At 40.6% G+C, this 115,343-nt stretch carries 108 protein-coding genes and 1 tRNA gene (1 of these 109 running past the window's edge); 40 read left to right on the top strand and 69 right to left on the bottom strand.

Features of this window, described 5'->3' with window-relative positions; translation table 11 throughout:
• Together F0342_RS20275 and F0342_RS20270 are read left to right on the top strand one after the other, a co-directional pair.
• A protein-coding gene (locus tag F0342_RS20275; protein ID WP_149157655.1) for an ATP-grasp domain-containing protein crosses the window boundary here: on the top strand, window positions 1-805 show its 3' portion. The gene continues 398 nt to the left of window position 1, outside the view; only the last 805 of its 1,203 coding nucleotides appear in the window; its start codon lies beyond the left edge, outside the window; it ends in the stop codon at window positions 803-805.
• Between the two features lie 81 nt (window positions 806-886).
• A complete protein-coding gene (locus F0342_RS20270) occupies window positions 887-1,375 on the top strand; it encodes a CotY/CotZ family spore coat protein (protein WP_149157654.1) in 489 nt (162 codons plus the stop codon).
• A gap of 69 nt (window positions 1,376-1,444) precedes the next feature.
• On the opposite strand, the gene F0342_RS20265 is transcribed toward F0342_RS20270, so the two are convergent.
• Window positions 1,445-2,266, bottom strand: coding sequence for a Cof-type HAD-IIB family hydrolase (locus tag F0342_RS20265; RefSeq protein WP_149157653.1), 822 nt, complete (start codon window positions 2,264-2,266; stop codon window positions 1,445-1,447).
• Window positions 2,267-2,541: 275 nt separating this feature from the next.
• Here F0342_RS20265 and F0342_RS25045 point away from each other — a divergent pair, with 275 nt between their 5' ends.
• Both F0342_RS25045 and F0342_RS20255 read left to right on the top strand, forming a co-directional pair.
• Window positions 2,542-2,775, top strand: a complete 234-nt coding sequence (locus F0342_RS25045) for a YczI family protein (protein WP_188048635.1) — start codon at window positions 2,542-2,544, stop codon at window positions 2,773-2,775.
• A gap of 53 nt (window positions 2,776-2,828) precedes the next feature.
• Window positions 2,829-3,572 carry an SIS domain-containing protein gene (locus F0342_RS20255; protein ID WP_149157651.1) on the top strand — a complete coding sequence of 248 codons (744 nt, stop codon included), beginning with the start codon at window positions 2,829-2,831 and terminating at the stop codon, window positions 3,570-3,572.
• A gap of 45 nt (window positions 3,573-3,617) precedes the next feature.
• Here F0342_RS20255 and F0342_RS20250 read toward each other — a convergent pair whose 3' ends face one another.
• Entirely contained in the window at window positions 3,618-4,343 is a 726-nt protein-coding gene (locus F0342_RS20250; protein WP_149157650.1) for a GntR family transcriptional regulator, read from the bottom strand.
• A 140-nt stretch (window positions 4,344-4,483) separates the two neighbouring features.
• Window positions 4,484-5,866, bottom strand: a complete 1,383-nt coding sequence (gene nagE / locus F0342_RS20245) for an N-acetylglucosamine-specific PTS transporter subunit IIBC (RefSeq protein ID WP_149157649.1) — start codon at window positions 5,864-5,866, stop codon at window positions 4,484-4,486.
• Between the two features lie 229 nt (window positions 5,867-6,095).
• Here nagE and nagA point away from each other — a divergent pair, with 229 nt between their 5' ends.
• The 3 genes from nagA to F0342_RS20230 all read left to right on the top strand — a co-directional run bounded on the left by nagA (window position 6,096) and on the right by F0342_RS20230 (window position 8,274).
• Window positions 6,096-7,304: an N-acetylglucosamine-6-phosphate deacetylase gene (nagA, locus tag F0342_RS20240; RefSeq protein ID WP_262481832.1), complete on the top strand. Its 1,209-nt coding sequence runs from the start codon at window positions 6,096-6,098 to the stop codon at window positions 7,302-7,304.
• Window positions 7,291-8,040, top strand: a complete 750-nt coding sequence (gene nagB, locus F0342_RS20235) for a glucosamine-6-phosphate deaminase (protein WP_149157648.1) — start codon at window positions 7,291-7,293, stop codon at window positions 8,038-8,040. The genes nagA and nagB overlap by 14 nt, the downstream gene beginning before the upstream one ends.
• A gap of 161 nt (window positions 8,041-8,201) precedes the next feature.
• Window positions 8,202-8,274: transfer RNA gene (locus F0342_RS20230), tRNA-Ala, on the top strand.
• A 475-nt stretch (window positions 8,275-8,749) separates the two neighbouring features.
• Here the strand turns inward: F0342_RS20230 and F0342_RS20225 are convergent.
• From F0342_RS20225 to F0342_RS20115, 23 genes are all read right to left on the bottom strand, one after another.
• Window positions 8,750-9,580: a sugar phosphate isomerase/epimerase family protein gene (locus tag F0342_RS20225; RefSeq protein ID WP_262481831.1), complete on the bottom strand. Its 831-nt coding sequence runs from the start codon at window positions 9,578-9,580 to the stop codon at window positions 8,750-8,752.
• Between the two features lie 117 nt (window positions 9,581-9,697).
• Window positions 9,698-13,048 (bottom strand): GH36-type glycosyl hydrolase domain-containing protein, encoded by a 3,351-nt coding sequence (locus F0342_RS20220; RefSeq protein WP_149157647.1) that lies wholly within the window; start codon window positions 13,046-13,048, stop codon window positions 9,698-9,700.
• Window positions 13,049-13,058: 10 nt separating this feature from the next.
• Entirely contained in the window at window positions 13,059-15,227 is a 2,169-nt protein-coding gene (locus tag F0342_RS20215; protein WP_149157646.1) for a glycoside hydrolase family 3 N-terminal domain-containing protein, read from the bottom strand.
• A 616-nt stretch (window positions 15,228-15,843) separates the two neighbouring features.
• Window positions 15,844-17,307 carry a sulfatase family protein gene (locus tag F0342_RS20210; RefSeq protein WP_149157645.1) on the bottom strand — a complete coding sequence of 488 codons (1,464 nt, stop codon included), beginning with the start codon at window positions 17,305-17,307 and terminating at the stop codon, window positions 15,844-15,846.
• 97 nt (window positions 17,308-17,404) lie between these two features.
• Window positions 17,405-18,880 (bottom strand): sulfatase family protein, encoded by a 1,476-nt coding sequence (locus F0342_RS20205; protein WP_149157644.1) that lies wholly within the window; start codon window positions 18,878-18,880, stop codon window positions 17,405-17,407.
• A 98-nt stretch (window positions 18,881-18,978) separates the two neighbouring features.
• The gene (locus F0342_RS20200) at window positions 18,979-19,773 is read right to left on the bottom strand and encodes an endonuclease/exonuclease/phosphatase family protein (RefSeq protein WP_149157643.1); all 795 of its coding nucleotides are present in this window, start codon (window positions 19,771-19,773) and stop codon (window positions 18,979-18,981) included.
• Window positions 19,774-19,838: 65 nt separating this feature from the next.
• Window positions 19,839-21,119, bottom strand: coding sequence for a hypothetical protein (locus F0342_RS20195; RefSeq protein WP_149157642.1), 1,281 nt, complete (start codon window positions 21,117-21,119; stop codon window positions 19,839-19,841).
• 166 nt (window positions 21,120-21,285) lie between these two features.
• A complete protein-coding gene (locus F0342_RS20190) occupies window positions 21,286-22,770 on the bottom strand; it encodes a sulfatase family protein (protein WP_149157641.1) in 1,485 nt (494 codons plus the stop codon).
• Between the two features lie 219 nt (window positions 22,771-22,989).
• Entirely contained in the window at window positions 22,990-23,691 is a 702-nt protein-coding gene (locus F0342_RS20185) for a carboxylesterase family protein (protein ID WP_149157640.1), read from the bottom strand.
• A gap of 142 nt (window positions 23,692-23,833) precedes the next feature.
• A complete protein-coding gene (locus tag F0342_RS20180; protein ID WP_149157639.1) occupies window positions 23,834-26,245 on the bottom strand; it encodes a beta-galactosidase in 2,412 nt (803 codons plus the stop codon).
• 743 nt (window positions 26,246-26,988) lie between these two features.
• The gene (locus F0342_RS20175; RefSeq protein WP_149157638.1) at window positions 26,989-29,361 is read right to left on the bottom strand and encodes a beta-galactosidase; all 2,373 of its coding nucleotides are present in this window, start codon (window positions 29,359-29,361) and stop codon (window positions 26,989-26,991) included.
• 66 nt (window positions 29,362-29,427) lie between these two features.
• Entirely contained in the window at window positions 29,428-30,204 is a 777-nt protein-coding gene (locus F0342_RS20170) for a sugar phosphate isomerase/epimerase family protein (RefSeq protein ID WP_149157637.1), read from the bottom strand.
• Between the two features lie 47 nt (window positions 30,205-30,251).
• The gene (locus F0342_RS20165; protein ID WP_149157636.1) at window positions 30,252-31,409 is read right to left on the bottom strand and encodes a Gfo/Idh/MocA family protein; all 1,158 of its coding nucleotides are present in this window, start codon (window positions 31,407-31,409) and stop codon (window positions 30,252-30,254) included.
• Window positions 31,410-31,689: 280 nt separating this feature from the next.
• On the bottom strand, window positions 31,690-32,631 hold the full coding sequence (locus tag F0342_RS20160) for a carbohydrate ABC transporter permease (RefSeq protein ID WP_149157635.1): 942 nt from the start codon (window positions 32,629-32,631) through the stop codon (window positions 31,690-31,692).
• A 15-nt stretch (window positions 32,632-32,646) separates the two neighbouring features.
• A complete protein-coding gene (locus F0342_RS20155) occupies window positions 32,647-33,513 on the bottom strand; it encodes a carbohydrate ABC transporter permease (protein ID WP_149157634.1) in 867 nt (288 codons plus the stop codon).
• Complete coding sequence (locus tag F0342_RS20150) at window positions 33,510-35,789, bottom strand: DUF5696 domain-containing protein (RefSeq protein ID WP_149157633.1); 2,280 nt, start codon at window positions 35,787-35,789, stop codon at window positions 33,510-33,512. The genes F0342_RS20155 and F0342_RS20150 overlap by 4 nt, the downstream gene beginning before the upstream one ends.
• The gene (locus F0342_RS20145; protein WP_149157632.1) at window positions 35,782-37,803 is read right to left on the bottom strand and encodes a YIP1 family protein; all 2,022 of its coding nucleotides are present in this window, start codon (window positions 37,801-37,803) and stop codon (window positions 35,782-35,784) included. Before F0342_RS20145 ends, F0342_RS20150 begins: the two co-directional genes overlap by 8 nt.
• Before the next feature lie 17 nt (window positions 37,804-37,820).
• Window positions 37,821-38,696, bottom strand: a complete 876-nt coding sequence (locus F0342_RS20140; protein WP_149157631.1) for a carbohydrate ABC transporter permease — start codon at window positions 38,694-38,696, stop codon at window positions 37,821-37,823.
• A 43-nt stretch (window positions 38,697-38,739) separates the two neighbouring features.
• Window positions 38,740-39,630 carry a carbohydrate ABC transporter permease gene (locus F0342_RS20135; RefSeq protein ID WP_262481830.1) on the bottom strand — a complete coding sequence of 297 codons (891 nt, stop codon included), beginning with the start codon at window positions 39,628-39,630 and terminating at the stop codon, window positions 38,740-38,742.
• Entirely contained in the window at window positions 39,617-42,553 is a 2,937-nt protein-coding gene (locus F0342_RS20130) for an extracellular solute-binding protein (protein WP_149157630.1), read from the bottom strand. Before F0342_RS20130 ends, F0342_RS20135 begins: the two co-directional genes overlap by 14 nt.
• A gap of 28 nt (window positions 42,554-42,581) precedes the next feature.
• Window positions 42,582-43,955: an ABC transporter substrate-binding protein gene (locus tag F0342_RS20125; RefSeq protein ID WP_149157629.1), complete on the bottom strand. Its 1,374-nt coding sequence runs from the start codon at window positions 43,953-43,955 to the stop codon at window positions 42,582-42,584.
• A 442-nt stretch (window positions 43,956-44,397) separates the two neighbouring features.
• Entirely contained in the window at window positions 44,398-45,366 is a 969-nt protein-coding gene (locus tag F0342_RS20120; RefSeq protein WP_223145737.1) for a LacI family DNA-binding transcriptional regulator, read from the bottom strand.
• A 179-nt stretch (window positions 45,367-45,545) separates the two neighbouring features.
• Entirely contained in the window at window positions 45,546-46,514 is a 969-nt protein-coding gene (locus tag F0342_RS20115; protein WP_149157627.1) for a formylglycine-generating enzyme family protein, read from the bottom strand.
• A gap of 437 nt (window positions 46,515-46,951) precedes the next feature.
• On the opposite strand from F0342_RS20115, the gene F0342_RS20105 reads away from it, so the two are divergent.
• The gene (locus F0342_RS20105; protein WP_188048634.1) at window positions 46,952-47,503 is read left to right on the top strand and encodes a GNAT family N-acetyltransferase; all 552 of its coding nucleotides are present in this window, start codon (window positions 46,952-46,954) and stop codon (window positions 47,501-47,503) included.
• A 52-nt stretch (window positions 47,504-47,555) separates the two neighbouring features.
• Complete coding sequence (locus tag F0342_RS20100) at window positions 47,556-48,548, top strand: potassium channel family protein (protein WP_149157624.1); 993 nt, start codon at window positions 47,556-47,558, stop codon at window positions 48,546-48,548.
• On the opposite strand, the gene F0342_RS20095 is transcribed toward F0342_RS20100, so the two are convergent.
• The 3 genes from F0342_RS20095 to F0342_RS20085 form a co-directional block, all read right to left on the bottom strand.
• Entirely contained in the window at window positions 48,541-48,948 is a 408-nt protein-coding gene (locus F0342_RS20095) for a YugN-like family protein (protein ID WP_149157623.1), read from the bottom strand. The two genes, F0342_RS20100 and F0342_RS20095, sit on opposite strands and share 8 nt — an antisense overlap.
• Window positions 48,949-49,040: 92 nt before the next feature.
• On the bottom strand, window positions 49,041-50,390 hold the full coding sequence (locus F0342_RS20090) for a glucose-6-phosphate isomerase (RefSeq protein WP_149157622.1): 1,350 nt from the start codon (window positions 50,388-50,390) through the stop codon (window positions 49,041-49,043).
• A 206-nt stretch (window positions 50,391-50,596) separates the two neighbouring features.
• Window positions 50,597-51,760, bottom strand: a complete 1,164-nt coding sequence (locus F0342_RS20085; RefSeq protein ID WP_149157621.1) for an iron-containing alcohol dehydrogenase — start codon at window positions 51,758-51,760, stop codon at window positions 50,597-50,599.
• Window positions 51,761-51,959: 199 nt separating this feature from the next.
• Here F0342_RS20085 and F0342_RS20080 point away from each other — a divergent pair, with 199 nt between their 5' ends.
• Window positions 51,960-52,193 (top strand): DUF378 domain-containing protein, encoded by a 234-nt coding sequence (locus tag F0342_RS20080; RefSeq protein ID WP_149157620.1) that lies wholly within the window; start codon window positions 51,960-51,962, stop codon window positions 52,191-52,193.
• A 92-nt stretch (window positions 52,194-52,285) separates the two neighbouring features.
• Here F0342_RS20080 and F0342_RS20075 read toward each other — a convergent pair whose 3' ends face one another.
• The 4 genes from F0342_RS20075 to pruA form a co-directional block, all read right to left on the bottom strand.
• Entirely contained in the window at window positions 52,286-53,677 is a 1,392-nt protein-coding gene (locus F0342_RS20075; RefSeq protein WP_149157676.1) for an aldehyde dehydrogenase, read from the bottom strand.
• A gap of 221 nt (window positions 53,678-53,898) precedes the next feature.
• Entirely contained in the window at window positions 53,899-55,143 is a 1,245-nt protein-coding gene (locus tag F0342_RS20070) for a Glu/Leu/Phe/Val family dehydrogenase (RefSeq protein WP_148970825.1), read from the bottom strand.
• 151 nt (window positions 55,144-55,294) lie between these two features.
• On the bottom strand, window positions 55,295-56,488 hold the full coding sequence (locus F0342_RS20065) for an ornithine--oxo-acid transaminase (RefSeq protein ID WP_149157619.1): 1,194 nt from the start codon (window positions 56,486-56,488) through the stop codon (window positions 55,295-55,297).
• 86 nt (window positions 56,489-56,574) lie between these two features.
• Complete coding sequence (gene pruA / locus F0342_RS20060) at window positions 56,575-58,119, bottom strand: L-glutamate gamma-semialdehyde dehydrogenase (RefSeq protein WP_149157675.1); 1,545 nt, start codon at window positions 58,117-58,119, stop codon at window positions 56,575-56,577.
• Between the two features lie 299 nt (window positions 58,120-58,418).
• Here pruA and F0342_RS20055 point away from each other — a divergent pair, with 299 nt between their 5' ends.
• Window positions 58,419-59,801 (top strand): sigma-54 interaction domain-containing protein, encoded by a 1,383-nt coding sequence (locus tag F0342_RS20055; protein WP_149157618.1) that lies wholly within the window; start codon window positions 58,419-58,421, stop codon window positions 59,799-59,801.
• Between the two features lie 321 nt (window positions 59,802-60,122).
• On the opposite strand, the gene F0342_RS20050 is transcribed toward F0342_RS20055, so the two are convergent.
• The 7 genes from F0342_RS20050 to F0342_RS20020 all read right to left on the bottom strand — a co-directional run bounded on the left by F0342_RS20050 (window position 60,123) and on the right by F0342_RS20020 (window position 66,718).
• Window positions 60,123-61,583, bottom strand: a complete 1,461-nt coding sequence (locus tag F0342_RS20050; RefSeq protein ID WP_149157617.1) for a catalase — start codon at window positions 61,581-61,583, stop codon at window positions 60,123-60,125.
• A 211-nt stretch (window positions 61,584-61,794) separates the two neighbouring features.
• Complete coding sequence (locus F0342_RS20045) at window positions 61,795-62,127, bottom strand: DUF779 domain-containing protein (RefSeq protein ID WP_149157616.1); 333 nt, start codon at window positions 62,125-62,127, stop codon at window positions 61,795-61,797.
• A 1-nt stretch (window position 62,128) separates the two neighbouring features.
• Entirely contained in the window at window positions 62,129-63,649 is a 1,521-nt protein-coding gene (adh, locus tag F0342_RS20040) for an aldehyde dehydrogenase (protein WP_149157615.1), read from the bottom strand.
• 215 nt (window positions 63,650-63,864) lie between these two features.
• The gene (gene yugI, locus F0342_RS20035) at window positions 63,865-64,281 is read right to left on the bottom strand and encodes a S1 domain-containing post-transcriptional regulator GSP13 (RefSeq protein ID WP_149157614.1); all 417 of its coding nucleotides are present in this window, start codon (window positions 64,279-64,281) and stop codon (window positions 63,865-63,867) included.
• A 209-nt stretch (window positions 64,282-64,490) separates the two neighbouring features.
• Window positions 64,491-65,744: a hypothetical protein gene (locus F0342_RS20030; protein WP_149157613.1), complete on the bottom strand. Its 1,254-nt coding sequence runs from the start codon at window positions 65,742-65,744 to the stop codon at window positions 64,491-64,493.
• Window positions 65,737-66,294, bottom strand: coding sequence for an RNA polymerase sigma factor (locus F0342_RS20025; protein WP_262481829.1), 558 nt, complete (start codon window positions 66,292-66,294; stop codon window positions 65,737-65,739). The genes F0342_RS20030 and F0342_RS20025 overlap by 8 nt, the downstream gene beginning before the upstream one ends.
• 139 nt (window positions 66,295-66,433) lie before the next feature.
• The gene (locus tag F0342_RS20020) at window positions 66,434-66,718 is read right to left on the bottom strand and encodes a spore morphogenesis/germination protein YwcE (protein ID WP_149157611.1); all 285 of its coding nucleotides are present in this window, start codon (window positions 66,716-66,718) and stop codon (window positions 66,434-66,436) included.
• Window positions 66,719-67,064: 346 nt separating this feature from the next.
• Here F0342_RS20020 and F0342_RS20015 point away from each other — a divergent pair, with 346 nt between their 5' ends.
• Window positions 67,065-68,393, top strand: coding sequence for a sodium-dependent transporter (locus F0342_RS20015; protein ID WP_149157610.1), 1,329 nt, complete (start codon window positions 67,065-67,067; stop codon window positions 68,391-68,393).
• Window positions 68,394-68,523: 130 nt separating this feature from the next.
• Window positions 68,524-68,895, top strand: coding sequence for a helix-turn-helix domain-containing protein (locus tag F0342_RS20010; RefSeq protein WP_149157609.1), 372 nt, complete (start codon window positions 68,524-68,526; stop codon window positions 68,893-68,895).
• A 180-nt stretch (window positions 68,896-69,075) separates the two neighbouring features.
• Here the strand turns inward: F0342_RS20010 and F0342_RS20005 are convergent, their stop codons facing one another.
• Window positions 69,076-70,245, bottom strand: coding sequence for an aminotransferase (locus tag F0342_RS20005; protein ID WP_149157608.1), 1,170 nt, complete (start codon window positions 70,243-70,245; stop codon window positions 69,076-69,078).
• The gene (locus F0342_RS20000) at window positions 70,242-70,742 is read right to left on the bottom strand and encodes an Lrp/AsnC family transcriptional regulator (RefSeq protein ID WP_149157607.1); all 501 of its coding nucleotides are present in this window, start codon (window positions 70,740-70,742) and stop codon (window positions 70,242-70,244) included. The genes F0342_RS20005 and F0342_RS20000 overlap by 4 nt, the downstream gene beginning before the upstream one ends.
• Before the next feature lie 199 nt (window positions 70,743-70,941).
• Here F0342_RS20000 and F0342_RS19995 point away from each other — a divergent pair, with 199 nt between their 5' ends.
• Window positions 70,942-71,850 (top strand): alpha/beta fold hydrolase, encoded by a 909-nt coding sequence (locus tag F0342_RS19995; RefSeq protein WP_149157606.1) that lies wholly within the window; start codon window positions 70,942-70,944, stop codon window positions 71,848-71,850.
• A gap of 133 nt (window positions 71,851-71,983) precedes the next feature.
• Window positions 71,984-73,147, top strand: a complete 1,164-nt coding sequence (locus tag F0342_RS19990) for a MalY/PatB family protein (protein WP_149157605.1) — start codon at window positions 71,984-71,986, stop codon at window positions 73,145-73,147.
• Between the two features lie 144 nt (window positions 73,148-73,291).
• Here the strand turns inward: F0342_RS19990 and F0342_RS19985 are convergent, their stop codons facing one another.
• The 3 genes from F0342_RS19985 to F0342_RS19975 all read right to left on the bottom strand — a co-directional run bounded on the left by F0342_RS19985 (window position 73,292) and on the right by F0342_RS19975 (window position 75,157).
• The gene (locus F0342_RS19985) at window positions 73,292-73,822 is read right to left on the bottom strand and encodes a superoxide dismutase family protein (RefSeq protein WP_149157604.1); all 531 of its coding nucleotides are present in this window, start codon (window positions 73,820-73,822) and stop codon (window positions 73,292-73,294) included.
• 178 nt (window positions 73,823-74,000) lie between these two features.
• A complete protein-coding gene (locus F0342_RS19980; protein WP_149157603.1) occupies window positions 74,001-74,204 on the bottom strand; it encodes a hypothetical protein in 204 nt (67 codons plus the stop codon).
• Between the two features lie 212 nt (window positions 74,205-74,416).
• Window positions 74,417-75,157, bottom strand: coding sequence for a peptidylprolyl isomerase (locus F0342_RS19975; protein ID WP_188048633.1), 741 nt, complete (start codon window positions 75,155-75,157; stop codon window positions 74,417-74,419).
• A gap of 95 nt (window positions 75,158-75,252) precedes the next feature.
• Between F0342_RS19975 and kapB the strand changes: the two genes are divergently transcribed.
• The gene (gene kapB / locus F0342_RS19970; protein ID WP_149157602.1) at window positions 75,253-75,651 is read left to right on the top strand and encodes a kinase-associated lipoprotein KapB; all 399 of its coding nucleotides are present in this window, start codon (window positions 75,253-75,255) and stop codon (window positions 75,649-75,651) included.
• A 45-nt stretch (window positions 75,652-75,696) separates the two neighbouring features.
• Here kapB and kapD read toward each other — a convergent pair whose 3' ends face one another.
• Complete coding sequence (gene kapD / locus F0342_RS19965; RefSeq protein WP_149157601.1) at window positions 75,697-76,317, bottom strand: 3'-5' exonuclease KapD; 621 nt, start codon at window positions 76,315-76,317, stop codon at window positions 75,697-75,699.
• Between the two features lie 254 nt (window positions 76,318-76,571).
• Here kapD and F0342_RS19960 point away from each other — a divergent pair, with 254 nt between their 5' ends.
• Both F0342_RS19960 and F0342_RS19955 read left to right on the top strand, forming a co-directional pair.
• Window positions 76,572-77,783: an MFS transporter gene (locus tag F0342_RS19960; RefSeq protein ID WP_223145738.1), complete on the top strand. Its 1,212-nt coding sequence runs from the start codon at window positions 76,572-76,574 to the stop codon at window positions 77,781-77,783.
• 55 nt (window positions 77,784-77,838) lie between these two features.
• Entirely contained in the window at window positions 77,839-79,647 is a 1,809-nt protein-coding gene (locus tag F0342_RS19955; RefSeq protein WP_262481828.1) for a transglycosylase domain-containing protein, read from the top strand.
• 35 nt (window positions 79,648-79,682) lie between these two features.
• Here F0342_RS19955 and F0342_RS19950 read toward each other — a convergent pair whose 3' ends face one another.
• Window positions 79,683-80,258 (bottom strand): DUF5366 family protein, encoded by a 576-nt coding sequence (locus F0342_RS19950; protein WP_149157598.1) that lies wholly within the window; start codon window positions 80,256-80,258, stop codon window positions 79,683-79,685.
• 165 nt (window positions 80,259-80,423) lie between these two features.
• On the bottom strand, window positions 80,424-80,681 hold the full coding sequence (locus F0342_RS19945; RefSeq protein ID WP_149157597.1) for a hypothetical protein: 258 nt from the start codon (window positions 80,679-80,681) through the stop codon (window positions 80,424-80,426).
• A 305-nt stretch (window positions 80,682-80,986) separates the two neighbouring features.
• Between F0342_RS19945 and F0342_RS19940 the strand changes: the two genes are divergently transcribed.
• The 7 genes from F0342_RS19940 to mnhG are packed head-to-tail and all read left to right on the top strand — an operon-like array spanning window position 80,987 to window position 86,745.
• Complete coding sequence (locus F0342_RS19940) at window positions 80,987-83,392, top strand: Na+/H+ antiporter subunit A (protein WP_149157596.1); 2,406 nt, start codon at window positions 80,987-80,989, stop codon at window positions 83,390-83,392.
• Window positions 83,389-83,817 (top strand): Na(+)/H(+) antiporter subunit B, encoded by a 429-nt coding sequence (locus tag F0342_RS19935; RefSeq protein WP_149157595.1) that lies wholly within the window; start codon window positions 83,389-83,391, stop codon window positions 83,815-83,817. The genes F0342_RS19940 and F0342_RS19935 overlap by 4 nt, the downstream gene beginning before the upstream one ends.
• Window positions 83,817-84,158: a Na(+)/H(+) antiporter subunit C gene (locus F0342_RS19930; RefSeq protein WP_044338125.1), complete on the top strand. Its 342-nt coding sequence runs from the start codon at window positions 83,817-83,819 to the stop codon at window positions 84,156-84,158. Before F0342_RS19935 ends, F0342_RS19930 begins: the two co-directional genes overlap by 1 nt.
• Window positions 84,151-85,632 (top strand): Na+/H+ antiporter subunit D, encoded by a 1,482-nt coding sequence (locus F0342_RS19925; protein ID WP_149157594.1) that lies wholly within the window; start codon window positions 84,151-84,153, stop codon window positions 85,630-85,632. The genes F0342_RS19930 and F0342_RS19925 overlap by 8 nt, the downstream gene beginning before the upstream one ends.
• 6 nt (window positions 85,633-85,638) lie before the next feature.
• Window positions 85,639-86,115, top strand: coding sequence for a Na+/H+ antiporter subunit E (locus tag F0342_RS19920; protein WP_148970746.1), 477 nt, complete (start codon window positions 85,639-85,641; stop codon window positions 86,113-86,115).
• Window positions 86,115-86,399, top strand: a complete 285-nt coding sequence (locus F0342_RS19915) for a Na(+)/H(+) antiporter subunit F1 (protein ID WP_113968950.1) — start codon at window positions 86,115-86,117, stop codon at window positions 86,397-86,399. The genes F0342_RS19920 and F0342_RS19915 overlap by 1 nt, the downstream gene beginning before the upstream one ends.
• Window positions 86,383-86,745: a monovalent cation/H(+) antiporter subunit G gene (gene mnhG / locus F0342_RS19910; RefSeq protein WP_149157593.1), complete on the top strand. Its 363-nt coding sequence runs from the start codon at window positions 86,383-86,385 to the stop codon at window positions 86,743-86,745. Before F0342_RS19915 ends, mnhG begins: the two co-directional genes overlap by 17 nt.
• A 58-nt stretch (window positions 86,746-86,803) precedes the next feature.
• On the opposite strand, the gene F0342_RS19905 is transcribed toward mnhG, so the two are convergent.
• Window positions 86,804-87,172, bottom strand: coding sequence for a DUF2188 domain-containing protein (locus F0342_RS19905; RefSeq protein WP_149157592.1), 369 nt, complete (start codon window positions 87,170-87,172; stop codon window positions 86,804-86,806).
• Between the two features lie 84 nt (window positions 87,173-87,256).
• The gene (locus F0342_RS19900) at window positions 87,257-87,640 is read right to left on the bottom strand and encodes a PaaI family thioesterase (RefSeq protein ID WP_149157591.1); all 384 of its coding nucleotides are present in this window, start codon (window positions 87,638-87,640) and stop codon (window positions 87,257-87,259) included.
• 176 nt (window positions 87,641-87,816) lie between these two features.
• Between F0342_RS19900 and F0342_RS19895 the strand changes: the two genes are divergently transcribed.
• Entirely contained in the window at window positions 87,817-88,203 is a 387-nt protein-coding gene (locus F0342_RS19895) for a YuzC family spore coat inner layer protein (protein WP_188048632.1), read from the top strand.
• 107 nt (window positions 88,204-88,310) lie between these two features.
• On the opposite strand, the gene F0342_RS19890 is transcribed toward F0342_RS19895, so the two are convergent.
• Window positions 88,311-89,627 carry a Na+/H+ antiporter family protein gene (locus tag F0342_RS19890; RefSeq protein WP_149157589.1) on the bottom strand — a complete coding sequence of 439 codons (1,317 nt, stop codon included), beginning with the start codon at window positions 89,625-89,627 and terminating at the stop codon, window positions 88,311-88,313.
• Between the two features lie 430 nt (window positions 89,628-90,057).
• On the bottom strand, window positions 90,058-91,563 hold the full coding sequence (locus tag F0342_RS19885) for a leucyl aminopeptidase (protein ID WP_149157588.1): 1,506 nt from the start codon (window positions 91,561-91,563) through the stop codon (window positions 90,058-90,060).
• A 157-nt stretch (window positions 91,564-91,720) separates the two neighbouring features.
• On the opposite strand from F0342_RS19885, the gene F0342_RS19880 reads away from it, so the two are divergent.
• Window positions 91,721-92,200: a divergent PAP2 family protein gene (locus tag F0342_RS19880; RefSeq protein WP_149157587.1), complete on the top strand. Its 480-nt coding sequence runs from the start codon at window positions 91,721-91,723 to the stop codon at window positions 92,198-92,200.
• Window positions 92,201-92,210: 10 nt separating this feature from the next.
• Window positions 92,211-92,999 carry an ABC transporter substrate-binding protein gene (locus tag F0342_RS19875; protein WP_149157586.1) on the top strand — a complete coding sequence of 263 codons (789 nt, stop codon included), beginning with the start codon at window positions 92,211-92,213 and terminating at the stop codon, window positions 92,997-92,999.
• 46 nt (window positions 93,000-93,045) lie between these two features.
• On the opposite strand, the gene F0342_RS19870 is transcribed toward F0342_RS19875, so the two are convergent.
• The 5 genes from F0342_RS19870 to F0342_RS19855 form a co-directional block, all read right to left on the bottom strand.
• The gene (locus F0342_RS19870; RefSeq protein ID WP_149157585.1) at window positions 93,046-93,750 is read right to left on the bottom strand and encodes a 3D domain-containing protein; all 705 of its coding nucleotides are present in this window, start codon (window positions 93,748-93,750) and stop codon (window positions 93,046-93,048) included.
• Between the two features lie 264 nt (window positions 93,751-94,014).
• Window positions 94,015-94,332, bottom strand: a complete 318-nt coding sequence (locus tag F0342_RS19865) for a YuiB family protein (protein ID WP_262371868.1) — start codon at window positions 94,330-94,332, stop codon at window positions 94,015-94,017.
• Between the two features lie 213 nt (window positions 94,333-94,545).
• Window positions 94,546-94,671 (bottom strand): YuiA family protein, encoded by a 126-nt coding sequence (locus tag F0342_RS25040; RefSeq protein WP_172655674.1) that lies wholly within the window; start codon window positions 94,669-94,671, stop codon window positions 94,546-94,548.
• 158 nt (window positions 94,672-94,829) lie between these two features.
• Window positions 94,830-95,312: an NUDIX domain-containing protein gene (locus tag F0342_RS19860; RefSeq protein WP_149157584.1), complete on the bottom strand. Its 483-nt coding sequence runs from the start codon at window positions 95,310-95,312 to the stop codon at window positions 94,830-94,832.
• Between the two features lie 80 nt (window positions 95,313-95,392).
• Window positions 95,393-96,610, bottom strand: coding sequence for an NAD(P)/FAD-dependent oxidoreductase (locus F0342_RS19855; RefSeq protein WP_149157583.1), 1,218 nt, complete (start codon window positions 96,608-96,610; stop codon window positions 95,393-95,395).
• A 635-nt stretch (window positions 96,611-97,245) separates the two neighbouring features.
• On the opposite strand from F0342_RS19855, the gene F0342_RS19850 reads away from it, so the two are divergent.
• Together F0342_RS19850 and F0342_RS19845 are read left to right on the top strand one after the other, a co-directional pair.
• Complete coding sequence (locus F0342_RS19850; protein WP_149157582.1) at window positions 97,246-98,244, top strand: NAD(P)/FAD-dependent oxidoreductase; 999 nt, start codon at window positions 97,246-97,248, stop codon at window positions 98,242-98,244.
• A 279-nt stretch (window positions 98,245-98,523) separates the two neighbouring features.
• Window positions 98,524-99,168 carry an SDR family oxidoreductase gene (locus F0342_RS19845; RefSeq protein ID WP_149157581.1) on the top strand — a complete coding sequence of 215 codons (645 nt, stop codon included), beginning with the start codon at window positions 98,524-98,526 and terminating at the stop codon, window positions 99,166-99,168.
• A 49-nt stretch (window positions 99,169-99,217) separates the two neighbouring features.
• On the opposite strand, the gene F0342_RS19840 is transcribed toward F0342_RS19845, so the two are convergent.
• Entirely contained in the window at window positions 99,218-99,580 is a 363-nt protein-coding gene (locus F0342_RS19840; RefSeq protein WP_148995260.1) for a HesB/IscA family protein, read from the bottom strand.
• A gap of 217 nt (window positions 99,581-99,797) precedes the next feature.
• On the opposite strand from F0342_RS19840, the gene F0342_RS19835 reads away from it, so the two are divergent.
• The gene (locus F0342_RS19835; RefSeq protein ID WP_149157580.1) at window positions 99,798-100,496 is read left to right on the top strand and encodes a DUF2225 domain-containing protein; all 699 of its coding nucleotides are present in this window, start codon (window positions 99,798-99,800) and stop codon (window positions 100,494-100,496) included.
• Window positions 100,497-100,592: 96 nt separating this feature from the next.
• Here F0342_RS19835 and F0342_RS19830 read toward each other — a convergent pair whose 3' ends face one another.
• Window positions 100,593-100,874, bottom strand: coding sequence for a YuzB family protein (locus F0342_RS19830; protein WP_149157579.1), 282 nt, complete (start codon window positions 100,872-100,874; stop codon window positions 100,593-100,595).
• Window positions 100,875-101,159: 285 nt separating this feature from the next.
• Here F0342_RS19830 and F0342_RS19825 point away from each other — a divergent pair, with 285 nt between their 5' ends.
• Complete coding sequence (locus F0342_RS19825) at window positions 101,160-102,227, top strand: NAD(P)/FAD-dependent oxidoreductase (protein WP_149157578.1); 1,068 nt, start codon at window positions 101,160-101,162, stop codon at window positions 102,225-102,227.
• Between the two features lie 107 nt (window positions 102,228-102,334).
• On the opposite strand, the gene F0342_RS19820 is transcribed toward F0342_RS19825, so the two are convergent.
• Window positions 102,335-102,661: a YuzD family protein gene (locus tag F0342_RS19820; RefSeq protein WP_149157577.1), complete on the bottom strand. Its 327-nt coding sequence runs from the start codon at window positions 102,659-102,661 to the stop codon at window positions 102,335-102,337.
• Window positions 102,662-103,159: 498 nt separating this feature from the next.
• Between F0342_RS19820 and F0342_RS19815 the strand changes: the two genes are divergently transcribed.
• Window positions 103,160-103,396, top strand: coding sequence for a NifU family protein (locus tag F0342_RS19815; RefSeq protein WP_034763763.1), 237 nt, complete (start codon window positions 103,160-103,162; stop codon window positions 103,394-103,396).
• Between the two features lie 47 nt (window positions 103,397-103,443).
• Here the strand turns inward: F0342_RS19815 and F0342_RS19810 are convergent, their stop codons facing one another.
• The gene (locus F0342_RS19810) at window positions 103,444-104,406 is read right to left on the bottom strand and encodes a 2-hydroxyacid dehydrogenase (protein WP_149157576.1); all 963 of its coding nucleotides are present in this window, start codon (window positions 104,404-104,406) and stop codon (window positions 103,444-103,446) included.
• A gap of 91 nt (window positions 104,407-104,497) precedes the next feature.
• Complete coding sequence (gene yutH / locus F0342_RS19805) at window positions 104,498-105,499, bottom strand: spore coat putative kinase YutH (protein ID WP_149157575.1); 1,002 nt, start codon at window positions 105,497-105,499, stop codon at window positions 104,498-104,500.
• Between the two features lie 282 nt (window positions 105,500-105,781).
• On the opposite strand from yutH, the gene F0342_RS19800 reads away from it, so the two are divergent.
• Together F0342_RS19800 and sda are read left to right on the top strand one after the other, a co-directional pair.
• Window positions 105,782-106,282 (top strand): phosphatidylglycerophosphatase A family protein, encoded by a 501-nt coding sequence (locus F0342_RS19800; RefSeq protein ID WP_113968983.1) that lies wholly within the window; start codon window positions 105,782-105,784, stop codon window positions 106,280-106,282.
• A gap of 323 nt (window positions 106,283-106,605) precedes the next feature.
• Window positions 106,606-106,728: a sporulation histidine kinase inhibitor Sda gene (gene sda, locus F0342_RS19795; RefSeq protein WP_149157673.1), complete on the top strand. Its 123-nt coding sequence runs from the start codon at window positions 106,606-106,608 to the stop codon at window positions 106,726-106,728.
• Here the strand turns inward: sda and F0342_RS19790 are convergent.
• From F0342_RS19790 to F0342_RS19780, 3 genes are all read right to left on the bottom strand, one after another.
• Window positions 106,725-106,976 carry a helix-turn-helix domain-containing protein gene (locus tag F0342_RS19790; RefSeq protein WP_149157574.1) on the bottom strand — a complete coding sequence of 84 codons (252 nt, stop codon included), beginning with the start codon at window positions 106,974-106,976 and terminating at the stop codon, window positions 106,725-106,727. The two genes, sda and F0342_RS19790, sit on opposite strands and share 4 nt — an antisense overlap.
• A gap of 577 nt (window positions 106,977-107,553) precedes the next feature.
• Window positions 107,554-108,318: a TIGR01457 family HAD-type hydrolase gene (locus F0342_RS19785; RefSeq protein WP_149157573.1), complete on the bottom strand. Its 765-nt coding sequence runs from the start codon at window positions 108,316-108,318 to the stop codon at window positions 107,554-107,556.
• A gap of 126 nt (window positions 108,319-108,444) precedes the next feature.
• A complete protein-coding gene (locus F0342_RS19780; RefSeq protein WP_149157572.1) occupies window positions 108,445-108,882 on the bottom strand; it encodes a DUF86 domain-containing protein in 438 nt (145 codons plus the stop codon).
• Window positions 108,883-109,016: 134 nt separating this feature from the next.
• Here F0342_RS19780 and F0342_RS19775 point away from each other — a divergent pair, with 134 nt between their 5' ends.
• Entirely contained in the window at window positions 109,017-109,286 is a 270-nt protein-coding gene (locus tag F0342_RS19775) for a DUF3055 domain-containing protein (RefSeq protein WP_149157571.1), read from the top strand.
• Window positions 109,287-109,360: 74 nt separating this feature from the next.
• Entirely contained in the window at window positions 109,361-109,663 is a 303-nt protein-coding gene (locus tag F0342_RS19770; RefSeq protein ID WP_149157570.1) for a cytosolic protein, read from the top strand.
• Window positions 109,664-109,707: 44 nt separating this feature from the next.
• On the opposite strand, the gene F0342_RS19765 is transcribed toward F0342_RS19770, so the two are convergent.
• On the bottom strand, window positions 109,708-109,983 hold the full coding sequence (locus F0342_RS19765) for a YutD family protein (RefSeq protein ID WP_113968994.1): 276 nt from the start codon (window positions 109,981-109,983) through the stop codon (window positions 109,708-109,710).
• A gap of 111 nt (window positions 109,984-110,094) precedes the next feature.
• Here F0342_RS19765 and F0342_RS19760 point away from each other — a divergent pair, with 111 nt between their 5' ends.
• Complete coding sequence (locus F0342_RS19760) at window positions 110,095-110,811, top strand: YhcN/YlaJ family sporulation lipoprotein (RefSeq protein ID WP_395940707.1); 717 nt, start codon at window positions 110,095-110,097, stop codon at window positions 110,809-110,811.
• Between the two features lie 125 nt (window positions 110,812-110,936).
• On the opposite strand, the gene lipA is transcribed toward F0342_RS19760, so the two are convergent.
• Entirely contained in the window at window positions 110,937-111,854 is a 918-nt protein-coding gene (lipA, locus tag F0342_RS19755; RefSeq protein WP_149157568.1) for a lipoyl synthase, read from the bottom strand.
• Between the two features lie 268 nt (window positions 111,855-112,122).
• Here lipA and F0342_RS19750 point away from each other — a divergent pair, with 268 nt between their 5' ends.
• The gene (locus F0342_RS19750) at window positions 112,123-113,082 is read left to right on the top strand and encodes a M23 family metallopeptidase (RefSeq protein ID WP_149157672.1); all 960 of its coding nucleotides are present in this window, start codon (window positions 112,123-112,125) and stop codon (window positions 113,080-113,082) included.
• Window positions 113,083-113,130: 48 nt separating this feature from the next.
• Here F0342_RS19750 and F0342_RS19745 read toward each other — a convergent pair whose 3' ends face one another.
• Together F0342_RS19745 and F0342_RS19740 are read right to left on the bottom strand one after the other, a co-directional pair.
• The gene (locus tag F0342_RS19745; protein WP_082197501.1) at window positions 113,131-113,238 is read right to left on the bottom strand and encodes a methionine/alanine import family NSS transporter small subunit; all 108 of its coding nucleotides are present in this window, start codon (window positions 113,236-113,238) and stop codon (window positions 113,131-113,133) included.
• Between the two features lies 1 nt (window position 113,239).
• Window positions 113,240-114,766, bottom strand: a complete 1,527-nt coding sequence (locus F0342_RS19740; protein WP_149157567.1) for a sodium-dependent transporter — start codon at window positions 114,764-114,766, stop codon at window positions 113,240-113,242.
• Between the two features lie 381 nt (window positions 114,767-115,147).
• Here F0342_RS19740 and F0342_RS19735 point away from each other — a divergent pair.
• Window positions 115,148-115,343, top strand: a 196-nt coding sequence (locus F0342_RS19735) for a helix-turn-helix domain-containing protein (RefSeq protein ID WP_149157566.1), incomplete at its 3' end; no start/stop codon positions are given.

The raw sequence follows: 115,343 nt of genomic DNA, 5'->3' as shown, positions 1-115,343 counted from the left end.
GGATCCTCCCTTTTCTAAAGAGAGTGTTAAGACCTTTTCCTATCCTGTTGTATTAAAATCACCCGTTTCTAACGGGTCAAAAGATGTCCTCCTTATTCGTAATGAGGATGAGCTGAAAGCAGGCATAAAAAAATTAAAGCGGAAAAAACCTCCAAGTCTTCTTGTAGAAGAATTCTTAGAGGGACCTCAATACTTAATCGAAGTGGTCATCAAAGAACGCAAGCCCGTGATCACAGTGGTCGTCAAACAGCAAATAGACTATCATAAACGATTCATTGTCACCGGGTATAGTGTTTCACCCGTATACCATTATCCGGTACTAGTCAGAAAGGTCGGAGAGATTGTCAATGACCTGGGATTTGTTAACGGAAGCTGTCATTTAGAAATGCGGCTGGTAAAGAATAGATGGAAACTCATTGAAGTCAATCCCCGAATCTCCGGGGGAGCAATGAACAAAATGATTGAAGAAGCATATGGACTGAGCATAGTGGAAGAAACATTAAGGGTATACCTTAAAAAGTCTCACCATAGCGAACGCAAATGGGAAAAACATATCTACACCTACTACATGACTGTCAACAAAACTGGCAGACTGTTAAAAGTGATTGGCAATGACAGGGCAGAAGAACAAGAAGGCATCATTGAAGTTTATATAAAACCGAAAAAAGGAAAAACACTTCACACTCCAACTTCCATGGGGCATCGCTACGGGTATGTTATGGCGAGTGGGGAATCCGTGCAGGAATCAGAGAGGCGTGCAAAAAATGCCGCTAAAGACATTCAATTTTATTTAGAATCAATTTAATCCGTTATATATGCACTACACCACTTTTACAGACAAAAATACAATAATGGTAAGAGACAGGTGAAAGGAGGATTTGAGGCGATGATTTGTCATCACAATAGCTGTATATGCGAAACCTTGAATGAATTATTACTGGAACAATTCCAATTGGCCACTCAAAAATTTAAGTTCATTTGTCAATATGACAAGGTAGACACCATTCCATTTATTATATATACAAAGGTAGATAGCGAGCCGTTTCGTGCACACTTACATTCTAACTGCACCATATTCTTTAAGCTCATCGATATCGATGATGGCTGTGCCACACTGCGGTTACTGGCCGGACTGGATATAGACGGATACATTACCGATGATGTCGATGAATTATTTGCCCTATATCAAACCGACAAATGTATCAGCATCGACTGCAACTGTTTTCTCGGAATTCAGCCCCTTCCTCCGAAACTCGTTAACCGGAAGCTTCCGGTTATCGATGGGGGATGCCCTAAAGAAAGCGGTTCAAGTAGGGAGCGGAGAATGGGTTCAGAGTATGGTTCGGAGTTTGATCGGGAGTGCGATCATAAGTAGGGGTTGGGGGTGAATCTGATTTTTGGATTTGGCTCTTTTTTGGGGTGACCCTGAGCCACCCCTGAATCCTTAAATGCGGGATAATCTGTTCAATACAAATTCCTCAACTACTTCTGCTACGCCATCTTCCATATTAGAGGTTGTTACAAAATCAGCTTTCTCTCTAATATCTCCCGGAGCATTTCCCATTGCGACGCCAAGACCGGCGAATTCAATCATGGCAAGGTCGTTATAGCTGTCTCCGATAGCGATGACCTCTTCCGCACTAATGCCCATTGGCTTGATCAGGTAGTCCAGGCTTGCCCCTTTCGTCACGCCAAGCTGCGTAAACTCCAGGAAGAATGGTTTGGAGCGCATCACACTCAGTTCACCATCCAGTTCGGTTTGAAGTTTTTTCTCGACCTCTACCAATCGATCGGCTTCTTTTAACATGAGTGCCTTTACAACAGGCTCCTTAATCGCTTCTTTAAAGTTGGGAACGACCTTTACAGGCAGCCCAGTCAGTTCACTTTCAATAGAAGCAAATTCACTTGATTCTTCTACAACAATCGCATCATCAGCATATGTCAGAATGCCAACGCCTTCCCGTTTACTCAAATCGTATAAGCGATGAACGGTTTCAGCTGATAATGTTCGACTGTATTTCTCTTCGTTTGTCTTGCAATCTATTATTTTCGATCCATTGAAAGAAAGAATATAGCTTCCGTACTGGTCCAGCTTCAGTTCTTTTGCAACCCATCTCATTCCATACGTTGGGCGGCCGGATGCGAGAACAACCTTCACTCCCGCTTCCTGTGCTTGAAGCAAAGCATCTTTTGTACGACCCGAAATCGTTTGGTCATCTCGTAATAAAGTATCATCTAGATCTAATACAATCATTTTATAATTCATCATGAAAAATCCTTTCAGGAATTCTGATTTTTATTATCTTACTATAACATCTATCGACACTTTTGAAAAAAGAAATAGACCTCCTCAAGTTAACATTGTTTAGATCCCGTTTTCTAATGATAAAACCGAGCTCCGAAACGTACATATCTTGTTCTGCCACACTCTTGTTCACAGGCTATTATTTGCAACTTCTCATCTCTTGTCATTCAAAACCATTAATAATCATGGAAATAAATGTTACCATAGTCTTATCTTCCGAGTCAGGAGTGAATATCATGCTATTTAAGGTAAGAATCCTTTTTTCCACAATCACTATCACTTTTGCCCTATACGGGTTGTTAAGTGAGGATTCACCTGAGTTCATTACGACGATTATGTTTCTTTCTTTAGGAGCCATGATGCTTGTGATGGGACTTTCAGGGTTTCAGGCAAAAAGAAAAGCTTCTGCCTATTTATCTTTTATTGCAGCAGCCTTCGTCACGTTTGTCAGTATTTACTCCCTCTTCTAAGACGTTCACAAGAAATATGATATGCTGAAAGAAAAAATGAAAGCGGGAAGAAAATGATTTCTACTTATTTTGAAAAAATCCAGGAAAAGTTACATGTTGTTCATACCGAAGAAGCTGAAAAAATGGCAAAGCTTGCTCAAAAGATATCTTCTTCCATCCAACAAGATGGCATCATTCAGCTCTTTGGATGCGGTCACTCTCACATCCTTGGAGAAGAGGTATTCTACAGAGCAGGTGGACTGGTTCCGATCAATCCGATTTTGATTGAGCCTCTCATGCTTCATGAAGGAGCCGTACGATCTTCTCAGTTAGAAAGAGCGAAAGGGTTTGCGGGTGAGTTTATGAATGCCCAAGATATTCAGCCCCATGATGTGGTGATCGTTCTCTCCACTTCTGGAAAAAATCCCGTTCCCATCGAAGTAGCTCTTCACGCGAAAAAATGTGGCGCTTATGTTGTGTCCATCAGTTCCTTTGATTACGTAGAGAAGGAAACGTCCCGACATCCCAGTGGAAAATTTCTGAGTGAAGTAGTGGATCTTGCCATAGATAATCACTCCGTTGTAGGTGATGCAGTACTGACTGATCCAAGAGTGTCTGTTCCGTTCTCTCCATCTTCAACCGTCATCGGCGCGGCAATATTGAACAGCGTCATGGCAGGTGCCATTGAAAACATGGTGATAGACGGATTTGAACCGCCTATCTTCCTCAGCGGAAACGTGGACGGCGCAGATGATCATAACGAAGGGTTAATCGAAAAATATCGTAAACGGATTCCACTGTTAACAAAAGGATTATAAAAAAAAGAGTAGGAGCCCATAATAAAATGGGGTTCCTACTCTTTTTCACAGTCTGTCCAAGTTGAGTTTGAATTTATATTTATCAGCTCGATAAATCGATCGTACTAACTCAAAAGGGGTACCGTCTTCTAAGAATGAATCACGCTGGATGAGCAACACTGGCTCCCCGCTCTTCACCTTTAGATGCTTCGTATCCTCTTCCGTCACAATTGCCGCTTCCACTGATTGCGTGGCATGACTGATGTGAAGGTTCAACTCGCTTTCAATATAGTGATACAGTGATTTTCCCAATATTTCCTGATTCAATCCTGGCAGCAGCTTCACCGGAATATAACTTGTTTCCAGTGCCATCGGTTCATCATTCGCAAGACGGATTCGTTTCATTGTATACACAAGTTCATCTTCTTCTAACGAAAGAAGCTCCTGAATATCCTCTATGGCCGGGGAAACTTCGAAATGCAGTAACTTATTCCCGGGCTCGAGTCCCCGACTCTTCATATCTTCACTGAAGCTTGTTAACCCTTGGAGGCTTTGCTCGATTTTGCGATGAGAGACGAATGTCCCACGCCCTTTTTCTCTATATAACACATTTTTATTCACAAGATTGGTAATCGCCTGTCTCACGGTCATTCTGCTGATTTTGAACGATTCAGCCAGCTCCCGCTCAGACGGAAGGGCATCACCTGGCTTTAGCTCTTCAGACTGTATTAGATGTTTTAGGTGCTCTTCTAACTGATAATACAAAGGAAGAGGAGAATTTTTATTTACCACGAACGCTTCTCCTTTCGAAATAACGATTTATCTTTTATTTTAGTATATACACCCTGTTTATAACAGACAATTATCCGAGATCTATATAAAAGTGGCAGACGGATTTTGCCAAATACGACAAACCCGTCTGCTCTAACCGTTTATTTTAACTTTTTCAATTCATCGGCAACAAATTCCACATCTGTCCCGACAATGACTTGAAGGTTTTTATTGTTTACCTTCATCACACCTTTAGCCCCGTGTGCTTTTAAAGCTTTTTCATCTACAAGTGTGACGTCATTGATTTGTAATCGTAATCGTGTGGCACAGTTATCGATGACTGCCAGGTTTTCTTTCCCGCCAAGATCCTTCAGGAAATGTTCAGCCATTATTTCATATTTACTATTTCCGCCTGATTTCTCATCTGCTACTACTACATCTTCATCATCTTCACGACCTGGAGTTTTCAAATTAAACCTCTTGATCAAGAAGGTGAATATGAGGAAATAGATGATTCCATAAAGAATGCCTACCCCTAATAACAGCCAAGGTTTTTGGCCGATGTTGAAATTTAAGATGTAATCAAATGCGCCTGCTGAGAAGCCGAAACCGTGATGGATGCCAAGTACATACGTGATGACCATAGAACTTGCTGTTAATACAGCATGAATTCCATAAAGAACAGGAGATAAGAACATGAAACTGAATTCAATCGGCTCAGTGATCCCTGTTAAGAATGAAGTGACGGCTAACCCGATTAACATCCCCGATACATTGGCACGTAGATGTTTTTTCGCGGTCACGATCATCGCAAGACACGCTGCAGGCAGACCAAACATCATGATAGGGAAGAAGCCTGTTTGGAACGTTCCCGCTGTCGGATCTTTTGCGAAGAAACGTGGAATATCTCCCTTCACAATTTCTCCTGCTGCATCTTTAAATGTCCCAAATTCGAACCATACAAGTGTATTCAACACGTGATGCAGACCGACTGGAATCAAGAGACGATTCAGTAGGCCGAACACACCGACTCCTGTTGCTCCGGCACCTATGATCCATTCACCAATGGAGTTGATCCCACTCTGGATCGGTGGCCAGACAATTCCAAATATCCCTGCTAAAGCAACCATGGACGCAGCGGTTACGATTGGAACGAAACGTCTGCCCCCGAAGAAGCCCAGCCAGGCCGGAAGTTTAATATCATTGAAACGGTTATATAATAAACCTGCCACGACTCCGGATATGATCCCACCGAAAATCGCCATATTGGAATCCGGATCAAGGGCTTTTAACCCGCCCGTTAATACCAAATAACCAATGGCACCGGCTAATCCGGCCGTACCATTTCCATCTTTCGAAAATCCGATTGCCACCCCGATGGCAAAGATTAATGCTAAATTTTTAAATATGGCATCTCCTGCTTCGGACATGAACGCGATTCCTAATAAGTCATCCTGACCTAAGCGCAGCAATAATGCAGCTGCAGGAAGCACCGCGATTGGAAGCATGAGGGATTTACCGATTCGTTGTAAGAATCCTAACATATCATTCTCTCCTTTTGTTTCAATTGAAAGCGTTTAACCAGTACATATCATATCATCATAAAGGAATAGATGTCTATACCAATTTTATGAATACACAATGAGATTTGTTGATTTTATAGTGTTGAATACAATTTATATAAAAAATAAACTGTTCAAACACAAACTGGTATAGACATCTATACTATCCGGTGTTATGGTAGAAGTGTAAAGTACTCAAGGAGTGATTTCAGTGACCTCAAGTATAGAGAAACTACTTATCCTAGATGGAAACATCTATGCAGAAGATACAGTTTATGAAAAAGGGTTTATCAAAATAGAGAATGGAAAGATCACCGAAATGGGTGACCGTTCCCAGTTAACCGATTCAGAAGAGTACAAAGTGATTTCACTTCCCCATGGATATAGTGTTGTCCCAGGAATGATAGATATTCATATCCATGGAGTAAATGGAGCCGACACAATGGATGCCACCCGGGAAGCTCTTGATACGATGACCGGGACACTTCCAAAAGAAGGGACCACGAGCTTCCTTGCGACAACCATGACGGAAGCATCCGGTGCAATCGAAAAAGCCTTGAAGGCAACGGCAGACTATATGTCAAACCATCAAAGAGGCGGTCAGGCAGAAATACTCGGTCTTCATTTAGAAGGTCCATTCATTAACCCGGATAAGGCAGGAGCACAGCCTTTGAATCGTATCCAAAAGCCAAATGTCGAAGTATTTAAAAACTGGCATGCTCTTTCAGGAGAGAATATTAAGTTAGTGACCCTTGCCCCTGAACTTGATGATGAATACGAACTGATCCGTTACTTAAAAGAGAACGGGATTGTCGCTTCAGTCGGTCATTCCAGTGCAACCTATGATCAGGTCGGGGAAGCCATCGATGCAGGCCTGTCCCATGTTACCCACCTGTTCAATCAAATGTCTGGACTTCACCATCGGGAGCCTGGGATTGTCGGCGCATCATTCCTTCGAAAAGAATTAATGGTGGAATTGATTTCAGACGGCATCCACGTTCGTCCGGAAGTGGTCCAATTAGCATTCGATCAAATTACAGACGAGCGATTAATCCTCATCACTGATTCCATGAGAGCAAAATGCTTAAAGAATGGCAAGTATGATCTTGGCGGTCAGATGGTGACGGTTAAGGACGGGAAAGCTTTATTGGATGAAGACACTTTAGCAGGAAGTGTATTGAAGATGAGAGACGCCTTTACAAATATACAGGAATTCACTACGGGAGATATAAGAAGTGCAATCAAAATGACCGCTGAAAACCCTGCAAAACAATTAAATGTTTTTGATCGAAAGGGCAGCCTTGCTCCCCGGAAAGATGCAGATATCGTCATATTAGACGAAAACAAAGATGTATACACAACGATATGTAAAGGGAAAATAGCATATATTCGAGAGGATGATACTCATGAAACTAATTGAAGTGAAAGACTACCAGGAAATGAGTCAAGTCGCTGCAGACTATCTATTATCCAAGGTAAAAAAATTCGATAAGCTGACCCTTGGATTAGCTACAGGCGGAACACCACAAGGGCTTTATGAGGCATTGATAAATGATCATAAACAGAACAGGACGTCCTATCAACATGTGTCCTCGTTTAACCTGGACGAATACATCGGATTGTCAGATAAACACCCTAACAGCTACTATCATTACATGAATGACCACCTATTTAAACATATTGATATTAATTCAGAAAACACCCATATTCCTTCAGGAAAAGCAGTCGACCTCGAAAAGGAATGTGAGGCATATGATGAAAAGATCCGTTTACATGGCGGAATCGATCTTCAAATACTGGGAATTGGCAGCAACGGACATATCGGATTTAATGAACCAGGTACTTCTTTTGATTCCAACACCCACATTGTCGAGCTTGCTCAATCTACGCGTGAGGCTAATGCCCGTTATTTTGACTCAATTGATGAAGTACCTGCCCAAGCCATCACGATGGGGATTTCTTCGATTATGAAGAGCAAAGAAATCCTTCTTCTGGTTTCAGGAGAAGCTAAACAAGTGGCCATGAAAAAGTTAGTTGAAGGAGAAATCTCTGAGAACTTCCCTGCTTCTATTTTGAATCGCCACGAACACGTCACGGTGATTGCCGATCAAGAAGCGTTGGCAATGGTGAAAGGGTTAGAGTTGTTGAATAGGTGAAAGGATGAAGATGTGGAGTGATCAGATTTGTCCACATCCGAAAGGCGTCGAACCATTTGTTCGACGCCTTTTCAAATCATTTCATATTCCAGTACAAAAAATAGTAAAAAATGATTGACGAATGCCTGGTACTTTTTTATAATTAATCATGACCGATTCACGGGGCATTAGCTCAGCTGGGAGAGCGTTTGGCTGGCAGCCAAAAGGTCAGCGGTTCGATCCCGCTATGCTCCATACCACAATGTTTTTATTTATAAAGAGGCTGGGACAAAATTTTTTTATCCTAAGTCAAACCCGAACAAACCTGCTTCTTAGTGTGCAGATTTGTTCGGGTTTATTATTTATTTTCGAATCATTTGATTTTAGCTGTTTCCAGCGGTTGATTGGAGTGCAAGACGAAGACTCCTGCGGGAAAGTAGCTTATGTGAGACCCCGCAGGCTTGCCGAGGAGGCTCACAGGCTACCCGCGGAAAGCGTAGTCTTGCACGGAAATCATTAGCGGTATGAAGAACCTACACTTCTATTGTTCGTCTTTTCATCGTGGTTTTCTTTTATTGTTGTTTCAGCTGATAAAAAATGAATTTTTCAAGGTTTAATTTACAAAATTAATAAGAAGTTACGTTTTTTCGAAGTGATGAATTGAGCTTAAAACAGGATTTAAAATCTTCCAAAATCAACGTTCCTCTTATAAAACTAGATTAAATGTTCCTTATTTCCACTCAGCCCCAACAGAATACAATAACTCTTTTAAGCTTTTTGATGCAACCCTAAACAGTTCAGGACCGCTGAACCCCGAAAATGTCCCATCAGCAGCTAGATGTGGTTCAAGTGACATAAATCCAGTGTATCCACTTTCGTATAATGCTTTATACATATCTTCTAGTTGTCCATCTCCTTTTCCAGCGGGAACCACCATACCGTTGGAAAATAGAGCATCTTTCACATGAACATACTTGATATATTTTTCTAGTAAAGGATAGGCTTCAGTAAAAGGTTTTACTCCACATTGAACAAAATTGGCAGGATCGAATGCTGCGCGGAAGTTAGGTGATTGACAAGCAGTCAATAAATCTAAACACCGTTCTGCGTCACTTCCATATATCCCCTTTTCATTCTCATGAAGGAGGATCACCCCCTCTTCCTCTGCCCTTTTTACTAATATTTTCATTCTTCCTATCACTTCGTCCCTATAGATGCTAGGGTGTTCTGATTCCGGGATAAAAAAAGAAAAAATTCGAATAAATCGTGTATTAAAATAATGGGCAGTATGTATGATTCGATCGAACTCTTTAAGATGTTTTTCAAAATCGTCGTGAATCCCGATCTTTCCTATTGGTGACCCGATGGCTGATACTTTGATCCCTTTGCTACGCAGTTCTCCTTTCACTTTCCGTAACTCTTGATCATTTAGATGAACGACATTTTTCCCCCATAGACTCCTCAGCTCCAGAAAATGAATATCTTCAGATTCGAGGACGCTCAATTGTAAGTCCATTTCGGGTGAAATTTCATCAGCAAAACCAGTTAATTTCACAATCATCTTTTTATCTCCTTAAATTAGCAGAAAGGGAACGATCACCAATTTGACGACCGCTCTTTCCATCCTGACTATCATTATAATTGCTTCTCTGCAAAACAGAAACTGTGCTATTTAAATTTAGAGATATACTTCGATTGAATTCAGTTCTGAACTTAATTTACTTTCAACTTCTGCTTTAGAAATGCATACTCCACCTTGACGATATCGATTCTTGGTTGTTTCTGCAGCTTTTAGTTCTTCACCATTGATAACAACACGGCGACCGGTATCCTTGCAAAGATGATACACGATTGAAACAGACTTTCCGTAAATCGTATAATCAAATGTCAGACCGTTAAAATCTTCAGGCAAAACAGGATCTATCACTAATTCATCTGCTGTTGGACGAATACCCAAACAATTTGAAATCAGCTGATTCATATAAATACCAGGCCCGCTGGAATAAATACGCCATCCGCCTTTTACTGGTACTGAACCATCTTTTAACTTATTAAATTGTTCCTGCGCCTCATAGCGTGTGTTAAATTTTCCGTCAGAGCTGCTGAAGTACGCATTACTTTGGCGTCTTTCCGCATTCGGCACAACATCCTGAATACGAATCGGATTAATTTTCGATAATCCGCTCCATACTTCGTCTACTTTCCCAAGCTTAGCCATCGCTTCTACAAATCGAATATGTGCATGGACATACTGCAATCCAATCTCCCGTCCAAAGTTCGAAGAAGTCTCAGCCCGTTGAAAGTGGGTACTGATACCACCCTTATAGTTGGCTGGTCGATTCATTAAACGAACGCCATCCGGGCAATATAAGGTTTCTTTTATCAATTCATAATGTGCCTCAGCCTGTTCCTTAGTAAGCAGCTCACTAATGATACTACGCTGCATTGGCAGCAATCGATAATGAATCCCTGTTTTTTCATCTGTCGGATGAAGCATCAATTCGGTTGTATCAGGATTCTCAATATATACAAAGCCTGGAATCACACCGGATTTCAACATATATTGATTAAAATCAGCTTCAATTCCAGATGCTAATTGTGCAAGTTCAAATGCTTCCTTTCCATCTACTTCTTCTAGGACAACAGATAAATTACGGATAGCCTGATAGGTTAAAGCAACCGTCCAACTACTGACCATATACTGCTTCAATTTTGCATTCGCTGGCTGCAGGGTATCATCCCAATCTCCATCTCCGTAAGATGATAAATGTGTGTCATGCAGGAAATGTTCTTTAATATAGTTGATTTCCTTTTTTGCATGCTCATAAATCGTTTCCGCGTCATCCGTTAGTTTAAAGCCATTTCCACGCTTAGTGTAAGGCACTTTCTCTTGTAAAATTTCGTAGTCATTCGTAACCGCTAAATAATCACCTAATACCTTTAACGGCCAAACGATGATGTCACCATGGCTCTCACCTGCTTGTATATGAGAATACTTATCAAACATAAACCATTGCGGCCAATTCCCATCATCCTCGAATTGATGAGTATAAACGGTTTTTATAATATCCTTAACAGTTTCATATTTTTGCGTAGCCATGAAGTATTCCATAGGACCTTGGCAAACATCCCGTGTCCCCCATGCTGCTCCACTATATTGTTCCAGACCGTGCGGAACAGAAAAATGTACTAGCATATTGTGGGTATACCACCAGGCAAGAGCGTTTACTTTGTCTAATTTTTCTACTTTTTCGCCTCGCTGTGATAAGTGAAAGCCATTCATTACTTGACGGAAATAATCACGATAACGCTCAATTTCTATGGAAGCATCCCGCTTTGTAAATCGGTAATCTTCACCATGTAGAAGACCTTGCATCGTCATTTCCCACACCGCGGTAGAATTTAATTCGAACACAACGACAGATGCAGAATGAGGCTCTGCGTTTGAGATAAGCTTACTTTCATTATCTAAAGTAAATTCAGTCCCTTCAACACGGATCCGATATTTCAGGTCGGGATAAATAGCTGCAGAATTCGATTCAGCATCTGCGGTGAAAGTTACTGTTTGGCCATCCCTTTCATAGTGGAATGGTACTTCGAGTTCATTACCATTCATGGATACTTGATTCGTTACGAGATACCGGTATGCGTTCCCGCTTTCAGTTCTGACCTGCAGATGTATTTCCGGCGTATCGACCATGGAGAAATTTGTAATGATGAATGTTTCATGGCTCGTTTTATAATACCAGCGAGTATAGTTAAACCCCATTTCAAAAAGAGAAGGCATCGTCAATAAATGGTACACCCCTCCGATTTCCACATAAATGCGCTGCCCGGATGTTTTCATTACGTTTAAGGCATTCCGTGCATTCGTTAACAGCTTATTGAATGAAGTGTTTCCCACGACAAGCTGAGAATTAAAGATTCCATACATGAATGATGTCGAAGAAAGTACATTTTCTTTTATTTTGTCATTCTGCCCAGTCATGAGTATATGGCCGTGCGGTCGTTCGACAAGTCGCTCTTTTTCTTTTAATACGACGTGCTCATATGTGTCTGTAAAGAAAGAAAGTAAGGTATCTCCATCCCATTCTTCTTGGTGACGATCAGGGTATAAATTCGAAATGTCTTCCATTGTCATAGAATCAGTAACCAAAGGTGTTCCGAATTTAGGTGTTCTACTAACTTTTTCAAGAGGCTGGACGGAAAACTCTCCATGATTATTTACTTCTTCCCAGGCAACAGCTATATCTTCGCCATACTCTAAAGAGGTTACTGCATCAGGATGATTTTCTTTAAATAAACCATAGAAAACAAATTTTGTTTGTCCTGCTAATGTTATCCGCTCTGATTGTAGTGCTGTATAAGCAAATTCGTATTGGTAAACTTCATTTGGAAGAGAGTCTTTATACAATACCTCAGGTTGATTTGTTTCTTTATAAGTCAAACCGAAGAACTGGAAACCATCTGTAGAATAACCTACTGCTTTTGTTAATGACCCTTGTTGTAAGTATGGGAATCCTCCCGGCTGCTTCTGATTTTGACGGGAACATACAACATATCCCTTTGTTTCATCCTCAAAAACCTTGTGATCGATATATTGAGAAACATATGCTTCATTATTTCTGACAGCACCTTTACTAGCCATCCCTAAATCTTGTCCATAAACCACATCTACTTCAACGTCATGACCGTCAACAGTAATATCCCAAAACCAGATACCTTGTTCAGTCAAGTGGAAAATGACTTGATAGTTAACCTCATCAATATTTCCTTTCCATGTCACATTAGAACCGGAAAACTCCACTTCACTTTTTGACTGTACACCCAGTAATGGAAAAACTTGAATCCCATCTGAACGAAAGATTCGCAAATATAAATTATTTAGGGATCCATCAACAGGATTGGATATCCATTGATTAATCATAATGTGTTGATGAGACGATTGAAGAATATCGCCGCTGTTTAAAAAAGAAAAAAGTATGTCACCTGCTTTTACTTCAAATGATAAGTCCTTAGTCAAAGTCATCTTATTCCCCTCAATCCTTTTCATTTGTCAATTCAAATGCAAGTTCTGTAACATCATTGCTATTTGAACCGACATAAACAATAAATTCTCCCGGATCACTCTTGAACTGTAGGTCCGAATGATGGTAGTTAAGCTGCTCCTCTTTTAAGATGAACATGACTTCTTTCTCTTCATCCGGATCCAATGTGATCTTTTTGAAATCTTTTAACTCTTTCAATGGACGTATAACCTCACCTACGACATCTCTCACATATAACTGAACGATTTCATCCCCAGCAACGTTCCCTATGTTTTTCACCTTAACAGAAACCGTAATGGATCCTCCTGGACTCATTGATGTTGCAGAAAGAGATGCATCACTGTATGCAAAAGTCGTATAACTTAATCCAAACCCAAAGGGAAGCAGAGGTTCATTAGGGATATCTAAGTACTTTGAAACATATTCAGTCACCGGTTCAACTTTCGGACGCCCTGTATTGAAACTGTTATAATAAACCGGAACTTGGCCGACCGAATATGGGAACGACATCGTTAATCGTCCAGATGGATTCACATCTCCATACAGTAAGTCTGCCACAGCAGCTCCGCCTTCTGTTCCTGGAAACCAGGCTTCTAATACTGCATCTGTTTGATCGATTACACCATGTAAATCGAGAGGACGACCGTTAAACAATACGGCAACGATTGGTTTTTGTAATTGTTTCATTTTTGAAACTAAGTCAAGCTGAACTGCTGGTAAACAAATATCTGCACGGCATTTAGCTTCTCCACTCATATTTGAATGCTCACCTAACGCCAGCACAATGACATCAGCATCTTTGGCAATTTGGAGTGCTTCCTCCAGCTGCTCTTCTGTGCCTGACTCAACATCACACCCTTGAGCGACGAAAAGATGAGACGCATCCGTTTTCATTCGAAAACCTTCATCTACTTTGATTGCATCTTCTTTCGATCCTTGCCAAGACCATGGACCTAAAATGTCTCCATTTTGGGCAAATGGTCCAATCAATGCCACCTTTTGATCTTTATGTAATGGCAGGACATGATCATTTTTTAATAGTACACAAGATTTTGTCGCAAGTTCCCTGGAAACTTGACGGTGATCTTCACATAATACAATCTCTTTCTCCAGCTGTTCATCTGCTCCGCGATATGGTTTTTCAAATAATCCCAATTTCTCTTTTAGTTGCAATATACGAAGGACTGACTCATCGATCAAGCTTTCAGAAATGGAGCCGTCTTCAACTAATTGCTTTAAGTTCTTAACATAGCAAGCTGTCATCATTTCGATATCGACACCCGCTTCGAGCGCCTTTTGGGCGGCTTCTTTTTCATTTGCGGCAACTCCGTGAGGGATAATCTCCTTGACTGCTCCCCAGTCAGATATAATAACACCGTCAAAGCCCCATTCATCTCGAAGCAAATGGCGCATTAATCTTTTATTTCCGGTTGCAGGAATACTATCGACAGTGTTAAAAGAAGTCATAACCATTTCACAGCCTTCATCAAGGGCTGCTTTATACGCAGGTAAATATGATTCGCGGAGCATGCGTTCTGACATATCCACTGTATTATAGTCCCTGCCTCCTTCTGCTGCTCCATATGCAGCAAAGTGTTTGACACACGCTGCAACTCGATGTTCATCGTTTTCCAAATCCGATCCTTGAAATCCGCGGACAAATGCCTTTGCAAACTCTGCATTTAAGTATGGATCCTCACCTGTAGACTCCATCACTCTTCCCCAACGCGGATCGCGGACCAAGTCGACCATCGGTGCAAAAGTAACGTGGACTCCGGAAACAGATGCCTCTTTTGCAGCGACTTCAGCACTTTTTTCAGCCAATTCCATATCCCATGAACAACCGATTGCTAAAGGAACCGGGAAAATCGTTTTAAACCCATGTACGATATCAGCCATCATCAGTAAAGGAATTCCCAGTCGATTTCCATCAAGGTGGGCTTTTTGGATATTCATTGTTTCTTTTGCTCCTGCTCCACCAAGTACTGAGCCGCTGTTATGCACAACGTCTTTATTAATCCCCATATTCTCCATTGGACCTGTAATTTTCCCTTGATTTGAGGAACCTTCATAAAACAACGTAGCTAACTGCATTAATTGTCCGATTTTTTCATCCAAAGTCATTTGTTCAAGTATGATATTCGCATGATTTTTAGTCATTATGTCCTCCGGTTGTGTAGAGTTAGTCGTAATGATGTTTGAAAACACCTTAGACATTTCTACATGATTTTTTTCTTATAAAATGTGTGATCTGAACCCTAAGTTACTGATCAGCAAAACTACTTGCTAACTTATTTAGAAATCGCTTCAAAATTTTGACTCACAATGCCAAACCTTTATAAAACAGTAATTGAAACGTTACAATAAAAATATAAAAAAAAGTGGATGACACTGAATTACTATATTTTTATATTAGATTTATATGTAGGGAAACTTTTTTCATTCTGTGAATGGGTCGTGATACTTAAAAATAGTAGCACGTTAAATATCAATATACGTATCAATTGAAACGTTTCAATACAGATATTATAAGACTAAATGTATACGATTTCAATATTAATAGACTATTTTCTAAAATCCTTTTTGGCGATTGTTCTATTGGACATGCAGCAACTGGATTAAGCGACTTGAAATATCCTTAGAAAGCCTGCAGATAAAGCTATCAATCACTTTCTCCTTAACTTTTCCCCCTGATGACTAACAATTTCGTGCAAAAAAACTAAAGCAGCAGTTGTAATCCAGCTGCTGCTTATTATCTTATTTATAACAAATAGCTTTATTTAAACTCATTGGGGTGACGTTGCTTTAGTTCTTCTACTGCATACTCACGGCCTGTCCTCTCCAAATGTTGAATATATCTTGGTAAATTCCCTTTGGCGTGGAATGGGCCACCTTCTCGCATCCCTGTCCATAAAGGGTCTACATCTGATGAACTGGTATGCATCATTTCCTCATGCCATTCGTTCAGTCGGTACACGGCTTCTTTGCATATATGTGGATTTTCCTTTGCCACATTTTGAACTTCATGAGGGTCATCCTTAATATTAAAAAGCATTTCCTTATCAAATAAATGATAACCGTCATGGTAGGTCCGAATATATAGCCAATCATCAAACCTGACGCTGCGCTGGCAAACATGTGCACATTGTGAAACTACTAAATAATCACGACCTGAGCCTGTTTCACCTTTTAAAGCTGGAGCATAACTTTGTCCATCCCACCCCGGTGCTGGTGCCCGATTGAAAATTTCGGCCAGGGTCGGATTTAAATCTAAATGATAATGCAGTTCATCATCCACATGACCTGGTTTCGTTACTCCCGGCCAGCGAATAATCATAGGAATGTTACAAGTCGCGTGGTCTGCTGTACCATGTTCACCGTATATCCCTAACTCCCCCATATTCTCGCCATGATCGCCGGTAATGATAATTATCGTTTCTTCCATGATCCCCAAATCCTCTAAAGACTTAAATACTTTCCCTAGGTTCTCGTCCATCCAGCGTACGCCACAGTCATAACCATCTATCATCTGTCGCAATCCAGCCATGTCCTTTATTTCACCTGGAGATCTTGGAAAGTCAGGGTTTTGTTTATTATCATACATATTGATCTCACTGGCACTATGAGGACCGACTTTCTTTTTATGTTCTTCAAGTACTTCTTCTGTGATCCATTCAGGAAGCGGATCGTTCTCGAACGGATTTCCAAATTCCTCCGGAGCACGATATGGGGTATGGGGATCCCAATAATTCACATAGAGAAACCAATTATCCTCTTGAGCATTATGTTCGAGCCATTTCAGAACTTCCGGTGTCACCTCTTCTGCTGACTCTATCCCAGCTTTACCTGTATTATGCATTTCCCGAAATCCCGCGTAAAAATTCCATGTACCGTGCCTCTGTGCAAATGGGCTAATTAATACAGGCTTCAAACCAGCTTGATCTAAAAACGATGGAAGGCTCTCCAATGCAAGTCGATCAGAAAAATCCCTCTTTGGTCCATCATGACGTACATCGCCTGCTGTTCCTCCATGGCCTACCAGCCCATTGTGTATACCAAGCTGCCCTGACATAAGTGCGGATCTAGAAGGTGCACAGGGTGCGTCAGATGTATAATAGTTTGTGAACCTTACCCCCTCCTCACAAATACGATCGATATTAGGTGAAGTGTCACGATGATAGCCGTAGCATCCCAAGTGATCTGGTCTTGTTGAATCTAAATCTAACAAAAGAACTCTCATCTTTATTTCCTCCTTTGATCATTCAATCTATAAATTTGATTATTTTTTGGTTCAAGGTATTCCTTTAGAAGGATGATGGATGAAAAGAATCCTTCTATTAAACGTCTGATTCTGTTTCGAATTTTCCCGGACGGTATCGGCGTTCCAATCTGTCAGCCGCAGCATTTCGATCTTGGTTACGTAGCTTTTCTAAATAGGAATCAAGATTCAAATCGTCTCTTGTGTGGAAAGGTCCGCCTTCATGAATGACATTCCACATCGGGTCTACTGGGGAATCAGACGTCACCATTTGTTCTGCCACCCATTCATCTAATAGTCGCAGGCCTTTTGCAACAATTTCTGGTTTCTGATCAACTAAATTATTTGTTTCGTGCGGGTCATTTTCGATATCAAATAACATTAATTCTGGAAATTCCTTCAATCCGTCATGATACGTACGTATGAACATCCATTTATCGAAACGTACCCCACGTTGGCAGCTCCAGGCACATTGACTAACGACGAGATACGGACGCCCTGCCGTTTTTCCTTCTGTGAGAGCAGGCAAAAAGCTGACCCCATCCCATCTAGCCCGCTGTACACCGCCAACTAACTCCGTCAAGGTAGGTCCAAGATCGATCTGGTAGTGGAAGTCTTCATCGACATGGCCCTGTTTAATTCCAGGACCTGCAACAATACAAGGGATGCGGCTTGTGATATGGTCTGCCGTCTGGTGGTCCCCGTAAACATTCAATTCTCCTTGGTTCTCCCCATGATCTGAAGAAATAATGATAATTGTCTCATTTAATATGCCTTCTTCTTCAAGGGTCTGAAGGATTTTTCCGACATGATCGTCGACATGTCGAATAGCGGTATCATATCCGTCGATCCACTTCTTAAAATCTTTTCTGCATGTAATTTCTTCTGGTATTCCCGGCCACTGTCTGACAGTCGGCAAATCTCTTGCACTATAAGGACCATAGCTTTCACGATGCTGAGCGATCATCTCTTCCGTCAGCCATTCGGGAGCAGGGTCATTTTCAAAAGGATTTCCAAATTCCTCCGGTGTTCGATATGGTGTATGCGGATCCCAGAAATTCAGATAAAGGAACCAGTCTTCCTTTTCACTTCCTCTTTCTTTAATCCAGCGTAAAGCTTCTTTAGAAACATCTCCTGCTGTTTCTCCTGCGTGCTTTCCTGTGTCATGAGCTTCTAGAAAGCCTTGTAGCATATGCCATGCGGAATGACGCCCCGGAAAAGGACTGATAATGGCTGTGTGATGTTTTTTGAATCTGAGAACATCGACCCAAGATTGATATTCGGTATGGTGATAATTAAACGGGCGATCCTTTCCGATTGGGCGCATATCAGCCTGTAAACCGCCATGATTTACAACTCCTGTATGGATTCCATATCGAGAACTGAATAAGGCAGTACGAGACGGTGCACATGGTGCATCAGAGGCATAATAATTGGTAAAGTGGGCACCTCTTTCTGCAATGCTATCTATATTCGGTGATGTATTTCGTTCATAGCCATAGCACCCTAAGTGGTCGGGACGCAATGCATCTATATCGATATAAAGAATTTTCATATTCTTTTCATCCTCTTTTATTTTTTTAATTATTTCATCCAAAACATATAGTTTTCTCAGCCGTCATCTTTAATGATAACGGCTACAATAATGGTCACTTAATTGATTTCTAAAGTAGAAATGATTGGATAGTGATCGGATGGATAAACATTATCTACCGTGCTTCTGTCCACATCTGTTTGTAACACCTTTATTTCAGGGCTCGCGAAAATGTAGTCAATTGGTTCTCCTTCCGTTCCTCCATTAAAGCCATGAAATGTCCTGCCTATAGGCTCATTCAATACTATAAACGCATCTTGTAGATTCACTGTTTCATCCATGATAGCTGCTTCCCCCCGCAAGAAACGGACTACAGGATTGGAAGGTTCACTGTTAAAATCTCCTGTCAAAATTATGGGGATCTTTTTCTTATCATAATGATTTAAAAGCCTTTTCCAGATTAAGTGAATACCATTTTCTCGGGCTTCTTGACTAATATGGTCGAGATGTGTGTTATAGACAATAAACTCAGTACCATCATTCTTGAACCGGAAATGTCCCCATGTACAGATTCTTGGGAAATCACTTTCCCAGCTGATACTGTTTGGAGTATCTGGTTGTTCAGACAACCAAAATTGACCCTTTTCAACTACATCCAGTTTTTTATCATGATAAAAAATAGCACAAAATTCATCAGCCATACCGCCGCGCCTCCCGTTTCCGATCCATTGGTAATCCGGCAAGTCTTCTTCGATATCTTTAATCATCCGGAGCAATCCTTCTTGTGTACCGATAATAGCAGGCTGGTGATTGTTAATGAGTTGAGTAACTTTTTTTTCTCGATTCTCCCAGGCATTGCTTCCATCCTGAGGGATATCTACCCTTAGATTGAACGTCATCACTTTATGGACCATCTTTCCATCACCTTTTTATAAAAAAATAGATTCACTCACATAAGATGTTTCACAAAAACATGCCTTCATACACTTTTCTCTAACTTAATAAGCCGTTCAGTGAAAAAAGACATTCCACGTTTAAAAGCTGCCATCCCATACAACATAGAACTCCAATCAATCAAGGTTACCTTGGTTGGATAGCATCGTTTCTGTTGTTCAAGATGCCACCATGAATATCTGTGCAATCCATATTGATAGGATGCACGGAATTTTTTTTCGTCTTCTTGATCATTAGGGTTCGTATATACATCATAAGGGATATGGAGGCGATATAACGCGTACAAATCATAAATCCCGGCAGGGTAAACAGGCAAAAAGCCAGCTACAATATAGGCAGATGCTATATCCCCTGGGGAATTATTGATTTTATCCGCATGGTATCCTCCATGAAATCCATCATTCGGGCCAGCTCCATATCCCCATACATACGACGGGACATCATATAGCTCTTTCCATTTTGAACGATCCGCCATACAGGCATTAGCGAAAAAATCTCTGTAAATTGGACTTTCAGCATACTCAGGCACAAGGAAAAATGGAAATTGATGGACAAATGAAGACAAAAAGTTTTCCTCTGCTCGATCAGTAAGAACCGGAATATCACGGTAATTAACTTTTGGCAATTCGTCGATTTTATCTTCAGCAAAATTCTTATACCACAAATCTTGGATATCCTCATTTTCCGGCTGCCCCAGTAAAGCAAGATAAGCAACTAGCACATATTCATTATAGGCAGGTAATGGAAGTGTCCCCTGACCATCTTTGACGACCATGTTTATAACACCTTTTTCTATATCTGCCACAACGACACTCCAGTCAATCCCTTTTAACAAGTCATTCGCCATTTCTGCAATTTGAGGTTCCGTTTCTTTGAAGTGCCGACCTGCGAACAGTGCTCCTGCCACTACAAGTGAAGTATCGATTGTCGAGATTTCCGATTTCAAGTTTTCTCCTGTTTCCATGTCAACAAAATGGGCGAAAAACCCTGTGTCTTTATCGCGAGCAGGGCTGCATCCATCTACTTCTCCCTTAAGAGCTTGAAGTGTTACGATTGCTTTCTTTTTTGCATCGTCGTCCCATCCTTCCATATCGGCTACTGCAAGACCAATCAGACCTACTCCTGTTGCTGCGATAGAGCATCTCCGATCCGGATTATTTCCTAATGTCATATAAGCATCTGCGTAAAGTCCTGTTTGCGGATGACGCGAATCATCGAGTAATCGATACGAATCTTGATACTGACGATCAAAAAATGCTTTCACATTATCAGGCAATTTTTCATAAAAATCTGTAACATTACTCATGAATAAAAACAACCCTTCCTATGATTGATGATAATTGACACTTTATTCAACGACCTTGTCTTCATCAGACATTCTTAGCCAATCCCTTTGGTTTTTTCATTCCTCTTCCATCCATACATTTAGTGGAAGTTACTGATCATTAATTGGAGATGAATCTTTATTTAACTTACAAGTTCTGATTATCGTTCAATTTATCATAAATTTTATTGAATTTTTCATGCCGGCTTTCCAGTCTATCCGCTGCTTCGTTTCTTCCTTGATTTCTCAACTTCTTTATATATTTTCCTAAGTTTCTCCTTGTATGGAATGGACCGCCTTCTTGGATGACATTCCACATTGGATCCGATGGATAATCTGATGTTGACATTTGTTCAGCCACCCATTTGTCAAGGAGTTGTAAACCCTTTGCAACCACTTCCGGACTTTCTTCTACTAAGTTTGTTGTTTCATGAGGGTCATTTTCTATGTCAAATAACATTAAGTCAGGGAAATCTTTCAACCCATCATGGTAGGTTCTAATTAACATCCAATTATCAAAACGAACTCCTCGCTGACAACTCCATGCTGCTTGACTGACAACGAGATAAGGACGACCGGCCAATTCACCCTTGGTCACGGCAGGTAAAAAACTTATGCCATCCCATTTTTCACGAGGAGTCCCTCCTGCCATTTCAGTTAATGTCGGCCCAAGATCAATCTGGTAGTGAAAATCCTCATCGATATGCCCTTGACGAACTTCCGGTCCAGCCATAATGAGCGGTATCCTGCTAGTAATATGATCCGCGGTTTGGTGATCACCGTAAACGTTAAGCTCACCTTGATTTTCACCATGATCGGCTGAGATAATAATCGTAGTCTCTTCTAATATTCCTTCTTCTTCTAATGCTTTAAGAAGCATTCCTACATGATCATCGACATATCGGATTGCCGTATCATAACCGTCAATAAAGCGTTTGAAGTCCTCTCGAGAAGTAATCTCATTTGGAAGATTCGGCCATTGATTACCAGCTGGTACTTCACGCGCACTCATTGGACCATAGCTGTCACGCTGCTTGGCGATGATCTCTTCTGTCAACCATTCTGGTGCAGGATCATTTTTGAAAGGGTTACCATATGAAAGAGGTGTCCGGTAAGGTGTATGCGGATCCCAGAAGTTAAGATATAGGAACCAATCCTCTTTCTCAGTGCCACGGCCTTTAATCCATTTAAGTGCTTCGGATGTTACATCTCCCGCGGTTTCACCAGCATGCTTCCCCGTATCATGCATTTCAAGAAAACCTTCAAGTACATTCCATTTTGCATGACGCCCCGGGAAAGGACTTATCATTGCCGTATAGTGACCACGGAATCTAAGGACATCAACCCATGCTTGATATTCTGTGTGATGATAGTTAAAAGGACGATCAATACCAATTGGACGGGTATCTGCATCCAAACCTCCATGATTTACAGCCCCGGTATGAATACCAAACTTTGAGCTGAACAATGCATTACGGGAAGGGGCACACGGGGCATCTGAAGCGTAATAATTTGTGAATGTTGTACCTCTTTTAGCGAGACGATCAATATTAGGCGATGTATTACGATGATAGCCATGACAGCCTAGGTGGTCGGGGCGCAAGGAGTCGATATCTATGTAGAGGATCTTCATTTTCATCTCCCTTTCTTATTCAAATTAGTAGAATGACAGATTTCTTTATACATTGCTGGAAGGTTTAACAAATAATCATACAATTGAAACGTTTCAATTACATTTTAAAGTGATGTAAGCGTTTTTTCAAGGTTTTTATACTTGCTCGCCTCATTCTCAACGGATATTCTCAGCATCCACCGATCGAAGTTTCCCATAGACAGTTAGCAATAAATCCAATTACTTTATTTTATGTTGGTTTAGAAACCATATATATAGCTCCTCATTTTCATAAGTTTCTGTCCAAGAATCATGACCTACTCCTTTATATACAGTTAATTTTGCGCTTCCACCTTGTTTTTTCAGGGATTGAATGACCTTTTGAGCGGCCTCAATCGGTACAATATCATCCTGGTCACCATGAAATGCCCAAACCGGAAGATCTTTTAATCTCTTTAGTCCAACTGATAATTGATTCACGTTATTTTTTATCTGCAATTCTACTCGTCTGAATTCTGGTATTGAAAGTGCTCCACAGACCGGAGCAATAGCTGCAAAACGTTTTGGATTTGCTATTGCAAGATGCCAGGCACCAATCCCTCCCATACTTAGTCCGGTAAGATAAATCCGAGCAGGATCTATTGGATATTCCCGGACAATTTCATCGAGCAGCGCACTCAATGATTCAAGCTCATTGACCCAATAGGAGTCAGCAGGGCATTGGGGAGAGACTACGATAAAAGGGAATTCTTCCTGATTTTCAACTATTTTTGGGACCCCATGTTTCTTGACTAATTCCATGTTTCCCCCACGTTCCCCAGCACCGTGAAGAAATAAGATTAACGGCCACTTTAGTGAGCCATTCTGTTGAAATGAATCCGGTAAATATAAAAGATAGTTCAACTTATAGTCTTTCACATCAAACCTAAGCTCTTTTTGCATAAAATAATGCTCCTTTCAATAGAAAATGATTATGTTGATAACTAAGTTGATTATGCTTGATAAAATGAAACGATAACTTTAAGGAGAAGGAAATAAAGTACATGACGACTCCTTTTTATCTTAAAGAAGCCGTCATTTAAGTTTATATAAATCGAAGAGTCAAGCGATCATCAATTTTTCCATGTTTCTTGGAAATAACGTAGGTCGTATTTTCTCTTTTCTGTACATGATAGTCATCGCTTGGTGCAATTTCTCGATCAGTCTCTAAAGCGATGACATCCTCAGCTTGGGTTAGACGAAACTCGATCGTATCCTTATTTACATTTGTCACTTCGGCTGTTGAATACACAATTTTCACATCATTTAATGTGACATTGATCGGAATCATCAATCCATCTTTACTTTGGAGCATAATCTTGCGTCCATCTAATAGTTTTGCTTCATTTTCATAAAGGTGTATATCTTTATCGAATCCATCAAGATTCAAAATATGAATGAATCTTTCCCCTTCTTTTGTAGCAGTAGATGTCATAAAAATACCGTGATAGTTACAGTCGTGGCGAAGAGATGCATGTGCACCCAGCTTTTCCAAGGCTTCTTTATATAGATCAATGTCAGTATTATAAGCTGTGGCCATTACGATCGCTTTCCCATTACCTACCTTAGTATCAAACCCACAGACTTCATCGGTCCCATAAATCCGGAAAATCGCCTCAGCGTCTCCAACTTCAAGTGCCTGCGCTTTGTGCGTACGAATCTCAGGGCGTTGTTTTGCCCAACCATCGGCATAAACAGACAGTTTATAATTAAGGTTTGCTGTACGAACTTCTTTTGGTTGAACGCCAAGAGCATCAGCAAGAATCGTACAAGGTTTGGCTTCCATATCATGTGTGGGAACTTCACCATAGAGAAGGATGCCTCCTCCGGCATGTAGGAAATCAACCAATTTTTGCTGAACTTCCCTATGTAAGTAACGGGCTGATGGTACAGCAAGGACAGGTGTTTCTTTAGGATCAACTGGCTTATTTTGAATATCTACTGAACCGAATCGGTATCCTGCAAGTAACATGGCACGTGCCATGTTATCCCATGCACTACCAGCTCGGTTTGCTTCAATGTTTTGGTACATTTTCTTCATATTTTCACTATGAGAATAGCAAGACTCCGTCATGTAGTAATCTGGGATGAACGCAAACGCAACCGAATCACGTTCTTCTTCCATTACTGCAAGCTTATCTGAAACAGCCATAATCGTCTTGATTGAACGTGCCATTCTTGGGAACGTGTAATTTAGTTCACCTTCCGGGCTGATCGGAGCTGCAAATCCGTGTCTTTCTCCTGTATGGGCTATTCGATCATTTCCATCGTTGTATTCATTATCCATCCGATAGTTTCTTCCACCAGTCAATAGATAATAGTTTAGTAGTCGATTTCCTTGAGCAATACACATTCTTGTTTTGAAATCTGCAGCGGAAGGATCTAAACGTCCACTGAAATTATTACCGAAGTTTCCGTCACCGCAATTAAATTCCACTGACGTTAAAGGCTGATCCTGATTGTGAACTGCATCCATAAAACCATTGATCAAGTAGAGATCCTGAAAAGTCGCCATCGATAGATCCCCAAAATATATATCAGACCCAGAAATATAACCAGGTGCTTGTGTATACGACTCATATAGCTGACTGATACCAATAGGAAATCTTAAAGCACGACCTCCTCCTGTCCCATGAATATTTACGACAAATGGAACATCTTTTACACCAGATTCTTCAGAATAAGCTCTTAATGTTGCTACATAACGGGCGAAACGGTTTCTCATATAATAACCAAGATCGAAGTGAAGTTCAGCTGAGTACTCTTCTTTAGGTGAGCGAATGGCTTCTTTTCTTCCTTCAACATCATTGATATCAAATGGGTATCGGGTAGTAAGGGCATCAACGTCATAACGCTCTTTCAACCATTGAGAAAAATCCCTCAGAACATTGTCTGTTAAATCAGGACTATTACTTACCCATGAGAGCATTCCAATCTCATTATCAAGTTGTACAGCTATGATATTTCCACCATTTGTATGCAAACGTGGTACAGAAACAGCCATCACGGCTTCAAACCATTTCTTTGTTTCTTGTAAAAAACCCGGAGCCATATAATCAAGCGTGTGGGCTAAAGTCTTCTTTCCATCCCAAGTCACGGGAACTGTTTCTGGATGCTTTTCAATGACCCAATGAGGAATACCTTCATTTTTCATTTCAGCCATAATAAACGGTCCTGGTCGCAAGAAGAAGTAAAGACCATTTTCTGCACATAAATCAATGAAGCCTATTAAGTCCAGTTCCGGTCGGGTCTTCCCAACCAAATCGATTTCACCCTCAACCGGTTCATGACATAGCCACGGTACGTAAGAGGCAACAGCATTACATCCTGCAGCTTTCAATTTATCAATACGGTCCTGCCATTCATCGCGATCTAGACGAAAATAGTGGATTTCCCCTGCCATGATGATTTTTGGCTCACCATCTATGAGAATTTGCTTGTTTTTGATTTCAATCAATTTTTTTCCCTCCTGCTTACTATATCTTTTGTTCCTTTCATTTGGCTCTTTTCGCAAAAATTGTTGTTTTTCTAGCATAGAATCTGCCAGGGCTCTGTCAACCAGTTTATACTGGATGGTGAGGGGAACTGCTCCGCTTGCAGCTAGCGTTCGGCCGAACCTCCTCTTAGCCGAACGGGGTCTCGGCACGTCCGAAATCCGCAGGAGTCTGCGCAGTTCCCCTCACCTTCTTTAACAGAATTTTCATGACAGAGCTTCAAAGTGTGCAAGAAAACAATGTAACTAGAAAAAAATAATTCTTCTTCCTTAAAAGGAAAATCAATCTCTACTTACCTAAATGAGACTGTTTGCTAAAGTTCTTGTTTTTCTTGTTTTCCATTAAGGATACATGCTCAGAAAGTTGATTGGAGCGGAAGGATGCTCGACTCCTGCGGGAATAGCTGGACAGTACGAAAAGCGGAGGGGCTTTGCCCAGGGGCGACAAGCATAAGACGAGTCTGCTGGAAAGGCGGACTTTGCCTTTTTGGCAGACTTGGCTTATGACCTCGAGCCCCTAAGCCCCGTAGCTGGACAGGTGAGACCCCGGAGGCGCAGCCGAGGAGGTTCAACCGCCAGCCCCGCGGAAAGCGAGCATCCTGGAGCGGAAATCAACTATTACTTTCTCCTCTACAATAGCAACAAACTATACGAAAAGAGCCTTTCATTTAGATGTTCTTAAAACTGTTGAAAGAATTTATTTCCTTTTACCTCATGATTGTTTCTTTTAACTTGTTAATTTTTATCGTTGTAGGCTTGCAAATATTTTTCACTACAATTGTATTCACTTTCGTCGTTTCATTCTCTTCCGATTCCCATTTACCATTTGTATCCATCTTTAGCATACCTGTAGATCCAATAGGTTTCAGTGTTATTTCGATTTGATCTTTTGTTTCATAAAGGCGAGTGACTTCAGCTGTTGTGAAATCGATCGTTAAGCCATCCCTAATTTCATAGTTTCTTACAATCATGACTGAAGATCTCGGAGGTAAATTAATCGCTACTCCATCAAAAAGCGGTTGTCCATGTTCATAAATCACACCTGATTGCCCGACTTCATCATAGTTTCCTACAAATAAGAATGATTCCTTTCCATTCGTGCGTTCAACTAGAGAAAGATCTGCATTTGTTGAGCTTAAGTGTCTTTTTATTCCAAATTGTTCAGCGATTTCTGTGATAACATCTATTTGATAGCTGTAATCATGTCCCATTAATATTCCCAGGATTAAGATTTCTCCCATTCCGATTTGCTTTTTATAGGAAGCTACCTGATTTTCACCTGTACGTGTAAACGTGGCAATCGGTTCACCGTCAAATGTTGTAAAGTGCATTCGTTGTCTTATATTAACCGCATCAATGCCAAGCACATCAATATAATCAGGGGGTCCACCCACGACTTCCCATTCTCCTAATTTCAACTCATCTGCCAGAGTTCGACAAGGTTTTCCTTGCACATCCTCAGTTGGAACCTCCGGATAGATAATGAGCTTACCGCCTTGTTTAACATATTGTGCAAGACGTTTTTGTAGTCCCGCATCCATTTTTTTGGTTGAAAACACCCATAATGAAGGAGCTTCAGCAACAGATAAATCCTTCAATAAATCAATCGCTTCATACTGGATATTCGCAGCCACCAATAATCGAAGAATACCATCAAAAGAAGCTTGCTCCCGTTTCCCAATAACTTCCCCCAGGAGAGCCCGATCACGATCTTCAATCACTTCAGTCATATAGTCATTTGGATTAAATCCAACAAATGTGTGGACTTTTTTAGGTGATTCAATTAATTTCTTGCCGATTGACTGGTATACTTCTCCAAGATGGCGTGCCTTTTCATAGTTTGGACGTAACTCTCCTTTAGAATCAATCGGTGCCTGCCATTCATGTCTTCTGCCAAACAGTCCGATGTTTTCGAAGTTTTCGCCCCCGACAAACATATAATAATTTAATGCATTCATCCCATGGGCCACACAAGTTCTGGTATTCAAGTCCAAATCTTGTGGATAAAGTCTTGGCCGATCTGCCAAACGCCCGGATTGAAATTCTGCTGAGAATATCGGTTGATCTTTTTGGGAAATGGCTCTTGTGTATGTAGTTGCCAATACTAAATCGTGATAATTATCGTATCCAATACGTCCTGGATAAAAATCTCCTGCAATCACAACATCATCAAATTCAGCCGTATCATACAATTGTGACAGACCAATTGGATAATCAACCCCGCGACTATAGATTGAAAAGTCTTTAAAGCCATGTACATTGATGATAAAGGGTACGGTTATCCCGGTTTCTTTTGCAAATCCCCTCAAGTCCCCTGTATAGTCTTTAATATATTTCCTTCTAAATTCACTCCATTCATAATGAAAGGAAGGATATTCTTCAGGTAAACCTTTTTTTAACGTTTTGACAAAATCTGAAAAGGAATCTTCATTTACTTCGTATTTCTTGTTAAAATGTTCGATTGATCCATACTTGGCTGAAAGATACCCTATAAATTTCTCCAAGGTTTCTTGGTTATAATCTGATGTATTGCTTACCCAGTGGAGCATTCCAATTTCATTACATAACTGATACATGATGATTGATCCACCATGACTGACCTGTTCTGGAGCAAGCACCTTATTCACTGCTTCATACCATTTTTTTGTTTTTTTAAGGAAAACCGGATGTCTGTATGATACAACCCGGGTAGGATGATCTTTTCCATCTCGTTTTTTTGCAATTACTTCCGGGTACGTATTAAGCAACCAATCTGGCACACCATGAAATCGAACTTCTGCCATAACATATGGGCCTGGGCGAACGATACAATAGAGTCCAAATTCTTTAGCCAATGCTAAAAATGATACTAAATCACGTTCTCCCCTTGTTTCCCCTGTAAAGTCATAAACTCCTTCTTCAATTTCATGCCAAACCCACGGAACATATGAACTGACTAAATTACATCCGGCTTCTTTTAGTTTCGTAAGACGATCTCTCCATTCATTTTTCGGTACACGATAATAATGTAATTCCCCGCCATATAGAAATTCTTCTTTCCCATCAATGACAAATTTACCTTGTTTCATAGCAACTGACATGATAAGTTTCCTCCCACTTTTTTGTTTTGGTATGTGTCTCTGTTTCACTAAAGGATTCACCTGTGATCATCGAACTGATTTTGAATTCAGCCTGTCTATCATGTCATGTAGATTGTTTAAACTGATTTGTAAACTCTTCAAAGGATCTCCCGGACACTCATCCTGTTCAACTGCGTACCACTCTATTCCATTTTGTTCTCCCCATAATAAAATCGGCTCGAAGGTAATCATGCCTGTGCCTATTTCGGCAAATGATTGCGCATCATCGTCTGCCATATCCTTTAGATGAATAATGGGAAGCCGGCGAGTGTAATTCTTGATGAAGCTTAGTGGATCATATCCGGCTTTTTTAATCCAATAGACATCAATTTCAGCCAGAATATGATTCTCCTCGACAGGATCAAGGATATATTCCAACGCACTCTTTCCATCTATTGTTGTCTCAAATTCAAAATCATGATTATGATAACTGATCCGATATCCATTTTTCCGAAGTTTGCGTGCAATCTCATTTAAGTCGCTTCTAACCGCTCTATAACTTTCTTCATTTCTTAGTCCTTCAGGGATGTACGGGCATACAATGTCTTTCGTTCCAAAGAGATCAGCTTCTTCCACAACTGTCTGCAAGTCCCCTCGCAAACTATCAATACCAGCATGAATCCCTGCCGTTCTTAAGCCTGTTTCTTCTAATACCGATGCAATTTCCTCTTTTGAATATCCAAATAATCCGCTTATTTGTACACCGCTCCATCCCATATCCTTTAAATCTCTTAAGACTCCAGGAAAATCATCCTTCACTTGATCTCGTAATGTAAACAATTGGGCAGCCAGTTTCTGTTTCATGGAAAATACTCCTCCTAATACATGTAGATTCTTATATAAATCCTATTCTAATAAGTCCCTTTAACATCTAGAATCTTAGTAGCGGAAGTTTGTTTGTTAAAGACAGAGTTGTTCATTCTTTCTTTCAAGTTTTCATAAAACAAATCTTCATCAAGAGGCAAGTCTACCCAGGAGTCGGTCCATGAAGACAAGTGCATTGCATTCGAAAGTGTCAATCCCTTTATTCCATCTTCTCCAGGGGCGATTAACGGTTTATCATAAAGAATAGCCTCGATCCAATTGGTGATGATTCCTTTGTGACCGCTTTCAGAACCGTGGACAGGAATCTCACATTTCCAATTTTCCGGCATTCCAAATCCACCTTTCCATTCTTCATTAAATTGTCTTTCGGGAATACGATTTCTCCAAAATGTAATTTTATTGTCTTCAACGACCAGCTTTCCTTTGTCACCATAAATCTCATAGCGATTCGTCTCCGGTGCGATTCCGGTAGAAGAAATAAATAGACCAGTTGCACCGTTTTCATATTCAACATATGCCGTAACATCATCTTCCACTTCAATATTGTAATACTTGCCAAAACTGCAAAATGCCCTTACTCGCTTTGGCATCATATTGGTTGTCCATTGCCACAAATCAAGTTGATGAGGGTCCTGATTTAATAATACCCCTCCACCTTCTCCAGCCCATGTCCCCCTCCAATTTCCGGAATCATGGTAGCTTTGCGAACGATACCAGTCAATTACCCAAATGGTCCGTTTTATCTCACCTAATTCACCAGACATTACTAAATCCCGAACTTTTTGATAGACCGGGTTCGTTCTTTGGTTATACATGATGGAAAACACTTTATCAGTTTTTGCTGCTGCATCATTCATTTCCCTGACTTGTTTCGTATAGACGCCAGCAGGTTTTTCACAAAGGACATGAAGTCCATTTTCAAATGCTTTGATAGCCATTTCAGCATGATCAAAGTGCGGGGTTGCAATAATCACACCATCGACCGAATCAAAAGTCAGTAAATCATCCGGATTGTCAAAAACCTTCACATTCGTCAGATTTTCTTTCGCCCATTTTTTTCTTTCTTCCGATTGATCTGTGACGGCCGTTAGTTCAATACCGTTAATCTGTTCATTTTGTATGATTTTTAGATGACTTGTGCCCATATTTCCAATTCCAATGATCCCTACGCGAACCTTGTTCATTTTTTTCCCCCCATACTTTTTAGCATTTCGTATATCGTTTGTTACTCCTTCCAGCGCGAATCCCAATCTTGCTGGTGACAGCCCCGTTATTCCAGAAAGGCATCTACCAAATTCGATTTCTGTATTGTAACGTTCCAATGAGGAATATAAAAGCAGTCAGCAACCCTTTAATAAATGGATTACTGACTATACTATGCTTCTGTCATAAACATTCTTCAGTATACTGTTGCGATGTTTTCACTATGATTGTAATTTAGGGGTGCGCATGATATACCGAATATTATTCTCCTGTAATACCGGAACGATCAATACCTTCAACAAACCATTTTTGTGTTAGGAAATAAACCACTAGGAGAGGTAAGATTGTCAACATCGTACCCGCCATTCTTATTCCTTCATTAATTGTATCTCCAGTAGCTTCATCTCCGCCAGCAGAATACAATTTTTGATAAGTCGCAACAAACTTATTTAACTCGAGTGGTAAGGTGGTTAACTCATTTCCAAAATATAATGCAGCTAGATAAGTCTCATTCCAGTACCATACAAATGAGAATAAGAATGAAATAATGAACGCCGGAACAGCCATTGGAATGGCAATGACAATAAACACACGTAAAAATCCTGCACCATCCAGCTGAGCTGCTTCCTCCAGTGACTTGGGAATCATTCTGAAAAATTGATAGAATATAAGGATGAATATGGCACTATTCAGTCCTTGTCCTAACATTGCCGGCAATAAAAAGGATTGAATATTCCCCAAGAACCCTAATTCATTAAAGAATACATACCTTGGAATCATCGTTAACTGCGGCGGTATGATAAAAGTTGCTAAAACAAAAACCAATAAAGTCTTCTTAAAAGGAAATTCAAATCTTGCAAATCCATATCCTATTATAGAAGCAACAGCTGTTTGCACGATTGCAGGCAAAGCTGTAACATATAATGTCTCTGCTAATGTCGGCAAAAAACTGAGGACTTGATCGGCTTTTGAAAAATTATCAAAGTATAGTTGTGTTGGAATCCAATTCACCAGTGGGTTTAAAATATCATCTAATGATTTTAAGCTATATGATCCCATATAAAGTAACGGATATAAATATACAAAACCGATTCCAATTAAAAGAATGTATACAAAGCTTTTAAACAATAATCCGTTTTGACCCCGATTACCAATGGTAAAACTCATAAACCCATTACTGATTTTTTTTGCCGTTTCCTTCATCATGTTCACCACCCTTTATCCATACTTTTTATTGACTCTCAATGTAAGTAATCCGACACTGATACCTAAAACAATGGCAATGATCAGAAAATAGATCCATGATAGTGCAGATGCATAACCAAGACCCGTTTTAATTTCAAACATATTGATTTGAATATGTTCAATAACAGGATTCAATGCAAAGATTGAATACATAACGATGGTATAAATTGTATTCACAATAACCATTGGCGTTAAGCTTGGGAGAGTTACTTTCCAAAAAAGTTCCCAAGTCGATGCACCATCGATCTTTGCAGCTTCATATATTTGGTGATCTACCTTTTGTAAACCAGCTAAAAATATTAGTATTTGTACCCCCGAAAACCAAAGGATGAAAATCAAATTATCCATTAAATAAATGATCAAATCATTCAAAAAACCCTCAGTACCGGACATGATCATTTCAAAAATTGCATATTGTTCGATCGATGGAATCGACGTTACTCCCTGCTCCATTAATTCCTTCATGACTGGTCCACTTGCAATGATCACCGGAAGGAAAAAAATGGTTCTGAAAAACCCTTTAAATTTGATTGGCATGTTCAGCAGCAAGGCAATGATAATTGAAAATACGATGATGATGGGGACAGATAGGACCAATTCTTCTAAGAATGTCAGTATCTTTTGGGTAAAAAGAGTGTCCACTGCAAACGCATATGAAAAGTTGTCAAAATTCACGTTTTCTGTCTGAATTCCATCAGTTGTCACTTTTACCTTCTGAAAACTTAGAAATAGAGAATAAAATACTGGGAATGCTGTAAGAACAGCAAATCCCAAAATCCAAGGTGAAATAAATGCATAACCAATCAAACTCTTTTTGGTTTTCATAGAAAGTGGTTTCATAAAGAGTGATCCCCCTTGTTTATTACCTTGAACCATTTGGCCTTAACCTCTATACCATCGATCACATAAGGTTCGTTTGTATAATTGACAATAATTGATTTACCATTTGAATAAGATACTTCCACAACACCTGTTTCATGTATAATCCGACTATTTATCGTAGCACCCTCAACTTGTCCCAAACTTTCTTGAACAATAGCGTATTGTCTTACAATTTCATCTTCCCATTTATCAAATTCAGAAGTATACAAGTCTTTCGAAGGAGTGTTCATCAATAATTGAGAAGAATGAGTCGTTAAATAAAATGATGGATTGGCACCATATTCAACCATTCTAAGCACTTCTTCATCTCTATTAAATTGAAAATTTGAAAATGGAGCATAGTATGGTATATATCCTTTTAGCACGATTTGAATAAATGGTACGGTATCAGTTACAAAGCTGTAGTTCGAAGAATACATGGGAATATCCAAGTAACGCTCCATCTCTGACCACAAATAATCATTCGGTTGATATAAGGATAGAGATCCCACCTCTTTATTAAGCAATTCATGCATGTTTGTGTAAAAATCCACCATTTCTGGACGAGTAGCAGATTTGTCTGAATTAAAATCTGAAAACAGGACATTGGTACTCGTGTCCAATGCTAAATTTGAAATGCTGTTTTCTTTATAATCATCAATTTCTTTCTGCGCCAATTCTAGTGAATCTTTCGGACTTAAATAAAAATAGTTTCGGTCAAAAGTAGAAAACTTCATTGTTTCCCCATTTTTTTTCCTGGCTACATCAGTGCTTCCCGAAAAACCGCCCGCTCCTTCATAAGCCTTTGTATAATCAGTATAGAAGTAAAGGGGGATATCCTTCTTTTTAAATTCAAGAATAGTGTCTTTAAAATCGGCTTTACTTCCTAATTCCTTTTCAATAGGGAATTTTTCAGGAAGTGTACCTGTTAATCCCCCGGCCGTCCAGCCACGATAGACAATATGCATGTTTTCAACATTTTGTTGTTGAAGTTGACGAACATACTTTGGAAGGTCACTTATACCGGTCATCTTTAATACTGAGTCCCATAATAGCCCTTCTTTAACTTCCCCGCCTAAAAACTCTAAACGAACATCCACTTCATCATTTCTTTGAGAGAGTTTACCAGACTCCACCAAGTAATGTTGATAGGACTTAGCCATTCCGACATAGTCGGCATCTTCCTTGACTAAAAAAGTGGTTCTTTCCTTGATATCAAACTGATTCCGATCCTTCTGATATGTGTTGTAGCCACTCATGCTCCGGCTAGTTGGTTGAAAATATTGATATCGATAATGATAATCTGAAGTGATCCAGTTAAAGTTCGTCGATACACCCGATGGGTACGCTATGAGTTCACTATATTCACTTCCATTCTCTAATACAGTAAACAGCCCATTTTTTTTAGCTTCATGTACGATACCATACACCGGCATCGTTATTTTATGAGGAGGACTAATCTGGTCCTGAGTATCCATCTTGTCTTCAACTGACCTTGTAAATCCTTCATCGTTCCCATAAACCGATGCCTTGTAAGGTGAATTAGACCTTGAGTTTTCATCAAATCTAATTAAGGCTCCACTTCCATCCGGGATAAACATATATCCGTTGATTTCATTTCCTTGTACTGCCCCTAGAAAAGGATATAGACGCAATGATACAAGTTTTCCATTTTCACCTTCTACAATTTCACTTTCAGGGATATGAACCACTAAATCATCTCCATCCAGTTCAACCTCTAACCGGAGTGCGATATCCGCTTTCTTAAAGTCAATCACTGCTGAAAATCCATTTTCTTCAACGTTTAATTCAGTAGTCGTTTCTTTTGAGAAAACATTTTCGTCACGCTCTTTATTTTTATCATCTATATAAGTAATGGTTACTGCAGAGTTCGCCATATCTCGCCATTTGTCATTCAGCTTATATTCCCGATTTTCTGCTAATCCAGAATTCCATATATAACCTGTTCTTTTATCAATGATTTTCAGGGCAAGTGAATCGCGGTTGACATAAAGTTCTAATGTGTCATTTTCTGCAACTTGTTCAAAGTTAGCCATTGCGGTATCAACTTCTATTGACTTACTTTCTTTTTCAGGCTGTGTAAATTGATTGGAGGAAAAACGTAAAGTTTGCTTAGAAAGCTCTTCTTGTACCTCTGATACTTCCGTTTCTGGTTCCTCTTTAGAAGAAGATGTTGCAATTACCTGAATAGGAAAAAACAAAACGATAAGAAGAATGGCCCATTTCTTATACACGAAGAATCACCTCCTGAATGATCGTTAATACGAATTCATAAACTTGATCGAGCAAGACATAAATGACAAAAAATACCAGTAACATGATGAGCATCGCAAAAAATGTCACTAAAATATTACGGATCGTTTCAACAAACTTATAATCATGTATTTCTTGAATCATGATGAACAAGATAATAATTGACCACACAATAATAATTTGCATAGAGAAAGTAAAGATAAATGACTCATTTATCGTTAAGATGTTAGATACGATCGTAATGGGTACTATAAATAGTAGAATGGGTGCCAATGAATAAATGGTACCTATATAAATATCTCGAAATCTTCCGGAACCATCCGTAATTGTACTAACTAAGTAGTTTGCGACAATAAATAGAATGATTGGAATGAACAAAGTCGCTGCTTCCAAGAATATGTTAATATCCTCAACACTTTTATATGAGAATAAAAATCCAGTACAATATAAAACGATCAAATATTCGACAAATAGAATGATATACAATATGGTAGCTGACAATACAGATACTTTCTCTTTTTTTGGCAGATAATAAAAACTATCGATCGGATGCTTAAGAAACCTAAGTAAAAACAATAACTGTCCTATAAGTTTGATGTTTTTCACCTTACTGAACCATTCCCTAAGCGGCTCTAGTATCTTCTTCTTTCTATCCATATACCTGACTGCTACCCATAAAATGAATAGACTTAATAGGATAGCCATTACTGTGCTTAAATGATCCTGCATCCATTTTTGGCGTATCTCCCAAAATGCGTCTGAATATCCGATTTTATTATTCGCCAGCTTAAATTCATTTAAAGCATTATTATATTGCTGTTGTTTAAAATAAGCTTGACCCATCGCAGTATGAGCCAGACCAAAAGATGAATTCAGATTGAGAATTTCTTTCCAGTTTTTTTGACTTTCAATATAAAAACCTTCTGCATATAAAGAGAGTCCTTTATGCAGAATTGCGGTAAAGTCAGTAGGTTCAAAGATTTGGACCGTTCCTTTTTCACGGTCGGCGACAAAAATTCTCCCCATAGTATCTACCTCTATACTTGTTGGCTGCATGAAAAGGCCATTACGATTAAGTCCATCGTCTCTGCCCCCAAAAACAAAAAGCAGATTACCAAATCGATCATATTCGTATATTTTCCCATCTAAGCCAACCGTATAAATGTTTCCAATAGGACCAATCGCAATATCTACTAAATTTTTCGTTGAAGATATGTCAGTAGGTAGCATATTGGATCCTGCGATATTTAATTTCCGAATAACTTCCCAGTCCGTGCCAGAAGTAACGGTATGAACCAGCCCTTGTTTGTCAAGTGCTATGTTGGTCGGTGCCGGTGGTACTTTCATAAATAAGCTCGCTTTTTGTCTTTGGGTTGTTATCATATCTTGCAGAAAAGTCATGATTGTCGGCCTGGATGTATTAACACCGTAAAACCCTAAAAATTCTCCAGCCTTGTTCAACTGAATGATACCATTCGTAGAACCTTCCCCGATTATATAAAGATTCCCCCTGGGATCGACAGAAATTTTTTGAGGTTTATAGGGTGATTTTTCTCCAAATAATGGAGAATCCGGTCTTTCATATTCTTGAATCAGTTTCCCTTCTTCAGAAAATCGGAACACCTTTTCAGCAGAATAATCGGCAACATAAACATCATTTGCTTGATCAACAAATACACCTAACGGCTGCTTTAATATCCCTTCTCCAAAGATAAGCTTTACATTTCCATTTTCATCAAATTTTGTTACTGATTTTGTACCCGAATCAGCAATATAAATATCGTTATTATCATCGATAAAAATATGCTCCGGGGTTGCCATTTCTATTTCATTTTCAAATATCCCAATGGGAACATACGCTGTTTGAGTTTCGATAACATTTCCATCAGCCGATAAAGTTTCTGTCTTATATGGAACAGAAACGGAAGCAGAGGAATGTATGGGAAACAATCCTGATACCCAAAGGCAAAACAAGATGATGAACGTTTTCCTCATTTCCCTTCCCCCTTACGTTACTTAATGCCTGAATGCGCCATTGTATTCATAACTTTACTTTGTAAGAAAATGAAAATAATCAAGTTGGGAATGAACATAATTAATGAGGCTGCCGCTGCCATTCCCTGGCCGGCTACAGTGTTGCCTGATTCTCCGGCTAATGTTGACATGTAGAAGGCAAATGTTTTCAGATTTTCATCATTAACATATAATACGGATGTTTCCGCATTGTTCCACACCATTTGGAAAGAGAGAATAGCAATCGTTGCAATTGCAGGTTTTACTAAAGGTATAATAATAGAAGTAAATATTCTATAATCTGATGCGCCGTCCATTTGAGCCGCTTCAATCATTTCGTTTGGAATTTGATCAATAAATTGTTTCACTAAAAACAGACCTACCGGCATTGCAAGTAATGGAAAAATATGAGCAAAAAAGCTATCCAGCAAGCCTATCTCTTCGATCAATAAATAGCGTGGAATCCCAACCGCAGCAGGCACAAACATTAAGGCAAGGGTATTGATTTCAAAAATCGTTTTCTTTAACTTAAACCTTTTCTTTGACAGCACATATCCAGCCATGGTGCTGATCAAAACTGTGAGAAATACGACAACCAGTGTAATGGTTATACTATTAAACAAGTATCTGGTTATCGGTACGCCAGTTGCATTTGTATTAGTAAAGAGATCATAAAAGTTTTGCACTGTCGGTTTATCCACAAAAAACCTAGGCGGATATGCGAATAACTCATCAATTGGTTTAAAAGCATGTGAAATGATATATACGATTGGCATTATCATAAATACTGCTAAAGGGATCAAAACGATATAAAACTTCATTTGACTGCGATGAAATCGATCAGGATTCATTTTCGTCCCATGAAAAGATGACATAATTACCACATCCTAATTTAGAGTAGATTATTATTACAGTACCCTAGTCTTTTTCGCCAAATAATTGCTTTGCTACCTTTGCAAAAAGATAGATAAACAGTAATAATAATACAGATATCGCCGCAGCATATCCCATCTCATAACGAATAAATCCGAAATCTTCTAAATGATTTACCATTAATTGCCCGGCATATTGCGGCGTAGGATTTGCACCAGATAATTCCACACCGATGGCTCCTGCCTGGAATGTACCAACAACAGCCATAACCGCCCCAAATAGCATTTGAGGCTTCATGGATGGAATGGTGATGTAAATGATTTCTTGTAAACGATTGCTTATCCCGTCAATATATCCCGCTTCATATATTTCTCTATTAATATTCAAGACGCCGGATAACATAGCCAAGAAACCAACACCCATGCTTCCCCAGAGTGTTACCACAATCATGATCGTCATTAAGAATTCCGGAGACTGAAGCCATTGGACGGGTTCATATATGATTCCCATTCTGATTAACACACTGTTTAAGTAGCCGACTTCATCACCACTGAAGATGATTTTCCAAACCACCCCCATGGCAACACCAGCAGTCATGGAAGGGGAATAAATAATTAAAGCAAGGATAGTTCTCGGGACTTTTGAAATTTGCGCCAGCATCCAAGCCAAAATGAATGAAAGGACGTATCCTCCAGGACCTACAATAAATGCAAAGGTCAGAGTATTAGGCAGTACATATTGCATGAAAACAGCATCCTGCGTAATCACATTTACATAGTTGGCTAACCCGATAAAGGTTGGCATCTCAATTGCATTAAAGTACGTAAAAGATAATGCAACGGCTGCAACAACTGGTAAAATAATAAACGTGAAAAACATGATCATATAAGGCGCCAGAAAAATTGAAGTACTTAAATGCTGCTTATTTTTCATCATCGGATTCTAGCCACCTTTCAACCTTTTCAATGGTTGGAATTCGATAAGGCTTTACAACTTTTCCATTTTCTATATAACCGAATTCCTCTAATTTTCGCCGCATTTCACGGTCAATTGTCACAACAGAATCATCTACCGCTGATCGGGCATTCTCACCATCAAAAACTACTTCATTCCAAACATTACTAATCTCTCTTTCTACCATATAAGAATAAGGAGTTTTCGGAACTTCTCTTAAATACTCCCATTGTGCCAATATTGTTTCTTTGAAGTTTTCAGGCCATGGTAATTGACTGAAAGCATTTAGATTTGCCGTATTCCACATGTATTCAGGTCCATATTGAGTTTGTAAGTTTCTCGCGAATTCTGTTTGAGTTTCTTCTGACATCCACCATTTCAACACTTGCCAAGCCTCGTTCTTATGATCTCCTTCAAATACCATGGATGCTTGAGCAGAACCGGTCGCCCACCTGTCCACTGACCCATCTTTTTGTTTCACTCCAGGATGAAGCGATATGTCCCACCATCCTGAAATTTCTGGAGCGGCAGCTGTAAGCTGAACAAATTCGTTAAATGAACCAATTCCGATTGGTAATGTTGAATACCTGAAATGATTATAGAAATTCGGTACTTGTAACGGAGTACTATAAATCGTATTTAATCCAGTCATGAATTGAATGCCACTCAGGGATTCTTCACTATCGATCCGGGTACCGATTCCATCCTCTTTGTATAAATCTCCACCGAATTGGTAAATATACGGAGCTGTTGCCTGAAAAGGCTTAAATGCAACCGCACCAGCGATAGGAGTGTAATAGTTCATACCATACCGCTGAAGCTCAGGCAGGATATTTACTACGTCATTCCATGTATCAGGGACTGGTATGTCCAGAGAATTTAATATGTCTTTCCGGTAATATTGAACAAAGAAGTCTTGTGTTTCCGGTAAAGCATATATTTCTTCGTCGACAATAAGCGGAAGAAATGCCCCAGGGGAAAACTGTTGTCCCACTTCAGGAAAATCTTCAAATTGCCTTAAATCGACAGCAGCTCCACGAATGGCCAGCTCGTAGGGGAGCCAGTTACTTATACCAAGGGCTAAATCCGGCTGAGAATTCGCTGCACTAGCTAAAATGAGCTTTCTCTCATCCGGCATCAGAGAGAGCTTTACTTTGATTCCAGTTTCTGGGGTGAACTTTTGATCAAGCATATTTTGTAATAGATCTACATACTGTCTGGGTCTATTAACCCAAACTTCAATTGTCCCCTCTTCTACTTCTGTTGTTGCTAGATTTTCTCCTGAGAATGATTGAATAAAATTCGTTACAGTATTCTTCAATTTAGCAAAGATACCAGCACTTACCTCAGGAAGTTCTTGCTCCCCATGAATATAGAAACGATCTAATAGGAGTGGTTGTTTCTGTAAATCTATCATTAGTTTTCCTAATAATTGTGCAGCTGAGTTGGATCCTTCTGATAATTCAGATAATCTGTACGGGATTTCGTCTGAATTTTCAGATAACGAAATTAATTTGTCTGCACTTATTTGTAAAGAAACACTTTCTGTCGATTCCTGCCCACCACTTACTTCCTCAAGGTAATCGTTTTCTTTTTCCAATAATTCCGCCCATTTATTCAATTTCTCTTCAATCCCTGGAATGTATTCACTAATATTCCAATCCCGGTTTTGATCAAGTTGATTTCCAGTTAGCTTTCGGATTGATAAAGAAAGATCTTCGATACCTTTCATGACTTCGTCTATTGTAAATATAGTTCTCCCGAAAGGTGATGCGTCAGCCTTTAGAGTAAGTGTGTTTTTACCTTTCTTTAAATAAAACAAATACGGGTTTCCGTTCTCATCGCTAAATGTTTCATTATACCATTTTTTACTATTATTAAATCGATAGTGTTCCACTTCTTTAAAGGGTATAGATCCATTAAGCAATAGTGTGCGAAAAACAGGTGCTCTTGTTGATTTATTGTTAAATGCTTTAAACGAAAGATGATGATATCCCTCTTCTTCGGCATTTATTTCCCAAGTTACGGTTTGTCCTGATTCACTCCACGATTCCCCTCCAAAAGAATTCAGAAGGAGTCGTTTTGAATCATATGGAACAATTGATACTTTATCTGTGGCAACAGGGCGGATATATGAGCTATTTTTTTTCAACGGATGTTCTGCTTCATACGTTTGTAAACCTGAAACTGCTGTTTCGTCTGTTGAACCTATGTATTCCTCATAATCAGGTACATCTTCCGGTGAGGTAATGGACACTTTCCCTAGAAGCATTTCCCCTCTCAAGTTTGTTAATGAAAGTGTGTTTTCCCCTTCTTCTAAATAAAATTTGAGCGGTCTTGAATAGTAATGATTGGTGTCTGCTGCCTTTATATGGTTCCACTCTTTGATTGGTTGTTGATTTGGAATAATTTCATTTCCATGTCTGTCAGTTCTAAATTTCTTGGTTTCATTTTCCCAGTTGACCGGAAAAACAATGCGTCTACTTTCGAAATATGGATATTCCCCATTAACTTTGATAGCACCTTCTATTGGCATTAGCAAATCACCAAGCGGAAAATAATCAAACCCTATTTCATACAATCCTGCCTTATCAACTTCCACTTTTAAACTTACCGTTTCATCATTATCCCAATAGACTACACGATCACCGTAGCCATAGCTTTCTGAATCAGATAATAGCTGATCTTCATCTATATTTTCAAATGAAGTGGGAGAGATAGCACGCTCAAATTGAGCAGTGCTATCAATATTATTTCTCTCCCATTCGTTGAGGATAAGACGATAATGAGGCTCTATTAATTGTTCAGGCGACTTTTTTAAAACCTCATTCTCAGCAGCATGGATAGACGTGTGCGGTAACAATAAAAGTAGGAATAGTGCCCCTAACAAAGCCTTACATTTCATATCATTACCTCCCTCAACCTGTTATCACTTAATTAAGTGCATCTGATCCTTCTTGAAGTTTTTTGTTTGCCATTTCATTGACTTGAGAAATGTAATCTTCAATTTTCACTTCTCCTTTTACACTTGCATCGATCAGTTGACCAATTGTTGCATTTGGTATCTCGTCACTGATTGAAACTCCTGTCGGGGCATCCCAACGTGCATCCGTATATCCTGGAACTATTTTTGGCAAGTTAACAACTGCATCATCGATATTTTCATACGCCTTAAGTACTCCAGGTACATCCATTCTTGAGAAAAACTCATCAAGAATTTCTTGATCTGTTGAAATTGGCAGCGAGCTTAATGTGATGTCTTTCTCATCAGCAATCTCTAATCGTTTCATAAATCCTTCTTTGCCGAATGTCATGAATTTAGTAAATAAATAGGCTTCTTCTGGATATTCAGTAGATTTAGAAATTCCCATAAAATCATTTACAACAATTGTTTTCCCACCAGGGATCCCAATGAAATCCCACTCAAAGTCAGATGAATCATTAATCGCATCTACAGCCCAAGTACCATCCCATCTAAGTCCTAAATCACCTTGTCCCCAAACTTCAGCTGGATCCTTACCATTAAAGCTTGATTTTTGATCATCTGTTAATGAAGTAAATACATAATTATTAGAAACAAGACTATTAGCAAAGTTCACACCACTGATGAACTCATTGCTATTCAAATTAACTTGACCATCTTTAAACGTGAAAATTCCCATATCTTCATTGGCTGCTACAGGATACCATTCAACAAGAGAGAATGGTTGATTTAATCCAATAACCCCATTGTTAATATCTGAAATATCTCGAACAGAATTTGAAAATTCATCCATCGTCATACCATATTCTGGTGCATTCAGGTTGGCTTCATCGTAAAGACTTTTATTCACATAGTAACCTAAGAAATGTTGGCCAGAAGGAAGAGCAATGACAGAATCATCATGAGTAAGGCTTTCTCTTACCGATTCAGAAATCTTATCGAAGTCTTCATCTCCTTCTACTAGATCACTTACATCGTATAACCAGTCATTTGCCAATGAAACTGGAATACTTGAAATTTCAAAAACATCCGGTAGCTTACCTGCACTTGCAGCAGTTGCTAAAGAGTCATTCCATGGATCTGCAATCGACTCATCAATTTCAACATTGATATGTGGATATTCTTCTTCAAATGCTTTTATCATCTGTCTCTCAAGATTATTATCTTCCTCAGGTCCCAATCTCCAACTTGCAACAGAAATCGTGACTTCCTCTTTGTCCCCCGAATCTTTCTTATCCTTATCATTTGCAGACTTATCTGAAGTACAGGCACTTAATGTTAAATAAAGAGATAAAACTGTTAGTAATAGAATCAACTTTTTCATCTAATTGCACCCCTTAATAATTTTTTACTGTACATCAATTAGCTAAGGCTAATTATTACTAATTTAAAACAGTTTATATTCTAATGGCACTTAAGTATTTAAAACTATGTCTCTATTAAACAGAAAATTGCCATGAAAGAATTAAAATAACACCTCCATTCGATAGATCTATGGCATTCGTGGCTGTCAATAAAGAAATAGAATACTACGCTAAAAAATTAACAATATTCAGGATGTTATCTAAGGTCATCCATTCTATTGAATCGTTTCAATAGAATGCCGATATAAAACCTCCACAAGGCGATATACTCGAGATTTAATAGATTTGAATATACGCAACTCCAATATTAGTGAAGGCGTTTTCAATTCCACCTAAAAAAATCTCTAAATCTAGAATGTACACTATGCCTTGATAGAGGTTATTGGAAAAATTCACCGCCATTTAGCTTGATGAGCGGTGAATGAATTCTATTGGGATTTCAGGAGGTTCAAAATCATATTGCTTATCCAGCATTTTAAACAAAACTTCGGCAGCTGTCTTACCCCATAATTTTTTTTGTATACGCACCGTAGATAAAGGAGGATTAAAATGTTTAGACAGGGCAATATCATCAAAACCTACTATAGCAACATCATTTGGAACACTAATACCGTTCTGCTGTAAAGCCTTGATTGCACCCATGGCCATTTCATCGTTGGCACAGACAAAAGCAGTAGGGTAAATGTCATTTTTTTTGATATATTCATCCATAACGAGCAAACTACTAATTTCAGTAAATCTGGCTCGAATGACATCTTCTTCATTAAACGGCACGTTATATTTTTTCAATGATTCTTTATAACCCGCCAATCGCATTTCTCCATCGAATGAATCATAAGATCCGCCGATAAAGCCTATTCTTTGATGTCCATTATCAACAAGGTGTTTAACTGCAAGTTCAATACCTACTTTATTTTGCAATAAGACATTTTTAATATGCGGGTTATTCATTTCACGATCTAATGCAACAATAGGCATTTTCTCATTCGCAAGAAAATCAATCGTATGATCATCCACGTGGAAATTCAAGATAATGGCCCCATCTACATAGCTTTCAACCAATAATCTATGTTTACTATTAGATGCACATACTACCATCTCATATCCATTCTTGATGACAACATCCTGTACACCCTCTAATATTTCGTTAAAGAAGGGACCTGTAAAACCACTCAGGAAAAAGCCGATAATCTCACTTTTATTTTTTTTTAAATTTTTTGCACTTGCATTGGGGCGGTATCCAATCTTTTTAGCAGCCATCAGGACTTTTTCCCTGGTTTCTTTAGTTATAAGTGAGCTGCCGTTAATTGCATACGATGCTGTCGATACACTTACGTTCGCTTCTTTTGCTACATCCTTTAAAGTAGGCAATTCGTTCATTCCTTTTAATCAGTCAAGTTACATTTCACAACAAAGATTGTTATATCTCCACATTTGAAACGTTTCAATGATTTTATTCTAATTCAAATTGAAAATGATTACAATATCATATTATAAATTGTTTGAAAATTAATAATAAAGCACTAATAAGTAAGTAATAGGAGATCTAATTAAGATTGTAAATCTGCTGCACATCTAAACCCAATGTTACCAGTTGAGCTATCAGGAGTATTGGACGTCCTTGCTGCAACTCGGTAACGATTACAATAAGATTGATGACAAAGGTAAGATCCGCCTTTCATTATTTTAGCCACCCCTTTATCAGGTCCATTTGGGTTGATCATTTCTTTAGCTTTCGGATGTTTATTGGTAAACCAGTCTCCGCACCACTCCCACACATTTCCAGATACATTATAAAGGCCAAATCCATTCGGTGAATAGGTATGGACGGGAGCTGTAGATATGTATCCATCTTCTGCAGTATTGGTGATTGGAAATTCACCTTGCCAAATATTACATTGATGCCCACCATTCAAGAGGAGATCATCACCCCAAGGAAATCTCTTACTAATCAAACCACCTCGTGCCGCATATTCCCACTCTGCTTCTGTAGGCAACCTTTTTCCAGACCATTGACAATAAGCATGTGCATCATTCCATGAAACATGAATAACAGGATGATCCATCCGATCAACTATGGAAGAATCCGGTCCTTCTGGCTGTTTCCAATAAGCACCTTCTACAACAAACCACCATGGTGTCTCTTTGACAGAGTTGACTACTCGTTTTTTTACCTTTTCTGAAACAAGCAAGTGGAATACAAAAGACCAGCCGAAACGTTCTGCTTCTGTGACATAGCCTGTCTCATCAATAAATTCTTGAAATTGGCTGTTCGTCACAGAATATCGATCAATGGCGAAAGGTTTCACAAATACTGTTCGAAGTGGACCCTCCCCATCATTTGGATAGCCAATTTTTTCATCAGTTCCCATCAGAAATTTCCCACCTGGAAGATTAATCAACTCTTCACCATGTCGAAGCTGACTTGCCCCCTTAGGTGCTAAAATACTTTCATTAACATTAGCAGTATTATCTCCCCTTTTACCTCTCGATGCTGCACAACAATTTTCAATTTTCATGAGACACCCCTCCATTTTTCAAAAAGTCCAATTATCTTCCTATTTAGGATATATTATTTTATAAAAATTAACATCCCTTATGGTCATTTGCAACTTCTTTACAACACTCCTAAATCCTGATTTCCATTAAGGATACATGCTCAGAAAGTTGATTCTCGCTGCAGGATGCTCGACTCCTGCGGGAATAGCTGGACAGGTGAGACCCCGGAGGCGCTGCCGAGGAGGCTCACGCCAGCCCCACGGAAAGCGAGCATCCTGTAGCGGAAATCAACTATTACTTTCTCCCTCTACAATAAGCAACAAACTTTACGAAAAGAGCCTTTCGCAAAAATTGTATCAGTAGAATATGACCAAATTGATCCAGATTATGAAACTTTTCTTCCCCTCGATAAGCCTTTTCCATGATATACTTTCATATACAAAAGGGGTTGAAAATAATGGATAAATATCCAGTTTTAGAAACCGAGAGATTAATACTAAGACAGCTCACAATGAAAGATGTTGATTTTCTTTATGAGCTTTACACTACTGACGACGTTCTCCGCTATTTTGGTATGAGTCCGATCGATTCAAAAGAAGTAGCCTTTAGTATGGTTGAGAACTATGAAAAGCACCTTGAAACAGGCGGCCCCATGCGCTGGGCCATCGTGGAGAAGCATACGAATAAAATGATCGGGACATGTGGGTTCCACAACATTTCGAAAGCGTATAAGCGTTGTGAAATCGGATACGATCTTAGCCCTGATCACTGGGGTAAGGGAATCATGGGTGAGGCACTCTCCCCGTTACTCAGCTACCTATTTGCAGATAAAGGAATGAACCGTGTAGGGGCAGTGATCGTCCCATATAATAAAGCTTCTTCAAGGGTGGTTGAAAAGCTTGGTTTCAGGCAAGAAGGGTTACTCCGAGAGTATATTCTTCAAGATGACCATAAATATGATGCGCATATGTACAGTTTGTTGAAGAAAGAATGGCTTTCTGAGTTTTAGAAGAACCTGAATAGGCAATAATGGTCAGTGCAGATGAAAAGGAGCTGGTAGAATGGTTCAGCTGATGTTTCAGGGGTTTTTGCGCTGGCCTTTAGTTGTTCGGATATTTTTGATTGCGATTACACTGATGCTCTCTTTTGGAACGATTATTCATTTCCTCGAGCCCGATACCTTCCCTTCCTTATTCGATGGGATCTGGTGGGCAATTATTACGACTTCCACTGTGGGGTATGGGGATTTTGTTCCCACTTCGTTTGAAGGCAGACTGATTGGCATAATTCTCATCTTAGTAGGTGCAGGTTTTCTTTCTACTTATTTTGTCATGCTTGCAGCGGAAACGGTCATGACACAAAATGCGTATTTGGAAGGCAAAGCAACGTTCAAGGGGAAGGAACATATAGTAGTCGTAGGGTGGAATGAACGGACCCGGGAAGTGATTAATCAACTTACTTCCCTGCAGTCTCAATGTGATATCATTTTGGTCGATGAAACCCTTCAAAGGAATCCATACAATAATAACCATATCCACTTTGTGAGGGGAACCCCTTTTAGAGATGCCATTTTAAAAAAAGTAAATCTCCATGAAGCATCGATCGCCATCATTACCGCTGATCAAAATAAAGATGAGATAACGGCAGACATGAATTCTGTCCTGACTCTTCTTGCCATTAAAGGGAATCACCCTGATTTATATACGGTCGTTGAAATCCTCCAGAAGGATCAAGTGGCCAATGCCGAGCGGGCAGGAGCCGATGAAGTGATTCAAACGAATATGCAAACAAGCTATGTGATGATGAACAGTATCATTTCTCAAGGGATGTCTAAAACCATCTTGAAATTATTGAATCATTTAAAAGGAAACAATTTAAAGCTGATACCTGTTTCAGAAGAACACATCAATAAGAGCTTTCATTCTTTAAGTACAAATCTTTTAAAGAACAATATTATCCTTTTAGGCATAAAAAAAGGAGAAAACACGACTGTGAATCCTCCTTTGACGACTTTGGTTGAAGAAACGGATGAACTGCTTGTGATCTCTAACTAGAGAATAAAACGTTCTCCAGCTCTTTTACAAGTTCTTTACCAACTTCAATATATTCTTCCGGGAAGCTTGCATCAGGATCTTGTGGTTCGGAAAATTGATTGACTGAGCCTGAGAATGTTCCGGTTGATGCGTAATCGTCCAAGCCACGCTTGTATTTATGTGAGAGAAGGAACGGCTTACCGAATTCAACGGTTGCCCCCCTTGAATCCAATTGCCCGTCAACAGACGTAAACGGTACTCTCAAATACTGATAGCCCACTTCATCATCAATTTTGTAATCGAAATAGCCATGATCATAATCCCAATTGCCACCTATCGAATATCCCAGCGGCTTTAATAGCTGTTCAAGCTTATACAGTTGATAATGCTGTCCTTCAATGTTAGATGAAAGCTCAATCACGTGGATCCATCCCCTTTCTTTTAGGGATAGTTTCTCCTAAAGTGAAAGAAAAATGTAAAAAGAGCACTGAGATTTCCCTCAGTGCTCTTTCCTTATTTAAGGCGTTTTTCAAGCTCCGCTTTCTTCTCTTCAAAGCCTGGTTTTCCAAGAAGGGCGAACATATTTACTTTGTATGCTTCCACTCCGGGTTGATCAAATGGATTCACACCAAGTAGATATCCACTCATCGCACATGCTTTCTCGAAGAAGTACACCAGGTAACCGAATGTGTATGCATCCATCGCAGGGATTTCCACTATCAGGTTTGGTACGCCACCATCTGTATGGGCGAGCAGTGTCCCTTCAAACGCTTTGTTGTTTACAAAATCAACCGTTTCACCAGCTAAATAGTTTAAGCCGTCCAAATCACTGTCAGCCTTCTCGATTTTCAGCTCATGACGTGGCTCTGAAACCTTGATGACTGTTTCAAAAATGTCACGGCGTCCTTCTTGAACATATTGTCCAAGAGAATGAAGATCTGTTGAGAAGTTAGCTGAAGAAGGATAAATTCCTTTTTGGTCTTTCCCTTCACTTTCTCCAAACAGCTGTTTCCACCATTCAGAAAAGTATTGTAAACCAGGCTCATAGTTAATGAGCATTTCGATTGTTTTTCCTTTATTATATAGCGCATTACGTACCGCAGCATATTGATAAGCAGGATTCTCTGTAAGCTCAGATTTGCTGAAATCCTCACGGGCCTGAGCAGCGCCGTTCATCATCGTCTCGATTTCCACTCCGCTTACAGCAATCGGAAGCAGTCCAACTGCTGTCAGAACAGAATAGCGACCGCCGATATCATCAGGAACAACGAATGTTTCATAGCCTTCGTCAGATGCCAATGTTTTAAGGGCACCCTTCGATTTATCCGTTGTGGCATAGATGCGTTTGCGAGCCTCTTCCACCCCGTACTTTTCTTCCAGCATTTTTCGGAAGATACGGAAAGCTATTGCTGGTTCAGTCGTAGTACCGGACTTCGAAATCACATTGATAGAGAAGTCTTTTCCATCAAGAAGGTCCATTAAGTCTCTCATGTATGTGGAGCTGATGTTTTGTCCAACAAACAGGACCTGTGGAGTGGAACGCTTTTCTTTCGGAAGAGCATTGTAAAAGCTGTGGTTCAGCATTTCAATCGCCGCACGGGCACCCAAGTAAGATCCACCAATCCCGATGACAAGAAGCACATCGGAATCACTTTTAATTTTCTCCGCTGATTTCTGAATACGGGAAAATTCTTCTTTATCGTACTCAACAGGAAGGTCGATCCATCCCAGGAACTCGTTTCCTGCACCTGTTTGTTCATGTAACGAGTGATGAGCAACCTTAACGGCATCACTTAAGTATGTAAGTTCGTGTTCTCCAAAAAAAGATAACGCTTTTGAATAATCAAAACGAATGTGTGTCATAACCATCCTCCGATTAAAATATTTTCTTCTATCTCACTTTATCGAAAGCTGACCCGAGAATCAAGAAAGCTCCCTCTATGTAAGCGTGTGCATTGAAAACTTTTTTCAACATCTGTTCTCACCCGCTTATATTCCCCTAATTATTGGCGTACAAACCAATAAAGAGGGACGGACCTTGTTCAAGGTCCGTCCCTCCCAATATCGTTTTAAAGAGATGCTTTTAATATAGCAAGAACGTCGTCTTTGTTTAATTTATTGAAGTTACCGAATTCGCCGTTCACCATCGCTTTGTCGGCCATCAGGTCCAGTTGACTGTCGTCGATATCATAGTCTGCTAAGCGGGACGGGGCTCCGATGCTCGTCCAGAATTCACGAAGCTTTTCGATTCCTTCCAGTGCCACTTCCTCTTCTGACTTACCGGCAGGGTCGACATTGAATACTCGTTCTGCCAGTTGAGCAAATCGCGAAGGATTCACTTTCAGGTTATGCTTCATCCAGTTAGGGAATAGAATCGCGAGTCCACCTGCATGTGGGATGTCGTATACAGCCGACACAGCATGTTCAATGTTATGACTGGCCCAGTCACCGTTGTAACCCATTTGCAGCATTCCATTAAGGGCAATTGTTCCAGAGTACAGAATCGTCTCACGCAGCTCATAGTTTTCAAGATCATTTAGCAACTTCGGAGCTGTTTCAATAACCGTAGTCAGAACGGACTCACACATACGGTCTTGTAGAGGTGTGTTGGTTGCATTATTGAAATACTGTTCAAACACGTGACTCATCATGTCCACCATTCCGTAGATTGTTTGATCTTTCGGTACTGTGAAGGTATTTACCGGATCCAAGATAGAGAATTGCGGGAATGTCACCGGGCTGCCCCAACCATATTTCTCATTCGTTTCCCAATTCGTGATAACAGATCCCGCATTCATTTCAGAGCCGGTCGCTGCAAGAGTCAGGACTGTTCCGAATGGAAGAGCTTCTTTTGCAAAAGCTTTCTTCGTTACGAGATCCCATGCATCACCATCATATTTTGCACCAGCAGCAATTGCTTTTGTACAGTCGATGACACTTCCTCCACCGACAGCTAAAATAAATTCAATATTATTTTCTTTACTTATCTCTACACCTCGTCTGACTGTGGAAAGACGTGGATTCGGTTCTACTCCGGAAAGTTCGAATACTTCGCGATCAATATCTTTCAATACTGACATTACCTGATCGTATAACCCATTACGCTTAATGCTTCCGCCACCATACACGACAAGCACTTTTTTACCATATTGAGGTACCAATTCTTTCAGTTGTTCTACTTGCCCTTTTCCAAAAATCAATTTGGTTGGATTATAAAAAGTAAATTCATTCATTATTTGTTACCTCCTTGTATTTTATAAGGGCCGAACTATTTCGTTACCCAAAATGTCTACAACACATTTCCTATTATCGAATATATCATCCCCAAAATGCAAAGAACTTGCATAAGGAAATTTTGTAGCAGTCAAACTGAATAGGAATAAGCGCAATGGGAAACTTATAGATGAGCCATTCAATAAGGAGGAAAACAACATGAGTACAATTCAACGTATTGCTTTGGTTCTTACCATTATTGGTGCTGTGAACTGGGGACTTATCGGCTTCTTTCAATTCGATCTTGTTGCAGCCATCTTTGGTGGTCAAGATGCCGCTCTATCCCGTATCATATACGGTTTAGTTGGTATTGCCGGTCTAATTAATCTTGGACTGTTATTCAAACCAACTGAAGAGCTTGAAAGAGAACCTCATACTGAACCAACAAGATAAATGATGCTCAAGCAGCATCAAAATTAACGAGGATTACACTTCAATCCCTCGCTTAAAAAGTCAAAGGTGACCCATCCTCTGGGTCACCTTTCTTATTTCAATAACTTCTTAATGATCTGCATACCAAATCTTCCACTTGGATAACGGAAGCTTAAGTCAAACTTCGTCGTCTGTTTTAAGATGCTTTTGTAATGTGAGAAGGTTGAGAAGCTTGATTCTCCATGGTAATTCCCAATCCCACTCTCCCCTACTCCTCCAAAAGGAAGATATGGTGTAACGATGTGCATAAGTGTATCATTTACACAACCGCCACCATAGGAAATCGATTTGTTGATTCTCTCTTCTGTAATTGGATTGCTAGTAAACAAATAAAGGGCCAACGGTTTCGGCCGCTCTGTTACAAAATCAATGACTTCATCAAGCTCCTCATATTCTATGACTGGGAAAACCGGGCCGAATATCTCATCCTGCATCACCGGTACAGTAAAGTCTCTCGGCTTCATTAAAGTCGGTTCTATTTTTAAGCTCCCAGAATCCACATTTCCCCCTAAGAGGATTTCTCCCTCTTCCAAGTAGCTTGTTAAACGATTGAAATGACGCTCATTTACAATCCGACCAAATTTTTCACTCTTTAATGGTTCTGTTCCATAAAATTCAATGACCGTTTTTTTAAATTCAGTGATAAATTCATCTTTCTTGCTTTTATGAATAAATAGGTAGTCAGGTGCAATACACGTTTGTCCGGCATTCGTTACTTTCCCGAATGCGATACGCTTTGCAGCCAGAGGAATTTCAGCCGTTTCATCCACGATACACGGACTTTTCCCGCCCAATTCAAGAGTGACAGGAATCAACTGCTTTGCCGCTGATTCCATCACTACTTTTCCGACTGGAACGCTCCCGGTAAAGAAAATATAATCGAATGGCTGTTTCAGGAGATGCTGTGTCGTCTCCACTCCTCCTTCAATCACGAAAAGCTGTCTTGGGTCAAAATGAATATTGATCATTTCCGCTAATAAAGCAGATGTAGAAGGAGTTAGTTCTGACGGTTTAATGATGGCTGTATTCCCGGCTGCTATCGCTCCAATGACAGGGGCCAGTGCAAGTTGGATCGGGTAATTCCAAGGTGCGATGATCAGTGTAACCCCATAAGGCTCCGGGACAGTATAGGCTTTCGAGCCAATATGTGTTTTCGCCGTTTTTACCTTTTTAGGTTCTGCCCATTCGTCGATATTCTTCAGAACGAATCGAATTTCTTCAAGCAGGATTCCGATTTCTGTCGCATACGTTTCCATTTCGGATTTATTTAAATCTTTTTTCAACGCATCGATGATTTCTGCTTCATGATTTTTTATGACTGCTGAGAACTTCTCTAACAAGTCTTTTCTATATTGTAGTGGCCGCGTAACCCCGGACTTAAAAAAATGCTTATGATGTTGAAGTGTTGATTCAACCGCTTCAAGAGAAGCTTCCTCTATAATCATTTCAGTTGACACATGAATCCCTCCAAAACGTTAATGTTTAATAGTTTAAACATAAGAACCTAAATATCGTATGATGATTCTCATCCGATGTCAATTTCAATGATTTTACCCAGAATCGATGCTCTCTAATCATTTCGATACCAACTAGAAAATTCCTTTACAAACCGAAAAAAGAACGTATCCCCAATATATTGAGAATACGTTCTTATTTTATGCGATCGTTACACCCAACCTCTGAATCTAGAGGCTTCAGCCATTTTGCGTGCGCCGACCATGTATGCGGCGAGTCGCATATTCACTCGACGATTCTGAGATGTTTCATATACATTGTTGAAAGCTTCGACAAGTTTAGCATGAAGCTTCTCGTTTACTTCTTCTTCCGTCCAATAATACCCCTGATTATTCTGAACCCATTCGAAATATGAAACCGTTACTCCACCAGCACTTGCTAGTACGTCTGGTACAAGCAGGATTCCTCTTTCAGAAAGAATTCGAGTTGCTTCAAAGGTAGTCGGACCGTTTGCAGCTTCTACCACAATGGATGCTTTAATATCATAGACATTCTCTTCAGTGATTTGGTTTGAAATCGCTGCCGGAACAAGAATGTCACACTCAAGCTCCAATAATTCCTTATTTGAAATCGTGTTTTCAAATAGAGTCGTTACTGTACCGAAGCTATCTCGACGATCTAACAGATAATCAATATCCAAACCAGCCGGATCATGAAGGGCACCATGGGCATCGGATATGGCGATGACCTTTGCACCGGCATCGTGCATGAACTTTGCTAAGAAACTGCCGGCATTTCCAAAACCTTGGATGACGACGCGTGCACCTTTGATGTCGATGCCACGTTTCTTTGCAGCTTGGTCAATACAGATTGTAACACCTTGAGCTGTTGCCTTTTCACGACCTTGGGAACCACCAAGAACAATCGGTTTTCCTGTAATGAATCCTGGTGAATCATTTTCACGAAGACGGCTGTATTCATCCATCATCCAAGCCATGATCTGTGAGTTTGTGTATACATCTGGTGCCGGTATATCCTTTGTAGGGCCAACAATTTGACTGATGGCACGAACATAGCCGCGGCTTAGCTTTTCCAGTTCAGTGAAAGACATCGTTCTTGGATCACAGATGATCCCGCCTTTTCCTCCACCGTATGGTAAATCAACAATACCGCATTTCAAGCTCATCCACATGGATAAAGCCTTTACTTCCTCTTCATCCACTTCAGGATGGAATCGTACTCCACCCTTGGTAGGTCCGACTGCGTCGTTATGTTGTGCACGGTAGCCCGTAAATACTTTGATACTGCCATCGTCCATTCGAACCGGGATACGAACGGTCAACATACGAATCGGCTCTTTCAGAAGTTCATACATTTCTTCCGTATACCCTAGCTTGGATAAAGCATCATTGATGACATGCTGTGTAGAAGTAAACAGATTAAGGTTTTCTCCCATTGTAAACATTCGCCTCTTTATTATGTGATCTGAAACGTTGTAATTGTAACATATTACCGTATCTTTAACCATTGACTGGGGAAAGAAATAATTTTTATTTTCATGCCTATTCCAGTCGATTTAAGAAAAAAACTTTTAACTCCAGCTGGAATTAAGACAATACTTTTTTGATTCTTTCGATTGCCCAATCCAGGTCTTCTTGTGAGATGACAAGTGGTGGAGCAAAACGAATGACTGTATCATGTGTTTCTTTACAAAGCAGCCCTTCTTCTTTCAGTTGTTCACAGTATTTACGGGCTGGTTCTTTCAGTTCCACTCCGATAAATAATCCGCTACCACGAACTTCCTTAATCATAGGATTATCTATCTCACGAAGTTTACTCATAAAGTATTCTCCCATTTGAAGAGAACGCTCTGCCAGGTTTTCATCGATCAATACATCCAGTGATGCGACAGAAACCGCACATGCCATTGGATTCCCTCCGAAAGTAGAACCGTGGGAGCCAGGGTTGAATACGCCTAATACTTCTTCATTGGCCACAACACATGAAATCGGGAACACTCCGCCTCCAAGTGCTTTTCCTAAAATGTACATGTCAGGATCAACATCTTCCCACTCACATGCAAACATCTTCCCTGAGCGGGCAAGCCCTGCCTGAATTTCGTCTGCAATGAATAGAACGTTGTTTTCTTTACATAATTCGTGTGCTGCTTTCATGAATCCTTTAGGAGGAAATACGATCCCTGCTTCCCCCTGGATTGGTTCGATAAGGAAAGCGGCTGTATTTGGAGTGATGGCTTCTTTTAACGCCTCCAGATCACCGTATGGAATCAAGTTGATTCCTGGAAGCATCGGTCCGAAACCACGCTTGTATTCTTCTTCTGAAGATAGGGAAACAGCTGTCATCGTTCTTCCGTGGAAGTTCCCGTTACACGCGATGATTTCCGCACTATTTTCAGCAACCCCCTTCACATCATACGCCCAGCGGCGAGCTGTCTTGATCGCCGTTTCCACTGCCTCGGCACCTGTATTCATTGGAAGAGCCATGTCTTTACCAGCCATCTTACAAATCTTCTCATACCAAGGGGCTAATTGGTCGTTGTGGAACGCACGTGACGTCAGTGTCACACGGTCTGCTTGATCTTTTAACGCCTGGATGATTTTTGGATGGCGATGTCCCTGGTTGACTGCTGAATAAGCGCTAAGCATATCCATATACTTATTGCCTTCTGGATCTTTAACCCATACACCCTCCGCTTCTGAAATAACGATTGGAAGTGGGTGATAATTTTTTGCACCATATTTTTCTGTTTGTTCAATAATCGAATAAGTACTTACTGTCATATAGATTCCTCCTTACGTAATGAAAAAAATGTTATCTACAAGGATGGAGCCCCTGTCAACAAAGGCTCCTTCCCGTTTTCATACCCTTAAAGTGTTTCTGATGTTGTTTTTGCTTGAAGGTGAAGCAGAAGATAATCCGGTCCGCCCGCTTTGGAGTCGGTACCCGACATGTTGAATCCACCAAATGGTTGGTAGCCAACGATTGCTCCTGTACAGCCTCTATTGAAGTAAAGGTTCCCAACATGGAAATCTTCACGAGCCTGTTCGATCTTCGCACGGTTATTGGTGATGACTGCACCTGTTAAACCGTAGTCTGTGTTATTCGCGATCTCAAGTGCATGATCAAAGTCTTTTGCTTTCGAGAATGCGACAACCGGTCCGAAGATTTCTTCTTGCATCAAGCGAGCATTCGCATCAAGATCAGCAAAGATCGTTGGTTTTACGAAGAAGCCTTTTGAATTATCCCCTTCTCCACCAATCATTAACTTACCTTCTTCTTTACCGATTTCAATATAGCTCATGATTTTATCGAATGACGCCTGGTCGATCACAGGACCCATGAAGTTATCACGGTCTGTAGGATCTCCAACTGTTAATTCTTTCGTTAATTCCACTGCACGCTCAAGTACTTGATCGTAAACATCTTCTACAACCACGGCACGTGAACAAGCAGAACATTTTTGTCCGGAGAATCCGAATGCAGAAGCAACGATTGATTTAGCCGCTAATTCAAGATCTCCTTCACTATCCACAACGATTGTATCCTTACCGCCCATTTCAGCGATAACGCGTTTCAGCCATTTTTGACCCGGGTTCACTTTTGCTGCTCTTTCGTAGATACGGATACCAACGTCACGAGAACCTGTGAATGAAATAAAACGTGTCTTTGGATGATCAACCAGGTAATCACCAACTTCAGCCCCACTTCCAGGAACGTAGTTGATTACCCCTTTCGGAAGACCTGCTTCTTCTAATACTTCAATGAATTTCGCTGCCACAACAGCAGTCGTTGAAGCTGGTTTAAGAAGAACCGTGTTACCCGTAACGATTGCTGCTACTGCTGTACCAGCCATGATCGCAAAGGCAAAATTCCAAGGTGAGATGACAACTCCGACTCCTAATGGAATGTAGTTGAATTGATTATATTCACCTGGACGGCTTTCAACAGGGAACCCATCTTTCAAACGAAGCATTTGACGAGCATAATACTCCATAAAGTCGATTGCTTCTGCTGTATCAGCATCTGCTTCATTCCATGGTTTACCTGCTTCTTTGGTTAATAAAGCAGAGAACTCATGCTTACGACGACGAACAATAGCGGAAGCGCGGAAAAGGATATCTGCGCGAGTTTCAGGCTTCACTTTACGCCAAGTTTGGAATGTATCAAAGGCAACATTCATCGCTTTTTCAGCTAAATCCTGATTTGCTTTTGATACACGTCCGATGATCTCTTCTTTGTTTGCTGGGTTTACAGAAACCAGTTTATCATCAGTTGTTACCCGCTCTCCGCCAATCACTAATGGATAGTCTTGACCTAAGTAACTTTCTACTACCTTTAGACCTTCATTAAATTCTTTCTGATTCTCTTTCTCTGAGAAATCTGTAAACGGTTCGTGTTTGTAAGGAATCATTTGGGCACTTCCCCCTTTAAACAAAGATTTTTTATTCATCCTCTAGTGACGAGGTTAGTTAACAGGTATGCAAAAAATATTTGCATTTAGAAAACCCTTACACTTATAATAATGCAAAAGATAGTTGCGTTTTTCAAGAGTTTTTTTATAATTTTTTATAATTCCACTCTTTTTGCGAATTCCTTTGCTACTAAGTCATAAAACAAACAACAAAATGATGGAAAATTTGCACAAAAAGAAGACTATAGACGATACGTTTTGCAGTAAGATCTAACAAAAATGAAGAGGAGAGAGACAGCATGCTGGAATCCGAAAAACGTTTGTATATGTACGAAAAAGTCGCTGAACATCTTGAATCAGGCGTTCATGTCATCGATTCTACCGGGAGAACCATCATCTACAATCGTAAAATGCGTGAAATCGAAGGCATGGAAATTGAGGACGTCCTGGATAAAAATTTGTTGGATGTTTTCCAATTTCACTCTGAAGAGGAAAGTACCCTTCTTAAAGTTCTAAACACAAAGGAACCAACCCTCAATGTGAAGCAAACTTACTTTAATATAAACGGTATCGAAATCACGACGATGAACGATACTTTCCCTATTTTTCATGATGAGGTGTTGATTGGAGCGATTGAAATTGCCAGGGACATCACCAAGCTCGAAAAAGTGATGAGAGATCATATACATAAACGTCCGAGCAGCTTATATACCTTTGATAGCATCATCGGTCAGCATCACAGTCTTAAGGACGCTATCGAAACCGGAAAGCGGGCGACCAGGACTTCTTCCCCTGTGTTGATCTGTGGTGAAATCGGGACTGGCAAGGAACTTTTCGCACAAAGCATCCATAACGACAGCGCCCGTGCCAACCGTCCCTTCATCACCCAGAATTGTTCATCATTACGTGATGATATGCTTGAAGAAATCCTGTTTCATGAGGAGCGGGAAGGCAGCAACCCGGAAGATCACCGACCATCCCTCTTCCAACAAGCCCAGGGAGGAACGCTCCTGCTCGATGAAATCAACTCCTTAACCCCTTCCCTCCAAGAGAAGCTATTAAAATTCTTTTCCCGAGGGACGGACCTTCCATACGATGTACGGGTGATGGCCACGGTGAACGAGGATCCCATCGACGCCATCGCAGAAGGACGGTTATTAAAGGACCTCTATTACAGGCTGAGCATTGTTTCAATCTTCATCCCCTCTCTCCGTTCGAGAAAAGAAGATTTACCGGAGATTGTGAACTATTTCATTGACCAATTCAACCACCATTTTGCCATGAGTATTAAGGGGATTTCGGATGAAGTATGGGATATTTTTCAGCAGTATGACTGGCCAGGCAATGTGAGGGAACTTGAGCATGTCATCGAGGGAGCGTTTAATCTCGTTGGCTTTGAAATGGAGATCGGTTTCAATCATCTTCCATTTGGTTTCAGGCAACGCATCCACCACACATCTGGCGGAGAAGAAAACCAGGATGAATCGGAGTTCCTCTACCAATCCGGAACAGAGATCAAACCACTGGAGCTTTTCATAGAAGAAGCCGAAACCTATTATATTCAAAAATCTTTGAAATACCATGACTTTAATATCACCAAAACGGCGAAGTCCCTTGGAATGAGCCGGCAGAATTTGCAGTATCGGATTCGGAAGTACGGGATCGAACGGAATTCGTTTTGATGGTGGTGGTCACTTCTCTTTTTTGGGGAGTGGCTTTTTGTTTTTTTGGGTGATTGGGGTTGTTTCGGTATGTGATTTTTGTCGTTTTTTTGGAAAATGGCAGATAAAAATTATAAATGGCACGTAAATTTTGAATACGGCAGATAAAACCTGAATATGGCAGATAAATATTGTTGAAGACTATTCAATGTTTAGAATCCTTCTTCTCCCTCTTCATTAAATCTTCACACCCCACTAAAATTCCCCAAAACATAAAAGAGCACCAGCCCCTTCATCAGTGCATCTTCACCGACAAAAAGACCAGTACTCAATCATCCATACTTATTCCATATGCTGCAAATAAGGGGTCAAATCCACCCCAATACGTTCCGCCAACCTCTTACCGAGCTCTACATCCGCCCGGAAGAAATTACACACTGCGCGCAATGCAATTCTTTTGTTAATTTGTGATAGTTCACTGGAAATATTTTTCACTACTTGCTCTTTCACTTCATCCGGGTAGCTTCTGTAAATGCGTCCAGCCTGACCGAAATCATCTGTCTTCCGGATTTTCTGTCTTCCTCTTTCACCCGTCATCGGCTGATGTATTTCCGTATATCCCCCCACTTCTTTCGGTGTATCATCGAAGCTGTTCGGCTCATAGTTCACTGAGCCCGTCTGCTGCTTGAATGGCATATGTCCGTCCCTCTGGTTATTCGCCACTTGAGCAAATGGACAGTTGATCGGGAGTTGCATGTAGTTGGCGCCGATTCGATAACGTTGTGTGTCTGAATAAGAGAATAATCTTCCTTGTAACAACTTATCTTCGGACGGAAGCATTCCGTTCACCAGCACTCCAGGATTGAAGCCCACTGATTCCGTTTCCGCAAAGATGTTTTCTGGATTTTCATTTAAAATCATCGTACCGACAAAGTGAGATGGAATGTCATCCTCCGCCCAATCCTTCGTTGCATCAAGAGGATCGAAATCAAAGGTATCCATGTCCATGGGATCCAGTACCTGAACATACAGATCCCATTCCGGGAATTCACCTTTCTCAATCGATTCATAGAGATCACGACTTGCATGGTTAAAATCTTTCCCTTGGATTTCTGCTGCTTTTTCTGAAGATAGATTCTCAATGCCTTGCTTTGGTTTCCAGCTCAACTTCACATACACGGTATTCCCCGCATCATTCACCCATTTATAGGCATGCACACTGGATCCGCGCATTTGTCTATAGTTAGCTGGAATCCCTTCATCCGTATAGAGATGCAGGAGCATATTGGTAGATTCCGGAGTCAAGGACATGAAATCCCAATATCTCTCAGGTTCTTGGATATTCGTTTGTGGATTCGGCTTTAAAGAATGAACCATATCCGGGAACTTCATAGCATCACGAATAAAGAAGACAGGAAGGTTATTCCCCACAAAATCCCAGTTTCCTTCTTCTGTATAAAATTTCACGGCAAATCCACGGGGATCCCGTAAGGTTTCAGGAGAATGCTGTCCATGGACGACAGTGGAAAAACGGGCAAATACAGGTGTTTCTTTGCCAGCTTCTTGAAAAAGTGCGGCTTTTGTATATTTTTTCATGCTGTTTTTTGTAATGAATGTACCATGCGCTCCCGCTCCTCTGGCGTGAACGACTCTTTCAGGAACTCGTTCTCGATCGAAGTGAGCCAATTTCTCAATTAGCTGATAATCTTCAAGCAGTGCAGGTCCTCTTTCTCCAGCTGTAATCGAGTTCTGGTTATCGCCGATCGGGGAGCCTTGATTCGTTGTAAGTTTTCTGTTATCCACTAAAAACACTCCTTAAATTATAATTATTATTAAGTGATTATAATTTTATTTTAACTATTTGAGAATGAAAGTCAATCACAAATTATAATTATTTTAAATTAGTAATCATTAAAAATAATAAAATCAGGCATAAGAAAAGAGACAACCTATACAATAAGTTGTCTCTAAAAATATTATCGAGTTTGGAAGAGTAGAACCAAAACCTTCACGTTTATGATTTGATCAATTTAGAATCCGTGATAAAGCGGACGCCTTCAGTAGATTCCAAAGAGAACACTCCTCCCCTTCCTTCTTTTACATCCAATATGATCCGGAAATGCTTCCAATACTCATATTGTTGTTCGTTCATATAAAAAGGACAGTCGGCTACAGTACCTACTAATACATCACTGTCACCGATGATCAAATCATCCTGACTTAAACACATAGGAGAACTGCCATCACAACATCCTCCTGACTGATGAAACAGGAGGGCACCGTGCTTGCCTCTTAACGTTTCAATCAGTTGAAGGGCTTGTTCTGTTGCCTCTAGTCGCTGTTCCATTTTAGAAGAATCCTAACGCTTTAGGACTATAGCTGACTAGTAAATTCTTCGTTTGTTGATAGTGTGATAACATCATTTTATGATTTTCACGACCGATACCGGACATTTTGTATCCACCGAATGCCGCATGTGCCGGGTATTGGTGATAACAGTTAGTCCATACGCGTCCTGCTTGAACCTCTCTACCGAAACGGTAAGCCGTGTTCATGTCACGCGTCCATACACCTGCTCCAAGTCCATAAAGAGTATCATTAGCAATTTCAAGGGCTTCTTCTTTCGTTTTGAATGTTGTAACGGAAACAACAGGGCCAAAGATTTCTTCTTGGAAAATACGCATTTTGTTGTTGCCTTTGAAGACGGTCGGCTTCACATAGAAACCGGCTTCCTGATCCCCATCCAGTGAATTTCGCTCACCACCGATGAGTAATTCCGCTCCTTCTTCTTTTCCAATTTCAATATAGGATAGAATCTTATCCAATTGTTCTTGAGAAGCTTGGGCACCCAGCATTGTATCTGTATCTAACGGGTTCCCCTGTTTGATTTGTTTCACGCGTTCGATCGCACGCTCCATGAACTTATCGTAGATCGATTCTTGGATTAGCGCTCTTGAAGGACATGTACACACTTCTCCTTGATTAAGTGCAAACATCACGAAACCTTCAACTGCTTTATCCAGGAAATCATCCTCCTGATCCATTACATCTTCAAAGAAGATATTAGGTGATTTACCACCAAGCTCCAATGTAACAGGGATAATGTTTTGAGAAGCATATTGCATGATCAGGCGACCTGTTGTCGTTTCACCTGTGAAGGCAACCTTACCAACACGCTTACTTTGCGCAAGTGGTTTCCCTGCTTCTACTCCAAATCCTTGTACTACATTCAGTACACCTTTAGGCAGCAGGTCTTCAATCAGTTCAATCAGGACCATGATGGAAGCAGGTGTTTGCTCAGCCGGCTTCAAGACAACACAGTTTCCTGCAGCAAGGGCAGGGGCAATCTTCCATACACCCATCAGAATCGGGAAGTTCCAAGGAATGATTTGGGCTACAACCCCGATAGGCTCATGGAAATGATATGAGACCGTATCATTATCAATCTCACCAAGAGATCCTTCCTGGCCTCTGATACATCCGGCGAAATAACGGAAGTGGTCAATCGCAAGGGGTAAGTCTGCCGCTAATGTTTCACGAATCGGCTTACCATTATCCCATGTTTCGGCTACAGCAAGCATTTCTAAGTTTTCTTCCATACGATCCGCGATTTTATTTAAAATAATAGATCTTTCCGTAGCAGAGGTTTTACCCCATGCGTCTTTCGCTGCATGTGCTGCATCTAATGCCTTTTCGACATCCTCTTTGTTTGAACGGGCAATTTTCGTGAAAACTTTCCCTGTTACAGGTGATACATTTTCAAAGTATTCTCCACTTGCTGGCGGCACATATTCTCCACCAATAAAGTTCTCATACTTGTCTTTAAATTGTACCAATGAACCTTCAGTATTCGGATTATTATAAAGCATCTAAGATCCTCCTGTATTTATGTATTTTTCTGTTAATTAAGCGCTTTCATTGTTATTATAGGTCATTTATGAGGTACGGACAAGTGTATTGTTAAAAAATTCTTTATTTTTCGTTAATTCACGATAATTTTTTAGGAAAAAAGTAGCAATAAACTTAACGAAAAGAATCAAAAAAAGACCGCCCTTAAAGAAAGGCAGTCTTCTTAATAATTGTATTATTTCTTGATTAGATCTTCACGTTCTGATTGCTCGATCCACTCTTCAAGCTTGTCTTTAAGAGTGTTAAAGCCAGCTGGTGTTGTTTCTTCGTTTGCTTGCTTTACACTGCCTTGACCTTGACGGCGAGGTTTTTTCGCTGCTGCAGGTTTTGCTTGTGGTGCTGGAGGAGCTTCCTCTGTAGCACGGATAGAAAGGCTGATTTTACCAGCTGCTTCATCCACTGATAGTACTTTAACCTTTACTTCGTCGCCTACTGAAAGGTGCTCGCTAACGTCTTTAACAAAGCCGTGAGTGATTTCAGAGATATGAACTAATCCTTGTGTTTCTTCGTCAAGTGCAACGAACGCACCGTATGGTTGAATGCCTGTAACTTTACCTGTTACAACAGTTCCTGTTTCGAATTTTGTAGTCATGGTAACACTCCTAGTATATATATTATTTTTCGTCTTTACACGCAATTGTAGATTATATCATAGAATCCGGGATTCGGCAAAAGTTTATTCTATTAAACCTATGATACAAGCTCCATTTCCCTTCAACTTTTCACCTATAATTGCTTTCTCACTAGTTATGTTTCCCAATTATTAAAATTATTAAAACAGTGTAAACTTAGCACACTTTATTAATCTTTATATAATTCTTCTGTCTCTGAAGACAAAATGACCGGTGTCGTCTGAACCCAACGATCTGGCTTAACGAAATTTACGCGTCTTAACTCCTCATATACTTCTTTCAGATGGAGGGATGTTGTGTAATCTGGGTACTCTTTCAGTATATATCGATAGGTTTCTTCAACATGTGATTTTAATTCATCACTTTCATCAAAGATGGGCTGATACACATTTCCATCTGTAAAGTATTGATAGAGAAGGTCGTATTCATGCTTCACTTCTTCCCTGAACCTTGAGTTATCCGGCAGTTCCTTTAATATCTTTTCGTAGTCCATCAGGCGATCAGCTGCTTCTTTCCATGTTCCTGTAAATTCACCTGCTTTAATGACTGGATCAAAACGGGTAATCATATACAATTCATATCCTTCCGGTAAGGCTTCACGATTCGTGATCATCCTGAAGTACTCCACATCCAATGTAGTTTCAAGCCGGTCCGTCCCACTGTTATACGATAGCTTAACTGCATTATTGAATAATCCATCCCGTAACAACCATAGTTTGGGGGGATAGTCGTTTTTCATATGGTTGAACTCCTTCATATTGAACTCTCCATTCTCAACATGAGGCTTCCAATATTCACTATACTCATTTAACTCGTCCTCATATAGCGGGAAGATATCTTGTTCCTTTTTAATAAAATCATTCACCCATACTTCTGCTTCTTCCTTCGTTAAAGGAGCTTTCAGATTTTTCATCATCACATCAGGAGTAGCCAATATCTGATCCAACTCCTCACTCGCTCTCTGGACCCACTCCACTTTTCTTTCATTTGTGAAGTCCCGCTTTGAAATGGACTCGATATATGTGAGGTGCCTCCCTGCATCCCGGGCGATCACAGTCGAATTAAATATGCCTTCCGTGAACCCGAGCCGCTCCATTGCTTGAGTCTTCCTTAAATCATATTGAGCTTTCGCATCTTCTATTTCCCTTTGAAGTCGTTGGTCTGACTCACCGGCAAAATCGGCTTGATTCCCATTCTGTCTTCCTGGTTCATCCATTGTAAGCTGCAGGATGAGAACCGCACCGATCAGAAGTACACCAATGAAACTTGCAACGTATGGCCAATGAATAAGTGTTCGCTTCTTTTGGGATTTCCCTTCTTGTTTTATGGCTTGTATAATGTCTGAGGGATTGGTCTGATCCGGAATTTTCTTATACGATTGATTCAATAATTCCATGCGTTTTTCAAGCATCTTGTCATCCATTCAATCTTCCCTCCCTTTTTTCAGCCTCTTCCAGTTCTTTTTTCAAGAGGTTTTTCCCCCTTAAAAGTCTTGTTTTGACAGTAGATAAATTGATTGACAGTATTTCAGCCATTTCTTCATACTTCTTTTCATGAAAATAAAAGAGGATGATTGGTATTTGATATTTACCATCCAGTTTTTGAATGCATTCGTGGAGCATACGATCCTCTTCCTGCCTCAGGATACGTTCTTGAGGCGTAATGACGTTTTCTGTAGGTTCATTCCCGATTTTTTTCACTCGATTGGTAAGCTGATTTTCTTTTCGTTTAAAGTCCCTCGACACATTTAAAGTGATTTTATAAAGCCAGGTTGTAAACTTCGCATAAGAGAACCCGTCTAGAAACCTGTATACACGAATGAACACTTCCTGGGTGATATCTGGTATATCAGCGATAGAATTCCCCATCTGATAGGCAAACCGTTCAACGATGGGAGAATAATATGTGATTAAATGGCTATATGCCTGCAGATCTCCTTTTTTCGCACGTTCGATCAAGTGCTCATTTTCCACTCGCGTCTTCCCCCTTTCCCTTCGATGGCTTTCATTTATGTAACGATCATAAAGTGGATTTTGTTTCATTTATTTACCATTGAATCCATTCTTTTAAAATAGAACAAAAAAAGCCTAACCCAATTCTAATTGGATCAGACTAATTCTTTACAGTGATTGATTTCTTCTTTCGTTGCTTTTGAATAAATGGCAAGGCATATAGCATGAAGGCTGCAATATGGGCGAATGCAAGGTTTGCAACAAACAGGCTCCACAAGGTCACATGTCCCCATCCTCCAAGTTCCGGAACGGCTACGTAATAAATAAATGCTGCCCATAAGGCTATAACAAATGGGATATGAAGAACCGCCCACTTACGATGTTCAATCCAAAGAAATAGCGGGGTAGCCGTTGCGATAAAAAGATATACAAGAAATACATCCATATTAAAATTCCTCCAATCCGGTAGTAAACGCTTTCAATTATGGCGAAAAAAAGAATAATTTGTGAACGTTTTGTTACAATTAGTATACTACATAGAAGAGAAATTTCCAGCCCATTCATCATGTTTTTGACTACTTTTCTAGATATTAGGTAAATTGTAATGTTTTCAAACGTTTTCACACATAATAAATGGAAATACATGTGGCCATATTTGTTCCCTAACACTTATTTGATGGCATTCACCCCCATATTTCATATATATTGAAAATTTAAAAATCCGGTGTACAGAGGGTGTAAAACATAGTACGATTGAAAAATCTTATTTTTTCGAAAGGAGGATCTTAATCTTGGCCAAAAAAGAACAATGGACTTCTAAGATTGGATTCATTTTGGCGGCTGCCGGTTCTGCTATAGGGCTCGGTGCCATTTGGAAATTCCCGTATATGGCAGGTGCAAATGGAGGGGGGGTCTTCTTCTTACTCTTTATCCTTTTCACCGTTTTGATCGGTGCACCCATTCTTCTGGCAGAGTTTGTCATCGGAAGACGGGCGGGAGCCGACGCCATTACTTCCTATAAAAAATTGGCACCTCATTCTTATTGGCATTGGATCGGATATTTAGGAACGGTTGTTTCTTTTATCATATTGTCCTTTTACAGTGTTGTAGGCGGATGGATCCTTTCTTATTTGGCCCGGAGTGTGACAGGCTCATTAATCGGGAAATCTCAAGAGGAGTACGGAATCTTATTCGAGAGTATCATTGCAAATCCAAAAGAAGTACTGATTGCACAATTCCTCTTTATTGTCATTACAATACTTGTCGTACAAGGCGGGATTCAAAAAGGGATTGAACGGGCAAGCCGTTATATGATGCCGGCATTATTTATCTTATTTATTATTTTAGTGATCAGGTCCCTTACCTTGGAAGGTTCGATGGAAGGTGTCCGCTTCCTGTTATTGCCTGACTGGAGCTATTTAAATGGGGAAACGGTTTTACTTGCGTTAGGACAAGCGTTCTTTGCACTTACGGTTGGACTTTCTGTCATGGTGACGTATGCATCCTATCTTTCAAAAGAGGACAGCATGCCAAGATCCGCCATCAGTGTATCCGGGTTAAATATCTTTATTTCATTATTGGCAGGATTGGTCATTTTTCCTGCTGTGTATGCCCTTGGTTTTCAACCGGATGAAGGACCGGGAATTGCCTTTGTAGTTCTACCAGCCGTGTTTAATGAAATTGCATTTGGTGGCATTTTCTTAACAGTGTTCCTGATTTTACTGTTGTTTGCAACCCTGACTTCTGCTTTCTCCATTCTTGAAATCGGAGTCGCTGCCCTGTCGAAAGGGAATCAATCGAAACGAAAGCCATTTACATGGTTAATAGGAATCCTTGTATTTTTTGCAGGTATTCCAAGTGCCCTTTCATTTGGTGTATTCGGAGATTTCCTCATTCAAGGAAAGAACTTCTTTGACTTTGCCGATTATATTACGAGTAATTTTGGATTGCCGATCGGGGCATTATTGATTAGTATTTTCGTCTCCTACCGATTAAAGCGAGAAGATGTATGGAGCGAAATCCAATCTGGTTCGTCTATATCACCGGCCCTGTTCAACAGCTGGATCTTTCTTTTGCGCTACATCGTACCAGTAGCCATTATACTTGTTTTCATATCTTAAATGAGAGGTCCGTCACTGAAGACGGACCTTTTATTTTTAACATTTTGTTCACGAGAATGCGGGCTATTTTTTTCCATATGGTGATAAACTGTAGATATAAGGAAGGTATTCTATGGGGAGGGAATTAAGCATGTCACACTTTGGTGAGAATTTAAAACGGGTCCGCGAAGAGCGCAAACTATCTCAACAGGAGCTTGCTTTAAGGGCCAGACTAGGCACAAAGACGATTGAAAAGTATGAATCCGATCTTCAGATTCCCGATACACAAACGATTCTAAAGCTTTCTACTGTACTTGATATACCTGCTTCTGAACTGTTGGAACGGGAAGTGAAAGATCATTCTCCAACAGGGGTTGACGCTGAAATGGAGCAACTGATCAAAGAGTTGGGGCCCAAAAGAACAAAGCTGATCCTCCGTAAGGCAAAGGAATTCTCTGAAAAAGATTTCCTGCGTGTGATGCAAATGATGTATGAACTGAAATATGAAAAGAGCGAAAGCTAAAAACTTTTTATGAAATAATGTATAGATAGTGAAAAAAGGGGTCATACTGAAAATAAGCTTTCTAAGTATTCCCCCTTTTGTTTTCATTTGTTGGACGATATTTTATCGTCCTATTTTTTTTGCCCAAATAAAAGGTGCCAGGCACAAATGTGTTCTTTTGTGCCTGGCACCCTTCATTTTCTAACTATGATTCTCAACAAACCGCTTCATCCGTTTCACGGCTTCCTGCAGTTGCTCCATACTTGAGGCATAAGAACAACGAATATATCCTTCTCCACCTTTACCGAACACATTACCGGGTACAACCGCAACTTTTTCTTCCAAAAGAAGCTTTTCAGCAAATTCCTCTGAAGACATTCCTGTTTTTTTAATGGAAGGAAAAGCATAGAATGCTCCTCCTGGGGTGTGGCAGGTCAATCCGAGCTCATTTAGGGAGTCAACAAAATAGTGTCGTCGATGACGATAGCTTCTCTTCATTTCCATCACATCTTCCATCCCTTTATCGAGTGCCTCCACAGCAGCATGCTGAGCAAGGGTTGACGCACACATCATGGCGTATTGATGAATTTTAAGTAAGGATGAAGCGATTTCTTCAGGAGCACAAATAAACCCCAGTCTCCAGCCCGTCATGGCAAACCCTTTTGAGAATCCATTGATTACGAGGGTTCTTTTTCTCATGTCCTTTAAAGAAGCAATGGACACGTGGCGATGATCATAAGCAAGCTCAGAGTATATTTCATCTGAAAGGACAACTAGATCATGCTTCCGAATCACCTCTGCTAATTCTTCCAGGTTCTCTCTTTCAAGGACCGTCCCCGTTGGATTATTAGGAGAACATAATAAGACGGCTTTTGTACGCGGAGTGATGGCTGCTTCGAGTTCTTCGGCTGTGACTTTAAAGTCATTTTCCGGCTTGGTTCCGACCGTTACAGCTACTCCACCTGCCAATTGAACAAGAGGTACATAGGAAACGAAGCCAGGTTCCACCACAATGACCTCATCTCCTTGATCAATGATTGCCCGCATACTGATATCAAGGGCTTGAGAGGCACCGACCGTCACAATGATCTCATCTTTAGGATCGTAGTCTACGGAGTAGCCCTCTTTCATATACGCGGCAATCTTCTCCCGGAGTTCCAGTAGGCCTGCGTTCGCTGTATATGAGGTATAGCCTTGCTCCAAGGAAAGAATCGCAGCTTCCCTCACCGTCCAGGAGGTAATGAAATCCGGTTCCCCAACCCCTAACGAAATGACCCCTTCCATATTTGCTGCCAAATCAAAGAATTTCCGGATACCGGAAGGCTTTAAGTTTTTCACAGATTGAGATATGTAAGATGTCTTTGTTTTCATGGAGACACCACAATTCGTTTATCTTCACCATGATCACCAAAGATGGTGCCGTCATGTTTGTATTTCTTCAATTGAAAATGAGTTGTTGTAGATAAAACGGAATCCAGAGTAGATAGTTTTTCAGAAACGAATGTAGCAACTTCATGCATTGTTCGGCCCTCCACCGTTACAGAAAGGTCATATGCCCCAGACATTAGATAAACACTTTTCACTTCTTTGTAACGATAAATACGATGGGCCACTTCATCGAATCCCACTCCCCTTTTCGGAGCCACTTTTACATCGATCATCGCCGTTACCCCTTCATGACCTTCTACTTTGGACCAATCCACAACGGTACTGTATCTCACAAGAACATTGTCTTTTTCAAGCCTTTCAATCGCATTCTCTATTTCCTCTGTTGTTACTTGAAGCATTTTCGCTATATTCTCTGTGGAAATCCTGGCATCTTTCTGTAAAATCCTTACTAAATCAAGCTCCATTTCTCTTAGTTGCATTCTGCTTCCTCCTCATCACCACTAAATGTTTTTATTATATCAGAAGTAACTGTTATGAAAAGAGGCATCCTCACTTTAAGTCTATTTTCCCCATTACATCCATAATTACAATTGGATATGAGACAACTTTTGAATCGGGGTGTTAAATGCAGAAATCGGGGTAAAATATCTGTAAACTAGTAGAGAGGAGTGACGAAGTATGCAAGAACAGGATTTTGCAAAGGTGGTTCAGGTGAATGGAGCCAATGTTTATTTTGAACATCATCAGCATCCTGCAGCCACGAAAACCTTCGTCCTTCTTCATGGATTTCTATCATCAACCTTTAGCTTTAGACGGCTTACGCCTCTTTTGAAAGAAAAGTATAATGTCATTTCCATCGATCTACCTCCCTTTGGGAACAGCGAGAAAAATAATCGATTCATCTATTCTTACGATAATCTGGCCAACACGGTTATCGCCTTATTAGACCACTTGAATGTTAGCAATGTCCACTTAACGGGTCATTCAATGGGTGGTCAGATCGCTCTGAACGTGATGAAAAAAGCACCTTCCCTAGTCGAAAAGGGCGTTCTCCTGTGCAGTTCCGGCTATCTCAAGAAAATGAAGTGGCCTGTCATGATGCTAAGTCATATTCCTTTTTTCCATCTGTATGTAAAACTTTGGCTTACACGCTCAGGGGTACGGAATAATCTTGAAAATGTTGTGCACGATTCAAAAATGATCGATGACGAAATGATGTTCGGGTATCTGAAACCATTTCTGGAAGATGATATTTTCAAGGCATTGACGAGGATGATTCGAGATCGTGAAGGAGATTTGACGGGGAACGATTTGCGCAACATTCAAACACCTTGCCTCCTGGTTTGGGGAGAACATGACAGAGTGGTCCCCTTATCCACTGGACATAAGCTGAAACAGGATATCCCGAACTCAAGGCTGGTTGTTTTAGAAGAAACAGGCCATCTCGTCCCTGAAGAGAAGCCTGAAGAAGTCTTGGAACACATTCATCAATTTGTAACCGCCCCTCTTGAAGGAATTAAAGAGGATTCTCAGACACAGTCGCTATACAAAAAAGGACTTTCCCAAACGCTCATATCTGAAACGTAGGGAGAAGTCCCTTTTTTATGTTAGATGTTAAATCTACACGATCCGCTATAAGGATAAACAAATCATTTTCATCTTTTTCGATTACATCATATGATTATATTAGGCATTACATATTTAGAAAGGGGACAAATTGATGAGTAAATTCGAAGATATCATCAACCGAAAAGGGTCTTCCTCCGTAAAATGGGACCTGACGAAGACGGTGTTTGGGAGTGACGATGTTCTGCCCATGTGGGTGGCAGATATGGATTTCCTGCCGCCACAAGATGTTTTGGATGCCCTGCAGGAACGGCTGAAACACGGGATATTTGGTTACACCTTTGTTGGTGATAAAACGGCAGCAAGCATTAAGGAATGGGTCCAAAAACGTCACGACTGGGACATTGAGAAAACGTGGATCCAATACAGTTCAGGAGTCGTGCCGGCGATTTCGACCATTATTCAGGCACTTACTGTTCCAGGAGATAAAGTCCTCGTACAATCCCCTGTCTATACTCCTTTTTTCAGCCTGGTGGAGGATAATGACCGGGAAATTGTAAATGCTCAACTGGATTATGGTGAGGGAAGCTATTCTATCGACTTTGGTGCGTTTGAAGAATCTTTAAAAACAGGTGTAAAGCTCTTCTTATTATGTAATCCACACAATCCGAGCGGTCGGGTATGGAAGAAAGAAGAGCTAATGAAAATAGCTGAATTATGCCATCAGTACAATGTTGTTATCGTGTCGGATGAAATTCATTCAGATCTGGTTTATGAAACTCATACCCATATTCCACTCGCATCTCTTAATGACTCGTACAGAGATATCACGATCACGTGCATCGCACCAAGTAAAACCTTCAACCTTGCAGGATTACAGGCTTCAGCCATGATCACTCCCAATCAGGCTCTCCGGGAAAAAATCGCCGCCATTCATAAAAAACAGGGCTTCTTCACTCTCAATACGTTTGGGATTGTCGGAATGGAAGCAGCCTACAGCTATGGTGAAGCATGGCTGGAAGAAATACTTGCGTACCTGCAGGAAAACGTGAGGGTCACGAAGGAATTCATTGGAGATCACCTGCCTGACCTCCAATTGGTGGACCCTGAAGGAACCTATTTGCTCTGGATAGATTGTACAAAGTTGGAACTCTCTGATGAAGAGCTGAAGGAGCGTCTATTGGACAAAGGAAAACTCGCATTGGAATCCGGAACGAAATACGGACCAGGCGGGGAAGGCTTCGTACGTATGAATATTGCCTGCCCACGAGGGACGTTGATGGATGGTTTGGAAAGATTGCGAAAAGCTTTAAGCTAATGTGAAAAACGGGAAGATGCGACTTTTGTCGGCTAATCTTCCCGTATTTTGTTCTGTAGGGGTGAAGTATCGTTTTTGCCAATGGGCTTTATTTTCACATTTACTTGTACCAGGTACACACTATGTTACAACTTAACACTCATTCTACTTCTCCTTATCACTCACAATCTCCCCGCAGGCAATACGTTTACCGGAATCGCCTGAAGGCTGGGTCATCCCATCGTCTTTGTTTTCATCGATGATCAAAGAAGTCCCCTCTTTAGTGAAAAGAGATGTCTTCCCTTTCGTCAAGGTGACTCCACCTGCCATCAGCTTGACTTTTGCAATGCCATCATCCTCGACAATGATGTTAGGAAGATCTCCTCCATGTGCTCCCTCAGGATGAAGAAGTCCATGTTTTTTATCATCAGGATTGAAGTGATTCCCTGCAGATACAAAATCCGGTCGTTCACATACACCTTTTTCGTGGATGTGAATCCCATGTTCACCGGGCGGCAAACCTTCCAGATCCAAGCCCACTTCCACTCCATCTGATTTCTCTTGAAGGATGGCATTTCCGAGTGAATCCCCGTTCTCATTTTTTAATTCAACTTCGACCTTTTTAGGGTTTTCGATGGCACATGCCCCAAGTAATATACTTATCATGATCATATATAATAGTGATGATTTTTTCATTGCGCACTTCCTCCAAATTTTGCATACTCTTCCACCATTGTTGACGTTTGAGGGAAAAAGTATTCCTCTTTTCACCTGAAAAAGAAGCTATTGGGTCGGAGGCGGTTTTAGATAATAGTCGTGTTGAATCAGCACAACAGAAAAACACGCCTATACATGTAAGCGTGTTCCACTCTTTTTATTCTGTTTCCCTTTTGTGCTGCCCCGCTTCCTCTTCCATCTTCTTCGTTTTCAATTCTTCACGTTTTGAAACCTTTATAATTAAACGGAACGTCAATAAGGCAGCTATTAAGAAGATGGCCATTGTAATGCTTGCAGGGATATATTCCGACTTATCTTCAGGAAAGTATAGAAATAAATTTAATACATAATAAGAAAGCATCGTAAGCTCCTTTCAAAAAAACAAACTCTTCGTCTATTATACCAACACTGTAAAGGACAAACCAACTTGAAATCGCTACGTTTTTAACGATTTATTGAACAGGCTATGAAACAAGCCTCGACAATTTCCGAGGAAATATCCGTTTACCCTTACAGAGCTCCATCCAAAAAAAGAGCCCTAAACCCCAAATAGGGTTTAAAGCTCTCTCACTACTATTTTACAACCTTAATATTTTCAATCACGACATCTTCTTTTGGAAGATCATTCGCACCTACTTCTACATTGGCAATTTCATCGACGATGTCCATTCCTTCAACCACTTGACCAAAGACCGTATGTTTTTGATCAAGCCAAGGGGTTCCACCATTCTCCATATAAGCTTCGATGATATCTGCAGGGAAACCAGCTGATTTCATTTGCTCTTCAAACTGTGGGTCGATGTCATCCTTTTGCACGATGAAAAATTGACTTCCATTCGAATCCGGGCCGGCATTTGCCATGGACAGGGCACCACGAAGATTGAATAATTCAGGTGAGAATTCATCTTCAAAGGATTCACCATAAATACTTTCCCCACCAGTACCGTTTCCATTCGGGTCTCCCCCCTGGACCATGAAGTCTTTGATCACGCGATGAAATTTAAGTCCGTCATAATAGCCGTTTTCACTATGAGTAATAAAGTTTTCGACGGTTTTAGGTGCCTGTTCAGGGAAAAGCTTGATCTTAACCGTTCCCATCGAGGTTTTCATTTCTACCAATTTTTCGTTTTCAGCAACTTCTGTTGTAAGCTGAGGGTATGTCATTGTGTCATCTCCTTTGGAATCTTCTGCCGTATTCTTGTTTTGTTCTGTTTGTTTCGTTTCATCTTTAGTGGTATCTTCCTTCTCTGTTTGTCCACAAGAGGCAAGTACTAAACCTAATAAACACAGGGTCACGATCATCAGACGCTTCATATATGTACCTCCACATGTTACCTTTATAGTAGTTCTTTCAACATTCATTCCGCTTTCATTATAATAAAGATTGAAGTATTAGAGGAGGTTTTTTTATGAAAAACATACAAATTGGTGATTATGTCACAGCTTTTTATAAAACGGGCAAGTATATCGGGGAAGTAACAGGAGAACGACCAGGAGCCTATGTGGTGAAGATTCTCTCCGTCTTGAAGCATCCACGGCAGGGAGATTTACACAATCCTCAGGAAGTGGACGTTCCACTGTTTCACGAACGAAAGGCTCTTGCACACCGCGAGCAGGCGAATATGCCGGAAAAGATGGTGAAGCCGTTTGACGGGAACATTCCAGATTATAATGAATCACTGGTCACTGCATACCTTACACTGAAGAAAGAGCTGGAAGAAGACCCAACCCCTCACGCCCGAAAGAGCCTGGAAGTGCTTCAATCCATCCAAAGAGAATACGAACTGATGTATAGCCTGACATTTTAAACATAAATGAGGGACGGACCTTCCTTAGGTCCGTCCCTCATGTCGTTATGCAAGCTGGTTATAAAATTTGGACAGGTCTATTCTTTCCCCGATGGTTGTTGGCTCCGCTTTATCGAGGTATTTTTTGTCTTTTTCGACCAGGTTGTAGATATGGTGGGTGGTGAGGGCATCATCTAAAGCTTTATGATGCTTTCCGACTCCTTCCCTCCCGTATTCCTGGACTGCTTTCCATAGCCCGGTTTGGTTTTGATCACCAAAGAATCGTTTATATTCCATGGACAAGTCGACGAATTGAGCTTGGAAAGGAAATGGAATGCCGGACTGTGCACAGTTATCACGCAGAACCTTCATATCCATGTTTCCCCACGTCACTACTTTGTCGATCCCTCTTGCATTCAACCCGGAAAAATAGTCAATCAAACATTGAAATGAGATTCCCGAATCGACTTCCTGCTGGTTAATCGATAAGAACCGTTTACAGCGGTTGGTCAGTTTGGGAAACGCAGTCGGTTTCACATAAGATGAAAACGAATTGGACACTTTCCCTTTCTCAACCACCACGACACCGGCTTCAATAATCTCAGGAAAAAAACCTTTGGGGACTCTATGTCGTTCCGGCATAGAAAACTCAAAATCTATAAACACAAGTTGTTCCGGTTTCGCCACTATACTCCCTCCTCAAAATCTAAATAAGACCCCAATTTATCTATAATAAAAAAATTCATCATAAAAATAAAATCGAAACTTACTCCTATTTCCCACACTTCTTATTCTTACATTATATCATGATGAACCTATAAATTATGACTAATTCCCGGTTTTACCCGTGAATAAATGTTATTGGGTGGACTAGAGTCCCAATCTTTAATAAAATGAATATTTAGGTATACGAAATAAAATTCATACAGAAGGTGTTAACCATTTCAATCAAAAAAAAGAATTTAACGATTATGCTTGTGGCCAATTTCCTGGTTGCGGCAAGTGCGACGATGGTTTTGCCGTTTTTGTCTCTTTATATTGAAACCTTTGGTACGTACAGTCATGAATACGTTCAACGCTGGTCAGGGTTTGTATTCGGGGTTACATTCTTAACGGCTTTCTTTATTTCTCCTTTATGGGGACGGATCGGAGACCGCTTCGGCTATAAACCGATCCTCCTTATTACAGGGTATGGAATTGCCACGTCGATTTTTCTAATGGGCTTTATGGATTCCGTTTGGGGGCTTTTCGTCCTTCGTATGATCATGGGTTCGGTGACAGGATTCATTCCCACTTCGATGGCCCTTATTTCTGCCCAGACTCCAAAGGAAGAAGCAGGACGTACGCTTGGCACCCTGCAAATGGGAACTGTTTCAGGAGGTCTATTCGGTCCAGTCATCGGTGGTTTACTTGCTGACAATGTAGGCTTCTCCTACACATTCATTTTCACCTCCATCGCCATTGCCATAGCAGCAACCGTTGTTTTACTTGGCATTGACGAGCAACGGAGCAAAGAGCAACGGAACCAGCGAAACAAGTATTCAAGTATTGAAGTTCTTCAGCATATTTTCAGTCACAAATTATTAGTGACGGTTCTCTTATTGTCATTCCTTATTCAGGTAGCAAACTTTAGCATTCAACCCCTTCTCGCCCTCTATGTAGATGAACTTACCTCTTCTACGAATCTGGCATTTCTGGCGGGAATTGCTTTCTCTGCAACCGGATTTGGTAATTTACTTGCGACGCGACGATGGGGTCAGCTTGGTGATAATATTGGTTATGAAAAGGTGTTATCGATCCTCCTTATCCTGGCCTCCATTTTCATCGTGCCCCAAGCACTCGCTGTAGAACTGTGGCAGCTCGTCCTGTTCCGGTTCTTGTTCGGCATCGCGATCGGCGGGATGATTCCATGTGTGACCGCTTATATCCGCCAGGAAGCCCCCATAAGTATGCAAGGGGAAGTTCTCGGGTATAATCAAAGCTTTCGTTTTCTGGGGAACGTGGTCGGACCTGCTTTTGGAGGGATCGTGTCAGGATATATTGGTATTTCTTCCGTTTTTTATGTAACAGGTGCTTTATTCTTATGCGCTTTTGGATTATTATGGTGGAGTATGCGTCATTCTGATACAACCAGCCATGTGAAAGATTACTAGAAAAGTAGAGTGAGAAATGAGAATTTTCGCAGGTTATATAACGGTAATTAGTGTTATGTTCATCTTTTTTACCACATTATTTTTTACAACGGATGAATGGAACAAAGTACAAAGCTTTCAAAACGAATTAGAACACTCGGTTAGTACCGATAACTTAAATCTAAATCGCACCAGTTTACTGCTGGATCAGAACGGGAAGGTATTTTCGGAAGTGAATCGTCCATACCGATTATATATTCCGGATGAACAGATCCCCCCTTTTATGAAGGACATTCTTGTCGCATCAGAGGATCAGCATTTTTATGAACATGTCGGATTCGATGCCGGAGCGATTCTTCGGGCTGTCGTGAAAAACTTGGTGTTCACCCACATCCAACAGGGTGGGAGCACGATTACACAGCAGCTTGCAAGAAACCTGTATCTGGGGCAGGAAAAAACGTACAATCGTAAATTGACCGAGTTAATTTATGCCCATGAAATTGAAAAATCGTTATCAAAAGATGAAATATTAGAGCTTTACCTGAATGTTATTTACTTCAGTAATGGCGTTTACGGGATTGAAACAGCGTCACAGTATTACTTCCAGAAGAGTGTAACGGAACTCAATCAGGCAGAGATGGCATTCATTGCATCGATTCCCAATAACCCGGGAAAATATGATCCCATCGATCATTTTGAACAAACGAAAGTTCGTCAGGAACGTCTCCTGGATATTCTCGTCAGTACGGGTGAGCTATCCAAAGAAGAAGCGGATAAAATGAAAAAAGTACCGATTAGCTTAAACGTTCGTAAAAAGATCGATTTATATCCTGATTATGCTTTTTATGTGGAAAGTGAATTAAAAGAGCTGATTTCGATTCACGAGGGCTACAAAGTGGAACTGGCAAATGCCGCCTCTCCGGAGGAAAAGGAGAAAGTGGCACAGAAGCTCGATGAACGTTTCCAACAAGTGATCTCCTCAGGAATTCAAATTCAAACCGGACTGAATCCTGAGCTGCAACAAAAAAGTGTGAAGGCTTTAAATGGACATCTTCAGAAAGAGTTACAAGGGGCCACGGTCACCATCAACAACAAGACAAGGACCATCGCGGCTTTGACCGGGGGCAGGAACTACCAGAAATATAACTTCCATCACGCATTTCAAGCTTTCAGGCAACCTGGATCCGTTATTAAGCCACTTCTCGTATATGGTCCGTATATCGAGAAATACCAGGCTTCCGTAACTGAAAAAGTAAATGCGAACCGGTATTGCATCGGTGGCTATTGCCCTATGAACTATGGAGGGGTCCAGCCCGGGGCCGTGACGTTACAACATTCCTTAGCACAATCGTATAACGCCCCGTCATTGCGATTGATGGAAAAAGTAGGCATTGAAGAAGCTTTCAAATCGTTATCCCCTTTTTCATTTGAGAAGGTGATAAGCGAGGATCAAACCTATGCGGCCTCCGTAGGGGGATTCACCTATGGGATGAGCCCCCTTGAAATGACGGATGCTTATACTTCCTTCATTGATGGGAATTACCAGGAAAGTCATGCGATCATTCATGTGAAAGACAATAAAGGAAATATCCTTTATCAATGGAAGAATAATCTGAAAACAGTATGGTCCGCAGATACAACCTCTAAAATGAGAAAAATGCTTGGCGAAGCCGCTACTTCCGGAACCGGGAGAGCAGCTTACGTCTCGAAGCCCTATGTTGGGATTAAGACAGGAACCACCAATAACTATCATGACTACTGGGTTATGGGAATAACAGATACTTTCACTACTGGTGTATGGGTCGGGCATGACATTCCCCGTAACATGAGTCAAATAGAACAACAGCGACCAAGTCATAAGATTTGGAAACAGATCATGGAATGATCAAGAGTCTGCAGTAAGTTCTGCAGACTCTTGATCTATAACTTCACCTTCGACATAACCGGCAAACTCGCCATCACGCCATTGTATAATTTCAAACACACAAAGAATATCGTTAAAAATAAGGATGACCATGAAAACACCTGTAAACCTACGACTCCGAAGATCCCCATTTTCGAGAGGGACGGACTTATTTTATAAACAAAATAAACAAAATACACGACCGAGCTCAACGCAAAGATAATCAACAAACCCAGGAAGGATTTCAGGCTCAGTACAGATACAAGGCCACCGATAAAATAAATCATCGATCCTGTTCGAACGTGATTATACAACTTCCCATCTGAATCCATGGAGAAAAACAACATCGAAATACCATTGATCGTCTCCGCTATCAGCTTCAAGGCAGCAAACACCATAAAAAAAGCAACCATTAATAGTATCAAAATTGCGAGCTTTAATTGCATATCCGATAAAAATTCCCTCATTCCGGGATAGACACCAATTTTCTTAAAGATGTCTACGAATACTTCCACACCATAAACGGAAAATGTAAGGCTAAATAATAATATAGAGAAAAGAGGCAAATAACTTGTTAAGTATGTATTTTTCACTAATAACTCTCCCATAACGATTCTTTGACCACTCTCATCATAATCGTTTATGAGTATCTTGAAAAGGGTATAGAAACAGAAGGAACAATGACTATATGCCTATCACTTGTTTCACGGAAAGCACAACAAGACCGGCCCTTCTATGAATACAGAAAGGACAGTCATTTATTGCTGAGGATTGGAATGTGGCACGACACGGATATATTCTCTCGATCCAAATGGTTGTCTTTGTCGTATGGGATCTTTCGGTATTTCTTCTTCCACTTCTTCCATTTCACCATATTGAACTGGCCTGGTGTTCATACTGGTCGGGTCTTCCATTTCAATCATTCCTCTATTAAACCGATCTTGTGATTCAATTAACCACGCAAAGCCAAAAAAAGTAAAGAATATGGTCGTAACCGCTACAGTTTTCTTTTTCATAACTTCACCACCTTATGGATAGGATTCTCCAATTTGACCGAAACTATTCTGTAATCGGTTCAATTGCCTGAAAAAAACCAACAAAATTCCGATGGTATTTTCCGTCTATCTACATATTTAATACTTCATGAACAATCTGATACGAATGGAATCCTGAGTAATGCAAGCATCTATTTTTTACGTTATAATGCTCTTTGAGGTTCAGCTTCGGTCGAGGTTTTTGAAAGAAGATGCATGTTTAAAAAACAGAAAAGACATTAGACCATGCTTTAGAATAAATGTATTTTACATGAGGGGGGTTTTATATGACTTTGTTACATTGGGCTATTGTATCGCCTTTTTTATTTGCCATACTCATTCCATTTCTTTATAAGGCATTTCGGAATGTACATACTGGTTGGTTCGTATTACTGCTTCCAGTCGCTTTATTCACTTACTTTTTCCAATTCATCTCCATCACTAAGAATGGAGATACCGTCAAGGAAACCTTGGAGTGGATGCCGTCCTTCGGGATCAACTTCATCGCCTACGTTGACGGACTGGGATTACTGTTCGCCCTGCTTATCACAGGAATCGGTTCACTGGTTGTCCTGTACTCGATTTATTACTTAGATAAGAAGAAAGAACAACTACATAATTTTTATGTATATTTAATGATGTTCATGGGGGCGATGTTGGGAGTTGTCCTATCGGATAACTTGATCGTTCTTTATATGTTCTGGGAATTCACATCCATTTCCTCATTCTTATTGATTGGCTACTGGTATCACCGTGAGCGGTCAAGATACGGAGCCCAGAAATCCATGCTCATTACCGTCTTTGGTGGACTGAGCATGCTTGGGGGATTCTTACTTCTCTATCTGATGAGCGGGACCTTCAGCATCAGGGAATTAGTCATGCAATCCGATCAGTTAATGACAGAAGCACTTTTCCTTCCAGCATTACTTCTGGTCCTGTTGGGGGCTTTCACGAAGTCCGCTCAATTCCCGTTCCACATTTGGTTACCGGATGCCATGGAGGCACCGACACCGGTCAGTGCGTACCTGCATTCTGCCACAATGGTTAAAGCCGGTATTTATCTTGTTGCCCGCTTGAGTCCTGTATTCGCTGAATCAAGTGTATGGTTGTGGCTTGTTGGCGGATTCGGTATCTTTACACTATTCTGGGGTTCCTTTAATGCAGTGAAACAAACAGACCTCAAAGGAATACTGGCATTTTCAACCGTAAGTCAACTTGGTCTAATCATGTCTTTATTGGGAGTCGGCGCAGCTGCTCTTCACTACAGTCAATTAGATGAAAATATTTATATGGTTGCTACCCTTGCTGCCGTTTTCCATTTGATTAATCACGCCACCTTCAAAGGAAGCTTGTTCATGGTTGTCGGAATTATTGATCATGAAACAGGCACCAGGGATATCCGTAAGCTTGGCGGGTTGATGAATTTCATGCCGATCACCTTCACCATTGCGATCATCGGAGCCTTCTCCATGGCAGGACTTCCTCCATTTAATGGCTTCCTTAGTAAAGAAATGTTCTTTACAGGAATGGTAAGGGTCCTTGAAATGGATATATTCAACCTGGATACAGTAGGTATGATTTTCCCGATCCTTGCCTGGGTCGGTAGTGTGTTCACGTTTATTTACAGCATGATTCTTGTGTTTAAAACCTTTACTGGTAAGCATCAACCGGAGAAACTCGAAAAGAAACCACATGAAGCTCCACTTGGAATGCTGATTTCTCCAATTATCCTGGCTTCACTTGTGATTATTTTTGGTTTCTTTCCAAATATCCTTTCAGAACGAATCATCGCTCCGGCAGTAGCTTCCATTACTCCTAGCCTCATTCAGGAAGGACATGCAGTCAAAACTCATATTTCATTCTGGCATGGCTTCACTCCTGAACTGTTTATGACATTTGGAGTCATCCTATTTGGAATTCTGTTATATCTCTTACTTCCAAGATGGAGAAAGATATACACTTGGATACCGGAACGTTTCACGTTGAATTCATTTTATGATGGCGGATTAATCGGTAGCGAACGAGGAGCATATAGCTTTACGAAGGGTTATATGACAGGCTTTATCCGTTCGTATCTCGTATATATCTTCTCCTTCTTAATTGCCGTACTGTTGTTTAGTATGTGGTTCAAAGGAGCATTTGCGATCAATACGGAGGAATTGGCTCCGATCGGAGTCTATGAGGTGGCTATAGCGCTTTTACTTGTTATCAGCTCGGTTACCATCTTGTTTGCAAAGTCTCGATTAACATCCATCATTTCGTTGGGAGCTGCCGGATATACGGTTTCTCTATTCTTCGTATTATTCCGTGCTCCAGACTTGGCTCTGACGCAGCTTGTGATTGAGACGGTGTCTGTTGCTCTATTCTTACTCTGCTTCTATCACCTGCCTCCATTAAGCAGGCATGAAGAACGAATGAGATTTAAGCTTGGAAATGCATTGATTGCGATAGGTGTGGGTCTAGTCGTTACCTTATTTGCAATTTCTGCATACAGCACAAAACTTTTCGATTCGATTTCAAGCTATTACATCGAGAATGTGTATGAAGAAGCCGGCGGTAAGAACATGGTAAACGTCATACTCGTTGACTTCCGTGGATTTGATACATTATTTGAAATTTGTGTGTTGGCGATAGCCGCACTTGGTATTTTCTCCATGATTAAATTGCGTTTGACAAGGGGGAAAGAAGGATGAAAACAAAAACGAATGACGTCATCTTACAAACCGTAACGAACGTTGTCGCATTCATCATTATCCTGTTTTCTCTGAGACTTTTCTTCGCAGGGCACTATACCCCGGGAGGAGGCTTTATTGGAGGCTTGATGACTTCGGCTGCGCTTGTACTACTGTTGTTGGCGTATGATATCAAAACGGTAGTTAATATCCTGCCGGTGGATTATAAAATCATTACTGCTATCGGTTTACTCCTGGCAGTAGCGACTTCTGCGGGGGCACTTCTGTTTGATGTGCCTTTCCTGACTCATGCGTACGATTATTTCCATCTTCCGCTGTTAGGGAAGACATCCCTGCATACAGCCGTCTTATTTGATACGGGAGTGTATCTGGTTGTGATCGGTGTCACGATGACCATTATTCAAACGATTGGGGTGAGCGAATAATGGAAATATTAATGGCCATTGTTGTCGGAATCCTTATTACGATCGCCGTTTACTTAATGTTATCCAAAAGCTTGCTCCGAATCATTATTGGAACAGCATTGTTGAGTCACGGCGCGCATCTTTTACTTCTTTCCATTAGTGGTCTAAAAGGAGGAGCTGCACCTCTTCTTGGAGAACACGCAAAATCTTATGTCGATCCGTTACCACAAGCATTGATTTTAACAGCGATTGTTATCAGCTTTGGAGTGACAGCTTTCTTCCTTGTTCTTGCTTATCGGGCATATCAAGAGCTTGGAACGGATAATATGGATCAAATGAGAGGAAACGAAGGAAATGACTAACTTATTAATACTACCTATATTAATCCCGTTATTTACGGCGATTATCTTAATGTTTGTCAGCAAATATGTGAAAGTACAACGTGGAATTTCAGCCATTTCGACTCTGGCTACCATTGCAGCATCCCTTGTACTCATTAACACCATCTACAATGATGGAATACAAACGATTAACTTAGGAAGCTGGGTGGCCCCTTTTGGGATTACACTTGTTTCTGATATGCTCTCTGCTTTACTGGTGACGACGACAAGCATCATCACACTTGTCGTTTTACTGTATTCCTTTAAGTCGATAGGGGCAGACAGAGAACGATTCTACTACTACCCTGTTGTTCAGTTCCTATTGGTGGGAGTGAACGGGGCATTTACAACCGGGGATATCTTTAACCTCTTCGTCTTTTTCGAAGTGATGCTGATGAGTTCATATGTTCTGCTCGTTCTAGGCGGGACGAAGGCTCAATTGCGTGAGGGAATAAAATACATTCTCGTGAATGTCATCTCCTCTGCTCTATTCGTCATTGCCGTGGCGTACTTGTATTCCGTGGTAGGGACATTGAATATGGCAGATATTTCGAGAAAGATTGCTGAGGTGAATCAGCCGGGGATACTTACAGCGATCGCTATCATGTTTCTCTTAGTCTTTGGACTTAAGGGGGCGATCTTCCCTCTTTACTTTTGGTTACCAGGCTCGTATTACGCACCACCAACACCCGTACTTGCTTTATTCGGTGCCTTGCTCACGAAAGTGGGAATCTATTCGATTTTACGAACGTACACGTTATTCTTCTATCATGACATCGGGTACACACATGAAATCCTGAGTATGTTAGCCATCCTGACAATCGTCCTTGGCTGTATCGGGGCCATCGCGTATTGGGATGTTAAGAAGATCATCATCTACAACATCATCATTGCAGTTGGTGTGATCTTGTTCGGGGTGTCAACCATGAACCCTGAAGCATTAGAAGGGGCGATTTACTATCTCGTTCATGACATGATTATTAAAGCGGCCCTATTCCTCCTGGTTGGAGTGATGATTGCCATAACCGGCACAACCAACCTCAAGAAAATGGGCGGTCTCATTAAAGAGTACCCGTGGCTCGGCTGGACGTTCCTCGTGGCAACCTTCTCCTTGGCAGGTATCCCTCCTTTGAGTGGGTTTATAGGGAAACTATTAATTCTAAGAGGAAGCTTTGCTGCTGAAGCCTATGTAGGCGCTGGTGTCATTCTGGCATCAAGTCTAATGGTACTGTATTCTGTTATCAAAATATTCCTGAACGGTATATGGGGAACTCCGAAAGAATACAACGGAGTTTCAAAAGGTCATGCTCGTTATTTATGGATGACTTCCGCAATACTCGTCGTGTTAGCCGTATGTTACGGCTTTGGTGCCGAGGCGGTCCGTCCTTTATTCTCACAAGCAGCAGAAGTACTGGTGAATCCGAATCTCTATATAGACGCAGTGTTAAAGGAGTAATGTAGAATGGCATTTCAAATTTTATTAAACTTTTTCCTGGCCTTTGTCTGGATGTTTCTTTCGGTATCCTTTACTTCTCAGTCATTTATTATTGGCTATTTGCTAGGATTGCTTGTGATTTTTGCATTCAGAAGATTTTTCAACTCACGATTTTATTTATTACGCGTGGCTGCCGTGATCAATTTATTCTTCCTGTTTTTAAAAGAACTGATCCTTGCTAACATCTCGGTCTTAAAAACGATCCTGAGACCGAAGCTCGATTTTCAACCGGGAATCTTTGCTTTACCGACAGACTTAAAAACAGATTGGGAGATTACCTTATTAGCTAATCTCATTACCTTAACACCCGGGACACTCGTGATGGATGTATCGTATGATAATAAGATCCTTTATGTCCATGCCATCGATATCCCTGATGTGGATCAAGCCATTGATGAGATTAAAAATTCCTTTGAAAAAGCCATTATGGAGGTGAGTCGCTAATGTTACACACGATTTTCCAAATCACACTGCTATGCGTCTCCCTATCCATGCTGGGACTTGTATACAGGGTTGTGAAAGGGCCAACCACCCCCGACCGTGTGGTAGCCTTGGATGCAATCGGTATCAATCTGATTGCCATCATCGCCCTCGTATCCATGATGCTCGATACTTACGCCTTCTTAGAAGTTATTCTCCTTCTTGGGATTCTAGCTTTCTTAGGAACCGTTGCCTTTTCAAAGTTCTTAGAGAAAGGGGAGATCATCGAACGTGAGCGAGATCATTAGATTTTTCATCGGGTTTTTCTTAGTAGTAGGAGGGTTTCTCAGCCTGGTCACTGCCTTTGGTTTGCTGAGACTCCCGGATGTATATACGAGAAATCATGCGGCTTCTAAAAGTGCGACACTGGGCGTGATGTCGATTCTTTTGGCAACATTCCTTTACTTTTATTTGGAGCATGGACACTTTAATTCAAGACTGATTCTGACCATCGTCTTCATCTTTGTAACGGCACCAGTTGCTGGACACCTCATCTCAAGAGCTGCCTATAATTCCGGGGTTAAGCTCTGGGATAAAAGTGTTCGGGATGATCTGAAGAATAAAAAAGAATACGATCGTCAAAACAGCCAATAAGAAACATACAAAAAGGCTTGACCATACGAGGATTTCCTCGGGTGATCAAGCCTTTTTCTTATTGTTGATACAAATGATTTTCCACGCTTCCATCCTGTTTGTGTACAACAAGCGTGCCGGAATGATCCGTCACATAGTCCTTCGCCTTTGACAACAGCTTATCCTTTGTCTCTTCTACCAGGATGGCACGTTGTCCATCTGCTTTCTTTAACTGCCAGCCGTCGTCATGTGGACTGACATGATATTCGGTTTTATCCGAAGCATTTCCTTCTTCGGACTTATGAGCCCGATCAGTGGCAATCGCAATCGCCCGTCCCTCTTCATACCCTTCATCGAGAAGAGCATTTGCAATCTCAATGGCTTTGTTCCGAACATCCGCAGGCAGGTTCTTCAGTGAATCAGGATAATCATTTTTTGTCCAACTCATTAAATAAAGCCTCCTAATCTAATGGTTAGTTATTGATTTCCCATTTATTCACTTTTTAAACATTCGGATATGTAAGATTTCCATTTAGCGTTTTGGCACAACTGCCATCGTACACCTTGAAACACAGATCAATTGATCTTCCTCATCTGTGATCTTAATCTCCCAAACCATTGTGGTTCTCCCTTGGTGCATCACCGTTCCTGTGGCAGTAACAAGGCCTTCACGCTTTGCTTTAATATGATTGGCATTGATCTCCAAACCGAAGCAAATCTCCTTATCCAGATCAATTAACTGCACCGCCCCGACACTCGCAACCGTTTCTGCAAGTGCCACTGATGCTCCTCCATGAAGGAATCCGAATGGCTGCCTGGTGTTTTCGTTCACCGGCATCGTCGCAATTACTTTCCCTTTCCCAAGTTCCACAAACTCAATCCCTAATGTACTGATTAATGTATTTTCCATATTCATGTTCATCACCTCATCATAATATTCTTCTATACTATCTTTTCGAGAGAGGTTGCGAAAATCCTTTATTTTCCCTAAAGGGCTTACCCGCTCTCCCCATCTCCCTTTTTATTTCATGAATAATTCCCTCTTCCTTTTCATACATTTTCTTAGAGCATTCCTAAGAAAGGGGTTATGTTATGTATCGGTACCATCCTTTTTACCCGCCTGTTCAACGCCCCTACCCGCCTATTTATTCAAGGTCACAACCTGTTTTTTCATATAATCGCAATTATCCTCCTGTTGATAGCAACACGTTTATGTCTTCAGCAGGTAAAACGTTAAGCTTGATGGATGATGCCCAAAAGGTGCTGCAACGAATTAACAACTCTAAAGATTATTCAAAGAAGTTTATGAGTGCTGCACAGCAATCGAACCTCCCTGAAGTACATAAACTACTTCAAACCATCGACACAAAAGTACAGCCTGTCGTCTCATTTAACCCTGATGGTGTGCGTTTAGTCTTCGATGAGAAGCTTGGTCAGGTGGATTGCTGTCATTTGATTGTGATTGTCCGGTGGATGTAGTGTATGGGCTTTGGAACATTCCATCCTTGTTACCATAACGAAAGAACAGCAGTGTCATAGGAGACACTGCTGTCCTCATTATTTCAAGGGCACTTGTCCCTTGCTTTTTATAGAATAATGGCTGCAACCCAGCCGAAGAGTATCAGCGGAATATTGTAGTGTAAGAATGTTGGTACACACGTGTCCCAAATGTGGTTATGCTGTCCATCCGCATTTAATCCGGCTGTCGGTCCTAGCGTACTGTCCGATGCCGGCGAACCTGCGTCACCAAGTGCCCCAGAGGTCCCGACAATCGCAATCGTTGCGAGGGGACTGAATCCAAGTTCCATGGCAAGCGGTACGAAGATGGCTGCGATGATCGGAATCGTAGCGAATGAAGATCCGATGCCCATTGTCACCAGAAGTCCGACGATCAACATGATCAGAGCAGCTAATGCCTGGTTTCCGCCGATTACGTCAGCAGTCGCTTCAACCAATGTTTCGACATCTCCAGTGGCCTTAACCACTTCAGCAAAGCCTGATGCAGTGATCATCACAAAGCCTATGAATGCCATCATTTTCATTCCTTCATTCAGTAACCCGTCAGCCTCTTTCCATTTAACCGATCCTGTGATGTATAGAACGGCAATACCAGCTAATGCACCGAATATCATTGATTCCAGCTGAAGCTGAACATATAGAGCGACTACGATGGAAACGAGAGCGAAAATCATCGCTCTTTTATTGTACACGACCTTTTCTTCTGCAATCACTTCTTCTCGCTCAATGTATTCCCTTGGTTTACGATAGCTCACAAATACGGCGATAAGTAACCCGATCACCATGCCACCTACTGGGATTAGCATTGCTTTCGGAATATCACCCAATGCAATTCCCATACCGCTTGAGCCCATGTTTTGAGCAATGATTTCATGAAACTGCAAGCCGAATCCTACTGGCAAAAGAATATAGGGAGCGGTTAAACCAAACGTAATCACGGATGCGATTAATCGTCTGTCAATACGCAACTCTGTCATCACCTTCAGTAAAGGTGGAATCAAAATAGGAATAAAGGCAATATGAATCGGAATCACATTTTGTGAAAAACAGGCCATAAATAAAATAGATAAAACAATAAGTGCTTTCGAAAGGGCTGTTTTTCTAGAATCGCCTTTTTTCCCAACTACTTTAAGTACCCAGTCAACAAGCAGATTCGGGATTCCCGTGTAGGAAATCGCCACCGCGAATCCACCCAGTAATGCATAACTCAAGGCGATACTTGCCCCGCCGCTGATTCCTTCAGTAAATATGGATATCGTCTCGTTTAATCCCAGCCCACCAGTCAATCCTCCGACTAACGCACCAGTGATCAGGGCGAATACAACATTCACTCGTACCAAGCTTAGTACAAGCATGACAAGAACCGCTATAACAACTGCGTTCATAACTACCTTCCTCCTCAAAATCCTCCATACAACGATATATCGTTTTTACTTTAGTTCGCTAAATTGGTAGAGTAATAAAATCACAATTTCAACTTTAACAAGATAAAGAGAGTTTGTCAACACTTTAGCAGAGTAAAAGGGGGAGTGAAAGATCGAGACGATTATCCATTAAATGTAAATTGACCGGATTCTGATCAAAACCGACTGATTTTTCTCCTTTTAGGCTGGATTCTGAAGAAAAGTGGCTGGATTTTTTTCGGCGGGATTCTGAAGGTAAACGGCCGGATTACCAGTTCACCCTCAACTTAATCCCGGTATTTACCACATTTTCGTCACCCATTCATTCCAAATCATGAATTCTCACAAAAAAAAGCCTTCTTTCAGTGTCATCATGCTTAAACACTGAAAAAAGACTCACCATTCCATCATATTATTTTTCTAAAGGCACAAAGCGCTCAACTAATAGCGCAAGCGTTCTTGCCATGACACCCGTTCCGCCTTTCGGGCCGAGTTCATAGCTACCTTTACTAGTAGCCGTACCGGCAATATCAAGGTGTACCCAAGGAAGACCTTCAGCAAACTCTCCGACAAATGCCCCACCCATGATGGCATGACCTGCTCGTCCCGGTGAGTTGTTCAAGTCGGCAATATCACTTCCACGAACGCGCTTCTTGTCGTTTTCCGTATAAGGAAGCTGCCAGATATATTCACCCGATTCCCCTGACGCTTCCAACACTTGCTCGAAGAACGCTTCATTATTCGTGAGTGCCCCCGTTTTGTCTTCACCCAAAGCAATAATGACTCCACCAGTTAAAGTTGCAACGTCCACTAAATAATTTGCTCCTTGATGCTTTGCATAGGTCATACCGTCAGCAAGTGCGAGACGGCCCTCAGCGTCTGTATTTAACACTTCAATGGTTTTACCGCTCATTGATGTAATCACATCGTCTGGCTTGAATGCAGAGCCGCTCACCATATTGTCTGTTGAAGGAATGACGGCAACGACGTTTTGTTCCGGTTTGATTTCGCCGATGATTTCCATGGCACCCAGAACCGCTGCAGCTCCACCCATATCTGTTTTCATTCCGACGATTCCATCTTTAGGCTTAATGGAATAACCGCCTGTATCAAAGGTAATTCCTTTTCCAACCAAACCGATGACATCTTTCCACTCATCTTTCCCGTTGTACTTAAGAACGATCATTTTGGGAGGTTCAACCGATCCCTGGTTTACAGCGAGCAGTGCGCCCATGCCCAGATGCTCCATTTCCTCTTTATCCAAAATTTCAACTTCAAAGTTATATCGTTCCGCTAATTCAAGCGCGTATTCAGCTAATTTAGTGGAGGTTAATAGATTACCAGGAGTGTTCACCAGCGTACGAGCTGAATTGACTCCGTTTCCAAAGGCGGATCCGATATGTAAGGCCGTCTCTACTTCTTTAGAGTCTGCGCTTGTAAAGAACTCAATCGACTCTACGTGTACTTCCGGTTGATTTGATTTCTTCTTATAGCCATGGAACTCATATGTAGACATCGTAAAGGCTTCCATAAATGCATGAGCTGCATCTGTTGCTACCATTTCTTCAGAAATAAACGTATCCAGTGCCACTGAAAAAGAAGATACCTTCATCTGCTTTAAAGCTTTTGATGCTACCCCTAACGATTCTTTTAAAGAATCAAACGTAAGCTCTTTTTGTTTTCCTAGACCAACGAACAATAATCTCTTTGTTTTGAGCTTTCCAAACGTATGTACTTTGGTTACTTTCTTTGCTTTTGAAGATATGTCCCCGTCTTTTACCAGCTGTGTAAGATAGCCCTCGAACTTGTGGTCAAGCTCTTTAAGCTTCCCTTCAAATGTTGGCTGAGTGTGAACCCCAACAACCAGGCACTGCTGATTAGCAGCTGTTATGTCATTATGATTAATCGAAAATTTCATTTATCCGACACCTCCACCCTCTATTATAGCGAAAATGTCCCATTATTTCGACTTTCTAACAAACCGATCCACAAAGTTAATTAAAGAGGTAAATAGGGTATGATATAATGAGAACATTATTTTTATTCAAACAATTGAAAGGGTGGCATTTCACAGCATGGAAGTATTTTTTAATTTTCCATTATGGGCATCTTTATTTTCAATCTTTTTTGCTCAGTTTGTTAAGGTTCCCATACAGTTTATCGCGACCAGGGAATTAAATTGGTCATTAATCACCTCAACAGGCGGGATGCCGAGTTCCCATTCAGCTGCCGTCACGGCATTATCTACTGGAGTAGCCTTGGAAGTAGGCGTGGATTCACCAATCTTTGCAGTTTCCGCCATGTTTGCCATCATTACGATGTTTGACGCAACGGGTGTCAGAAGACAGGCAGGAGAACAAGCCATTGTCCTGAATCGATTGATGGTCGATTTCCAAAGGTTCATGTCAGAAGCAAAAGGCTGGCAGAACAAGCCTGAACAGGAAAAGCGCAAGGAGTTAAAGGAATTACTCGGACACAAACCCATTGAAGTGTTCTTTGGTGGACTTTCCGGGATTATTCTGACCCTTCTTCTTCATTATTTCTTTTATGCATAGGAGTGGCAAGATGAGAATTGTTTCAATCTGTCCAAGTAATACAGAAATAATCGATTACCTCGGATTAACTTCACTCCTCGTAGGAGTCGATGATTACTCCGATTATCCTGAAGAGGTCCAATCACTTCCCAGGCTCGGACCAGATCTCTCCATTAATATGGATAAATTGGAGTCCTTGGAGCCTGATTTGGTGTTTTCTTCATTAAGTGTACCAGGAATGGAAAAAAACATAGAAAATCTGGTTAAGCGGAACATCCCCCATATTACGTTAAATCCTCAGAGCTTTTCTGATATAGCAGAAGATCTTTTAACGGTTGGAAAAGCGTGTGGATCTGAAGAACATGCCATGAACCGTCAGAGTGAATTTCTGCAAACCGTAAAACGCTTAAAAACGATTAGTTCCGGGGTTCAACATCCTCCCTCTCTCTACTGGGAATGGTGGCCAAAGCCTGTTTTCACCCCTGGTAAGATCAACTGGTTAACCGAGTTGAGCGAGATGATTGGTGCACGGAATCTCTTTGATGATGTGGATCTGGCGAGTGTTCAAACGGATTGGGAAGATGTACAAAAACGCGACCCCGACTATATATGTCTTGCCTGGGTCGGCGTTCAGCAGAAACGGGTTAAACCTGATATCGTGAAGAAGCGTCCAGGATGGAACGACTTGAGAGCTGTTCAACAGGATCGAATTTTTGTCCTGGAAGAAGCCCTCTATTGCAGGCCGTCCCCTCTACTATTAAAGGGAGCTGTCAAGCTTGCCAGGATGCTTCATCCAGAATTGTATAAAGAGGTCCAATGATGTTAAAAAAGCACGTAGTTCATCATGAACTGCGTGCTTTTCTTGATTATTCTTCTTTAGGCGATAAAATCTGCTGTCTAAACACCTGCATAGATTTATTTTCATTAAGAGCTACTAATTGCTGTTCGGATAACTTACCTGCACCCATCTGGATCACATATACATCCAGTGTCTGTTTACCCCATTCATTATACACATCATCGACTGTCTCATAATAGAGGTCTAGTCTATTCCCCTTAATAGCGCTCCCTTTATCGGCTACAACCCCATATCCATATTGGGGGATGAAAAGAATGGTACCAATAGGATAAACGGAAAGATCGGCTGCAATCGTAGAATATAAATCACGTTTCACTTTCACTCCTGAATATGTAATTCCGTAAAGGGGGTGCCCAGGATTCTTCCCGGTCGATTCAATCCCGGCTGTATAGCCTGTGGCTACTACCTTATGTTTGGTATACTGATCCCAATCAACGGACTCTTCCAACGTCCTCGGTTCAACGGGTGTACTTGCGGATATCTGAGTTTCAAAGCCTGCTAGCCTCTTAAGAAATTTAAATGACAATCCTAAACGATTTGTCTGATGTTCTTTATAATTCAAACTGTTTTGATCACGGTCACCCTTGTCCATCAACCAGGTTTTAAAGGTTTGAGCCTCTACTCCGGAGACTGATTGAAAAGTGGTTCCCAGTGCCAGGATGAACAAACTGACCATAACGAATCTCTTCGTCCATGTTTTAAACAAATTCATGTATTCACTCCTCCCACCTTTAATACTTCCCAACCAGGAGGATATATATGCATAAATTGAGAAAAAAATCGAATATTTTCAATATTTGGAAATAATTCAAGTTATAGCTTTAAGCGTTCCCTATAGATGAACTTCACCGCTCATAGGCGACATTGCAGTGGATATAACCTATTTCCTACTTCAACTAGTATGTACAATTTTCGAAAAAAATCATAATAAAAAACCGTTCAACTTAGGGGAGGTCCCTCGGTTAAACGGATGCTTTTAAAACATTCGATATCCTTTTGCTCTTAAAATTCTCATCACGACTCCTGAAAGAATCGCTCCTGCCAGCCCACTTCCTAAAATCACAAGATCAGCTACAGCCAAGTGGCTGATTTTCGTACCTAACTCAGAAAACGACTCGCCGGCATTTCGGAAATAATCTATAAAACGAACATCATCCACAATAAAAATGACGACAATAGGATAGATGATGGCCATAATCCACGTCATACGCAATAACATATTTAACAGAAAGCCTATTCCGAAAAATAGAACAAAAAATAGAAGCATTGAAATTAACATCACATGTATAGGCATTTTACCGTTTACACCTCCATAAACACTAAAGATTAGTGTACCCCGAGTGTAATGAAAGCGTCAATATTTTCAAGAAGATTTCTAGCTTATTCACAAAATAAACATATGTTTCTTATCAGGTGACCCTAAAAAAACAGACCCAATTCAGGATCCATACCTCTAATAGAAGTATCCACCTTCTTCAGGTCTGCCTCTTGATCTATCTCTTAGGGTTTATTTCTGTTTCCCACTGCCTCCGCAGCACGGACACGTTTCAGAACCACCCAATACTAACTGAAAGTATCCTTTTCCTGAACAATAAAGACAATATTTCGTTTTAGTACTTGCAGTAGCTCTCATAATTCTCTCTCCCTTTTCTTTAATTTCTTAATTTTCTGATAATATATCATCTATCTCCAATAAAGAAAAGGGACATTATAGGGGATGTACCGCTAAGAAAGCGAATACATTTTAGCTTTTCTTTCATTATCTCTCTTTTTCTTAGAATTAACAGAATTTTATAAAAATAATGTGTACTTCGTGTAGGCGAATTGGTCCCCTGGGTCGATCCCTTCTTTCGGGCTTAATATGTTTTGAACAGCCAATTGTTCAATCATCTCATGCACCATGACGGATGTTTTTTCATCTTCCAATAATTCGTGAGGTGACTTCCACGCGACCTCCCACAATTCTTTTTCTTCGATTTGAATAGAATAAGTTTCCTTGCATTCCAACAGAAAAATCAGCATGTTATCGCTGACATCATTTTGGATGACCCCTGACCGGACTCCTACAATGCCTTTGACGCTTGTATGTAATCCTGTTTCCTCTCGTACTTCTCTCATAACCGCATCATCTACTGCTTCTCCGGCATTGACAAAACCAGCAGGCAGGGACCACATTCCTTTCAAACCGCTGTATTTCTTCTTCACCACAAGCCATTTACCATTCTCATCTATGACCAGTCCTGCCACCGCAAGCCAAACCTTCCCTCTTTTCACTCTCGAACACCTCCGTAACAATTCCCCACAATAAAAAGCAGAGCGGAATCCACCCTGCTTTTCATTTAATTCATTAGAGCTTAAAAGAATTTGAACTTTCCTTTTTTGAAGACAAGGGATGGTCCACCAACCATGTAAAGCGCACGGTTATCGACTACCTTCTTCATGAAGGAAGCTTTTGTTCCAGTGATTTTCTTACCGTAAACGACACCGATTGCGTCGTCTTCACCCAGTGAACATACTGTTCCTTTGATGTCTGGAGTGAATTCTTCCAAGTGATCTTTATCGTGCAGTAAAGAAGCAATATTGCGGGCACATACTTCACCTTGCTGCATCGCGATTTGTGCAGTCGGTGGGTATGGACGTTCTGTTTCTTCATTGATCATAAGTGAACAGTCACCGATGATGAAGATGTTGTCATGACCTGGAGCGCGAAGATCTTTGCTGATTTTCACACGGGCACGCATGTTTTCGATTCCAGCTCTTTCGATGATGGAGTTACCGCGTACACCTGCAGCCCATACGATCGTACCAGCCTTGATTTCTTCTACTTCATCTTCACCTTTAGCGATTAGGACGCTGTCAGCTTTCGCTTCTTTAAGTGGAGTTCCGATGTGGAATTCAACACCTTTTTTCTCAAGCTTGGCACGCGCGTATTTCACTAGTTCAGGATCGAATCCTGGAAGAATCATAGGTGCAGCTTCCACGCACACAATGCGAACTTTTTTGCGATCGATATCATATTCGTGACAAAGTTCAGGAACGCGGTTCCCTAATTCACCCAAGAATTCGATTCCAGTGAATCCTGCTCCACCTACAACGATTGTAAGTCGGTCATCTTTCTTTTCTTCTTCATTTTTATACGTAGCAAATTGTAATTCAATATGCTCGCGGATTTGACGGGCAGAGTTGATGTTCGAAATCATGAATGCATGCTCATGAAGACCTTGGATACCGAAAGTCTCAGATTCTGCACCTAATGCAACAACAAGGTAATCGAATTCTACTTCACCGTCACTTGTGATGACTTTCTTTTCTTCTACTTTAATATCTTCAACAGTAGCTTGTAAGAAGTTTACTTTGCTTGTGTTGACAACATCTTTAATGTTGTAACGTACACGATCATGATGAAGTGTACCTGCGGAAGCTTCGTGTAACCAAGTGGTTTCGTAGTGATAATCATTTTTATTAACTAAAATAATTTCTGCTTCATTTGTACCTAATTGCTTTTGAAGACGAGTTACCGTCATTAATCCACCATAACCTGCACCTAATACAACGATTCTTGGCTTTCTCAACTGAATCACATCCACCTTTTTTGATAAATTTGCTTTGGATACTCTTAGAGTCCTCCACATCATGCTTTTTTATCCCGTTCAATCTGATGCCATTACCTTTTCCCTATAGACAAGAAACTGAAACAAATCAAACGAGATGTTTTCCTTCATTTAAGAGGAAAGTATTTTATGAAAAATAAATAAAAACGATAAACAAGAAAGTATGTGACGTATTTCACGAACTACTACATACTTATGCGAGAATTGTCATAAATTCTTAACATTATGCCTACATTACATAATATTCTTTTTACCATGCATTTTCAAGATATATATAGGAAATTGAAAACTTAAGAATATTTAAACAATACAACGAAAAGCGGAGGCGGCTCGTTCAGAGGCGACAAGCATAAGACGAACCAGCCGGAAAGGCGTTCTTTGCCTTTTTGGCTGGTTCGTCTTATGACCTCGAGGGACTAGCCGCTGGAGCTGGACAACTCGAAAAACGGATGAGTCTCCATCCCCCAAAAGTATGAAAACCACTCACCAAAAAGACTGATTATTTCCAATAATGATTTCAATAATTGTGAAGAATCGATGGCTCTGTGATAGAATAAATTAAAGTGAAATACATCTTAATTGTTGGAGGGATCCAGTTGAAGGAAGATCAAAAAGTGTATGATATTACGATCATAGGCGGCGGTCCTACAGGTTTGTTTACGGCGTTCTATGGCGGCATGAGAAAAGCATCAGTTAAGATTATTGAAAGTTTACCACAACTCGGGGGCCAGCTGGCTACTCTATATCCTGAGAAATACATATATGATGTTGCCGGTTTTCCTAAGGTGAAAGCCCAGGATCTTGTAAATAATTTAAAAGAGCAGATGGCAAAGTTTGAGACGACAATTTGTCTTGAGCAAGCTGTGGAAGGTGTAGAAAAACAGGCTGATGGCATGTTTAAACTAACAACCGATAAAGAGATTCATTTTTCCAGAACGATCATCATCACAGCAGGAAACGGTGCCTTCCAGCCTCGCCGTCTGGAACTCGAGCATGCGTCTGAATTTGAAGGTAAGAATCTTCATTACTTTGTTGATAACCTGGAACATTTCAGAGGCAAGAAAGTTGTCATTTGTGGTGGTGGTGATTCTGCCGTTGACTGGGCCCTTATGCTTGAGCCGATCGCAGAAAAGGTCTACCTCGTTCATAGAAGAGATAAGTTCAGAGCCCATGAACATAGTGTGGAGAATTTGCACAATTCAACCGTGGCACTGAAGACTCCGTATGTTCCTTCAGAGCTCGTTGTCGATGAGAACAAAATCAATCAGCTGATTTTGGAAGAAACAAAGGGGGATGAGAAGGAGATTCTTGACCTCGATGAGTTGATCGTTAACTTTGGCTTTGTTTCATCTCTTGGTCCGATTAAAGATTGGGGACTAGAAATCGAAAAGAATTCAATCGTCGTTAACTCGAGAATGGAAACGAATATTCCAGGCATTTATGCAGCAGGTGATATCAGTACCTATGATGGGAAAGTCAAGCTCATTGCCAGCGGATTTGGCGAAGCACCGACAGCGGTTAATAATGCCAAAGCTTATATGGATCCAAAAGCAAGAGTCCAGCCGATGCACAGTACATCCATGTTTACAGACTAAAGATTACCATGAGAGAGGTTCAGGATATTTATACCTGAGCCTCTTTTTTTATTTGAATGTAAACCAACAGTGGGCATATAGAGTACACTCCAAATGAAAACAGCAAAATGATTCCCACGCTTATGAAATAGAATATCCAATCGAAGAAATAATGTGTCAGACATCCCTCAGCTTTAAACATCCATCCTTTTCACACTGACCCATTCTAATTGTTTATTTCAGCAGTGAATGGGTAGACCAATAATAGGATAAAAAAATTAGATTAAGGATGATGGATACATGAATGTACTGGTTATTGGAGCAAACGGTCATACCGGCCGACACATAGTGAAAGAACTTTCAAACAGCAGTCAACATTTCGTGAGAGCCATGATTCGAAAAACAGAACAAGCGAAGGCTATGGAAGACTTAGGGGCAAGACCGATTGTTGCAGACCTGGAGCAGGACTTTTCTTACGCTCTTGAAAATGTAAATGCCGTTATTTTTGCAGCAGGAAGTGGCGGATCTACTGGTGACGATAAAACACTCGCCATCGATCAGGAGGGTGCGAAAAAAGCGGTAGACTATGCGAAGAAGATGGGGATTGAGCGCTTTGTGATGCTTAGCTCAATGGGTGCAGATAACTCGTCAAGCGGCCCGGATTCACTACAGTTTTACTTAAAAGCAAAAGGAGCAGCGGATGCCCACTTGAAGGAAAGCGGTCTGAATTTCACAATCGTCCGGCCCGGCTCCCTTTCATTCGATGAAGGGCAAGGAAAAATTGAAGCTTCTACCTCCATTGAAGACAAAAGCAGGGACATATCACGTGAAGATGTCGCGAAAGTTCTCGTCGACTCCTTGACCATCGAAGAAACGAACTACAAAATATTCGAAATCCTGAGCGGTGACACACCTATCGAAGAAGCGCTAAAAAATATCCATTAATCATGAAAAAGGGACGGACCTCCAAAATGGAGGTCCGTCCCTCTTGTTATCAGCAATTCTCCGGCGTACCTTTATTCGTCGCCGTCACGAACGATGATCCGCATCCGCATGATGCGATGGCGTTCGGATTATCAATCGTAAACCCGCCGCCCATCATGGACTGCTTGTAATCTATTTTGGTACCGTTCAAAATTGCAGCATCATTTTTGGCTACAACAAGCTTGATTCCATGCTGTTCCAATGTTGTATCTCCATCTTGAAGTTCATGTTCAAATCCCATTCCATAAGAAAGACCGCTACAGCCTCCCCCTTTAACCGCTACTCGCAACATGGCATCTGTTTCCTCATGTTCCTTCATCATATCTTTAATCTGAAGGGCCGCGGCTTCTGTCAGAATGACTACTTCACTCATTCATTACACCCCCAACCTTTTCATTTCTTACATCTTAGTATACTCCTTTCTATTTTACTACTCAACCAAAGGGGCTTTGGTGAATGATTGGAAGGAAACTTTTTATTCATATCAATGAACCGTGACTTTTTTACTTATCGTCATTAAAAAACACTGGTCCTTTATCCTTCCATCAAGGTATAATGAGGAAAATAGTCCCGATTACGAGGTGGTATTCATGACGGTAGTGACGCCCTTTTATGATAAAAAAACACAGTGTCTTTCGTGTAAACACTCGTATAGTACGAAAAGGATCAGATCCCGTTTTGTGAAGGTAGTAGGATACGACAATGACTTTTGTCCCCTGTATGATTCAAATGGAGTGAACCCTTTACTCTATAATGTTTCTGTTTGTCCAAAGTGTGGATTTTCATATACAGATGACTTCACAGCATACATACCTCCTGTTCTCAAAGCAGATCTGGAAAAGAAAATCAGCCTGCACTGGCAGCCACAGGATTATGGAAAACTGAGATCATATGACGATGGTATTAATACATATAAATTAGCTGCCTACTGTGGCCTTATTAAAAAGGAGAAAAAGATGACAATAGCAGGGTTATATCTCCGGACAGCCTGGCTTTATCGAAAGACCCAAGAAAAAGAACAGGAAAGACGATTCATTAACCTTGCTACTCATGAATACATTGATGCCTATTTGACAGATGGCGTATCAGGTTCTTTGATGTCCGAAACTAAACTCCTGTATATCATCGCGGAATTATTGAGAAGACAGGATAAAATCGAGGAGTCGGTCGCTTATTTATCTAAAGTCATTAGTAAACAGCATCTCTCCACCGAACCGAAGATTGTTGAAATGGCCAGAGAGAGCTGGTACGAAATACGGAATCGTTATAAAGAAGCAAAGTCTTTGTAAAAGAAACTAGTGGTCAATCCACTGGTTTCTTTACATTTCAGAACACATACACAGTTAAAAACAAAAAAATAAGCCAGTCACAAGACCAGCTTTTCTTTAGAACATCGGATTATCTTCAAGAAATTGATAGATATGATCCACCAGCTCTTCGGGTGTATCCCCTGTTACGACTTCCCCATTGACGAGAGCATAAAAGGATTGGGCGCATTTTCCGCAGTAACCCAGGCATCCATACTCAATGACATCAAGGTTTGGGTCTCTCTCTAATATCTCAAGCGCTTTTTGCGCACCACTAGCAAGATTGCTTATACAAAATTCTATAATTGGTTTCAATTCTATCACCTCACTACTCTTTGTTATGCTATCTTTTTTTCTCATTATCGTCAATCATTTGATTCCATGTAATGGTATAACAGATTGTGAACATTTTCGCTTATTTCTGTTGTGAAAACGCCACTATTTCGATATACTTTTAATGTTAATAGGTTTACTAATGTAATAATTGCGCGAATTATGCTTCATATTGAAAATGCTTACTTTTTCAGGACCCGTTTCGACGTGAAAGTCCTTTCAATCCCGTCCCATACTATTTATGGGATATAAATCACATACAAACACACTATTTCATTCATAATGTAGAGTGCAAAAAAGGGGAAATTTTTCATGAAACAATTAGTGCTGCTTGGCGGAGGATATGGGAACATGCGCGTTCTTCTTCGCTTACTACCCAACCAATTACCTGAAGATGTATCGATTACCCTGATTGATCGAAATCCTTACCACTGCCTTAAGACGGAATACTATGCTTTAGCCGCTGGTACGATTTCAGATCAACATGTACGCGTATCATTCCCGGAACATGCCCGTTTATCCTATGTGTACGGAGATATTTCCGGAGTCGATATGGAGAACAAACTCGTCCATATGAAAGATCAAGACCCAGTGCCTTACGATGATCTAGTCATTGGACTTGGTTGTGAGGATAAATATCATAATGTACCTGGTGCAGATGAACATACGTATTCCATTCAAACGATTGAAAAGTCCCGTAAGACCTACCAAACCCTATGTAACCTTCCGGCTGGTTCCATCGTAGGAATCGTTGGAGCCGGTTTAAGCGGCATAGAGCTTGCGAGTGAGCTTCGTGAAAGCCGTTCTGATCTGAAAATTAAATTATTCGATCGCGGCCCCCGCATTCTCAATGCCTTCCCTGAACGTCTAAGCTCTTATGTTCACAGTTGGTTCGATGAGAATGATGTAGGCATTGTCAATGGCTCGAATATTACAAAAGTGGAGCCAAACACCCTTCATAACCATGAAGAACAGATTTTCTGCGATGCCATCGTCTGGACGGCGGGGATTCAACCAAGTAAAGTCGTTCGTGATATGGATGTTGAAAAAGATGCTAGCGGTCGCGTCATTCTGACAAAGTATCATAACCTGCCACAGGATGAAAATGTGTACGTGGTTGGTGACTGCGCAAGTCTTCCTCAAGCTCCAAGTGCTCAACTAGCTGAGGGACAAGCAGAACAAATCGTGACAGTTTTACTTAAACGTTGGAAAAACGAAGAGCTCCCTGCCGAATTACCTAAGATCAAACTAAAAGGAATTCTTGGTTCACTCGGAAAGAAACATGGTTTCGGCCTGGTAAACGAGCGCTCCATTACAGGTCGTGTCGCTCGATTGTTGAAATCCGGTGTGTTGTGGATGTATAAGTATCATAATGGATGATGTAAAAAAGAACCGCGATTGGGTGCGGTTCTTTTTTTTGGGTGCAGCTCTATAACCATTGAAAAAAAATTAACCCAATCAGAAAAGCCTTTTTCAATCCCCACCAATTAAACCGCTTTATACCCATACTTTTCAAGCTCAGAGTAAATCGTTTTTAGACGGGGATTCCCTTCGCCGACAATATTTCCTTCTAACAGGACAATCGGATAAAACATATCCTCTTCGATCACTTTTGAAGCAAATTGCTTTACGACTTCATCTTCAGGAGGATTGTGAATATCTACATATTTAATCACGAAGGGCTGGTTTGGATACTTTCGACTGACAGCAGCCTCAAGCCATTCGTACGTTTCTTTCGATGATGGTAAATTCACGCAGCTTGGACAAAGTATTTCTGCCCCATATACGTAAAGCTCAACAGGTTTACGATTCATTTCCCTCTCCCCTTTGTTTTCCCTCTCTTGTTTATTTTACAAAAAAAGCAGCCTGGTTGGAACGATAATATGTGAATTTTAGTTTTCATTTCGTTATTAAGGACAAACCCATGTAAAAAAACTGATTCTCCCTGAAGAGAATTGACTGACATAGGTCTATTGGGGTAACACTGGGGAAGCTTGATATGGGTCGTATCGACAATGTGAAGTTTTCCGAGATTCAAAAATACCTGAAAATTAGAAGCACAGAGTGGATTGTAGCGGAAGGCACTTGACTCCTGCGGGAAGTAGAGGAAAGGAAGTGCCTGGAGCGGAAAGGAACGGTCCATGTTTTTACACTACACTCATGGTAATTTCACTTTTCTTGGAGTTACTCAAAGTCAGTGGGATTTCCGTAATAAACCATTCCCAAAAAAGAAATTCCCAATAGTTTGCAGGTTGATAGATTTTTTGTGAATATGTCATTATAATAGAGAGTAAGGAAAGGAGTAGATAATTATGGCTGAAAACGAAATGATTGCACCAGTTCAGGAAGTATTAGATAAATTACGTCCGTTCCTACTTCGCGATGGTGGAGACTGTGAACTAGTGGACGTTGAAGACGGAATCGTTAAATTACGTCTTCTAGGTGCTTGTGGAAGCTGCCCAAGTTCAACAATCACGCTAAAAGCAGGGATCGAACGCGCTTTAGTGGAAGAAGTTCCAGGTATCGTTGAAGTAGAGCAAGTATTCTAATTCAATTCACGTTAAAGCCTAAATCCTTCATCGGATTTAGGCTTTTTTCATTGTACTTCCGTCTTCGGTTGATCTCCTTTTAAAACTGCCTGAATGTTCTCCACGCATAAGGCCATCATTTCATAACGCGTTTCTTTCGATGAACTGCCGATATGGGGGATGGCGACAACTTGATTTAATGCAAGAAGAGGATGATCGGCATCAATCGGCTCTTCTTCGAATACATCCAATCCGGCACCTGCAATGTCACCCCTCTTCAATGCTTTTTCTAATGCCTCTTCATTTACAATCGCGCCACGAGCTGCATTGATGAAAATTCCTGTTTTTTTCATTCTAGTGAATTGTTCTTCCTGGAACATTCCTTTTGTTCCCGCATTCAGTGGAGCAAGTACAACAACGAAATCCGACTGGATTAAAAGGTCTTCAAATGTTGAATATTGTACTCCAAGTGCTCTTTCCGCTTTGTGCTTCCTGGAACGATTATGATAAAGAACATTCATATTGAATCCCTTGGCTCTTCTGGCTACCGCTTCACCGATGCTTCCCATTCCGACGATTCCAATGGTTTTGTGATGAATATCCATGCCGGAAAGAAGAAGGGGTGACCAGCTTTGCCACTTTCCTTCTTTAATATAGCGATCCGCTTCAACGATTCGTCTTGCCGTCGCCATTAACAGAGCAAAGGTTAAGTCAGCCGTAGTTTCCGTTAGGACATCCGGCGTGTTGCAAATGGTTACGCCAAATTCCTTTGCCGCTTTAAGGTCTATATTGTCATAGCCCACCGCAAGATTGGCCACGACCTTCAAAGAAGGAGATTTCTGCAATAGCTCCTTGTCTATCCGGTCCGATAGCATAGTAAGTAAAGCAGTAGCTCTCTCTGCTTTACGGAGTAGAATATCCCTTGGCACCGGAACATCCCCATGTTCCCACATGTCGACTTCAAATTCGCTCTGCAATGGTGTAATCACTGATTCAGGCAATTTTCTCGTAATGTATATGGATGGCTTCATATGTATCCCCTACCTTCACTTCACTTTCCTTCAGTTTAGCATAAAAGTGAAGGTATAGAGGGGGAGTAAAGTCTGCGAAGACATTGATAGTTTAAAGCCATGCAACAAGGGGAATTCCCCATTTTTTCACCGGAACTTCGGACATATGATAAAAGTCGGACAGAAATGACTCATATTGATGAGAATTTTTCAGATAGTTCTCCAGCTTCTCTTCTACTACCTTCTTCTTCTGCTCAGAATCTGAAATATAATATTCCTCGATGCATTCGAAATAATGAAGGGGGAACAGAAGTCGTGAATACAACAGTCTCCATGAGAATGGTGAAAGTGGGGTAATGGATTCATACTCTCTCATAAATTCCTGAAGCTCAGGATGAAACGTTTGGCTTCTCATGAAATATCTTTCTCTCACCCACTCCGCTATGTCCCGGCTGCAGTGATCGAACACCCACTGAAACGGAAAATGAATGCACACCTCAGTCCCCCATGTGGATTGAAGAAAACGTTCATGGCAAATTGTGCCTGCATCCTCTTGCTCCGGGTCCTCATCAAGCTCCGTATCTACCAAGTACTGAATGGCGTTTTCTGACAAAGCACTGTAATATGGATAGCTCTCAACAAAACGACGCTCAAACTCATCAGCAGGCTGATCCTGGATAACCTGATAGTACGCTTTCTCTAACTGGGCCAGCCGCTTTTCCCACAGACTCTTCCACTGGCCCATACGATTTATTTTCTCCACCTTTTCTTCAAAGGTCCGTCCCCTGAAATGGAATTTGCTTAACTTTCTTCCCAGCTTTTTATCCGGGGGGGATTGGATGCTTTCATTTCGCAGCACCACAAAGTCTTTATCTTTTTCTACAACAAGAAATCTTCCTTCGTTGTTAGGGACGAAGGTTGAAACATGGCGATCCCCCTGACTTTTAAGGTGCCCTGCCAATTTGTAGAGTTCCACTAAGGTTTCTTGTTCCATATTCGTTACGCCGACAATACTATATACTAACCCCCCAACCAAATAGCGATTCATCATTCCATCAAAGAATGCCCGCTCTGGATGCAATCCAAAATGATTGATTAATATTTCTTGAGACATGTTGATCTCTCCTATCTAAAGTGACCGTTTTTCTTTTTTTGCAGGGTGACCTGTGTCAAAGAAATTCTTTTCATATTGTCATTTTCCTTCACTTTGAAGGACACACATTATATGAATATAACCTTTAAAGACATTTATGAATATCTGAAACTGGAGATGGGCAAGAATGAGAGTAGGAGCTATTATTATGTCTATTTTTTAAATAGGAATCATATGTGTAAAACAAGGCTTCGTCTAATCGAAATAGGGGTTTTATAATCTTTCAAGGAAAAGGTGAATAGGATGAAGGATAAAGAATCAATGGATTTATTAGAGAAAACGGCACGTAAATGGCTGCATGAAAGAGGAGTGGAGATTGAAGATATCGCTCAATTGGTCATGTACCTTCAACAAAAATATCATCCTGATCTTGAACTAAAGGAATGCGTCTATAATGTTGAACGTGTGTTAACGAAGCGAGAAGTACAGAATGCGATTCTGACAGGTATTCAACTTGATATATTGGCTGAAAAAAAGATGCTTGAAGAACCGCTTCAAGCGATTATTGAAGTAGATGAAGGACTATACGGTGTGGATGAAATCCTGGCCTTTTCGATTGTGAATGTATATGGATCGATCGGATTTACAAACTACGGATATATCGACAAGCAAAAACCTGGAATTCTGGAGAGGCTAAATGATAAATCATCTGGTATGTGTCATACCTTCCTGGATGATATTGTCGGAGCTATTGCAGCGGCTGCTTCCAGTCGTTTGGCACACAGGGCGAAATGCGCAGAATGAGGTTGAATAAGTATCCAAATCAGACGACATGGGTCGTCTGATTTTTTAGTGATAGAAGAAGTGGATAAATACGCTAACAAAATAATCATACTGTATTCCCTAAAAGATTACATACTACATATAAATAGATCCTTTTAACTAACTTTATTATTGCACATCGATGAATAGTTTTATATAATTACAACTATAGTTGTAATTAACATCAATATAGTTGTAACAAGACTTCTGAATGAATGAACAAACACCAGATAAAGGCAATCACTTTTATTAGATTCGACAGAATTTCACATACTACATACGAAGAATAATTGAGGTGAAATCCTATCCGTATTCTAAGTGACCAATCCCTTATTGATGTCTATAAGAAAGCAAAACAGTTAAAACTCAGTAATGAATTTATCATTCTGATCGAACAAGAAATTAAAAAGAGAAAATTAGTTCATTAAAGAATCGTTTGGTTGTAGATGTCTTCGTGTTCCTCGCAAGTCGGCATGATGTCTTCCCACTGTATGTCCAAAGCACACACGATGGCATTCAGCTTGTTCAGGGACGGGTTCGCCTCTCCCTTTTCAATCAACGAAATATAATTAACCGTTAATCCACATTTGTGACTTAATTCTTGTATGGTGATCTCTTTTGCTCTTCTATGGTGCCTTATTTTCTTTCCGACAAGTCCTGTAACTGTGATACTCATTACCTCACTACCCTTTTAAAAATTCTTTAGAAATGACGTGGAATGTTTCGAAAATCAATTAAGAAACAGTGACTTTCATTCTTAAAGTTGCTTGCATTCGTAAAGAATAGTTAGAAATTGAAAAGGTATCAATGCTAATAGTTCCCTACTATCTTAGATGTTTACCCTTGTTGCATACCTTTACACTTCATTTCGTAATATTTTTCAAGAAAAATCTTTATATTCTTATTATTTTTCAAATCCTGTCTTCCTAGTCCTTCTGAGTACTCAAATATGTGTATTGGAAAAGTTAGTTAGAGGAAAAAACACATAATACTTTAGGAGTATAATTTTCGTTCCTGCTATTATTATACACACCCACTATCTATAGAGGCATAGATAGTAGTAAAAAAGACCATTACAAAGGTCCTTAAGTATAAATAGTATTTTGATTACATCTTTTAACACTAGTTCTATTTTACTTATACGAACGAGGGTTGTCTATTATGAATATGTTACTAATTTAAGACATTTTTTTATTTGAGTACTAAGAAGGGTTTAGAGGAAGTGGAGGCTATAAATACGCCCCCACTTTTTATTATATATCCCATTCATCCAACGTTTCAATTGTATAGGTTGGCTGAATATGCTTCGAACTCAAAGCTTCTTTGGTTGTTACACCTGTATGAACAAGCAGTGTATCAAGTCCGGCGTTTATCCCGGCTAATATATCTGTATCATAATTATCCCCAACCATTAACGTATCTTTCTTAGGCACCCCTAATACTGATAGCGCCTGCTCCATAATGATCGATTCAGGCTTCCCGATAAAGACCGGTTCAGTTTGTGTGGAGACTGTGACAACTGACGTAAGGGAACCGTTCCCTGGAAGCAACCCTCTTTCAGTCGGAATCGCGATATCTCCATTGGTTGAAATAAAGGTAGCTCCATTTCTCACACCTAAACAAGCGAGAGATAGCTTCTCATAATTAATATCACGATCAATCCCCACTACCACGAAATCAGGTTTCTCATCCTGAAGAGTGATGCCGTTCTCTTCCAGTGCCGAACGGATTCCTTCTTCACCGATGACATATGCCGTTCCATTTGGCTTTTTCTTCGCCATATATTGAGCTGTCGCCATTGAAGTAGTAAATACCTGTTCCTTCGTGGCAGGGATATCAAATGACTGCAATTTTTCCGCAACCTGTTCCGGTCTTCTCGAAGAATTATTGGTGACAAACAGATAAGGTAATCCCTTTTCTTGTAATCGTTTAACAAAATCTCCTGCTTCTTCGATTTTCTCTTTTCCTTTATACATTGTTCCATCTAAATCAATTAAGTAACCTTTATATTCTTTCATTGTATACCTCCATATGCTTGTGTATAGTATGTCCAAATACCGGTACTGCCTTTGCTATTTCCGGTAAAATGTATTCCATAAATAAAACAAAACGCTTCCTATGAAGAAAGCGCTGTCAAATGCTGATTAATTTTTAAATGCAGACACAGGTCCCAGTTCATTTTCAAGGTAGCTGCGAACCTGTTGGGGAAACTTCTCTAATGAGTGGAATACCTCGTTTAAAATCGTATGTAATTGCTCATGATGAATGGCTGTATACTCTTGAACAAGAACCTTACGCTCTGCAACAAGTCGTTTAAGATCCTCACTCATTTTTTCACAAATTACCTTTTCATCCAGAAGTATATCAATAATATCCTCATAGCTTCCTGGATCTCTCATAATGAAACCGTCTATCATACTGTTTCCTACATCGAGTACAGATTCAATAATCGTATGAGTCATTCGCTCCAAAGCTAATTTTTCTAATGTCCCGCCCCATTGGTCATGTTCACTAACAGTCTTTAACTGCTCATTCATATACAATAATATTTCCTCTATCTTTTCTCTATCTACGAAATACATGGTGCACCCCTCTCTATGAACGATATCCTCCCCTTTATTTTAACATATTTCCCTCACTGTCATACAGATACATCCTGCATTTCTCAGCTCAGTTTGTTATGATGAGATAAGCAAAAAAAGAGGAGGACATCGTCATGAGTGAACGATTTTATTTATACGATGATACAGAACATACAAAAACACGCTTTGTGAGTTTTATGGGAGAAAATCAGCGGTACGACTTAGCAATTACACAAACAGATCGCTATTACGGGAAATCTTTAGTATTAGACCTTCAAGGCAGTCGATTTGCGATCGTCGGCAGGGATGACCTTGATGAACCTGGATATGTGGAGAGTGTATTCAAGCTAACGGAGGAAGAAGCCGATGAATTGAGGGACTTCCTAGGAGAAATCATTATGTAGTCGTTAACAGCGCACTATTAAGAATGAAGTCCACCCCACTCTCACATACTACAAGTATGAAAGGTGGGAGATATATGAGTAAAGAACCAAGAGACAAGGAAGAAGAAGTATATAGTGATTTTTCCAACGTTGAAACATACCGCAACTTTGTCCTGCCAGAAACATTGCCAGAAGGGCCATATGGCTCTCCCCGAGGAAAGCATACTCCCGTTGAGAACAAAAGCACTCCTTGGAAAGAAGGACAGCGATATTACAGTGCTTTCAACTATGAAAATAAATCACTTCATCAGGATATCCCACGTCAGGAGCCTGGATCACACCCTGTTCATGCAGATCCCGATGTGAATGAAGAACCTCCATATACTGAAAATAAGTAATATAACAAAAGGAACAAACTGGACTGTTTGTTCCTTTATCACCATTATTTATTGACTTTTTTCACAAGAAAATAAGCGCAGCCAAAATTACAGTATTCATACAAGTAATCCTTATGTGTACTCACCTTTGTGTCAAAAGAGGCTTTTTGATTATGATCATCAAAGAATCCTTTTAAGCGAAGCTGACCATATCCCCAATCCCCAAGGATAAAGTCGTATTTACTTAAGATGTCGCTATATCTTTCCTTAAATGCTTCCTCGTTGAATCCGTCTCTAAATTCCTCAACGATTTCGTAGCATGTATTCTGCACACAAATCATCTTGTCCACCCACTTTCATTTCCTTATCTTAAATTATAACGGATTGTCCATTAATTACTATGAAAAATTGTCATAAGACATGGTCACCCTATCAAATAGGGGGTGTTTAACTTGAATAAATTCATTCTGGGTACAACTGTACTGAGTATTGCACTAATCGGAACTGCTTGTGATGGAATTGACACGGCCAATGAAGAAATGTATCACGACAATGGAAATACCATTAACGTGAATGACCGGGAGGACCTGTACAACGAAAATAGTTGGACGAAAAAAGGAGCTCACCGCGGTGAGGATTTCGGCTATGTTCGCCAACAGAAAAGTCCCACAGGTGGTCAAACCATTTCCACAAAGGATATGTACAGCATTAATCGAGAACAAGTAGCCGACTCAATCAGCAAAATGAGTGTCTCACTTCCAGGCGTCAAGGATTGTTCCACTCTTGTCACTGATGAAGAAGTGCTGATTTCATACGTAACGGACAAAAAGGATAAAGATGGCCGCTTTGAAGTAGCCGACCAAGTAAAGAAAACAGCCATGTCGGTTATTCCCCGTTGGTACCATGTATATGTGACCGATGACAAGAGCCTGATGCGCAATGTAGAAAACCTGGCAAAAATGGATAGCGATAGCCGTAATGCCAACACAGCCATTGATGATACCATCAACCTTATGCTGCAGGATTCTCCTCAGGGAAGAAATGTAGACGCAGGTGAAAATCCAAATGGTGAAATGACATCTGAGAAATACGAGATGCAGGATGACGATGTCCACAAAATCAATAAAGACCGCCAAAAGCGAATAGATAACACAAATAATGTCGATTAAATAGAAGACAGTAGAGACAGGCATCATACCTTGCAGGATTTGCGTCTCATGTCATACTCTTTGCTACAAAAAGGACTGACTGTTAGAGATCTTCTCCTTCAAGTCAGTCCTTTTATATATGAAAATTATGCCTTTTGAACTTCTTGCTCACCGGCTGCTTGTCTTGCTTTGGCAGCTGCATTAACTTGCTCATCTGCATGGTAGGAAGAACGAACGAGTGGTCCTGCTTCACAGTGACTGAAGCCTTTTTCCATCGCTGCTTCACGTAGTTCAGCAAACTCATCAGGGTGATAATATTTCTGTACCTTCAAGTGCTTCTTAGATGGTTGCAGGTATTGACCTAAAGTCACAATATCAACATGATTTGCACGCAGATCATCCATTGTTTCAAGAATTTCTTCCTTCGTTTCCCCAAGACCAACCATGATACTTGATTTTGTTGGGATTTCCGGATTTAATTCTTTTGCACGACGCAGGAATTCCAATGTGCGATCATAAGTAGCTCGGGCACGAACTCTTGGAGTCAAGCGACGAACGGTTTCGACATTGTAGTTCATGATGTCTGGCTGTGCATCCATCAATGTCTTGATATTATCGAAAACTCCACCCATATCGGATGGTAATACTTCTATGGAAGTAAACGGGCTCTTACGACGAATGGCACGAACCGTTTCAGCAAATACATGCGATCCACCATCTTTCAGGTCATCACGTGCAACAGCTGTAATAACTACGTGCTTCAGGTTCATTAATTGAACAGAATCTGCAACGCGTTCTGGTTCTTTCAGATCTAATTCAGTTGGAAGGCCTGTCTTTACTGCGCAGAAACGGCATGCTCGTGTACAAATATCTCCAAGAATCATGAATGTAGCTGTTCTTCTAGTTCCCCAACATTCATGAATATTAGGGCAACGAGCCTCTTCACATACAGTGTGAAGGTTGTTTTCGCGCATCATTTTCTTCAAGCCCATATAGTTATCATTCGTATTCAGCTTAATTTTAAGCCAATCCGGTTTACGAATGTGTTCATCTTTCTTACTCATACCCCTCATCTCCAATCCTAAATAATTCTGACTTAGGCAAAGAGTGAAACGCTTTCTAAATCGTTCATCTTATGTAAAAAAAGCCATCATCAATATACTCCTTTTGTCACTTTATCATACTAAAAAAGTGAAAACAAGCATGTGATACCCTATTACCATTTATTGATGATTATGAATCCCGATGAACGATACAAACTAGAAGTAGACCCCTAAAAATGGAGGGATTATTTTGAACAAACGATTGGTCTTAGCCTTTGTGGCTTTTTGCATGTTGATAAGCCCTTGTCAAACCTTTGCTGCAGAAAAGCTGACAGACGAACAGATTCACACGAAAAGGATGGAGTTATTTCAGAAAAGCGAGGCTCTGACTCATATTCCCTGGTACTATCTTGCCGCTGTTGATCAGTACGAACGCAGTCTACGGTTTGCCCGCAAAGATAGGGAAAAGCCCTCTTCACTTATATCGATCTATATGGAGCCGGAAAAATGGATCGGCCCACTGAATCCTAACCAGGAAGATGACAATCCTGAAACGATAGCCCTATTCAACGGGATAGGCCGGGATGGAGACTTCGATGGAAAAGCCAGCCTGAAGAGTGATGAAGATATACTTGCTGCTTTGACAGATTTTATATTACGGTACGGAATTGACCGGGATAATTTCAAGCTTGCTCTGTGGGACTATTACAAACGTGATAAAACGGTCAGTATCATCATGGGAAATGCAAAAATCTATAAACAATACGGGACCATCCATTTAAACCAGAAAGCCTTCCCCCTTCCCCTCAGATTCAACTACAGTTACCGAAACACTTGGGGTGATGCCCGTGGTTGGGGAGGAAGACGTATTCACGAAGGGACGGACCTCTTTGCTGATTATGGTGTACCTGTAAGAGCAACATCGTATGGAATCATTGAGATGAAAGGATGGAACCGATATGGAGGCTGGCGTATCGGCATTCGGGACATTAATAATACGTATCATTATTTTGCCCACCTTAGTGGTTTCTCTAAAGATCTTCATATAGGTCAAGTGGTGGAACCGGGAATGGTTATTGGCGGTGTCGGGAGCTCTGGATACGGCCCCCCTGGAACATCAGGGAAGTTCCCTCCTCATCTGCATTACGGAATGTACAAGGATAATGGTTTGACGGAATGGTCCTTTGACCCTTACCCTCACTTACGAATGTGGGAGCGTCAAGATAGAATCAAAAGCAAAAAACGTTAAAAAAGCAGACAATGGTTTAATCCATCGTCTGCTTCATCTTTTTACTCTTTATACCTGTTTTTTGGATTTGGAAACAGCGTTCATGATACTAGCTGCTAATCCACCCCAGATGATGACCATTCCTACAACCATCATTGTAATAGCGCTACCTGTCATGTTAGCTTACCTCCTTATAGCTATCAGCTTCTGTTTTGGCATGCCAGCGTTTGAATGAGAAGGCAACACCTGCAAGGATCGCGAATCCTGCAACAAACCATCCACTGTAAAGGATGAAGGCATCTGAGTAACCTCCATAGTTCCCGGTTTCAGTTTCAAATTCTCTTAATAAATTCATTTTGAATAAGCCGAACATCATCCACCCTAGAACGATTGGTGTGATGACACCTAAGCATACCTTCCACCAGGCACCAAGCTGAATATCCGAGATTCCATTAGCGTGAGATTGGAAAGCACCTAACTTACGCAGGAACCAGGCAATCACTACTACTTCAACTAATCCCACGAATGCTACACCAAACTGGTTGATAAAGTAATCTGCCGCATCCAGGAAGAGTAATCCGCCCTGAGTGGCAAATAAGATTGAGATGATCGCAGAAAGACCTCCACCGAATAGAACCGCTTTCGTACGGGAAATTCCGAACTTCTCAGAAACCCCTGCTACATACGTTTCTGTAATCGAGATGAGTGATGATAGTCCTGCTAACACCAGGGAAGCAAAGAACAGGAAGCCGAATAAACCGTTAAGAGCCGGGAATTCGTTAATGATTTGCGGGAATACCACAAACGCCAATCCAACTCCACCGCTTACTACTTCCTGCACTCCTACACCTTGAGAATGAGCCATGAAACCTAGAGCAGCAAATACCCCAATACCTGCAAGTAATTCGAACCCTGAGTTACTGAAACCTGTGATGAATGCATTATTTGTAATATCCGATTTTTTCGGAAGGTAACTGGAGTACGTAATCATAATCGCAAACGCAATGGATAAACTGAAGAAAATTTGTCCATATGCCGCTACCCAAACACCAGGGTCAGCTATTTTGCTGAAATCCGGTTTGAAGAAAGCGTCTAAACCATCCAATGCTCCAGGCAATGTTAAAGCGCGAACAACAATTATTAAGAATAAAATAACTAGTGCCGGAATAAAGATCTTATTCGCTACTTCTATTCCCTTCTTTACACCTTTGAAAAGAATTCCTAATGTAATCACCCATACTAGTACAAGTGGAATGAATACTCCAGGAACGATACTTCCTGTCTGACCAGGATCAACCGTAAGCTTCAAATAGTCGTTGAATAAGAATGACTCTGTATCCTTCCCCCAACCTAAATTGAAAGAAAATACACTGTACGACATCGCCCATGCGATAATGACGGCATAATAGGTAGAGATGACAAATGCGATTAATACTTGCCACCAGCCAAGCCACTCAAATTTCCTATTGAGACGGAAATAAGATAGTGGTGCCGACCCACGGTACTTATGACCTAACGTAAATTCAAGCACTAATAATGGAATACCTGCTGTAAGAAGAGCGAATAAATAAGGAATAAAGAATGCTCCTCCACCATTTTCATACGCTACTGCTGGAAAACGCCATATGTTTCCCAAACCGATTGCTGACCCGACAGCAGCTAAAATAAATCCTGCTCGTGTTCCAAACTGGGCACGTTTCTCCATGTTGGTCCCCCCTAGTTCTTTCCAACTACCATAATAAGGTATTTGAAATTTTTATATTTTCAGATTATTTATAATCTAAAGTCAGTATAGCTAGTTCCACGCCAATTGTCAAAGCTATTTTGAAGCTTTTAAAGAGATTTTTTAAAATTGGAGCAGGTACTATTTCACTATAAGGATTTTGTCGAAACATGAAGGATTGATGATCGGAAAGATTTAGTTGGGTTTTGGGATACCATCACGGGTTTTTAATAAATACCTAACATCAAGTACGAATGCATAATAAAAAACCAGAAGCCAATGTAGAGAGACCTAATAATATGAGACTGAATAAAACACCTTCAAGTAGTAAATAATTCATTTACATTTGGAGGTGTTTTTTCTATGGGTAATAAAATGTCCTATCCAGAAGAAGTTAAGAAAGAAGTTGTCCGTTTAAAATTAGAAGGTAAACATTCAAATCAAGAGCTAATGGAGATGTTCGGGATTAAGAATCGATCTCAGATTAAGACCTGGGTGAAATGGTTCAAGAATGGTGAGGCTCATCGTTTTGCTCAACCTCTTGGTAAACAATATTCTT

This window comes from Bacillus sp. CH30_1T (assembly GCF_008364765.1).
Taxonomy (GTDB): domain Bacteria; phylum Bacillota; class Bacilli; order Bacillales; family Bacillaceae_B; genus Rossellomorea.
This window is presented reverse-complemented; position numbering and strand designations above follow the sequence as displayed.

Coding starts and splice junctions, on each gene's coding strand:
- F0342_RS20270 (WP_149157654.1), top strand. CDS start 887: ATGATTTGTCATCACAATAGCTGTATATGCGAAACCTTGAATGAATTA.
- F0342_RS20265 (WP_149157653.1), bottom strand. CDS start 2,266: ATGAATTATAAAATGATTGTATTAGATCTAGATGATACTTTATTACGA.
- F0342_RS25045 (WP_188048635.1), top strand. CDS start 2,542: ATGCTATTTAAGGTAAGAATCCTTTTTTCCACAATCACTATCACTTTT.
- F0342_RS20255 (WP_149157651.1), top strand. CDS start 2,829: ATGATTTCTACTTATTTTGAAAAAATCCAGGAAAAGTTACATGTTGTT.
- nagE (WP_149157649.1), bottom strand. CDS start 5,866: ATGTTAGGATTCTTACAACGAATCGGTAAATCCCTCATGCTTCCAATC.
- nagB (WP_149157648.1), top strand. CDS start 7,291: ATGAAACTAATTGAAGTGAAAGACTACCAGGAAATGAGTCAAGTCGCT.
- F0342_RS20225 (WP_262481831.1), bottom strand. CDS start 9,580: ATGATTGTGAAATTAACTGGTTTTGCTGATGAAATTTCACCCGAAATG.
- F0342_RS20220 (WP_149157647.1), bottom strand. CDS start 13,048: ATGACTTTGACTAAGGACTTATCATTTGAAGTAAAAGCAGGTGACATA.
- F0342_RS20215 (WP_149157646.1), bottom strand. CDS start 15,227: ATGACTAAAAATCATGCGAATATCATACTTGAACAAATGACTTTGGAT.
- F0342_RS20210 (WP_149157645.1), bottom strand. CDS start 17,307: ATGAGAGTTCTTTTGTTAGATTTAGATTCAACAAGACCAGATCACTTG.
- F0342_RS20205 (WP_149157644.1), bottom strand. CDS start 18,880: ATGAAAATTCTTTATATCGATATAGATGCATTGCGTCCCGACCACTTA.
- F0342_RS20200 (WP_149157643.1), bottom strand. CDS start 19,773: ATGGTCCATAAAGTGATGACGTTCAATCTAAGGGTAGATATCCCTCAG.
- F0342_RS20195 (WP_149157642.1), bottom strand. CDS start 21,119: ATGAGTAATGTTACAGATTTTTATGAAAAATTGCCTGATAATGTGAAA.
- F0342_RS20190 (WP_149157641.1), bottom strand. CDS start 22,770: ATGAAGATCCTCTACATAGATATCGACTCCTTGCGCCCCGACCACCTA.
- F0342_RS20185 (WP_149157640.1), bottom strand. CDS start 23,691: ATGCAAAAAGAGCTTAGGTTTGATGTGAAAGACTATAAGTTGAACTAT.
- F0342_RS20175 (WP_149157638.1), bottom strand. CDS start 29,361: ATGTCAGTTGCTATGAAACAAGGTAAATTTGTCATTGATGGGAAAGAA.
- F0342_RS20170 (WP_149157637.1), bottom strand. CDS start 30,204: ATGAAACAGAAACTGGCTGCCCAATTGTTTACATTACGAGATCAAGTG.
- F0342_RS20165 (WP_149157636.1), bottom strand. CDS start 31,409: ATGAACAAGGTTCGCGTAGGGATCATTGGAATTGGAAATATGGGCACA.
- F0342_RS20160 (WP_149157635.1), bottom strand. CDS start 32,631: ATGAAGGAAACGGCAAAAAAAATCAGTAATGGGTTTATGAGTTTTACC.
- F0342_RS20155 (WP_149157634.1), bottom strand. CDS start 33,513: ATGAAACCACTTTCTATGAAAACCAAAAAGAGTTTGATTGGTTATGCA.
- F0342_RS20145 (WP_149157632.1), bottom strand. CDS start 37,803: ATGAGGAAAACGTTCATCATCTTGTTTTGCCTTTGGGTATCAGGATTG.
- F0342_RS20140 (WP_149157631.1), bottom strand. CDS start 38,696: ATGTCATCTTTTCATGGGACGAAAATGAATCCTGATCGATTTCATCGC.
- F0342_RS20135 (WP_262481830.1), bottom strand. CDS start 39,630: ATGATGAAAAATAAGCAGCATTTAAGTACTTCAATTTTTCTGGCGCCT.
- F0342_RS20130 (WP_149157630.1), bottom strand. CDS start 42,553: ATGAAATGTAAGGCTTTGTTAGGGGCACTATTCCTACTTTTATTGTTA.
- F0342_RS20125 (WP_149157629.1), bottom strand. CDS start 43,955: ATGAAAAAGTTGATTCTATTACTAACAGTTTTATCTCTTTATTTAACA.
- F0342_RS20115 (WP_149157627.1), bottom strand. CDS start 46,514: ATGAAAATTGAAAATTGTTGTGCAGCATCGAGAGGTAAAAGGGGAGAT.
- F0342_RS20105 (WP_188048634.1), top strand. CDS start 46,952: ATGGATAAATATCCAGTTTTAGAAACCGAGAGATTAATACTAAGACAG.
- F0342_RS20100 (WP_149157624.1), top strand. CDS start 47,556: ATGGTTCAGCTGATGTTTCAGGGGTTTTTGCGCTGGCCTTTAGTTGTT.
- F0342_RS20090 (WP_149157622.1), bottom strand. CDS start 50,390: ATGACACACATTCGTTTTGATTATTCAAAAGCGTTATCTTTTTTTGGA.
- F0342_RS20085 (WP_149157621.1), bottom strand. CDS start 51,760: ATGAATGAATTTACTTTTTATAATCCAACCAAATTGATTTTTGGAAAA.
- F0342_RS20080 (WP_149157620.1), top strand. CDS start 51,960: ATGAGTACAATTCAACGTATTGCTTTGGTTCTTACCATTATTGGTGCT.
- F0342_RS20075 (WP_149157676.1), bottom strand. CDS start 53,677: ATGATTATAGAGGAAGCTTCTCTTGAAGCGGTTGAATCAACACTTCAA.
- F0342_RS20070 (WP_148970825.1), bottom strand. CDS start 55,143: ATGGGAGAAAACCTTAATCTGTTTACTTCTACACAGCATGTCATCAAT.
- F0342_RS20065 (WP_149157619.1), bottom strand. CDS start 56,488: ATGACAGTAAGTACTTATTCGATTATTGAACAAACAGAAAAATATGGT.
- pruA (WP_149157675.1), bottom strand. CDS start 58,119: ATGATTCCTTACAAACACGAACCGTTTACAGATTTCTCAGAGAAAGAG.
- F0342_RS20055 (WP_149157618.1), top strand. CDS start 58,419: ATGCTGGAATCCGAAAAACGTTTGTATATGTACGAAAAAGTCGCTGAA.
- F0342_RS20045 (WP_149157616.1), bottom strand. CDS start 62,127: ATGGAACAGCGACTAGAGGCAACAGAACAAGCCCTTCAACTGATTGAA.
- adh (WP_149157615.1), bottom strand. CDS start 63,649: ATGCTTTATAATAATCCGAATACTGAAGGTTCATTGGTACAATTTAAA.
- yugI (WP_149157614.1), bottom strand. CDS start 64,281: ATGACTACAAAATTCGAAACAGGAACTGTTGTAACAGGTAAAGTTACA.
- F0342_RS20030 (WP_149157613.1), bottom strand. CDS start 65,744: ATGGATGACAAGATGCTTGAAAAACGCATGGAATTATTGAATCAATCG.
- F0342_RS20020 (WP_149157611.1), bottom strand. CDS start 66,718: ATGGATGTATTTCTTGTATATCTTTTTATCGCAACGGCTACCCCGCTA.
- F0342_RS20010 (WP_149157609.1), top strand. CDS start 68,524: ATGTCACACTTTGGTGAGAATTTAAAACGGGTCCGCGAAGAGCGCAAA.
- F0342_RS20005 (WP_149157608.1), bottom strand. CDS start 70,245: ATGAAAACAAAGACATCTTACATATCTCAATCTGTGAAAAACTTAAAG.
- F0342_RS20000 (WP_149157607.1), bottom strand. CDS start 70,742: ATGCAACTAAGAGAAATGGAGCTTGATTTAGTAAGGATTTTACAGAAA.
- F0342_RS19995 (WP_149157606.1), top strand. CDS start 70,942: ATGCAAGAACAGGATTTTGCAAAGGTGGTTCAGGTGAATGGAGCCAAT.
- F0342_RS19990 (WP_149157605.1), top strand. CDS start 71,984: ATGAGTAAATTCGAAGATATCATCAACCGAAAAGGGTCTTCCTCCGTA.
- F0342_RS19985 (WP_149157604.1), bottom strand. CDS start 73,822: ATGAAAAAATCATCACTATTATATATGATCATGATAAGTATATTACTT.
- F0342_RS19980 (WP_149157603.1), bottom strand. CDS start 74,204: ATGCTTTCTTATTATGTATTAAATTTATTTCTATACTTTCCTGAAGAT.
- F0342_RS19975 (WP_188048633.1), bottom strand. CDS start 75,157: ATGAAGCGTCTGATGATCGTGACCCTGTGTTTATTAGGTTTAGTACTT.
- kapB (WP_149157602.1), top strand. CDS start 75,253: ATGAAAAACATACAAATTGGTGATTATGTCACAGCTTTTTATAAAACG.
- F0342_RS19955 (WP_262481828.1), top strand. CDS start 77,839: ATGTTCATCTTTTTTACCACATTATTTTTTACAACGGATGAATGGAAC.
- F0342_RS19945 (WP_149157597.1), bottom strand. CDS start 80,681: ATGAAAAAGAAAACTGTAGCGGTTACGACCATATTCTTTACTTTTTTT.
- F0342_RS19940 (WP_149157596.1), top strand. CDS start 80,987: ATGACTTTGTTACATTGGGCTATTGTATCGCCTTTTTTATTTGCCATA.
- F0342_RS19935 (WP_149157595.1), top strand. CDS start 83,389: ATGAAAACAAAAACGAATGACGTCATCTTACAAACCGTAACGAACGTT.
- F0342_RS19930 (WP_044338125.1), top strand. CDS start 83,817: ATGGAAATATTAATGGCCATTGTTGTCGGAATCCTTATTACGATCGCC.
- F0342_RS19925 (WP_149157594.1), top strand. CDS start 84,151: ATGACTAACTTATTAATACTACCTATATTAATCCCGTTATTTACGGCG.
- F0342_RS19920 (WP_148970746.1), top strand. CDS start 85,639: ATGGCATTTCAAATTTTATTAAACTTTTTCCTGGCCTTTGTCTGGATG.
- F0342_RS19915 (WP_113968950.1), top strand. CDS start 86,115: ATGTTACACACGATTTTCCAAATCACACTGCTATGCGTCTCCCTATCC.
- F0342_RS19905 (WP_149157592.1), bottom strand. CDS start 87,172: ATGAGTTGGACAAAAAATGATTATCCTGATTCACTGAAGAACCTGCCT.
- F0342_RS19900 (WP_149157591.1), bottom strand. CDS start 87,640: ATGAATATGGAAAATACATTAATCAGTACATTAGGGATTGAGTTTGTG.
- F0342_RS19895 (WP_188048632.1), top strand. CDS start 87,817: ATGTATCGGTACCATCCTTTTTACCCGCCTGTTCAACGCCCCTACCCG.
- F0342_RS19890 (WP_149157589.1), bottom strand. CDS start 89,627: ATGAACGCAGTTGTTATAGCGGTTCTTGTCATGCTTGTACTAAGCTTG.
- F0342_RS19885 (WP_149157588.1), bottom strand. CDS start 91,563: ATGAAATTTTCGATTAATCATAATGACATAACAGCTGCTAATCAGCAG.
- F0342_RS19880 (WP_149157587.1), top strand. CDS start 91,721: ATGGAAGTATTTTTTAATTTTCCATTATGGGCATCTTTATTTTCAATC.
- F0342_RS19875 (WP_149157586.1), top strand. CDS start 92,211: ATGAGAATTGTTTCAATCTGTCCAAGTAATACAGAAATAATCGATTAC.
- F0342_RS19870 (WP_149157585.1), bottom strand. CDS start 93,750: ATGAATTTGTTTAAAACATGGACGAAGAGATTCGTTATGGTCAGTTTG.
- F0342_RS19865 (WP_262371868.1), bottom strand. CDS start 94,332: ATGCCTATACATGTGATGTTAATTTCAATGCTTCTATTTTTTGTTCTA.
- F0342_RS25040 (WP_172655674.1), bottom strand. CDS start 94,671: ATGAGAGCTACTGCAAGTACTAAAACGAAATATTGTCTTTATTGTTCA.
- F0342_RS19845 (WP_149157581.1), top strand. CDS start 98,524: ATGAATGTACTGGTTATTGGAGCAAACGGTCATACCGGCCGACACATA.
- F0342_RS19840 (WP_148995260.1), bottom strand. CDS start 99,580: ATGAGTGAAGTAGTCATTCTGACAGAAGCCGCGGCCCTTCAGATTAAA.
- F0342_RS19835 (WP_149157580.1), top strand. CDS start 99,798: ATGACGGTAGTGACGCCCTTTTATGATAAAAAAACACAGTGTCTTTCG.
- F0342_RS19830 (WP_149157579.1), bottom strand. CDS start 100,874: ATGAGAAAAAAAGATAGCATAACAAAGAGTAGTGAGGTGATAGAATTG.
- F0342_RS19825 (WP_149157578.1), top strand. CDS start 101,160: ATGAAACAATTAGTGCTGCTTGGCGGAGGATATGGGAACATGCGCGTT.
- F0342_RS19820 (WP_149157577.1), bottom strand. CDS start 102,661: ATGAATCGTAAACCTGTTGAGCTTTACGTATATGGGGCAGAAATACTT.
- F0342_RS19815 (WP_034763763.1), top strand. CDS start 103,160: ATGGCTGAAAACGAAATGATTGCACCAGTTCAGGAAGTATTAGATAAA.
- F0342_RS19810 (WP_149157576.1), bottom strand. CDS start 104,406: ATGAAGCCATCCATATACATTACGAGAAAATTGCCTGAATCAGTGATT.
- yutH (WP_149157575.1), bottom strand. CDS start 105,499: ATGTCTCAAGAAATATTAATCAATCATTTTGGATTGCATCCAGAGCGG.
- F0342_RS19800 (WP_113968983.1), top strand. CDS start 105,782: ATGAAGGATAAAGAATCAATGGATTTATTAGAGAAAACGGCACGTAAA.
- F0342_RS19790 (WP_149157574.1), bottom strand. CDS start 106,976: ATGAGTATCACAGTTACAGGACTTGTCGGAAAGAAAATAAGGCACCAT.
- F0342_RS19785 (WP_149157573.1), bottom strand. CDS start 108,318: ATGAAAGAATATAAAGGTTACTTAATTGATTTAGATGGAACAATGTAT.
- F0342_RS19780 (WP_149157572.1), bottom strand. CDS start 108,882: ATGTATTTCGTAGATAGAGAAAAGATAGAGGAAATATTATTGTATATG.
- F0342_RS19775 (WP_149157571.1), top strand. CDS start 109,017: ATGAGTGAACGATTTTATTTATACGATGATACAGAACATACAAAAACA.
- F0342_RS19770 (WP_149157570.1), top strand. CDS start 109,361: ATGAGTAAAGAACCAAGAGACAAGGAAGAAGAAGTATATAGTGATTTT.
- F0342_RS19765 (WP_113968994.1), bottom strand. CDS start 109,983: ATGATTTGTGTGCAGAATACATGCTACGAAATCGTTGAGGAATTTAGA.
- lipA (WP_149157568.1), bottom strand. CDS start 111,854: ATGAGTAAGAAAGATGAACACATTCGTAAACCGGATTGGCTTAAAATT.
- F0342_RS19750 (WP_149157672.1), top strand. CDS start 112,123: ATGTTGATAAGCCCTTGTCAAACCTTTGCTGCAGAAAAGCTGACAGAC.
- F0342_RS19745 (WP_082197501.1), bottom strand. CDS start 113,238: ATGACAGGTAGCGCTATTACAATGATGGTTGTAGGAATGGTCATCATC.
- F0342_RS19740 (WP_149157567.1), bottom strand. CDS start 114,766: ATGGAGAAACGTGCCCAGTTTGGAACACGAGCAGGATTTATTTTAGCT.